Below are 115343 nucleotides of genomic sequence, written 5' to 3'. Positions count from 1 at the left end.
CGTCATCGGCACGGGTGTCTCTGCCTCGTTCACCGCAGGGGTGAGCACCGCAGCCGACCTCGACACCGCCCGGTTCCCGTGCATGCGGGAGACCGTGGGCTCGCCGCTCCTGGCCTACGGGTTCGGCGAGCCGGACGGAACCGACATCGACGACGTCACGGGCGGTGGGGCCGAGGGTTCACTGTTCAACGCGGTGCGGGTGGACGCGTCGTGCGCCGGGAATCCGTACATCCACCTCGACGGGACCACCGGGGCGGTGTACGCGACCAAGCGGTTCAGCGCTCCGCAGCAGTTCACCATCCAGGCCTGGTTCCGTGCCGAGAAGCCGCAGGGCAAGGTGATGGGCTTCAGCTCCGCGGCCTTCGGCGGGTCGGGTTCGTTCGACCGACACATGTACGTCGGTGCTGACGGACGGCTCGTGTTCGGTGTCACGAACGGCAGCGCCAGGGTCATCCAGTCGACCGCACGGGTCGACGACCGCCAGTGGCACCACGCCGTCGGCGTGATGGGCTCCGGTGGCATGCAGCTCTGGGTCGACGGCGTCCTCCAGGGACAGAACACCAACGCGCGTGCCGCCGCGTACAACGGGTACTGGCGCGTCGGGCTGGAGAGCCTCTACGGCTGGCCCAACCGGCCGGTGACGCACTACTTCGACGGCGACATCGACTCGGTGGCCGTGTGGCACACGGCACTCGACCAGAGCGCGATCCACAGCCTCTGGGAGCACGGCCGATGATCGGCCGCGCGAGGGTCAGTGGGACGCTTGGACCTCGCGGAGTCGGTCGAGGACCTGGGTACGCAGGACCTCGGGAGCGGTCTCCTTGCACGCGCGCTGCACGGCCTCGGTCAGCACGATGCCGACCCGGTGCTCCGTGCTGCAGTCGACGCAGTCCGCCATGTGCGCCCGGATGTCGGCCGCGTCCTCGCGGCAGAGCTCGTCGTGCAGGAACTCCTCGAGTTCCGCCTTTGCCTTCGAGCAGTCACAGCCGCTCATCGTCCACTCCTCCCGGTCATCCGGCCCGTCGTGGCGGGCACCTTCCGTGTGCGGCTGCTCGGACGCATCGTCTCCGTCGACGCTGCATCCGGAACCACACCTGTCTCGCGTGCGTGGTCGGCCAGCAGGCCCCTGAGGAGCCTTCGGCCGCGGTGGAGTCGGCTCATGACCGTGCCCACCGGGGTCTTCATGATGTCGGCGATCTCCTGGTAGGAGAAGCCCTCGACGTCGGCGAAGTAGACGGCCATCCGGAAGTCCTCCGGGATCGCCTGCAGCGCGTCCTTGACCGCGGACGAGGGCAGGTGGTCGATCGCGTCGGCCTCGGCGGACCGCGACGACACACTCTGCGTGACGCTCTCTGCCCCGCCCAGCTGCCAGTCCTCGAGCTCGTCGATCGTGCCCTGGTACGGGTTCCGCTGGTTCTTGCGGTACGTGTTGATGAACGTGTTCGTCAGGATCCGGTAGAGCCAGGCCTTGAGGTTCGTGCCCTGTCGGAACTGTCGGAACGCCGCGAACGCCTTGACGAAGGTCTCCTGCACGAGGTCGGACGCGTCGGCCGGGTTCCGGGTCATCCGCATCGCGGCACCGTAGAGCTGGTCCATGAAGGGCAGCGCCTGCGCCTCGAACAGCCGACGCAGCTCAGCGGCGTCGACGGTGGTCTCGTCAGCCACCTCGGCCGCGTTCTCCCCCGCGACCGGGAGCCCAGAGTCGGTCGGGTCCGAATCGGTCGGGTCCGAATCGGTCGGGTCCGAGTCGGACCCGACGACCGGCAACCCCGGATCGGCGCGGCCCGGGTCGGTGGGTTCCGCGTCTGCGTCCGTCGCGTCGTCTCGTGTCATCGCCGGCCATTCTAGGCCGGCGGACCCGAGCGTCGTCGGGACCGTCGGGAGCACGGCGACGTCCGTCCGGCGCGTGCGTCGGCGGCGGGCGTCGGTGCGCTCCGGTGCGAGTGCGATCGGCATGGTCCTCCCTGTCTGACTGCCCTGCTGGGTACTCTTGTGAACCGATGCAGACACCGAAGAATTCCCGGAGCACCACGCCCCTGCCGTCGTGGCGCGCCCCCGTCGCCGCGGGAGCGCTGTCCGCCGACGTCGCGCTGCCGGGTTCGAAGTCCCTGATGAACCGCGAGCTCGTGCTCGCGGCGCTCGCGAACGGCCCCTCGACGATCCGGCTGCCGCTGCACTCTCGCGACACCGGCCTCATGGTCGAGGCGCTCCGGTCCCTCGGCGTCGGCATCGAGTCCACCGGGGACTCCGGCCCGTACGGTCCCGACCTCCGCGTGACGCCGGCCGTCCTCACCGGCGGTGCGCCGACCGAGGGCGGGCACGGGCTGCGGATCGACTGCGGCCTCGCCGGGACCGTCATGCGCTTCATCCCGCCCCTCGCGGCGCTGGCGACCGGACGCGTCACGATCGACGGCGACGAGTCAGCCAGGCGGCGTCCGATGCGGACGACCATCGCCTCGCTCGTCGCGCTCGGAGTCGACGTCATCGACGACGGCGACGGGTCGATGCCCTTCACGTTCACCGGGGCCGGCGCCGTCCGCGGGGGCGCGATCACGATCGACGCGAGCCAGTCGAGCCAGTTCGTCTCCGGGCTCCTGCTGTCGGCACCGCGCTTCGACGAGGGTCTGGTCCTCCGCCACGCGGGCGAGCGACTCCCGAGCACGCCGCACATCGACATGACGGTGGACGCGCTCCGCGCTCGTGGTGTCGTGGTGGACCAGCCGGAGCCGGGTGTCTGGCACGTCCACCCCGGCCCGATCGCGGCCCGCGACGTGGTGATCGAACCGGACCTCTCGAACGCCGCCCCGTTCGCCGCGGCGGCACTCGTCGCCGGCGGCACCGTCCGCATCCGCACCTGGCCGGCCGAGACCACGCAGGTCGGCGCAGACCTGGAGTCCCTCCTGCCGCTCTGGGGTGCGACCGTGGCCCGCGACGGCGACGACCTCGTGGTCGACGGCGGTGTCGGTGTCCGTGGCGGTGCGACGCTCCCTGGGCTCGACCTCGACCTGTCGCGGGGTGGTGAGCTCGCCCCGGCGCTCGTCGCACTCGCCACCCTGGCGGACGGACCGTCGACGATCACCGGCATCGGACACCTGCGCGGTCACGAGACCGATCGCCTGGCGGCCCTCGCCGCGGACGTGAACGGACTCGTGGCGGACGGCTCGACCGCGGTGACCGAGCTCGAGGACGGGCTCCGCATCGACCCGAGGCCGCTGCGCGGGGCACCGTGGGCGGCGTACGAGGACCACCGGATGGCCACCGCCGGTGCGATCCTCGGGCTCGTGGTGGACGGGGTCGACGTCGACGACATCGGGACGACGGCCAAGACGCTCCCCCAGTTCCCCGAGCTCTGGGCAGCGCTCGTGCAGACCGGAGACCACTCGTGAGCTGGCTCCCACCCGACGAGGACGACGACGACCTCGACCAGCCGTGGGGACAGTACGACGAGTCCTCGGTCCGGGTCCGCCCGAACCCCAAGGGCAACCGTCCGCGCACCAAGGTCCGGCCGACCTACGACGCGGCCGCCGCCGGCTGGGTGACGAACGTCGACCGAGGGCGGTACGGCGTCCTCGTGGACGTCGACGAGCACCACGGGGGCCGTGTCATCACGGCGACGAAGGCCCGCGAGCTCGGCAAGAAGGCCGTCGTCACGGGTGACCACGTGTCGCTCGTCGGGGACATCTCCGGCGACGAGGGCTCACTCGCCCGCATCGTCCGGGTCGCCGAACGGACGACGCTCCTCCGCCGGAGTGCCGACGACTCCGACGAGGTCGAGCGCGTCATCGTCGCGAACGCCGACCAGATGCTCGTCGTCGTCGCCGCAGCGGACCCCGAGCCGAGGACGCGGCTGATCGACCGGTACCTCGTGGCCGCGTTCGACGCCGGTCTCGACCCGATCCTCTGCATCACCAAGACCGACCTCGCCGATCCGCAGCCGTTCCTCGACCACTTCGCCTGCCTCGACCTGCGGATCGTGACGAGCGCCGTGACCGACGTCCCGGTGGCGCTCTTCGACGAGGTCCTGCGCGACAAGGTCACCGTCACGGTCGGCCACTCCGGGGTCGGCAAGTCGACGCTCGTCAACGCGCTCACCGGCTCGACGCGGGCCGTCGGTGTCGTCAACACCGTGACCGGTCGCGGCCGCCACACGTCGTCGTCGTCGATCGCGATCCGGGTGACCGGTGGCGGGTGGATCATCGACACCCCCGGCGTCCGGTCCTTCGGCCTCGGCCACGTGGAGCCCGCGAACGTCTTCCGGGCGTTCGCATCGCATGCCGTGCCCGTCGCGCCACCCCGCGACGGCATCCCGCTCGACCAGGCGCACGACTGGGAGATCGTCGACCGGGTGCACGACGGCGAGCTCGGCGCGACGGGCGTCGAACGCCTCGACTCCTTCCGCGCGCTGCTGACGGGCATGGGCGAGCACGACCCCGGCGCCGCCTGACGGCGGATCCCACCGGACGGTACCGACCGCGGTCTGGAGGGACGGGGCGGGCCCGCACCGCGCCTCCCGTCCGATGTGCGATGGTCTGGAGCGACGGGGCGGGCCCGCACCGCGCCTCCCGTCCGGTACTGACCCCCCGAACTGGGGGGCTGCGGGCCGAGATCGGTCCACGATCACCGGGCGGGCGCCCCGAACCTGAGTTATCGTGACGAATGGACGTCGGACTCGGCGACGTCGCAGACGGCCACCCACCGTCTGCGGAGTGTCATCGCCGAACCAGCGGCCGTATCTCGTCGAACGACCCTAACCCGAGGGGTGATCAAGACGATGGACTCGTCGTACCGTCAGGACCGTGAGCGACCCGGAGCTCCGTCCGAACCACGCTGGCCGAGCCGCCGGCGATCCACGCGCCGTCACCGCGAAGACCGGTGAGACCCCGTGGAACTGGTCGGTCGACGCGCTGAGACAGCTGCTCTCGTCGCGCTCGCGGTGCTCCCCAGGGAGTCCGCACTCATCGTCGTGGGGGAACCCGGTCTCGGGCGCACCTCCCTCCTCGACGCGGCCATCGGCCGTGTCTCCCTGCCGGTCGTCCGGGTCGGGGTGAACGGCGGCGAGGCGCGGTGGCCCATGGCCGGCGTCTCGACGGTGTTCGCCGCGTTCGACGACCCGCGTGCCGACGCCGCCCTCGAGCGGATCCTGCACCAGGCCACGACCGGCGCCGATCCGATGGCCGTGGCGCAGGCACTCCTCGTCGCGGTCCGCGACCTCGCGCTCCCCCCGACCCTGCTCGTCATCGACGACCTGGACCGGATGGACGACGACAGCCAGCGCTGCATCGCGTTCCTCGCCGGACGGCTCGCCGGGACCTCGATCCGACTCGTCGCGAGCGTCCGCACCGCCTGCACCGACGGGCCGCTCGTCGCGCTCCCGACGATGCAGCTCGGACCACTCCCGCCGGACGAGGCCCTGGCGCTCGCCAGGGTGTCCGCGCCGAGCGAGGCGAACGACGGCGTGCTCGCGGTCGTCGCCGAGGGGACCGGGGGCAACCCGAAGGCCCTGCACGAGCAGCTGCGTGCCCTCACCCGCAACCAGCTCCTCGGCTGTGAGCCGCTCGACACCCCGCTCCGCCCCACCCCGACGACGGTGGCGGTCGCGGGGCTCGTGCTCTCGTGCGCCGAGCCCGCACAGGTGGAGGTGCTCGCCGGCATCGCGCTCGCCCCGGTCACGAGCACGGCGTCGCCCTCGATCGACCGCGACGCCGTCGACGACCTCGCCGACGCGCACCTGGTCCGCGTCCGCGGGCAGCACGTCGAGGTCGGGCATCCCCTCGTCCGGTCGCTGCTGTACTGGCGGATGCCCGCACGGACGCGGCGGGCGGCGCACGAGGCGCTCGCGCACCGCGCCACCGAGGCCGCCCTCGCCGTCGCCGAGGTCGGCACCGTCGGCATCGCGGGCACGGTCGGCACCGTCGGCGAGGACCCCGCCTCCGGCGAGGACCTCGCCTCCGGCGAGGACCCGCGGACGATCCTCTGGCACCGGAGCTTTGGCGCCGGCCCGATCGACACCGTGCCGCTCCTCGAGGCGGCACAGTCCTACGCCCGCGAGGGCCTGCCTGCTGCCGCGGTCGCCTTCGCCGAGCGCGCCCTCCAGCTCGCCCCCGCAGACGCCAGGACCGCGACCGCCGAACAGCACGCGCTCCTCGACCTGGCCGAGGTCATGCTCGCCCGTCGGTTCATCTCCCTCGCCGCCCGGTACCTCGCCGCGCTCCACGAGTTCCCGACGCTCCGCGACGACAGCAGACGACTGCGGCTGCGCTCCTCGGTGGACTACCTGAGCGGCGACCCGGTGCACGCGGACGAGTTGCTCGTCCCGGCGGACGGTCAGGACGCCGCAGACACCGACGCCCTCGCGGGACTCCTCGCGATGGTCGCGTGCTTCCGGGCCGAGGCGTGGGAGACCGACAGCGCAACGGAGCTCCTGCTCCGTGCGGAACCGATGCTCGCCGACGCCGGACCGCACACGCGCGAGATCCACCGGGCCGGGGTCGAACTCGTGCAGGCGGTCGACGGCTCGCTGCCGCCGGACGCGGAACTCCACGGCGGGCTGGCGACCGAGGGACTGCTCGAGCAGAGCGACGCATCGCTGCTCCTGCTCGGACACGCGCTCAGCCTCAACGAGCGCTACCGGAGTGCCAGGCGCGTGTTCGCCCTGGTCCTGGCGCGGAGCGCGAAGTCGGCTCCGGTCTGGATCGAGGCCGGGCGGTACCTCAGCGCGGAGAACGAGGTGCGGTCGGGCAACCATCGGCAGGCACTCCGCGCGATCGACGTCTGGGAGGCCGGTTCCGCGGTCGTCGAACGACTCCGTGAGCCGTCCCGCGCCATCGCGATCGCCTGGCGGCACCACGCCGAGGGTCGCTCAGACGACGCGCTCGCGGTCATCGACATCTGCCTGGCGCACCGTTCGACCGGTCGACTGTGGGGCTCCACCGCGAAGCTGCACGCCCTCCGCGGACGCGTCCTGCTCCACGAGGGGCGGATCGACGAGTCGATCAGCGCGCTCGAGGCTGCCGACGCCATCGGTCGGAACATCCGCAACCCGACGATCCTCCGGCACCTCGGCGACCTCGTCGAAGCGTACGTCCGGGCCGGTCGGCTCGACGACGCCCGGGACCTCACCGAGCGGTTCGACGCCGACGACCGGCGTCGACCGTCGCGCTGGGGCGCACTGGTGCTCCGCCGCTGCCACGCCCTCGTCGCGGAGGCCGAGGACGTCCAGCTGACCTACCGGGCCGCGCTCGACGTGTTCGACCCGCACGACTCCCAGTACGAGCGGGCTCGGACGCTCGATGCGCTCGCGTTCCAACTGGACCGTGCCGGCGCACGGGAGGACCGGGACAAGTTCGCCGCGGCAGCGAGCGCCGCGTACGAGGCAGCCGGGCACCGACGCCCGCCCCGTCCCACCGCGGTCCGCGGCGGGGCGTCCGCAGCAGGCCGCCCCGAGGCGTCGGTCGAGAGCGGCACGAACGGCTCGACGGTGATCCTCACGATGCTGACGCCGGAGGAGCGCGCGGTGGCGCAGAAGGTCACTGAGGGCTACCGCAACCGCGAGATCGCGTCGTCGTTGTACATGTCGCAGCGGACCGTCGAGCTCCGGCTCACGCAGATCTACCGGAAGGTCGGGGCGCGGTCCCGGTCGCACCTGGTGGCGCTCCTGAACTGATCCGCCCGCCGCCGATCCGTCCGCACCGATCGGCCTGACCCCCGATCCGCCTGACCCCCGATCCGCCTGACCCCCGAACTGTGGGTGTCCCCGCTCCCACCGACCCGCATGTCCGTGCCGAATCCCTGCCGACCACACCCCGTACCACGGTCGTCCGGCACCGCACCATCCGCCGTGACACCCGACGCGGCGGCGCCCTCGACCCGAACGGCACCCGAAGCCATGACCTCTGCAGCGATTTCCGACAGGACTCCGAACATCCCCGCCGTCGTGGACGCTCACGGGTCACCGGCGCGGACCACGCTCGCCGCCCACATGAACGCCATGCGGCAGCCCCGCCTCGACACGGACTGCACGGGTCGGATCACCGTCGTGGCAGACGGCTCGAGCGCCGGCACCGACGAGCGCCGCGCCGTGCTCGTCGACCTCGGCCACGCGTTCGTCACCACGGACGACGCCGAGCTCGTGGCGCACCTCGTCGAACGGGCGCTCGCGGTCGACCAGGACTTCGTGGCGGCCGTCCGCGTCGCGATGGTCCAGCTCGCCGGTGCGCGGCCCTTCGTCGTGCTCGACGCCGAGTCCGGTCGGCTCCTGCTCGCCGAACCGGCCGCGTGGTCGGGCGGGGTCGTGCGCGAGCTGACCGCCTGAGCCGTCAGGCGGTCCGGCGGAACGCGTCGCGCTCGTCGACCGTCAGCTCGACCGTCGGGGACTGCACCGGTCGCCCGAGGGCGCGGTACTCCCAGCCGGCCGCGCGGTACCGGTCCGCGTCGAGGGCGTGGCGCCCGTCGACGATCCGGCGCTCGTGGACGAGCGTTCCGATGTCGACGGGATCCGCGTCCCGGAACTCCTGCCACTCGGTGAGCAGCACGACGACGTCGGCGTCCATCACCGCCGCGGTGAGGGACGGTGCGTAGCGGAGTTCCGGGTACACCTTCGCCGCGTTCGGCATCGCCTCGGGGTCGAACACCGACACCACGGCACCCGCGCGGTGGAGCATGCGCGCGACGTCGAGCGCCGGGGCGTCCCGCACGTCGTCCGAGTTCGGCTTGAACGCGGCTCCGAGTGCCGCGATCCGCTTGCCGACGAGGTCCCCGTCCGCGAGCTCGGTGACCAGGTCGACGGTCCGCTGCCGCCGACGGAGGTTGATGCCGTCCACCTCGCCGAGGAAGCGGACGGCCTGTCCGACGCCGAGCTCCTCGGCCCGTGCGGCGAAGGCGCGGATGTCCTTGGGCAGGCACCCGCCACCGAACCCGAGGCCCGGCTTCAGGAACCGCCCGCCGATCCTGGTGTCGTGGGAGAGCGCCGTCGCGAGCACGCTGACGTCTGCGCCCGTCGCCTCGCACACCTCGGCCATCGCGTTGATGAACGAGATCTTCGTCGCGAGGAACGAGTTCGCGGCGACCTTCACGAGCTCGGCGGTCGGCAGGTCGGCCACCACGAGCGGCGTGCCCTCGTCGAGCACCGGCCGGAACGCCGCGCGGAGCTGCTGCTCGGCCCAGGGGGTCGTGACACCGAAGACGAGTCGGTCGGGGTGCATGGTGTCCTGCACCGCGTACCCCTCGCGGAGGAACTCGGGGTTCCAGGCGACCTCGACCTCGGTGCCGGCGGGGGCCACGGACTGCACCAGTTCGGTGAGCCGCGCCGCAGTCCCGATCGGCACGGTCGACTTGCCGACGATGAGGGCCCGTCGGTCGAGACGCCGGGCGAGTTCGGTGAAGGCAGCGTCGACGTAGGTCATGTCGGCCGCGTTCGAGCCGCGCTGCTGCGGGGTGCCGACGCAGACGAAGTGCACGTCCCCGAAGGCCGCTGCCTCGTCGAACGAGGTCGTGAAACGGAGTCGGCCGGACGCCAGGGCCGCCGCGAGCTGCTCCGGGAGGCCCGGCTCGTGGAACGGCACCCGACCCGCGACGAGCGCGTCGATCTTGGCCTGGTCGACGTCGACGCCGAGGACCTCGTAGCCGAGGACCGCCATCGACACGGCGTGGGTCGCCCCGAGGTAGCCGGTGCCGATCACGGTGAGCCGAGGGTGCTCGACGACGTCGGGACCGGGGCTCGCGGCGATGCTGGTGACTGCTGCAGACATGATCTGGTGCTCACTTTCGAGATCGAGGACGGAACGGGGGCGGTACGGGGCGGAGCAGGAGCCGAACGTGGGCGACGGTTCGACGCGGGTGGGGTGCGGTCGGCTCCGGACCCCGAGGCAGGTCATCGGGTGCACTTCGTGGTGCTGAACTCGTTCGACCCGATGACCGTGTTGTCGCAGGACACCGTGTTGCCCTCGACCGGTCGGAACGCGAAGGCGACACCGTCGGAGTTCCCGAGGTCGACGGTGTTCCCGGTGAAGGTGTTGTCGGTCCCCCACCCGGAGAGCAGCTCGTGGGTCTGGAATCCGTCGAGCAGCGAGTGCACGCCCCGGTTGCCCGAGATCGTCCAGTCGTTGCCCTTGACGTCGACCCAGGAGTCCGCGTGGTTCTCGCCCTGCATCCCGGTGCCGTCGAAGGAGTTGTCCGACAGTGTGCCGCCCGTCGTCCCCTCCTTGATGTCGACGCTCTCCGCCGCGGTCCCGGAGATCGTGTTCCCGGTGACGACGTTCCGGTCGCTGCTGTCCTGCTTGCAGTCCGACACCGTGCACCAGTTGCTCTTCGACGACCCGATGTAGATGCCCTCGCCGAACTGCGGCTTGCGGAGGCCGGTGTCCGTGACGGTGCTCGCCGCGACGGTGTTGTCGCTGCTCCCGGCGCGGAGGTGCACCGCCTCGTCACCGATCCTCGTCACCGTCAGTCCGTCGATCAGCGAGTGCTGGACGTCGTCGAACATGACGCCCTTCTGGCCGTTCTGCACCGTGAACCCGGCGAGTCTCCACCAGGACGCACCCTGCAGGTGGAGGACGTACCCCTTGTCGGTGTCGCCGCCGTCGAGGACGGCCGACGATCCGCCGCACAGGGTGATCGGGTCGGACTGCGTGCCGGACGCCGTGCCCTCGAAGTTGCCCGTGTAGGTCCCCGCGGCGAGGGCGATGACATCACCGGGGGCCGCGGCCTGCAGCGCCGCCGTGAGCTGCCCGGCGGATCGGACGGTCGTCGTCGCACCGGTGCAGCGCACCGTGGTGGCGACCGCACCTCCGGCGACCGGTGCGGAGCTGGCGGAGCGCGAGGCAGCAGCCCCGGGACGCGCGGAGGAGGACGACGAGGGCGACCCGGACGAGGACGGCGCCGCCGAGGACGCCGTCACGGGGCCGTCGTGGTGACCGGCGGCGGTCGCGATCCAGATGCCGCCGACGACCACCGCCCCGACGACGAGGCCGACGACGCCGGTGACGAGCTGCGGACGGTGTTCACGGAAGGACTTCGGCATGGTCACCCGACGGTCGGAGCGGGCTCGCCGCTGTGGTCTGCGGCGTGCGCCGCCCTGGACGGCACCGGCGGGAGTCCGAGCGTCACCGGGTCGACGACGCCCCTCGTGAAGCTCGAGAGCGGTGCCTGCTTGAGGTACGGGTGCTCGCCGGACTCGCCGCGTCGACGGCGGCGGACCCCGCCGATCGCGGCGATGAGGACGATGAGGAGGAGCACGAGCCAGAGCACGGTCAGCGGCTGGAAGATGCTCCGGAGGGTGACGAGGAGCGGCTTCGTCGAGTGCCACTCCACCGTGTCGTTCTGGGCCTGCCGCACCCCGTCGGACCGTGCGAGGTCGACCGCGGAGGTCCCGCGTCCGGAGAGCGTGTTGTCCGTCACCGAGCTGCCGGTCGCGGTTCCGACGGCGGTGATGCCGTGCGAACGGGCGCTCGTCACCCGGTTGTCGTCGACGGCCGTCCGCGCGCTGTCCCGGAGGTACACGCCGATGGCCGCACCGGAGACGGTGTTGTCCGTGATCTCGGTGTCGGACGCGCCGTCGAGCACCCCGATGCCGTTCTGCGTGGAGTCCCGGACGACGTTGTTCCGGACGACGACCGCCGCGGCACCCTGGCCCACCACGATGCCCATCTGGTTCCGGTCGGCGGTGGAGCCGTTGACACGGACGTTCCGGCCCCCGAGGACCTCGATGCCGTACCGGCCGTTGTCGCTCGCGGTGCTGTCCGTCAACGAGTTGTTCCCGTAGGTCGTGGTGGGCATCCCGACCGCGTTCGGGCCGCCGGCGAGGGCTCCCCCGTTGATGGTGACGCCGTTCCGACCGTTGTCGTTCGCCGTGACCTGGCTGAACACGACGCCGGTGGAGGCCCGCGTCATCTTGATGCCGTCGACGGCGTTGTCCGTCGACCGGACCGAGGTGAAGGTGCTGTTCGTGACGTAGCGGTGCAGGACCAGTCCGTCGATCCGCGAGTGCTCGATCCGCGAGTTCGACATCGTGACGCCGTCGGCGCTCGTCAGGAACAGCCCGAACGCGTTGCCGTCGAAGGTGACGTGCTGGACGAGCGCGGACACGTAGCTGTACGCACCGGCACTCGCGCTGCTGCCCTGCACGGACGGCAGCGCGCCGGTCGGCAGGATCGCGTTCCCGAACACGTCCTTGCTGGTCCGTGCCGCGGCGCCGGCCTGGTCGCCGGACGTCTGGTCGATCGTCGAGAGGTCGGTCCCGGTGAGTGCGACGCCGCCGGTGGAGCCGCTCCAGAACCCGAGGTCCTGGAACGTCGCGTACTTGAGCGTGGCGCTCCCGCCCTGGACCCGGACGTAGGCGCGGCCGTCGGAGGTCGTGGTGTCCGCCTCGCCGGACTGCGGGTCCCAGGCGTCGATCGTGACCGGTGACTTCGCGGAGCCGACGACCTGCAGGTTGCCCGCCTGCGTGACGATCGAGACGAACCCGTCGTGGTTGCTCTCGAGGTGGATGTGGAGACCGTCGGGGCTCGCCAGACGGAGCGTCGCACCGTTCTCGACGACGATGTTCTCGCTGAGCAGCCAGGACCCGTCCGGCTGTCGGACGAACGTCGACGGCGCGAGGGCCCGGAGGTCGTCGATCGTGTACGCCGACCCGCGTGCGACGAGCACGAGCGTGTAGCTCGACCCGGTCGCGAGCCGGTAGGGCTGCGACACCGCCAGACCGCTCCATCGTGCCGCGGACGCGAGCGCCCGGACGTTGTAGATCCGCTGGTCCTCGGCCGCCACGAGCCGCGCCTCCTTGTTCGGACTCCCGCCGTACGGACGACCGGTCACCGGCGCCGGCGTCGTGCCGGTCGTCGTCGCGGAGGCCGCACCGGGGACGGCGATCGCCGCGCCGAGGGCGAGCGCACCCGCGAGCAGGACGACCCCGGCCGCGCGCCCTGCACGCCGGAGGGCGGTCGCGGAGGTGATCCGGGCCTCCAGTCCGGTGCGGAGCACGCTCCGGCGGCTCATGCCGCCACCGCCTGGTCGTCGGCAGCGGACGCGACGGCGGTCGCCGGGATCCCACCGGCGGCCGGGAGGCCCGTCCCGGCCACCTGGGGACGGTGCGGTTCGCGGATCCCCGCGTCCCGGCTGGTCTCCGCGGCGGTCTCGGGCACCAGCGTCGAGGCCTGCTGGCCGTCCCCGCCCATCTGGTCGGCGTGCCGGGTCAGCCAGCCCTGCCTGTTCATCGTGGCGAACGAGTAGACCTTGATCGGCAGGGCGACCACGATCACGACGAGCGCGAGCACGGGCAGGACGAGCAGGTCGAGCGGGTTGCGGCGGAGGTTCGAGAAGCCCCGGAGCGCACGGCCGGCGAGGAGCCAGGCGATGGTGAACCCGGCGCCCAGGACGCTGATCTCGAGCCGGCTGAAGAGCAGGTACCACATGGTGATCCCCATGGTGAGCGGGGTGAGGATGATCTGGAGCACCGTGATCTTCGTGACGAACGGCACCCGCCACACCCATCCCTTGGCGATCGCCGTCAGGTAGGTCCGGTAGGAGTTGCGGCTCCATCGAATGCGCTGCTTGAAGAACGCCACACCGCTCGCCGGGAACATCGACAGCGCCTTCGCGGTCGACTGGTGGACCGTCCGGTAGCCGGACGCGAGCACGAGCCACGTCAGTCGTCCGTCGTCGCCGGCCACACACCGTCGACCGAGGAAGAACTCGTTCTCGAGGTTCCAGAGCACCGGCATCACGGCTGCTCGACGGTAGGCGGCGGTGCGGCCGGAGAGGATCGGGACGGCGCCCGCCGCGCCCATCGCCGGCACGTAGTTGTAGTAGCGGAGGTTGACGAGCCAGTCCGCGATGATCCGCCAGATGCTCGAGTTCCGCTGGTAGACGTTCTGCTGGGTGCCGACGCCGCCGACCTTCGGGTCCACGAACGGCATCTGCACCGCCTCGAGGAGGCCCGGCTCCCACGACGTGTCGGAGTCGACGAGCACCACGACGTCGTACCGGGCCATCCGGATGCCCTGGCCGAGGGCACTCCGCTTGCCGACGTGGTGGAACAGGACGGGCGTGACCGTGGGGTCGCCGAGGGCGACGATCCGCTGGTACGCGTCGACGTCGGCGACGTCGAGCACGATGATGATCTCGTCCGGGGCCTGCTCCCGCCAGGAGTCGAGGCAGCGGAGCAGGATGTCGGGGTCCTCGTGGTACGACGGCACGACGACGGACGTGCTCGTGCGGAAGCCGTTCGTGATCGGCTTCGCACGGGCCGACAGGACGACCCGGTAGAACCAGAGCGACCAGACGATCACACCGGCGATGCCGACGGGGAAGTACTTGAGCGCCTCGTGGCCGAACGCGATGAGGTTGTCGACGATCACCTGCGACGAGGTCTCGGAGGCGAGGATCACCAGTGGGTACATGGGGTTCGGGTTCCTTGGGGCTGGTGGGCTGATCGGGGTGGGGTGGCCGCGGTCGTGGGACGACGCGGTGCGCTGGTGCCGGTGGTGCGGCTGGTGCCGACGGCGCGGACGCGACGGGTGGAGTTCACGTCGTCGTCGGCGTCCCAGGACCACGATCGACCGAGCCCGTCCAGCCGGGGTGCGCTGTGCGGGGGTCCTGGTCCTGCTCGTGATGGGGACGGTACCGACGTCGGAGGACGACCCACAAGTGGGGGGTACCGATGGTGCGGTGTTGCGCGATCCCGCAGCACCGCGTGCGGGATCCGTACCGCGTGCGGCTCAGTGCTCGGCGCGCGCCGTCGCGGGTGGTCCTGCCCCGAGGGACCGTCGCGTCGGACTGTGCCACACCCCGTTCGACCCGCCGCGGAACGCCATGACGAGCGCGGCGATGCAGAGGAACGCGTCGAGGATCCGGAGGAGCGGGAAGACGACGCCGAACAGGACGTAGACCGGCCGCCGGGCGACCACCGCGACGAGGAGGGTCAGCACGTAGTCCGGCAGCAGCACCCCGACGACGATCCCGAGCACCGGGTCCGCCTCGAGCATCGTCCGCGGCACGCTCCCGCCGATGCCGGACGCGTCGAGCACGGCGGCGACCAACGCCAGGGCGACCGCCGGGAGGATCGCGAGCATCATCAGGCTCGACGTGAGCAGCTCCGCGACGAACATCGCGACCGCGAGCCCGAACCTGCCGAACCCGAGCCGATGGCGCCGCAGGGTCTGCCAGAACCCGAGGTTCCACCGCCGGATCTGCTTCGCGTAGTCACCGAGGGTGTCCGGGTCCTGCGTGTAGGCGATGGCGGCGCTCGGCCGGAACGCGATCCTCCCGAGCCGTTTCGCGTGCACCTCGAACGTCATGTTGAAGTCCTCGATCGCCAGTCCGGCCGCGGTGATGTCGATGTCCCCGAGCACCCGCGTGCGGTACATGCTCGCGAACCCCGGCACGATCGCCACGACGTTCGCGTGCTCGGCCGCCTGCCCGAACTTCTGCAGGTACTGCACCGCGACGTAGACGCGCTCGCGGTAGGCGACGAGGACCCGGCCGAGCAGCGTCGGGGCCGCCGGGTCGAGGATCGTGGTGGCGCGGCCGGCGACGGCGACGATGTCGGGCGCACTGAACTCCGCCAGTCCGGTGCTGAAGTAGTCGGGCGCCAGGTGCGTGTCCGCGTCGAGCAGCATGAGCACCTCGAACCGCTCGGGGATCCGGAAGTGGTCGATGGCCGCGGCGAGCGCTCCGGCCTTCCCGCGGTTCGGGTGCAGGTCGTACACCTGGGCACCGGCTCCGGTCGCGATCCGGACGGTGTCGTCCGTCGAACCGTCGGAGACCACGAACACCTGCGCGAGCGGCAGGTGCTCGGCCGCTGACCGGATGGTGTTCTCGATGACGAGCTCCTCGTCGTGCGCCGCCACGAGGATCGCGACGTCCGCCACCGTCGGCGGCGCGTACTCGGCGCCGGTCGCGTCGTCCGGTCCCGGGCCGACGGCACGCCAGCCGGAACGTCGGCGAGCGATGGTGGCGACGCCGGCTCGGAGCCGTGCGTACCGGACGAGCCCCACGACGGTCCAGAGGATGGTGTTGACCCCGAGGACCAGGACCAGCGCGATGACGAAGGCGAGCATGTCCGCACGCTAGGGCCGAGGGCGGGGTGCCGGACCGCAATGCCGCAGACGGACCCGCACGGACGGTGCGGGTCACCGCAGTCCCGCGCGGAACCCCCACGAACCGGCGCGACGAACCGCACCCGGGCCCGCACGCCGTTGCCGCGGGGTGCGGGGAGCCAGCAGGGTTCGAGGCACCGACCCGAGGGGAACCACCCAATGACCACGATCCCGACCGAACGGCGGCGCGACCAGGCAACTGGCATCGCGTCGGCGGTCATCGACACCGCACGCGTCCTCGAGGACGCCGTGACCACGATCCCCGGCCTCGTCCCGTTCCGGGGCCCGGCCGAGGTCCCCGCCCCGACCGTCGGCGGCACCCGCGGGTTCGAGTTCGACGTGGCGATCGTCGGACTCGGGTACGTGGGCCTGCCGACCGCCCTGGCCTACCACCACGCGGGGAGCTCGGTGCTCGCGCTCGACATCTCCGCCACCCGGATCGCCACCATCCGCGCCAGGGGTGCTGACCTGCTCGAGGACGACCGGGCCCGGCTCGAGGAGGCGTTCCGCAGCGACGGCTTCGCGATCACCGCCGACGCGTCGATGCTCGCCCGTGCCGCGGCGGTCATCGTGTGCGTGCCGACCCCGGTCGACGCGCACCTCGTGCCGGACCTGACCATCCTCGCCTCGGCGAGCGCCATGGTCGTCGAGAACGCCGCGCCGGGGCAGCTGCTGATGCTGACGAGCACCACGTACGTCGGGTGCACCGAGGACATGCTCGTCCATCCGCTCGCCGACCGCGGGATGATCGCCGGGCTCGACGTGTTCGTCGCGTTCAGTCCGGAGCGCATCGACCCGGGGAACGCGTCGGTCGCGCACGAGGACGTGCCGCGCGTGCTCGGGGCCGCGACGGAGGCCTGCGCCGAGGTGGCCGACGAGCTGCTCGGTCGCTACGCCAGGGTGCACCGCGTGCCGTCCCTCGCCGCGGCGGAGATGACCAAGCTGCTGGAGAACACCTTCCGCGCGGTGAACATCGCGCTCGCGAACGAGTTCTCCGACATCTGCCGGACGATGGACATCGACGTGGCGGACGTCATCGACGCGGCGGCGACGAAGCCGTACGGGTTCATGGCGTTCCTCCCCGGTCCCGGCGTCGGTGGGCACTGCATCCCCTGCGATCCGCACTACCTGCTGTGGCAGCTCCGGGCGAAGCGACAGCAGGCGCCGCTGATCACGCGGGCGATGGCGGAGATCGCGAGTCGACCGCAGCGGGTCGTGGACCGGACCCGTGACGTGCTGTCCGACCTCGGCCGCGGGCTGCGCGGGACGCGGGTGCTCGTCGTCGGCGTGGCGTACAAGCGCGACGTCGCGGACCTGCGCGAGTCGCCCGCACTCGAGATCCTCGCGGGCCTCCGGGACGCCGGCGCCGTGATCGGGTACGCCGACCACCACTTCCCGTCGCTGCGGCTGCCGGACGGCGAGGTGCTCGCGGACGTCGTGGACGAGCGGGCCTTCGGTGCCGACGTGGTCCTCCTGCACACCAGGCACTCGGACGCCGACCTCGGGTGGATCGGAGCCGACCAGACCGTCATCGACACCACCTACCGCGGGGTCGACCTCGTCGACCGCGTCCTCCTCTGACCCCCACCCCACCCACACACCACTTCGGAGACACCATCATGCAGAGCATCGTGACGGGCGGGGCCGGGTTCATCGGCAGCCACCTGGTCGAACACCTCCTGGCCAGCGGGGACGAGGTGGTGGTCCTCGACGACTTCACCACCGGCCGTGCCGACAACCTGGGCCGCGTGGCCGACGATCCGCGGCTGCGGGTCGTCGACGGCTCGATCCTCGACCGCGACCTCGTCCACCAGGTCGTCGCCGGAGCGGACCGGGTGTTCCACCTCGCGGCCGCGGTCGGCGTGCGGCTCATCGTCGACCACCCGCTGCAGGGTCTCCGGACGAACATCCACGGCACCGAGAACGTCCTCGACGCGTGCGTCGCCGCCGACGCCCGGCTGCTCCTGGTGTCGACGAGCGAGATCTACGGCAAGAACACCGCGGACGCGCTCGACGAGGGCGCCGACCGGATCCTCGGTTCGCCCCTGACCTCGCGGTGGACCTACGCCGCGGCGAAGGGCATCGACGAGGCGTTCGCGCACGCCTACTGGCAGGAGCACGGTCTGCGCGTCGCGATCGTCCGCCCGTTCAACACCGTCGGCCCGCGCCAGACCGGCCGGTACGGCATGGTGGTCCCGAACCTCGTCGGGCAGGCGCTCCGCGGCGAACCCCTGACGGTGTTCGGCGACGGTGCGCAGTCCCGGTGCTTCTCGTACGTCGGTGACGTCGTGCCCGCGATGATCGCGCTCGTGGAGCACGAGGACGCGGTCGGGCAGGCGTTCAACCTCGGCGGTGAGCGCGAGATCAGCATCGCCGACCTCGCGGCGCTCGTCATCCGGGTCACCGGGTCGTCGAGCGCGATCGAGTACGTCCCGTACGAGCAGGCGTACGGTGCGGGCTTCGAGGACATGCGGCGGCGCGTGCCGGACAACACCCGCGCGAGGGCCGCGGTCGGCTTCGACCCGGCGACCGGGCTCGAGGAGATCGTGGAGTCGGTCGCCGCCGACCTGGCGGCGCGGGACGACACCGGACTGGAGGCACGGCTCACCTCCGCCTCGGACCCCGCGGACGAGCAGGGCGCTGCGGACGAGCAGCACGGTGCCGTCCGGCGTGATGCTGCGGCGCCGGTGGGTGCCTGATGTGCGGCATCATCGCGGCACGGGTGTCCGACCCGGTCGCGCCGTACCTGCTCGCAGGCCTCGAGCGACTCGAGTACCGCGGGTACGACTCCGCCGGGGTCGCGATCCGCACCGTGGGACACCGCGTGGGGACGATCCGGTCGACGGAGCGGGTCGCCGACCTCAGGCCGCGGGTGGACGCGTGGGACATCGAACCCCTGACGGGCGTCGGCATCGGCCACACCCGGTGGGCGACGCACGGATCGGTCTGCGAGACGAACGCGCACCCGCACACGGACTGCGCCGGACGGATCGCGGTCGTGCACAACGGCATCGTCGAGAACGCGAGCACCCTCCGCGGGACGCTCGAGGACCAGGGGCACGTGTTCCGCTCCGACGTCGACTCCGAGGTCATCGTGCACCTCGTCGAACGGGCACTCGGCGCGGACCAGGACCTGCTCCTGGCCGTCCGCATCGCGACCGCGCAGCTCGAGGGGTCGTGGGCGATCGTCGTCCTCGACGCCGAGACGGGCCGCATGGTGGTCGCGGCCGAGCGGTCGCCGCTCGTCGTCGCGCGGACCGGTCGCGGCGACTTCGTGGCGAGCGACGTCGGGGCGATCGCCGAGTGGGCGGACACGTTCGTCCCCCTCCGCGACGGCGATGTGGTCGAGCTCGGCGACAGCTGGGCGTGGACGAGCGGTGGCGTCGCCGTCACGACCCCCCTCGCACAGCCGAGCCCCTTCGCGGCCGCTGCGCTCGAGCTCGGCGACCACCCGGACCACATGGCGAAGGAGATCGGCGAACAGCCGGAGGTCGTCGCGCGGATCCTCGACCGCACCGCCTCGGGTGCCGTCGACGGGTCGATGTGGACCGGGCTCGGGCTCCCCGGGTTCCACCGCGTCGCGGTCGTCGCGTGCGGGACGTCGCTGAACGCCGGCTCTGTGATCGCGTCCGCCCTGCGGGGTCTCGGCGGGGTGCCGACCGACATGGTCGTCGCGAGCGAGGTGGACCAGGCCGTGCTCGTGCCCGGCACCCTCGTCGTCGCGATCAGCCAGTCCGGTGAGACCGCCGACGTGCTCCGTGCGCTCGACCGGCTCGACGGCGGGTTCCCGGTGCTCGCGCTCACGAACAACCTGCACTCCTCGCTCGCCCGGCGCGCCGATGCGGTGCTCGACTGTCACGCGGGCCCGGAGATCGGGGTCGCCGCGACGAAGACGTTCGTGGCCCAGGTCGTCGTCGGGGTCTCGGTCGTCATCGCAGCGCTCGTGGCGTCCGGCCGGGTCGACCGGTCGCGGGCACGGGCGCTCGTCGGCGACATGCAGCGGCTCCCCGGCCTGATCGAGCAGTCGCTGATCGCCTCGCGCGACCGGATCCCCCTGCTCGTGTCGAGCCTCGTCGAGGCCGAGGGGTTCCTGTTCCTCGGTCGTGGTCCGGGGCTGCCGTTCGCGGCGGAGGGTGCGCTGAAGCTCAAGGAGCTCAGCTACCGGTGGGCTGAGGCCTACCCGGCCGGCGAGCTGAAGCACGGTCCCCTCGCGCTGGTCACCGACGGGACGCCCGTCGTGGTCGTCGACAACGGCGAACCACGACTCGCGGCGAACATCGCCGAGGTCCGCGCACGCGGCGGGTTCGTGATCACGATCGGTGGCACGGACGCCGACGTCCCCGCGATCGGCCGCGATGCCGGTCGACTCAGGGCCCGCGGCGCCGATCGGCTCGCCGCGGAGACGCTCGTCGACGGGCACGGCATGGCGGCGTGGGGTCCGCTCGAGGCCGTCGTCCCGCTGCAGATGCTCGCCCGGGAACTCGCCGTCGGACTCGGCTGCGACGTCGACAAGCCGCGGAACCTCGCCAAGTCCGTCACGGTCGAGTGACCCCCGCTCCCCCGGCCCCGCCCAGAACCCAGCACCCCGCCCCCAGAACGGAAGCACCATGTCCCAGAACCCCGCCCGGCCGAGGCGCCATCCGCAACGGGTGACGATCCTCCTCGCCGTGCTCGCCGTCGTGGGGCTCGTCCTCACCGGCCTTGTCGCGGCCACCGCCCCGGCGAGCGCCGCCACCAGGTCCGCGAGCACCACCGCGCCCGCGACCGTCACCGCGCCGACACTCGCGGAGCTGCAGGCCCAGGCTGCCGCCGCGAAGACCCAGGCCGCCGCCGCGAAGAGCCGTTCCGCCGCTGACACCGCCGCGCTGGCCGCCGCCGTCCGGGCACAGACCACGGCCGAAGCGGCAGCGGCACGGGCGGGGACCGCAGCGGACCGGGCCGCCGCCACGGCGCAGACACGGCCGACCGCCGCGGCGACCGCGGCCGCCGCCACCGCCGCACGGGTACGGGTACTGGCGGATGCCGCAGCCGCGACCGCGAAGACCGCCACCGCGGGAGCGAGCGCGACGGCACAGGCCTCGGCCCAGGCGGCGACCGACGCTGCCGCGGCATCGGCCGCCGCAGCGACCGCGGTGACCGACGCGAAGGCCGCCGCAGCGGCGGCCAGGACACCGAGGACCGTCGTCAGCCTCACCTTCGACGACGGCGACGCCGACCAGATGGCCGCGGCGACGACGCTGCAGCAGAACGGCCTGACCGGGACCTTCTACATCATCTCCGGGTACGTCGGCGCAGACGGGTACATGTCCCGATCGGACCTGCAGACCCTCGCCGCGGCGGGCAACGAGATCGGCGGGCACACGGTCACCCACCCCGACCTCGTCGACCTGTCGACGGCCGAGGTCCAGCGGCAGGCGTGCCTGTCCAGGACGACGCTGTCCTCGTGGGGCTACACCGTGCGGAGCTTCGCGTACCCGTTCGCCGACGTGAACGCGTCCGTGGAGCAGGCCGTGGCGGGGTGCGGGTACTCCAGCGCCCGGGGACTCGGCGACACGAGGACCCGCTTCGGCTGCGCCGGCTGTGTCGCCGCGGAGACGATCCCGCCGGCCGACCCGTCCCGCACGCGGGCACCCGACGAGGTCGAGAGCACCTGGACGCTCAAGGACATGCAGGACGTCGTCACGAACGCCAGGGCCAAGGGCGGATGGGTGCAGCTGACCTTCCACCACGTCGGCGACACGGCGGCCGACCCGACGACGACACCCGCGCTGTTCTCGCAGTTCGCGTCCTGGCTGAAGACCTACACCGCGACGCCCGCGAACAACACCACCGTGCAGACCGTCGGGGACGTCGTCGGCGGTGCGGCGAAGCCCCTCGTGCAGGCGTCGTTCCCGGCTCCGGCAGCCGCCGGGGTGAACGCGATCCAGAACCCCTCGCTCGAGACCGCGGGGGCGACCACCCCGTCGTGCTGGATGCAGGGCGGCTACGGCGCGAACACCCCGGCGTTCTCGACCACCACCCCCGGGCACACCGGCTCGGTCGCAGCGTCCCTGTCGATGGCGAACCACCAGGACGGCGACGCCAAGTGGTTGACGACCTTCGACCTCGGCGAATGCGCGCCGACGGTCGTCACCGGGCACACGTACGACCTGCGCACCTGGTACACCTCGACGACGGCCACGCAGTACGCCGTGTACCTCCGCGACGGGGACGGCAGTTGGCACTACTGGACGTCGAGTCCGTGGTTCGGCGCCGCGTCGACGTACACGCAGGCCGCATGGACCTCGGACGCCATCCCCGCCGGGTACACCGGGATCAGCTTCGGGCTGAACCTGTTCTCGAACGGCACGCTGACGACCGACGACGCGGCGATGTACGACTCGGTCGGCGCCCCGGCGATCGCACCGGTCGCGGTCACCGCGCCCGAGACGGACGCACCGGCAGCTGCCGAGCAGGTCCCCGCCGTGAGTGCGGACGACCCCGCCGGCACCGGCAGCGACCTGGCACAGTGAGTCGCATGCCCACCAGCTCGGACCGAACCCGTCGCCCCTCGGGGCGGCGCGTCCGCGCGCGTGTCCCGATCACCGCAGCGCTCGCCGTGGTCGTCGCCACGGGCCTCCTGGCCGGCTGCAGCGTCGACGCCGGTGCACCGGATCGCACCGCGCAGCCGAGCGCCTCGCACACGCCACTGCTCCGGACCGGCGTCCCGCCGGTCGCCCTCCCGTCGGCGTCCTCGACACCGCCCGCGCCGTCGGCCTCCGGCGCTGCGGGTGCGGCCGGCACCCCCGACGCGACGGTCCCGACGAGCGCCTCCCCGTGGCACACCCGCATCGTGTCCACGACGTTCTGGGTCGGCGAGGTGTTCGACCCGGATGCCTCGGACGGGTCGCAGGTGCTCTCGACCTACGACGGGAAGTGGCAGGCGCACTACGGCGGCTGCGACGGCGTCGTGTCCGGCACGGGGTGCGAGACGGAGCGTCGGACCGCGGCGAACGGGTGGTTCCCGACCGCGATGACCCCGCGGGAGAACCCGTTCTACCTCGATCTGCCGTACGACGACGTCAACGACCGGACTGGGTTCGCCGACCGCGATGCCGTGGTCCCGTGGTCGTCGTCGGCGCCCTACTCCGCGCACGCCGGGGACCAGGGGTTCAGCTTCATGAAGAACCGGTGGGTGATGATCCGGAAGGACGGGCACGTCTGCTACGGCCAGATCGAGGACGCCGGGCCCGGGCAGTACCACGACGCCGCGTACGTGTTCGGGACCGACGACGCCCGGCCCGCGAACAAGCGCTACAACGGGGCGGGGATGGACGTGTCCCCGGCGCTCAACGGGTGCCTCGGGTTCGCCGAGGTGAACGGGGAGGACGACCGTGTCGACTGGCGCTTCGTGGAGGCCGGGGAGGTCCCGGCGGGCCCCTGGCGGACGATCGTCACGACGAGCGGCCTGACGGAGTAGCTGTCCGAGCGCCTGTCCAGTGAGCCTACTTGCCAAGTTGGAAACCACTTGCCATACTGGATGCAACGAAAGGGGACACCATGTCCGACATCCACGAGGTCACCCCCACCGAGGCACAGCGTCTCCTCGACCACGCCGACCACCTCAGCCGCACCGCACACGAGGCCGTGCGGTGGCCGTACGTCACCTTCATCCTCGCGCTCGGCATGGCGACGTCGTTCGGCACGCTCGCCATGGGGCTCACCTCCGGGAACGCGTTCGGGCTCGCGTACTTCGGCACGCTCGGCGCGGGGTTCGCGCTCATCATGTTCTTCTGCATCTCGATCCAGGGACGATCGGCGTTCTCGCGGTCACGGCGGTGGGCGCTGTACATGGGCGCCTGGACCGTGACCTACGTCGCCGCGATCGCCGTCGTCGTCTGGGTCCACGGCTCGGTCCTGTGGTCGGGGATCACCTCGGGTCTCGTCCTCGCGGTGACCCTGGTCTCCGCCGCCGTGGAGGCCCGCCGGTGACCGCCGAGCAGACGCACCCCAGACACCGGCTCGACGACCTGCTGCAGAACCCGGTGCGCTTCTCGGTCATGGCCGCGCTCGACCGCGCGAGCACCCTGGGCTTCCGCGAGGTCCGTGACGCCGTCGAGGTCACCGACTCCGCCCTCAGCAAGCAGGTGTCGCTGCTCGAGGCCGCCGGGTACGTCACGGTCGGCAAGGGGTTCGTCGGCAAGACACCCCGGACCTCGTTGACGCTCAGTCGGGCAGGGCGGCGCGCGTGGCAGGCGCACCTCGCGGCGCTCCGCGAGATCGCCGGCGATCGGCCCTGACCGTCGCGGACACAACCGTTCCCCACGAGGCCCGTGCGACGATGACACCCCACCCGAGCACCCTGGAGTCGTCCTGCCCGCACATGTCTTCGTCGCCCTGCTCGTCGGCGCCGTCATCACGTTCGTCCCGGTCATCGGTCGCGTCGCCCGGATCGCGACGACGATCACCCACGAGGTCGGCCACTGCATCGTCGTCGTCCCGTTCGGCGGCCGCATCCACCGCATCACGCTGCAGTCAGACGGCTCCGGCGAGGCACAGGTCGACCTCGGCCGGGTCCCGCACGGCATCCGCTGGCTCGTCCGCATCCTGAACCTCTACGCGGGCTACAGCGCGCCGCTCTGGGCCGGGGTCCTGCTCGTCACGGGGACCCTCGCGGGCAACCGTGTGCTCACGACGACGGTCCTGGCCGTCATCGCCGTCATCGCGCTGGTGTTCGTCCGGAACTGGTTCGGGCTGCTCGTCGTGGTCGGGTTCGTCGCTCTGGCCGCCTGGGTCGCGCTCCGCCCCTCGGACGACACCGTGCTCGTCGTCGCGGCGGTCGGCGCCCTGTTCGTCGTCGACGGGGTCCGCTCGATCGTCCAGGTCGCCGGGTGGATCGCGACCGGCCGGAGGGTCCGCACCGACTTCCACATCACGGCCGGCGAGTTCCACGGGCCCGCCGCGCTCTGGTACGCGCTGTTCGTCGTCGTGAACGCGGGCGTCGTGTGGCTCGCGCGCGAGCCGCTCACCGCCGTCGGCGCGACCGTGGCCGCCGGGATCCGCGCGCTCCTGCCGTGACCGCGCTCGTGCCGTAACCGCGCTCGTGCCGTAACGGGGGGCCGCACAGCCCGACCCCGCAGTCCGGGCATGGCAGAGTACCGAGGACGGCCGATGACGGACAGGAGCAGGCGATGAACACGGAGGAACCGTTCGGGTTCACCACCGAGCAGGTGCACGGTGGGACCATCCCCGATGCTGGTCACGGCGCACGGATCACGCCGATCCACATGTCCTCCGGGTTCGTGTTCGACGACTTCGACACCGCCCGCGACCGCTTCGCCGGCATCGACGAGGGGTACACGTACACACGCCTCGGCAACCCGACGAACGCGGCCGTCGAACGCCGCATCGCACTCCTCGAAGGCGGTACCGAGGCGATCCTCGTCGCGAGTGGCCAGGCCGCGGCGACCGTGGCGTTCCTCGGGCTGCTCGCGGCCGGCGACCACGTCGTGTCGGCGTCGAGCATCTACGAGGGCACGCGGGGCCTCCTGCTGCAGAACCTCGGGCGGCTCGGCATCGAGGTGGACTTCGTCGACGACGCCCGCGACCTCGATGCCTGGGCCGCCGCGGTCCGTCCGAACACGAAGCTGTTCTTCGGCGAGTCGATCCCGAACCCGAAGAACGACGTGCTCGACATCAGCGGGGTCGCGGACGTGGCGCACCGCGCAGGCATCCCCCTCGTGGTCGACAACACCCTCGCCACCCCGTACCTCGTCCGTCCGATCGAGCACGGCGCCGACATCGTCATCCACTCCGCCTCGAAGTTCCTCACCGGGCACGGATCCGCACTCGGCGGCGTCGTGGTGGACAGCGGCCGGTTCGACTGGACGACAGGCGGCGGCCGCTTCGCGCACCTTACTGGGCCGGACCGCGGTCTCGGCGGCGCGAGCTACGTCGCGCGGTTCGGACCCCAGGCGTTCGCGGTGTTCGCCCGCGACGTCATCAGCTCCCGCATCGGCCCGACCCCGTCCCCGGTGAACGCCTTCCTCATCCAGCAGGGCATCGAGACCCTGTCGCTCCGTGTGGAACGGCACAGCGCGAACGCCCTCGCCATCGCGTCGTGGCTGGAGCAGCAGCCGGAGGTGACGAGCGTCGACCACGCGGGTCTGGCCTCCAGTCCGTTCCACGACCTGGCGGAACGGTACCTGCCCCGGGGAGCCGGGTCGGTGTTCGCCTTCACGCTCGCCGGCGGCGAGCCCGCCGCCAGGTGCTTCATCGACGCGGTGCAGCTGTTCAGCCGGATGACCCACCTCGGCGACGTGCGGTCGCTCATCCTGCACCCCGCGTCGACGACGCACGCACAGCGGACGCCCGAGCAGCGCGCCGCGGCCGGCATCCACGACGGCCTGATCCGTCTGTCGGTCGGCATCGAGGACGCTCCCGACCTGCTCCGCGACCTCGAGCGCGCGCTCGCTGCGGTCCGGAACGCGTTCGGTGACACCGGACGGGAGGCACGGCGCGGCCCCGCCACGGACCACACCGCCGGCGGACCCGCAGCCGTACCGCCCGTCACAGCGTCGTCCGGCACCGCGTCGCTGCGACACGCGCTGCCGGAGCAGCACGTCATCAGCGAGGAGATCTGACCATGGCGAGGCAGCAGCACGTCGGCTACTTCTTCTCGCGCGGGTTCGGGCCGCAGGCCTGGGGGCGGAACGACTGGTCGTGGGGGTACGACTGGACGAAGCCGGACCTCTACCAGCAGTCCGTTCGGCTGCTCGAGCAGGGCGGCTTCGACCTCGTCATCGCCGAGGACGCGATCTCGCTCGGCAACCCGTCGACCCTCGACCTCCGGATCCGGCAGGCGTACGGCGGGCCGAAGCACGACCCGCTCCTGCTCGCGCCGTACCTGTTCGCGGCGACGACCCACATCGGCATCGCGCCGACCGTGAACGCCGGCATCACGCCGCCGTACCTCGGCGCCCGGCAGTTCGCGACACTCGCACACCTGTCGAGCGACCGGTTCGGCATCAACGTCGTGACCGACGTCGGGAGCGCCAGGCATGCGGGGCTCGAGCCGCTCGCGCACGACGCCGCCTACGACCGCGCCGAGGAGTGGCTCGGGGTCGTCCGGCGTCTCTGGCACAGCTGGGGCGAGGGCGCACTCGTCGAGGACATCGACAGCGGCCGGTTCGCGGACGCGTCACGACTCGACGCGTTCCAGCACGACGGCGAGTACTTCCGGGCCGCCGGTCCGTTGAACGCCGTCCCGTTCGCCGAGGGTGATCCGGTGATCGTGTCCCCCGGCGGGTCTGGGCGCGGACTCGGGTTCGCCGGAGCGCACTCCGACGTGCAGCTCGCGCTCGCGCCACTCGAGGCGGCGGCCGTCCGGGCGTACCGGGCGAAGGTGCACGAGGCCGCCGACACCGCGGGCCGGACACCGGCGGACTGCAAGGTCCTCTTCGTGTTCAAGCCCGAGATCGTGGCGTCCTCCGAGGAGGCCGACCGGCTCGTCGCGGCCTCGCGGAACCCTTCCGACGCCGACCTGCTCGTGATCGCGCAGGGGCAGTCGAGCGACCTCGAGACCGATCTCACCGCGCTCGACCTCGACGCACCCCTCCCGTCCGGTCTGTTCGCCGACCACGTGTCGGCGGGATCGATCCGCGGGCTCGTCGGCAGCACGCCGGACGCCCCGCTCCGCGAGCTCCTCACCCGCAAGGCACGGAAGGGCCGGATGACCGCGCCCGGCGGCCACGAGGGCTTCGTGGGCACCGCGGACGAGGTGGCGGACTTCATCGAGGAGCTCGGGGACGACGCCGACAACGACGGGGTGATCTTCTCCGGGGACCTGCACCCGGCTTCGGTGTCGCGGATGCTCGGCGACGTCGTGCCGATCCTCCGACGCCGGGGGATCCTCCGGACGTCGTTCGGCGGCGGCGGGCTGCGGGCGAACCTGACCGACTTCTGACGGGTCCGGCGGCCCGGGTCAGTGCGCGACCGGCTCCACGATGCCCGCCTCCTCGGTCTCGACGACCTCGTTCGCCGTGCGGAGGATCTCCTCGCGGCTCGAGGCCACGTTGACCGCCCAGTAGTAGATGATCAGCGAGAACACCGCGACCGCGACGATGTCCCACCACAGCGGGAACAGCGTGATCGACGGACTCGTGGTGTTGAAGTCCGAGAAGTACACGATCAGCCCGATGCCGATCAGGTACGGGAACAACCACTGCGCCGCCTTCCAGTCCCACCGCGGCTGCACCTCCTTGCTGCCGCCGAGGACGCGGTTCAGCACGATGAGGACGAACCCGATCGCGACGGCGATGCCGAGCTTCCAGTCGGTCTCCCACCCGGACCACAGGATGATCAGGTTGCTGATGATGAACGCGACCGGTGACAGGATGTGCGCGGCGGGGAGCCGGTAGGGCCGCTCGACCTCGGGGATCCGCTTCCGGAACGCACCGACGGCGAGCGGAGCCCCCGCGTACATGAGCACCGACGCACTCGTGATGAGCCCGACGAGCGACTGCCAGCTCGGGAACGGCAGGAAGCAGACGATGCCGATCACGAACGCGGCGACGAGACCGACCCACGGCACGCCGGCACGCGTCACCCACTCGAACGCCTTCGGGAAGTATCCGTTCTTGCTGAGTCCGTACGACACCCGCGACGACGCGGTCACGTAGATGAGCCCGGTGCCGGCCGGCGAGACGATCGCGTCGATGTAGATCACCACGGCGAGCCAGACGATCCCGGCACCCATCGCGATGTCGGCGAACGGCCCGGTGAACGTCGTGTACGCCGCGCCCGCCCAGGTGCCCCGGATGTCCTCGGGGCGGAGTGCACCGAGGAAGAAGATCTGCAGCAGCAGGTAGATCACGAGCCCGATGACGACCGACCCGATCACGGCACGCGGGATGTCGCGCTTCGGGTTCGTCGACTCCCCTGCCAGCTGGTCGGCCTGCTCGAACCCGAGGAGCGAGAAGATGATGCCCGACGTCGACACCGCCGCGAGGATCCCCTTGGCGCCCTCCGGAGCGAAGCCGTTGGCAGCGGCGAAGTTGCTCCCGTGGAACCCGGAGAAGGCCAGCACGATGATCGTCAGCACCGGGATGCCGACCTTCCACCAGGTGGCAGCGGAGTTCGTGTTCGCGAGGATCTTCACGCTGAACAGGTTGACGAGCGTCAGGATCGCCATGAGCACGATCGCCACTGCGATGCCGCTCCCGGTGAGCACCGCCTGGTGGTTCACCTGGTGCAGCCACGCGTGCGCGAACGTCCAGTGCTGCGCGTAGGTGATCATCGCCTCGACCTCGATCGGGGCGACCGTCGCGGCCTGGAGCCAGGAGAACCACCCGAACGAGGCCCCGGCGACACCGCCGAACGCGATGTGCGGGAACCGTGCGGTGCCACCCGCGATCGGGAACATGCCGCCCAGTTCGGCGTGGACGAGAGCGAGCACGAGGATCGCCACCCCACCGATCGCCCACGAGATGATCGCCGACGGGCCGGCCGCCTCGAGCGCGTGCTGCGAGCCGAACAACCAGCCCGACCCGATGATCGAGCCCGTCGATGCCCAGATGAGCCCGATGAACCCGATCTGACGCTTCAGGCCGGGGCGGCCGGCCGGTGCCGGGGGTGCGGTCGTGGTGGCCATCTGCGCTCCAGTTCGTCGAGATCAGGACGAACCGACTCTGGCACCGCAACGGAGAGGCGTCACCCCGTGCAACGAGCATGCAACGTGGGTTTTACATGGTCGAAACATGGGCCCTGTATAAGCATTCAGGGTTCCTCGGCGCAATGCGTCGTTCGGGACAACGGGAGCATCTCCGGCAAGGGATCGATTCAGGAGCCGACGTACATACCGACCAGCAGGTGCATCACCCGCTCGTTCGACACCGGTCGGAGTTCGGACATGCCGTTCGCGGTGTCGAGGGTCCGTTCGAAGGCTCCGCCGGGACTCGTCACGATCCGGAAACCCCGCTCGCTCGCCTCGCCGTAGCCCCAGACCTCGGCCCAGTGACCACTCGACCACGACCGGGCGAACTCGTCGTCCGTGATCGGGGACGTCTGCCGAACGGAGTCCGGGTCGTCGATGCGCCCATCGAGCACCGCAGAGGCCAGCGTCACCGTCCGAGTGCCGAACCGCCAGGTCGGTGGAAGTCCGAGCCAACCGACGAGGCGACCGATGGCGAGTCCGGTGGGCAGGACATCGAGTCGAACGAGGTCGTCGACGCCGTTCGACAGGAGTGCCGGGAGTGCGACCCCGCCGCGCACCAGCGACACGCCGTCCCGACTCCACGTGCCCCACATCGAGACCCCACCTCGGTGTCGTGCCTCGACGCGGACGACTGCACTCGGGGTCTCAGGGAGCGACGTGATCGTCGATCCGTCGTCAGTCGGGGCACCGAATGCGTTGACGAGCCCGGCCGAACGCAGACTCTTGCTCGCCGCCGACCCACGAGCCGCTCCGCCGAGCATCCCCCGCTTCCGCACGGACCACAGGTGATCGAGCGCCGCGGTTGGAAGAGTCCACCGGGCCTCGCGTGGGGCCTGAGCTCCCGGTATCTGAGCCAACGTCTCGAGGTCCGCGCCCGCTGCATGCGAGGCGACGGGATCCAGTGCGGGGATCATCGTGTCCCGTCCCCGTGGTCGGTGACCGCGCCTCCGGTCTCGCCGGCGGTCTCGCCATCACCGAAGACGACTCCCGCGACGACTCCGTCGGAGTGCGGTGCCACGAACGGCGTGTCCTCGACCGCGCAGCTCGCAGTCAGGTTCACGTGTACCGAGCCTGTGGCGAACACCCACTGGTGCACCACGACCCACGTCGCCTTCGTCTCGTAGCCGTAGACGATGCGCCGCCCCTCCAGGACGCCACCCGCCCCTACCGCATGCGCGAGCGCAACATCCAGCACGTGCGCGCCCGGATGGATCACGAGCGACGCTGCGATGGCCGCTGACGAGGCGGCCGTCACAGGCTCGGTCGACGGCTCGCGCATCACGACCAGATTCGGCCGGAAAGACCCGTCCGGGCGTTCTGGGAAAGCGATCACGAGATCTGCGCCGCCGACGGCCACTTGCTCCCAACCGTCGGGCAGCGTCAGTGCGAGGTCCGTTGCCGTGAGGCGTGTCCGGTCGGTCATCGGCCTCCCTCACTCCGGTACCAGCGTGGAATGAACCAGCGAGGTGTGCCGAACAGGAACAGGGCGACGAAGACCAGGGTGGCGACGAACGCCAGCAGCGCGACCACGACACCGACGAGCCCAGCGGACGTGTCCACCACCGCCCCGAAGAACGCGAACCCGAAGATCGCGAATCCGCCGAACAGCCATGCGAACACGAGGGTCGGGTGCACATGGGTCGACCACGACCGCCAGAGCCCGGCGTAGGCGAGCGCGGCACCGACGACGAGCGCCACACCGATCGCCATGAACAACCACGTCATCCGAACAGGCCCTTCCACACGTGCTCGACCCCGTCCTTCGCCTGATCGACGAGGTGCTCGCCACCCTGCACGGCGCTGTGCACCGTGTCGGCAGCACCGCTGTCGTTGTACTTGTCGAGCAGCCAATGCCCGGCCATCTCACCGCCTTTGCCACCGACCCAGCCGCCGATCGCCCCGCCGACGAAGGCTCCGACGACCGAGCCGACACCTGGGAAGAGTGCCGTTCCGATGGCGCCACCGATGGCGGCACCGACAGCACCACCAGCGACGGAAGTACCGCCGACGATTACCGTACTCGTCACGGCGCTCTCGACCCTGCGGTCCTCCGACCATTCGGGATGCGCTTGCTCGTCCTTGCTCCACTGCCCAGCCCAGGTGCCGCCGAGGGTGAGCACGACACCCGCGGCGCCGAGGACTTTGCCGCCGGTCTTCGCGATCTCTGGGATAGCGCCCGGCGAGATCTTCGGATCTCCGACGAACGAACTGTGTCCCGGAAGTCGTTTCGGGATGTCGAGTTCGGGACGCGGCGGCGACAGCAGATCGAGGCCACCGGAGCTTTTCCAGAACGGCTTGCCGTCGTGGAACCCATCTGGCCTCGGAATGGTGATCGCGGCCTCGGGAATGACGTCCTCGCCGACGATGACGATGCGCCGCCACCGCGCGAGCACATCCGTGGCCACGGACATGCCGCCTCCAGTCGCGGCACCGCTCGCGTTGTCACCCGCCACTGCGTCCAGGAACTTCGAGACGTCACCGGGCTCGTACTTCGAGAGCCTGGACGATGCGGATGCGCATTCCGCATCGGCCTGATCGGCGTCCGAGTTGAAGTGTCCGACCCGGGCAGCGAGGTCCTGCTGCGCCGATGCCGCCCCCCTTGGCGCCGACGGACGATCCCACGGGCGAGATCGTGTCGACCGTCGCGACGACCTTCTTGCCCGCGGCTCCGATCGCACTCGCCGCGGCGTCGATCGTGCCCGCGTCCGGCAGCGCTCTCAGCGCATCGAACGTCACTTCGGGTCCACCAGGCCGTCGTAGTGTCGAGCCATCTCCGAGTCGCCGTGCTCGTACGCGGTGATCGCGCTCCGCGTCGATTCGATTGCTGTCGTGATGTGCGCGTTCGTGCTCGCGAGGTCGATCTCGAACGGGTCGGTCCCCAACATCGACAGCGCGCTCGCCGTCGCCATCGCCTTGCTCGCCGTTGAGTGCAACGCGTCGGAGATCGCAGTGCTGATAACGACGTCCATGTCGTCGAGCCCATTGAGATCGCTCTCCGCGGCGGCCAAAACCTGCCGAGCAGCTGCGATGTCTATCCGCCATCCATCGATCGCCATTGCTCCCCCTGCTCTTGTGTGCTCGCGCGCAGCGATACCCCTCGCGCCCGCTTCCTTCGCGCCGTGCGCACACGGCGTGTTGAAGAGCGATTCAATCCGTAGCGGGTAGCTGGATCTGCGACACGTCCCGTCCGTCGTCGTGGTCGCGACTAGTCCTTCTTGGACTTGCCCTTCCCATTCTTCTTGTCGGACTTCTTGTCCTTCGACTTCTTGTCCTTCTTGTCCTTCTTGTCCTTCTTGTCCTTCTTGTCGGACTTCTTGTCCTCCCTGTCGGACTTCTTGTCCTTCTTCTCGGACTTCTCGTCCTTGCTCTTCTTGCTGCCCGTGCCGTCGTCGGGTGAGCTCACCGACGGCGCAGACGGGAGTGGGAGCTTCGGCGGCGTCGACAACGACGGCGCGATCGAGGTCACGACGGGAGCATCGGCCATGATCGATGCCTCGTCGGCGGTCTCCGCGACCACGACGGCATCCCCGGGCTCCGGGACCGCATCCGCCACGACGGTCGCGGTGACGACCTCTGCCTGCGCATCGTCGATCCGCTCGACGGTGAGCTCGGCGCCGTCCTCCGCCAGACGCACGAGCGCGGAGGCTGCCCGGACCCTCGTGGTCGCACGACGAGCGACGACATCGGCCCGCGCGGTCTCGAGGAAGGTCCGGAGACCCCGCTCGGCAACGGTCCGCCCCCGGGGCGCGAGCCGGTCCAGGCGGTCGATCTCACCGGCGACACCGGTCTCGGAGCCGACCGCCTCGGCGCCGGGCTCTGCGCGGGCGGCATCCACGAGCGCGGCCACGACGCCGGCGGCACGTGCGGTCGCGAGGGCACGCTGGTCGAGGACGACGAGCATCTCGAAGTCGGCACCGTGGGTGACGGTCTCCACGCGCGCGGGCTCGGAACCGCGGCCCCGGAGGACCAGGCGCTCGTCGGGCGACGGCAGCCACGCGATGAGCGCGGCGACGGTCGCGACGGAACTCACGATCCGCTCGTACTCGGCGAGGGTCAGCTCCTCCTGCTCTCGGATGCGGACACGGATCGCGATCTCCTGCACGGGCTTTCCTCTCGGTCGTCCGGCGAGACGGGGACTCGCCGTCCGGACACCGTATTCCTCGCAGGTGAACAGCCCACCGGTGAGGCCCCGAGAACCCGGTCCTCGATGCAGGAACGCACCCACTGCCGCAACGTCCGCACTACCGCAACGCTTGCACTGCCGTCACGCTTGCACTGACGTCACGCTTGCACTGACGTCACGCTTGCACTGCCGTGACGCTTGCACTGCCGTGACGCACGAACGGCCGCATCGGGGACTCCACGCGGGAGGACTCGATGCGGCCGTTCGGGCCACACGTGGGACAGCGGTTCCGTCGGCGTCGGAACGAAGTGGTGGAGATGGGGGGAATTGAACCCCCGTCCAACGCTGAGATTCGACGTCTTCTACGGGCGTAGCCAGATAGTTCGTTCTGCTCGGCCCCGACCATTGCTACTGGCTTCTTGGTCGACAGGCCCAGCCCGAGTGCAAGTCCCGCACGGCCCTCAGACACAACCGTGCAGCAAGCCCTCTGGATGACGTCAGGGTCCGGTTAGAAGGCGGTCACCGGTCTGACGGACTTCATGTGGCTCTACTGCTTACGCAGCGAGAGCGAAGTCAGTGCGCTTGTTATTGGCACTTGTTGTTTTCCACGGATCGTTAACGAGATAACCGTGGATCCTCGGCCCGCTTCTCGTCGGCAAACAGGCGATGTCGAAACCGATCATCCCCATGAGTCCGCCGCCGAACGGCCGCTGTCCCACTGTGGAGTTGTGACGCTGCCCGATTGCCTGGGCAGCTCGTGAGTCTACATGAGCGAGGTCTGCGTCGCCAGGCCCAGCCGCTCCTCCAGACCGTCGATGCGTCCGCTGCTGGCGGAACGACCGCCACCGCCGCTGGCGGGCCGACCGCCACCGCCGCCGCTGTCGGGCCGATCGCTACCGCGACTCGCGGAACGACATCGCCCGCTCGGCCTCGCGCCGGTCGGTGCGCTCGCGCAGGGTCTGGCGCTTGTCGTACTCGCGCTTGCCCTTGGCGACCGCGATCTCGACCTTGGCCCGTCCGTCGGAGAAGTAGATCTGCAGGGGGACGAGCGTGTACCCGCCCTCCTTCGTCTTGTGCGAGATCTTGACGATCTCCTGCTTGTGGAGAAGCAGCTTGCGCTTGCGCCGCGGGGCGTGGTTGTTCCACGTGCCCTCGGTGTACTCGGGGATGTGCACGGCGTCGAGCCAGGCCTCGCCGCCGTCGATGAAGGCGTAGCCGTCGATGAGCGACGCACGACCCTGGCGGAGGGACTTGACCTCGGTGCCGGAGAGGACGATCCCGGCCTCGTACGTGTTCTCGATCGTGTAGTCGTGGCGCGCACGGCGGTTCGTGGCGACGACCTTCTCACCGCGTTCCTTGACCATGACGCCTCCTCGACGCTCGTTGCCTCTGCCCACCCGGACCGGGGAGCCCCGACCGGAAGTGGACGGCCGACCAGTCTATCGAACGTCGAGCCCGAACGCGATGTTCCTAGACCTTGAGGTACCGCCGGATCGCCACGCTCGCCGACAGCGCCGCGAGGATCGCCCCGACCACCACCACGATGGGCACCACGACAGCGGTCTCCCCCATGCCGATGAAGGGCGTCCCGGTGAACCGCGACGACAGGTACCCGCGGACGAAGAACCACACCACCGCCACGATCGCGCCTCCCGCCATGAGCGCTCCGATGAGCGAGGCGATCACCCCCTCGAGGATGAACGGCGTCTGGATGAACCGGTTCGACGCCCCCACGAGTCGCATGATCCCGAGTTCTCGTCGACGGGAGAACGCCGACAGCCGGATGGTCGTGGCGATCAGCAGCACCGCCGCGACGAGCATCAGCGCCGCGATCCCGACCGCCGTGTACGACGACGCGTTCAGCACGGAGAAGATCGGTTGCAGGTATCCGCGTTGATCGACCACGCTCTGCACACCCGCGAGTTTGGACATGGACTCGATGAGGACGTCCGACTGCGACGGGTTCTTGAGGTTCACCCAGTAGGTCTCGTTGAGGTACTCGGGCTTCACGAACTCCGTGGCGGGCGAGTCCTTGAACTGCGACTTGAACCGCGTGTACGCCTGGTCCTGCGTCTCGAAGTAGGTCTTCTGGATGAACGGCTTCAGCGTCGACGAGTCGAGCTGGTCCTTCACCTGCGCACGCTGGTCGGCGGTCGCCTTCGCGCCCGTGCAGTTCCCCGTGGTGTCGGTGTCGGTGCACAGGTAGACCGCGACCTGCGCCCGGTCGTACCAGTACCCCTTCATCTGGTTGATCTGCATCTGGAGCAGGATCGCCGTCCCGACGAAGGTCAGCGAGATGAACGTCACGAGGACGACGGACACGACCATCGAGGCGTTCCGACGGAGGCCGGAACCGACCTCGGAGAACACCAGACCGAGCCTCATCGGACGATCCCCGGGAGCGTCTGGATACCGGTGGTGTTCGACACCGGGTTCCGGATGATCGGGACCGCCTGGGTCTCGTAGCCGCCGGCCTGCTCGTCACGCTGGACGACACCGTCGGAGAGTTCGATGACCCGACGCTGCATCTGGTTGACGATGCCGGCGTCGTGGGTTGCCATGAGCACAGTCGTCCCGCCCTGGTTGATGCGTTCGAGGAGCGCCATGATCCCCGCCGAGGTGGTCGGGTCGAGGTTCCCGGTCGGCTCGTCGGCCAGCAGGATCGCGGGCTTGTTCACGACGGCGCGGGCGATCGCCACACGCTGCTGCTCACCGCCGGAGAGCTCGTGGGGCATGCGGTTCGCCTTGCCGGAGAGCCCGACCATCTTGAGGACGTCCGGCACCGCCTCGCCGATGAACCCCTTGCTCTTGCCGATCACCTGGAGGGTGAACGCCACGTTGTCGAACACGTTCTTGTTCGGCAGCAGTCGGAAGTCCTGGAACACGACGCCGAGGTTCCGCCGGAAGTACGGCACCTTCCGCGAGGACAGCGAGCCGAGCCGCTGCCCGAGCACGTGGATCTGCCCGCGTGTCGGCCGTTCCTCCTTGAGGACGAGCCGCAGGAAGCTGGACTTGCCGGAGCCGGACGCGCCGACGAGGAAGACGAACTCGCCCTTGAGGACCTCGAGGGTGAGGTCGTTGAGCGCCGGATTCGGGTTGCCCGAATACACCTTGGTGACCTGGTCGAATTTGATCATGACCGGATCAGGGTAGGTCGGGTTCCCGAGAACGACGGTCAGGCGCGCGGCTCGCGTTCGTGAGACCTCGGCGAGCGTCGGCCGGGAGGCGCGGCTGACGTCCGCCGGATCGGCGCGCGCCCGGCGATCCCGGGCCAGGCAGGCGTCTCGCACACGCTCGTCCACGCAGAACACCCGGATCGGCGTGTTCAGCTCGGACGAACGTGTTCAGAACACCCGGACCCCGAGGGGCGCTGCGTCAGTCGTTGGCCTGCTTGCGCCACCGGATGCCGGCGTTGATGAACCCGTCGAGGTCGCCGTCGAACACGTGGGACGGGTTGCCGACCTCGTACTCGCTCCGAAGGTCCTTGACCATCTGGTACGGCGCGAGGACGTAGGAGCGGATCTGGTCGCCCCAGCTCGCCGTGATGTTGCCGGCGAGCTCCTTCTTCTTGGCGTTCTCCTCCTCTTTCTTGAGGAGCAGGAGACGCGACTGCAGCACGCGCATGGCGGCCGCACGGTTCTGGATCTGCGACTTCTCGTTCTGCATGGACACGACGGTCCCGGTCGGGATGTGCGTCAGGCGGACGGCGGAGTCGGTCGTGTTGACGGACTGCCCGCCGGGGCCGGACGACCGGAAGACGTCGACGCGGATGTCGTTCTCCGGGATGTCGATGACGGCGGTCTCCGGCATGAGCGGGATGACCTCGACCGCGGCGAAGGACGTCTGGCGCTTGCCCGCGGCACCGAACGGCGACATCCGGACGAGCCGGTGCGTGCCCGCCTCGATGGACAGGGTGCCGAACGCGTGCGGCGCGTCGACCTCGAACGTGGCGGACTTGATGCCGGCCTCCTCCGCGTAGGAGGTCTCCATCACGGTCGTCCCGAAGCCGTGCTGCTCGGCGTACCGGAGGTACATGCGGAGCAGCATCTCGGCGAAGTCCGCGGCGTCGACACCACCGGCACCGGCGCGGATCGTGATGACGGCGGGGCGGTCGTCGTACTCGCCGTCGAGGAGCGTCTGGACCTCGAGTTCGCCCATGACCTTCGTGATGGCCTTGAGCTCGGCGCTCGCCTCGTCCGCCGAGTCCTGGTCGTCGCCCTCGTTCGCCATCTCGACGAGCACCTCGAGGTCGTCGAGGCGCGCCTGCGTGTCGGTGACCTTCTTGAGCTCGGACTGCTTGTGGGACAGCGCACTCGTCACCTGCTGGGCGTGCGTCGTGTCGTCCCAGAGGTCGGGTGCGCCCGCCTGCTCACCCAGCTCGACGATCTCCCGCTCGAGGCGATCAACGTCGATCACCGAGCGGATGTTCCCGAACGTCTCGCGGAGGGCTGCGATCTGCTCGCTGATGTCCAGTTCGACCATGATGCCCAAGCCTACCGGCAGGCCACCCTGGGGCGGACCGGCGGACGCGGGGCGTGCCTCCAGACCGGTTCGGGTGATACGCTCAGCGTGCGCCGAGCGCGGGCGCGTGGCCGGCCATGCCGGCGACCGACGCACGGGCCACCGCGTCCGGCAGGGCGTCGAGGAGCGCGGTGACGTCCTCCGGCGTCGTCGTGTGCCCGACCGTGATGCGGAGCGCCCCACGCGCGTCGGTCTCGGACACGCCCATCGCCATAAGCACGTGCGACGGCTCCGGGATACCCGCCTGGCACGCCGAGCCGGTCGACACGCTGATGCCGGCCGCGTCGAGGAGGAACAGGAGCGAGTCGCCCTCGCACCCGGGGAACGTGAAGTGCGCGTTGCCCGGCAGCCGGTCGACCGGGTCACCGCGCAGCACCGCCGACGGGACCCTGGACGCGACCCCGGCGATGACGGCGTCCCGGAGCACCGTGGCACGTGCGGAGTCGTGGAGCGCGGACGCCGCGACCCCGAACGCCGCCGCGGCGGGCGCGTCCTGCGTTCCCGAGCGGACCTGGCGCTGCTGCCCGCCGCCGTGGATGAGCGGCTCGACGACGGCGCTCCGCGCGAGCACCAGGGCCCCGATGCCGACCGGGCCGCCGATCTTGTGCGCGGAGATGCTCGTCGCGTCGAGGGGCTCGGAGCCCCCGCCGGCGTGGTGGACGTCGATCGGCACCTGCCCGTACGCCGACACCGCGTCGCAGTGCACCGGGACACCGGCGGCATGGGCGATGCGCACGACGTCGGCGACGGGCTGGATCGTCCCGACCTCGTTGTTCGCCCAGAGGAAGGTGACGAGCGCGACGTCGGACGGGTCGGCGAGGGCCGCGGCGAGCGCCGTGAGGTCGAGGCGTCCGAGCGCATCGAGGGGGATCTCGTGGATCACGGCGCCGTCGTGCTGTTCGAGCCACGTGACGGTGTCGACGCTGGCGTGGTGCTCCCCCGCCGGCACGACGATGCGGGGTCGTGCCCGGTCCCGCTGGCGCGCCCAGTACAGGCCCTTGACGCCGAGGTTGACGCTCTCGGTACCGCCGGAGGTGAACACGATCTCGACGCTGTCGGCTCCGACCGAGGCGGCGACCTGCTCCCGACCGGTCTCGAGCACCATCTTCGTGGCCTGCCCCGCGCTGTGGATCGAGGAGGGGTTCCCGACGGTCGTCAGGGCGTGCACGTATGCGGCGAGCGCCTCCGGGAGGATGGGTGTCGTCGCGGCGTGGTCGAGGTAGACGGGCATGACGTTTTCAGGATACGCGCGCCGCCTCATTACCCTGGGGCCTGTGCAGATCGTCGACACCACCAGCCGCCTCGGCCTCCGTCTCGACGGTGCGGGGGCGTCGTTCGCGATGCACTCGGCGTCCGCGAGCTCGGTGACGCTCGTCGTCCCCGCCACGGACCACCGCCCGGAGACCACGGTGCCGCTCGTCCGGGGTGACGACGATCCCGCGGTGTGGTCCGGCCGCGTCGAGGGCATCCGGCCCGGCGACGCGTACCACCTGCTCGTCGACGGCCCGTCGGGTCCTCGACACGACTTCGACCCGGCGCGCCCGCTGCTCGACCCGTACGCCCGCGGCATCGAGCGCTCCGACGAAACGCCGGGGCGATGGACCTCGATCGCGGTGTCGGACGACTTCGACTGGGGCGGCGTCCCGAAGCCGACCACGCCGCTCGACCGCGCCGTGGTCTACGAGGCGAACGTCAGGACGCTGACCGCGGGGAACCCCGACGTGCCGGAGCACCTGCGCGGCACCTACGCGGGACTCGCGCACGAGAGCACCATCCGGCACCTGGTCCGTCTCGGCGTGACCGCGGTCGAGCTCCTCCCGGTGCACGCGTTCGCGTCCGAGGACTGGCTCGGCCGACAGGGGCGAGAGAACGCCTGGGGCTACAACACCCTCGGGTTCTTCGCCCCGCACGCGGCGTACGCGTCCGAGCCCGCACGTCGGGCGGGAGCCGACGCCGTGCTCCGCGAGTTCAAGGGCATGGTCCGGATCCTCCACGAGGCCGGCATCCAGGTGATCCTCGACGTGGTCTACAACCACACCGCGGAAGAGGGGCGTGGCGGTCCGACGACGAGCCTCCGCGGGATCGACGGCGCGAACGCGTACCGCTGGGACCCGGAGCCCCGACCGGACGTCGAGGGCGGCGAACCGGTCGAGCACTACTTCGACGTCACCGGCTGCGGCAACTCCCTGAACACGGCGCACGGACCCGTCGCGGACCTCGTGCTCGACAGCCTCCGGTACTGGGCCCGCGAGGTCCAGGTCGACGGCTTCCGCTTCGACCTGATGGCGGCGCTCGCACGGAACGCCGACCATGCGTTCGACCCGGGGCACCCGATCCTCGACCGGATGCGGAACGACCCGGACCTGCGGGACGTGCTGCTCATCGCCGAGCCGTGGGACGTCGGTCCGGACGGGTGGAAGACCGGCGCGTTCGGGTCCGGGTCCGGCGGCACGGACATCGCCGAGTGGGACGACGGATTCCGCGACACGGTGCGGGAGTTCTGGCTGACCGACCTCGCCAGGGAGCGGCGCGACGGCAGCCCCGGCGCGGGGATCGGAGCCCTCGCGGGGGCGCTCACCGGGTCGAGGCACCTGTTCGGCCCGTCGCGCGGTCCGCTCGCCAGCGTGAACTTCGTGACGGCGCACGACGGCTTCACCATGCGCGACCTGGTGTCCTACGACGCCAAGCACAACGAGGCGAACGGCGAGGACAACCGGGACGGCACGAACGACAACCGGTCCTTCAACCACGGCGTCGAGGGCCCGACCGAGGACCGCGGTGTCCGGGCACACCGGCAGCGGACGATCCGGAACCTGATGGGGACGCTGCTGCTCTCGGCGGGCATCCCGATGATCACGGCCGGTGACGAACGGCTCCGCACGCAGGGCGGCAACAACAACGCCTACGCGATCACCGACGACTCGGTGTGGGTCGACTGGACCACGCACCCGGACGTCGAGTCGATGATCGACCAGACCGCCGCGCTCATCCGCCTCCGCACGGCGCACCCGGCACTCCGCCCGTCCCGCTTCGGCGTCGAGGGCGCCGTCACCCCGTCCGCCTCCCGGATGACCTGGTACGCCACCGACGGCCAGCCGATGACCCGGGAGCGGTGGGACGAACCGACGCACCGCGCGCTGCAGTACTACGTCGAGTCGACGCCGGAGCACGAGCCCTACGACCGCGTCCTCGTGGTGGTCCACGGCAGCGGGCGGACCAGGGACATCACGCTCCCCCGCCACGACGGCGTCGACTCCTACCGGCTGGCGTGGTCGAGCGAGAAACACCGCGACCACGACCGACAGCGCCCCGCCGGCACGGTGTTCACGGCGTACGGGGCCGGGATCCACGTGTTCGAGATCGCCTGACACGGCGTCCGACATCGCCTGACACGGCGTCCGACATCGCCTGACACGGCGTCCGACATCGCCTGAGACGGCGTGCCACATCGCCTGAGACACACCCGGGGAACCGACCCCGACGGGAACGAACCTCCCCCCGCGCCGAGTACGGTCGGAGCGTGGCCATCGCAGACCGACCCGTCATCGGGCGCATCCCCATCACCGACCTCGAACCCGCACCGCCGATCGGGTTCCCGAGCAAGGCCTTCGACGGCGAGGTGATCCCGTTCGCAGCGACCGTGTTCCGCGAGGGTCACGGCGTCATCGGCGCCGAGCTCGTGCTCGAACGTCCGGACGGCGGCACGAGGACCGTCCCGATGACCCCGGGAGCACCGGGGACCGACCGCTACGAGGCGACCGTGCAGGTCGACCACGTCGGGCTCTGGTCCTGGCACGTCGAGTCCTACGCCGACGACTGGGCGAGCTGGGTCGGCGGCGCGCGGCTGAAGATCGCGGCCGGTGTCGACACCGAGGCGACGCTGCTCGACGGCGCCGTCCTGCTCGACCGGCTCGCCGACGAGTCCCACTCCCCCGCGGCGACGGACGCGGCCGCCCGTCTCCGCGACACGTCTCGGACACCGGAGCAGCGCCTCCAGGCCGTCGACGACCCGCGCGTCACCGGCGCCCTCGTCGACAGCCCGCTCACCAGCCTCCGGACGGAGTCCGAGCCGCAGGAGCTCGACGTCGAGCGCACCCGCGCCGGCGTCGGCGCGTGGTACGAGTTCTTCCCACGCAGCGAGGGGGCGAAGCACCTGCCGGACGGCTCGTGGCGGAGCGGCACGTTCCGCACAGCAGCCCGTCGCCTCCCCGGTGTCGCGCGCATGGGCTTCGACGTCGTCTACCTGCCACCGATCCACCCGATCGGCACCACGGCACGCAAGGGTCCGAACAACACCCTGACGCCGGGTCCGAACGACCCGGGCAGCCCGTGGGCCATCGGGTCCGCCGCCGGGGGTCACGACGCGATCCACCCGGACCTCGGCACGGTGGACGACTTCCGCGAGTTCGTCGAGACCGCGAAGAACACCGGCATGGAGGTCGCCATCGACTTCGCGCTGCAGTGCTCCCCCGACCACCCGTGGGTGACCGAGCACCCGGAGTGGTTCACGGTCCGGGCCGACGGGTCCATCGCCACCGCGGAGAACCCGCCGAAGCGCTACCAGGACATCTTCCCGATCCAGTTCGACGACGACCCCGAGGGCATCGTCACCGAGGTCCTCCGTGTCCTGCGGCACTGGATCGGTCTCGGCGTCTCGATCTTCCGCGTCGACAACCCGCACACCAAGCCGCTCTGGTTCTGGGAGCGGGTGATCCGGGAGATCCGTGTCGACGACCCCGAGATCGTGTTCCTCGCCGAGGCCTTCACGCGCCCGGCGATGATGCGCGCCCTCGCCGAGGCCGGGTTCACGCAGTCGTACTCGTACTTCACCTGGCGGAACACGAAGGAGGAGATCGAGTCGTACTTCACCGAGCTGAGCTCCGAGACCGCGGCGTACCTCCGACCGAACCTCTTCGTGAACACCCCCGACATCCTCACCGAGTACCTGCAGTTCGGTGGCCGTGCCGGATACAAGGTCCGAGCCGCACTCGCCGCGACCGGTGCGCCGACGTGGGGCATGTACTCCGGGTACGAGCTGTTCGAGGACGTCGCGCGTCCGGGCAGCGAGGAGAACATCGACAACGAGAAGTACGAGTACAAGCCCCGCGACTTCGACGGTGCCGAGGCGGCCGGCGCGTCGCTCGCGCCATACGTCACGATGCTCAACCGGCTCCGTTCGGCGCACCCCGCGCTGCGTCAGCTGCGGAACCTGCACGTGCACCCGACCGACAACGACGCCGTCGTGGCGTACTCGAAGCACCTCGACGGCGCCTTCACCCGCTCGGGTCACTCCGACACCGTCATCGTCGTCGCGAACGTCGACCCGCACTCCGCCCGTGAGGCCACCGTGCACCTCGACATGGCGGCGCTCGGCGTCGCTCCCGACGTGCAGATCGACGTCCGGGACGTCGTGACCGGTGCCCGCTGGACATGGGGCGCCGACAACTACGTCCGCCTGGACGCATTCTCCGAACCCGTGCACCTGCTCGTCGTGGAGGGAACCCACCGATGAACGTCCCGAACCCGAACCAGCCGAACCAGCCGTCCGACCGGCTCCCGACCCGCAGGCCGGAGGCGACCGAGCAGCCGGGAGGCACGCAGCAGTCCGCCCCGCCGCCCGCGGTCCCGGGGCGCCCACCGGTCGCACCACCGCCGCCGCCGCCCGTGCCGGCGGCGGTCACGAAGCCGTCCGAGCCCGAGGAGCCCCGCGTGGAGCCGAACGTCTCGGCCCCGGGCGAGGACATGCCCGGCGCCGCACCCGTGCCCGCGCAGTCGCCCGACCGCGACGTCGCCGAGTCGGACACGCTGGCCGGTGGCGCGACGCCCCTGCCGGACCGTGCCGCGGTGACCCCGCCGACGTCCGGCGCGACCAGCGGGGCGGACGCCAGCCGTGCCTCCAGTCCGATGCCGGCGGCGACAGCCGCTTCCGCATCCGACACGCCCTCGCTGGTCCCGCCGTCCGTCGAGGACTGGCAGCTCGCCGAGGTCGCCGACGGACGGTCCTCGCAGCCGCACAGCATCCTCGGCCCGCACGCCGTCGACGGCGGCACGAGTGTCCGCGTCGTGCGAAACCTCGCGAACGCCGTGACGATCGTCACGCGCGACGGCGACGACTTCGCGCTGACGCACGAGGGCCACGGTGTGTGGGTCGGGGTCACACCGGGCCCGCTCGGCGCCTACCGCGTCGAGGCCGAGTACGACGAGGAGATCTGGACGTCCGACGACGCCTACCGGTTCACGCCGACGCTCGGAGAGCTCGACCTGCACCTGTTCGGCGAGGGCCGCGACGAGCAGCTCTGGCACCACCTCGGCGCGCACGTGCAGACCGTGGACGGGGTCCCCGGTGTCGCCTTCGCGGTCTGGGCTCCCCGCGCGACGGCCGTCCGGGTGATCGGCGACTTCGAGGGCTGGGACGGTCGGACCACCGCGATGCGTCGCCTCACCGACCTCGGCGTCTGGGAGCTGTTCGTCCCCGGTGCCGTCGACGGCCAGCGCTACAAGTTCAAGATCCTCACCGACGGCGGGTGGGTCGATCGTGCGGACCCGTTCGCGCGCCGCGCCGAGGAGCCGCCGGCGACGGCGTCGGTCATCACGACGTCCGCGTACGAGTGGTCCACCGGCGACGACGAGTGGATGACCAGACGGGCCGAGGCCACCACGCACGACCGACCGATGAGCGTCTACGAGGTGCACCTCGGCTCGTGGCGGCCCGGACTGTCCTACCGCCAGGCCGCCGACGACCTCATCGGCCACGTCACCCACCTCGGGTTCACGCACGTGGAGTTCATGCCCCTCGCCGAGCACCCGTTCGGCGGCTCGTGGGGCTACCAGGTCACCGGGTACTACGCCCCAACCTCGCGGTACGGCTCCCCCGACGACCTCCGGTACCTCATCGACCGGCTGCACGCCGCCGGCATCGGCGTCATCATGGACTGGGTCCCCGGACATTTCCCGAAGGACGAGTGGGCGCTCGGCAAGTTCGACGGCTACGCGCTGTTCGAGCACCCGGATCCGCGCCGGGGCGAGCAGCTCGACTGGGGCACCTACGTCTTCGACTTCGGGCAGCCACAGGTGCGGAACTTCCTCGTGGCGAACGCGCTCTACTGGCTCGAGGAGTTCCACATCGACGGCCTCCGGGTCGACGCCGTCGCATCGATCCTGTACCTCGACTACTCCCGGACCGACTGGCTCCCCAACCAGTACGGCGGTCGGGAGAACCTCGACGCAGTGGCGTTCCTGCAGGAGACGAACGCGACCGCGTACAAGCGGTACCCGGGCATCGTCATGATCGCCGAGGAGAGCACCTCGTGGCCGGGCGTCACCCAGCCGACGAGCGCCGGCGGCCTCGGGTTCGGGCAGAAGTGGAACATGGGCTGGATGCACGACACGCTCGAGTACGTGCAGCGCGACCCCGCGTACCGCTCGTACCACCACGACGAGATCACGTTCTCGTTCGTGTACGCGTTCTCCGAGCAGTTCACGCTGCCGATCAGCCACGACGAGGTCGTGCACGGCAAGGGCTCCCTCTACGGCAAGATGCCGGGCGACGAGTGGCAGAAGCTCGCGAACGTCCGGGCCTACCTGTCGTTCATGTGGTCGCACCCCGGCAAGCAGCTGCTGTTCATGGGCCAGGAGTTCGCGCAGCCCTCGGAGTGGAGTGAGGCGCGAGGGCTCGACTGGTGGCTCCTCGACGACCCGGGCCACCGTGGCATCCAGGACCTCGTCGCAGAGCTGAACTCCGTCTACCGGGAGAACCCGGCGCTGTGGCAGCACGACACCACGGCAGAGGGCTTCGAGTGGCTCGAGGGCGGTGACGCAGAGCACTCCACGCTCGGGTTCATCCGGAAGGCCGGCGAGGACCGCATCGCGGTGTTCACGAACTTCTCCGGCGTGCCGGTGTCCCGTCGGTTCGGGCTCCCCTCGGCCGGCCGCTGGACGGAGATCCTCAACTCGGACGCCGAGGTCTACGGCGGCTCTGGCGTCGGGAACCTGGGTGGCATCGTCGCCGAGGAGAAGCCCTGGGCCGGACGTCCGGCGTCGGCCGACATCGTCGTGCCACCGCTCGGGGCCGTCTGGTTCAAGCTGGAGCGATAGCGGTTCTTCCGCGAAACACCGAGTTGGCCGCTTCTCGCAGGGATATTCCCCTGCGAGACGCGGCCAACCTCGTGTTCCGCGGAGGTGCAGCGGGCAATGGCCTACGCGTCGAACGCCCGCGCGCGTTCCAGCAGCCGCTCGAACGCGGCGTCCTCGTCCGGGTCGACGACCGCGCGCCCGGGCTCCGCGTCGAACCACTCCACGATCTCGCGCGCGCCCGTCGACCACGGGGTCGTCGCCGTCCATCCCGGCACGAGCGTCTTCACGTGGGTGTTGTCGAACACCACGGAGTGCGCCTTGTCGCCGAGGATCCCGGGGCCCCACTCCGGCACGACCGTCGCGACGCTCTCGCTCGCGACGTGCACGAGACGCGGTTCGTCGACACCGGCGGCGGCCGCGAGGGTCCGGGTGATCTGGTCCCAGGGCAGTGCCTCGTCCGAGGTGATGTGCACGGTGTCGCCCACGGCCGCCGGGAGCCCGAGCAGCCCGACGAACGCCCGCGCGAAGTCCGCGTGGTGCGTCAGCGTCCAGAGCGAGGTGCCGTCCCCGGGCACGACGACCTCGAGTCCGCGACGCATCCGGTCGACGGCCGTCCAGCCACCCGTGAGCGGGATCGAGGTGCGGTCGTACGTGTGCGACGGTCGGACGATCGTCACGGGGAACCCGGCGTCACGGTGGGCGCCGACGAGCACGTCCTCGCAGGCGATCTTGTCGCGTGAGTACTGCCACCACGGGTTCCGGAGGGGGGTCGACTCGCGGATCGGCAGCGACGCGACGGGCTTCTGGTACGCCGATGCCGAGCTGATGAACACGTACTGCGCAGTGCGGCCGGTGAACAGGTCGATGTCCGCCCGCACCTGGTCCGGGGTGAAGGCGACGAAGTCGACCACGACGTCGAAGGACCGGTCGCCTATCGCGGCGCGGACACTGGCCGGGTCGGACACGTCGCCCGTGAGCACCTCGACGCCGTCCGGCACGGGGCGGGTCGACGACGAACCGCGGTTCAGCACGGTGAGCCGGTGCCCGAGCTCGACGGCTCGGACGGCGGCGGCCGAGCTGATGATGCCGGTCCCGCCGATGAAGAGGACTGTCAACGCTGACATGGTGGTGACTGCTTTCTGCGAGGGGCGAGTCTCCAGTCTGCTCCGCAACGCCGGTGGCGGTGGGGATGGCGGCACGGAACGCACTGGAGGCGCGGTGCCAGCTGGCACCGCGCCTCCAGGACGAAGACCGGTCGCGTCCGCGACGTGCGCCGACGCGTCCGTCGTCAGTACAGCAGCATCGTCAGCCGGCGTCGCGCCGCGACGACCCGAGCGTCGTCGCCGCCGACGAGCTCGAAGTACTCCACGAGCCGCGCGCGGAGCGCATCGCGGTCCTCGCCGAACACCGTCGGGAACACCTCGAGCAGGCGGGAGAAGGCGTCCTCGACGTGGCCCCCGCTGATGTCGAGGTCGGCGACCCCCATCTGCGCCTGCACGTCCTCCGGTGCGTCGGCAGCAGCCGCGCGGAGCTCGTCCGCGGTCCGCCCGTCGAGCCGATCGAGGAGCGAGACCTGCGCGAGCCCCGCGACGGCCATCTGGTCGTGCGGGTCCTGCAGGATCGCGGTCTTGTACTCGGCGATCGCGGCGGCGAAGTCGCCGCGCTCGATGGCGTCGTACGCCTCCTGGTGGTGCGGCGGCAGCGGCTCGGGCTCGGGTTCGACGGCCTCGGCGTCAGCCGTGTCGTCGGCACCGGCGGCGTTCGTGACGTCGATCCGGCCGGAGACGCCCTGCTGCTCGGCGACCTGCAGGACCTGCTCGAAGACGTCGCGCACCTCGGCCTCCGGGAGCGCCCCGACGAAGAGGCCGAGGGGGCGTCCGCCGACCACGGCGGCGACGGTCGGGATCGACTGCGCCTGGAACGCCTGCGCGAGCTGGGGGTTCGTGTCGACGTCGACCTTGGCCAGGACGATCCGACCGGCGTACTCACGGGTGATCTTCTCGAGCACCGGGGAGAGCTGCTTGCACGGGCCGCACCACTCGGCCCACAGGTCGACGATGACCGGCACGGTCATCGACAGCTGCAGGACGTCCTGGAAGGACGCATCGGTGACGTCGACGATCACCGAGTCGAGAGTCATCGTCGCGGCGTCGGGCTGGTCGTCCGCGCCCGGGTGTGCGTGCACCGGAGCATCGGTCGGCGGACGGTTCACGAGGGACGACAGGTCGACCGCTCCGCGGAGACCCATCGGGATCGGGGCTGGGGTCGGGGGGACGTTGCTCATTGCACCTCACTTGCAGCGATCAGGCCCTGAGTGAACCCGAGCAGTTCTATCTTGGACTTCGCACCGACCGGCGGCACGTAGAAGAGCAGCTGGACGCCGTACTTCGCCGAGATGCCCTTCTTGCTCGTGCCGACCCCGGACAGCGCCTTGACGGCACCCTCGGTGTTGACCTCGGCGCCGTCCTCCTTCGGCGTGACCTTCTCGATCTCGTTCAGGGTCGTCGACACCAGGGCACCAGCCGTGTTCGTGGCGAGGGCGATGCTGCCGTCCTCCGGGATCTCCGACGAGAACGCGATGTTCGCGTCCTGCAGGCTCGAGGCCTTGGAGTCCTTGTACGACTTGCCGATCTTCGACCGGAGGTCGTCCCCGTCGGTCGAGAACACGTCGGCGTACTGGCTCTCGGAGTCCTTCGCGAGGATGTCCGCGTACGCAGCTGCGAGCTGGCCTGGCTGGAGCTTCAGGAGCTTCACGTCCGGCGACAGCTGGGCGGCACCGATCGTCACCGGGGGCACGTCGGTGAACTGCGCACCGGCCTCGAGGGCGACGTCGTAGGCGACCTTGTACTGGTCGCGCGCGGACTCCTGCACGAGCGTCAGCGCCTGCGGGGCCGCGTCCGCGTCGGAGCTGTCGGATACCACCACGAACACCGTCCGCGGCCACGTGTCGGTCTGCTGCGGGACGGCGACGGTCACGGACCCCGACGGGATCGCCGGGGGCGCCTGCACGTCGGCGTCCGAGCCGCGGATCGTGTAGTTGGCCTTCCGCAGGTCGAGTGCCGCCCCGGAGAACCGCGTCGCGGCGAGGTCGGCGTCCTTGTCGGCGTCGGCCTTCGTGGCGACCTCGGAGATCCGCTGCACGATCCGCTTGATCTGCGGCGCGGTGGCGGCCGTCGGCTCGGCCGTGTCGGCTGCCGCGCCGCCCGTGGACGACGCCGTCGGGGTCGGACTGACGCTCGGATCGGTGCCCTGCGGCCAGTACTCGGCGGAGCACCCGGCGAGGGCCAGGCTCGCGACCACGAGGACGGGCACGACGGCGACCATCCGCCGCCCGCGCCGCCCGGCGCGTCCGCGGACCGGCACCTGTGCACCGGCTGCGGCGGCACGGCGCGACCCGCGCACACGGGGCGGACGTCCGCCACCGCTCCGACGACGCGGACCGCGGAGCCGGCGCTGGTGCAGGAGCGCCCACACGTAGAACGCGATCCCCAGCGCCACGAAGAACCCACCGGCGGTCAGCAGCGGGCCCACGAGCGGCGTCGCGCTGTCCCGCGGCCAGGTGATGGAGACGCTGGAGACGGCGCTGGAGCCGTCGCCGGACACGATGAGGAGGGACGTGCCGGCCGGGAGCCGGACGGTGAAGTCGCGCGCCTGGTCGCCCTGGTACTCGGCCGCCCAGAGGTCGCTGCCGGAGGGGTCAGGGACCGTTCCGGCGCTGCCGGTGGTCCGGGCCCGGAGCGACGTGGCCTCGGCGTCGTACCGCAGGGTCTGGTGCTTCGCCGACCCGACCCACGCCGAGACGTCCGAGGAGTTCCCGTAGGCCACGAAGAGGTCCGACCCGCCGGTGACGCGGATGCGCTGGTTCCCGGCGTTCGCGTCGAGCGTGGCACTCGGGATGATCGTCACCCCGGCCGTCGACGAACCCGCGGTCGCGGCGACGGTGGTCGTCGGGGGCGCGAAGATCGTTCGCTGACCGACTCCGAGGCCGACGAGCACGACGCCGATGACGAAGCTGACGATCGCCAGGACGAAACGCACGGATACTCTCCTTCCGCGCCAGCGTGGGGTGCGGCGCGATGCCCTCTCGAGCGGTTGCAGGCCCGGCACACCGTCGGCTGACGGGCGCTCGAAACGACTGTTCAGCCTAACCACACACGCTGGGAGGCGCATCCCCGGTGGCACAGCGGCTGCGGCCCGCGCTCAGGAAGCCCGGAACCACCCTCCCAGTACACTCGACGCGGGCGACGACCGCCCCGACGACCAGGTGCAGGAGCGAGATCGTGGCGAACGACGAGGCAGAGTTCGGGACCGAACTGCGGGGCTACCGCAAGGACGACGTCGACCGGGCGCTCAGCCAGCTGCGGCGCGAACTCATCAAGTCGAACAACGACCGCGCGGAGGCTGCCCGCGAGCTCCGGCAGCTGCAGTCACACGTCGACGACCTGCAGGGCGAGCTCGACGAGGCGGGTGCTCCCACGTACAGCGGACTCGGCACGCGCCTCGAGACCACCCTGCGCGTCGCCGAGGAACAGTCCACCCGACTGATCAGCCAGGCGGACATCGACGCCGAGCGGGTCCGCGCCACGAGCCAGGCCGAAGCTGCTCGACTCGCCCGCACCTCGCAGGCGGAGGCGAGTGCGACCCTCGACGACTCCAGGCTCCGGGCCACCAACGAGCTCGCCCGTGCCCGTGCCGAGTCGGCCGACACCATCGAGCGTGCGCGGAGCGAGGTCGGTCTCGCGCTGCAGGACGCGAGGAACGAGGCCGCGGCGATCCGCGGGGCAGCCGTCACCGAGGCTGCCGAGACCCGGTCGGTGAGCATCCGCGAGGCCGCCGCACTCCGCGCGGCCGTGGAGCGGGAGGTCGCCGAGCTGCGCGAGGTCGCCGAGCAGGAGTCCGCCGACGCACGCCAGGCCGCCGCAGCCCTCGACCGCGACACCGAGCACCGCCGGAGCGTGTTCGACGTCGAGCACGAGCGCCGCACCGCCGAACTCGACCGCGCCACCACCGAGGGGCACGACACACTCGATCGTGAGCTCGCCGCCGCCCGTGACGACTGGGACCGGACCCTCGCGGCCGGACAGGACGGTCTCGCGCGCGAGCTCACGGTCGGACGCGCCGCACTCGAGGCCGAGGTCGCGAGCCGTCGCGCCGACCTCGACGCCGAGCTCGGGGACGCGCGCGACGACCTCGACGCCGAGCTCGGTGCTGACCGCGCCGCGTGGGACCGGGAACTCGCCGAGTCGAGGTCCGCCCTCGACCAGGAGCTCGCGAGCGCCCGTGCCGCGTGGGAGCAGGAACGCAGCGCCGGCCGCAGCGCACTCGCGCGGGAGGTCGAGTCCGCCCGCGCCGAGGTCGCCGTCGACGTCGAGCAGACCCGCGCAGAGAACGAGCGCCTCGTCGCCGAGACCGCCGAACGGCTCGACCGCGAGTCCGTCGAGCAGCGAGAGCGCCTCAGCCGCGAACGCGCCGACGCAGAGGCCGACGCCCGACGCGCGCTCGAGGCCCACGAGACCGAGATCGCCGAGCGTCGGGAGGCCGAACACGCCGAGCTCGACACCGAGGTCGCCGACCGCCGGAGCGCGGAGCTCGGTGCTCTCGAGGCCGAGCGGATCGCCCTGCGTGCCGAGATCGATCGTGACCGCGCCGACCACGCGCGAGACCTCGACGAGGCACGCGCGGCGATCGTCCGCGAGCGGGACGCGGCTCGGACCGCCCTGGAGTCCGAGCTCGCCGGCCGCCGCGACGAAGCGGAGCAGGACTACCTCCAGAAGCACCACGACACGGTCACCGAGACCCAGCGGTACCTCGACGAGGCGAACCTGCAGCTCGCCGACGCCGTCCGCCGCGCGGCCGATGCCCGATCGGAGGCCGACCGTCTCGACCGCGAGTCGAGGGACGGTGCCCGGGAACGGACCCAGACCGCTGAGGAAACCGCGCAGCAGACGGTCCGTGCGGCCCAGGACCGTGCGCACGCCCTCGTCAGCGACGCCGAGGCGCGCACCGAGCGGCTCCTCGCGGACGCCGAGGACCGACTCGCAGCCATCCGGATGGAACGGGAGGCGGTCGCCGGGTACCTCGAGAACCTCCGCGGGGTGCTCTCCCACGCGGTGGACCCAACAGCCACCGACTGACCGGCTCCGACACTGAACGGCACTGACGCCGACCCGCACGGGGTGTCAGGCGGTGTGGTCCCACTCGGTCGGCAGCGGGGCTGACCCGGGGACGACGAGGTCGGCGATCGCGTCGAGCACGATCCGCACGTACTTCTCCCCCACCCAGAGGTGCTTTGCCCCCGCGACCGGGACGACCTGCACCTCGGGTACGGCGGCGAACTGCGCGACGGCAGCGTCCGGCCGCAGGAAGTCGTCGAACTCCGGCACGAGCGCCACGACCGGCACGGTCACGCCGCGCCAGCGGACGAGCTCCTCGTCTGTCGTCCGGCGGAGCGGAGGCGAGAGGAGCACCACGCCCGCCACGGCACCGCGCTCGACGTGCTCGAGCGCGTGCTTCAGGATCACCTCGGTCCCGAACGACCAGCCGACGAGCCACGGCTTCGGCAGCCCGCGTGCCTCGATGTCCTGCACGGCGGCCCGGAGGTCGAATCCCTCGCTCTCGCCGTCGCCGAACGAACCCTCGGAGGTACCTCGCGGCGAGGTGACCGACCGGAAGTTGAACCGGGAGACGGCGATGCCCGCGAGGGCCGGCAGTCGCGCGGCGGCCTTCTTGAGCACGTGCGAGTCCATGAACCCGTGCGCCGTCGGCAATGGGTGGAGGGTGACGATCGTGCCGCGTGCGGGTCCGTCGAGCGGCTCGGCGAGCTCACCGACGAGCGTGAGGTGGTCGTCCGTGACGAGCTCGAACTCGGTCCGACGTGCGGGGAGGACGGTGCTGCTCCGGATCTCGTCCACGGCGGCGTCGGTCACGCGATGCTCCAGCAGTGGTTGTGCCAGTGCCGACGGGCAGCGAGGTCGGCCGCGTCGCCGAGGACGCCGTCCGCCCGCCACACCACGACGTGGGCGACACCGGGCTGGATGACCTGGGTGCACCCGGGGCAGATGTACTCCTTGGCCGCCGCGGTCACACCCACGGGCTGCACGGTGTACTCGAGACCCCGTCGGACCTCGGTCCGCTTCCACCCGCTCATCATGCGGGTCAGGCCGGACTCGTCGTCCTCGTCCTCACGCCGATGACCGCGAGGCCGGTTGCTCCGCGGCACTGCCGATCAATACCAGTTGTAGGAGACGCTGTGACCCCACGCACCGCACGGCGTGCCGTACACACCGGTGATGTAGTTGAGTCCCCAGGTGATCTGCGTCGCCGGGTTGGTCTGCCAGTCCGCACCCGCGGACGCCATCTTCGAGCCGGGCAGCGACTGCGGGATGCCGTAGGCACCAGACGGGTTGTACGCGTACACGTTCCAGCCCGACTCCTTGTTCCACAGGGAGACGAGGCAGTTGTACTGGTCGGCTCCCCAGCCGCGCGCGGTCACCATGTCGAGGGCGATCGCCTTCGCGCTGCCGGGGTCGGGGGTGCCCGCAGACGGTGCTGCTGCGCCGCCGGTGGTCTTCGCGGTGCTCGCCGTCTTGGCGGTCGCAGCGGTCGTACCGGTGGTGGCCTCGGCGGTCGGTGCCGGGGTCGGCACGACGACCGGGGCAGGCTTCGTGACGCCGTAGCCGTCGCGGTCCACCGCGTCCGCGTACGTGCCGTGGGCGGTGTACGCCTGCGCGGGGCCGACCTTCTGGAGCGGCGGGGCCACGACTGCCGCGGATGCCATGTCGGCACCCTGGAGCGGGTTCACCAGCGAGCCGCCGACGAACCCGAAGACGGCGAAGAACGACAGCGCGGGGATCGTCGCACGGCGGCGGATGAGCGCCGTGCCGGTCAGCCGCGGTGCCGTCGCACGGTTCGCGGGGCGTGACGCGGCGGCGGCGCGACGCTGCTGACGGCTGATGCGCGCTGCGGCCGGCTTGACGACCGGGGCGGGCGCGATCGCCGCGGCGACGATCTCCGAGACGCTCGTGTCGGAGACGCGACTCGCGGCGACGGACACCGGCGCGAGACCACGGGGTCGACCGATGGCCGCCCGTCGCTCGCCGGGTCCGTGGTCGGACGGGGTCGCTGTGTGCTCCGTGAGACCGGCACCGACGATGTCGGTCGCTGCGGTCACCGGAGTGCGGACGCTACGTGGTTCTGCGCTGTGCCTACCCATGAGTCTGACCAGGGTAACGGAAGGATCACGGAAACCGAAGCATTCGGACGGTATGCGTGTCCGGTGACTGCGCGGAACGTCCTACCGGACGGCGAGCATGACGTCCACGACGGCGTCGAGCACCGCGTCGACCTGGCCTTCGCGGTAGCCGCCGTGCTTCGGGCGGAACACGATCGCCCGGACCTCGGTGAGGCTCAGCGGCTTGCCGTCGTGGAAGTAGCCGCGCAGCCGTCCGGCGAACGCGTCGACGTCCTTCGGGTGGTACCCGACCGACAGGAACCCGTTCCTCGCGAAACGCTGACCGTCCGGACGATCGAGGCGCGCGACGATGTCGGACGCCTTGGTGCGCGCCTCGGCGTACCAGGCCTTCTGCCCGCGCGACTGCAGCTCGCGGTCGCGTTCACGCGCGGCGAAGGCGTCCTCGAGCCGTTCGAGTGCCGCGTCGACGTGCTGGGTCGAGTACCCGCCCTTCCGCATGCTGAACGCGGTCGCGCGGATCTTGCCGGCACCGAGGTCGTCGGCATCGGACGCGGTGTACGCGCGTCGGGCGTCCTCGAGGAAGCGTTCGACCTCGTCGGGGTCGTAGCCGAGGGTCGAGCGGTCAACGGTCGGGAATGTCGAAGGCACGGCGCCATTGTGCCACCGCCCGGGCGTCGACACCCCTGAGGACCCGCAGACGACCTGCGAAACCGTCCGGGGACGAGCGATGCGGACGCGCAGCAGGGTGGACGGGTGTCAGTGCACGACGAGGTACAGCACGTACGCCACGGCCGCCGACGGGAGCACGCTGTCGATGCGGTCGAGCATGCCGCCGTGACCCGGCAGGAAGGTCGAGATGTCCTTGATGCCGAGGTCTCGCTTGATGAGCGACTCGGTGAGGTCGCCGAGCGTCGCGGACAGCGTGATGAGCACGCCGAGGACCAGCCCGAACCACCACGCCTGGCCGAGCATCAGCCACGAGATCAGCACGCCGGCGATGAGCGCGGCCGTCACCGAGCCCGCGAAGCCCTCCCAGGTCTTCTTGGGTGAGATCCGGGGCGCCATCGGGTGCTTGCCGAAGTTCAGCCCGGTGGCGTACGCGCCGGTGTCCACCGCCACGACGACCACCACGAACCCGATCACCCAGAGGTTGCCGTCCGGGAGCGCGGTGAGGAGCACCGTGCAGACGCCGAGCAGGGTCACGTACAGCTGCACGAAGAGCCCCGCCGCGACGTCCTGTCCGAGGCTCGCCACCGTCAGTCTCGGCGTCGTGCCGAGGAACTCCACGGCTCGCCACGCAGCGATGAGCACGACACCCCCGAGCAGGACGACGAGCGCGGCCTCCGGTCCCCCGAAGTACGCCGCGGGCACGATCGCAACACCGGCGATGACACTCGGGATCCGGGGGACGTCACGACCCCCGAACCGCATCGCACTCGCGAGCTCGTACACGCCCACACCGATGAGGAACGCCGCGACGACCATGAAGGACGGCTTGTACGCGAGCTGGCTCCCGAGCATCACCGCGGCGAACGCCAGGGCGATCCCGATGGCAGCCGGCAGGTTCCGACCGGTCCGAGCGGTCAATCGCTGGTTGCGCGCCTCCATCTCGGCACGCCGCTGTCGGAGCTGCGTCTCGAAGTCCGTCCGTGCGGCGCGCGCCCGAGCATCGAAGTCCGCTCGCCGTTCCCGCGCGGTCCGCGGCCCAGCCCCGGGGGCAGTGCGAGCGGACTGCTCCGACGTGGCACCGTCACCCTGGCCGGGCCGGTCCCCCTCGGGCTGGTCCATCAGATCTGGCTGATCCATCAGACCTCGAGGAGTTCGGCTTCCTTCTTCTTCAGGGCGTCGTCGATCTGGTCGACGAACTTCTTGGTCTGTGCCTCGAGCTCCTTGTCGGCGCGGGAGATCTCGTCATCCGAGATCTCGCCCTTCAACGCGTCGAGGTCGTCCTTCGCCTTGCGCCGGATGTTCCGGATCACCACGCGGTGGTCCTCACCCTTGCCCTTGACGATCTTGACGTACTCCTTGCGGCGGTCCTGGGTGAGCTCGGGGATCGTCACGCGGACGATCTCGCCGTCGTTCGTGGGGCTCGCGCCGAGGTTCGGGAACGTCGCGATCGCACGCTCGATCTCCTTGAGCGCCGTCTTGTCGTAGGGCGTCACGATGAGGGTGCGGGCCTCGGGCGTCTGGAGCGACGCGATCTGCGCGAGGGGGGTGGGCGACCCGTAGTACTCGACCGGGATCTTCTGGAACAGCGCCGCGTTGATGCGGCCCGTCCGGACGGTCGAGAAGTCGTCCTTGGCCACGTCGACGGCTCGTGCCATCTTCTCGGTGGCCTCGGTCAGGACATCACTGATCACGGTGGTTCTCCTTCGGTACGGATCGAGTCTAGTGGGGCGCGCCGACGCGACCTGACGGTCGGCGACCGGATGACGGACGGGAGGCACGGTGCGGGCTGGCACCGTCCCTCCAGTCCGGACGGTGCCGGCTCCGGCGGCCGGCGACCGTCAGTTGCTGACGACGGTGCCGATCCGCTCCCCGCGGATGGCGGCGGCGACGTTCCCGTCGCCCTCCATGCCGAAGACGTGCATCGGCATGCCGTTGTCCATGCAGAGGCTGAAGGCGGTCGCGTCGACGACCTTCAGCCCGCGGAGGAGCGCGTCCTGGTAGGTGACGTGGTGCAGCTTCTCGGCGGTCGGGTCCTTCTTCGGGTCGGCCGAGTAGACGCCGTCGACGCCGTTCTTGGCGACGAGGACCTCCTGCGCGCCGATCTCGAGGGCGCGCTGCGCGGCGACCGTGTCGGTCGAGAAGTACGGCAGCCCTGCGCCGGCACCGAAGATCACGATGCGGCCCTTCTCCAGGTGTCGCGCGGCACGCCGCGGGATGTACGGCTCGGCGACCTGGGTCATCGAGATTGCCGACTGCACGCGGGTCGCCGCCCCGGCCTGCTCGAGGAAGTCCTGGAGCGCGAGCGCGTTCATCACCGTTCCGAGCATGCCCATGTAGTCCGCACGGCCGCGGTCCATGCCGCGCTGGCTCAGTTCGGCACCGCGGAAGAAGTTCCCGCCGCCGACGACGATCGCGACCTCGACCTCGCGTGCCGCCTCGGCGATCTCCCGGGCGATCGCGCCGATCACGTCGGGGTTGACACCCAGCGAGCCGGCTCCGAAGGCCTCCCCCGAGAGCTTCAGCAGGACCCGTCGTCGTCCGGTCTTCTCGTCGGTCATGTGGGGCACCCTTCGTCGAACAGTCTGGAGAGGAATCTACAGCCCCGCGGGTCGCCGCCGGGCCACGTCGTCGCCGGAGCGGTGACCAGCTCCGGGCATGACGACGGGGTCCGGAACCTGATGGTTCCGGACCCCGCTCATGTGCTGCTTAGGCGCCGACCTTGATGCGGGCGAAGCCCTCGATCGTGATGCCCGCGGCCTCGGCGACCTTGGCCACCGTCAGCTTCGGGTCCTTGGCGTAGCCCTGCTCGAGCAGCGCGATCTCCTTGAAGAAGCCGGTGAGGCGCCCCTCGATGATCTTCGGGAGCGCGGCCTCCGGCTTGCCCTCGGCACGCGTGGTCTCCTCGACGATCGCACGCTCGCGCGCGACGTCGGACTCGGGGACGTCCTCGCGGGCGAGGTACTTCGGGTCCGCGAACGCGATGTGCTGCGCGATCGAGCGGGCCGTCTCGGTGTCGTCACCGGCGAAGGCGACGACGACGCCGACCTGCGGGGGCAGGTCCTGGCTCGTCTTGTGCAGGTAGATCGCGAAGTTCGAGCCCTCGACACGGGTGACCGTGCGGAGTTCGACCTTCTCGCCGAGCAGTGCGGCGTTGTCGTTGATGAAGTCCGACACGCTCTGCCCGTCGACGTCGGCGGCGTTCCCCGCGGCGACGTCGGCTGCATCGGCGGACTGCACGGCACCGAGGACCTCGGAGGCGAGCGCGACGAAGCGGTCGTTCTTCGCGACGAAGTCGGTCTCGCTCGCGAGCTCGATGAGCGTCGCGGCGGAGTCGGTCGCGGCGGCGGTCACGAGACCGGCGGTCGTCGCACGGCCCTCGCGCTTCGCGACACCCTTGAGGCCCTTGACCCGGAGGATCTCGATGGCCTTCTCGATGTCGCCGTCTGCCTCGACGAGCGCGTTCTTGCTGTCGAGCATGCCCGCACCGAGGCGGTCACGCAGGGTCTTCACGTCAGCGGCGCTGTAGTTGGCCATGACTGTGGGTCCTTTCTGGACTTCGCGTGGATTGCTGTCTGGGGGGTGCGCCGCGACGGAGGCGCCGGAGATGATCCGACGCCTCCGTCGCGGTGCTGGTGCCTATTCGGCGGGGGTGGTCTCCGCAGCGGCGGCGGCCTCGGCCGTCGGCTCTGCGTTCTTGTCCTCGACCGGCTCGCCGATCTCCTTCGCAGCGACCTGGGCGTCCGCGTCGTTCTCCTCGACCGGGACCTCGACCTCGGCAGCCGGGGCTGCGTCGGCGGGCGCTGCGTCGGCGGCCGGGGCTGCGTCGGCGGGCGCTGCGTCGGCGGCCGGCGCTGCGTCGGCAGCCGGAGCTGCGTCGGCGGCCGGGGTCTCGGAGCTGCCGAGCAGCTCCTTCTCCCAGTCGGCGAGGGGCTCTGCGGGCTCCTCGGGGCTGCCCTGGTGGCGGACCGTCAGGCCCTCCGCGGCGGCGTCGGCGACGATGCGCGTGAGCAGACCGACGGAGCGGATCGCGTCGTCGTTGCCCGGGATCGGGTAGGTGATCTCGTCCGGGTCGCAGTTCGTGTCGAGGATCGCGATGACCGGGATGCCGAGCTTCTGCGCCTCGTCGATCGCGAGGTGCTCCTTCTTGGTGTCGACGATCCAGAGCGCGCTCGGGGTCCGCGTGAGGTTGCGGATACCACCGAGGGTCTTGTGGAGCTTGTCCAGCTCGCGCTTCTTGATGAGGAGCTCCTTCTTGGTGAAGCCCTTCGTGGTGTCGTCGAAGTCGATCTCCTCGAGCTCCTTCATGCGCTGGAGGCGCTTGGAGACCGTCTGGAAGTTCGTGAGGAGCCCACCGAGCCAACGCTGGTTGACGTACGGCTGGCCGACACGGGTCGCCTGCTCGGCGATCGAGTTCTGCGCCTGCTTCTTGGTGCCGACGAAGAGGATCGTGCCACCGTGGGCGACGGTCTCCTTGACGAAGTCGTAGGCGCGGTCGATGTAGGACAGCGACTGCTGCAGGTCGATGATGTGGATGCCCGAGCGCTCGGCGAGGATGAAGCGCTTGACTTTCGGGTTCCACCGGCGGGTCTGGTGCCCGAAGTGCACGCCGCTGTCGAGCAGCTGGCGGATGGTGACGACGGCCATGGCCGTTCTCCTGTTCTCAGCACAGGCGCGCCCGGAACGGGCACGACGTGTGCGGTTTGCGGTTTGTCGATGTGGTCGGCGACCACGATCCCTGGTGCCCTGGCACGCGACCGCCCTGATGACAGGGACCGATGGTCGGGAGCGCCACACCCGCCGGCGTCCGGAGGACACCGCGGGTGGATGGGCACGCGAAGTCAGCGCTCAGCGCGCTGCTGCGCCAATGCTAGCACCCCTGCGGGGCGGACAAGCGGACGGGAGGCACGGTGCCGGTGAGCGGATCTGCTCCCCTGCACCGTGCCTCCCGTCCGGTGGTTCCGCGCGTCGCGAGGGAGCGGCTAGGCCTTGACCGTCGCGCCGTCCTCGGTGACGCCCATCTCCTCGAGGGAGCGGCCCTTGGTCTCCGGGATCTTCGCGAGGATGAAGAAGAACGAGATGAGGGCGAAGAGCGCGTAGATGCCGTAGGTGACCGTGAGGTTGAACTGCGAGAGGGCCGGGAAGGTGATCGTGACGATGAAGTTCGCCACCCAGTTCGCGGCCGAACCGATGCCGAGGGCGGTCGCACGGATCTTGTTCGGGAACATCTCGCCGAGGAGCACCCACATGAGCGGGCCCCAGGTCGCACCGAACGACACGACGAACAGGTTCGCGAAGACCAGGGCGATGGTGCCCCACGCGCCCGGCAGGGACGGGTCGCCGTTCGCGCCGGGGACCGACTGGCTGAAGGCGATCGCGACCATGAGCAGCGAGATGAACATCCCCGCGGAGCCGCTGATCAGCAGCGGGCGGCGGCCGACCTTGTCGACGAGGAAGATCGCGACGAAGGTCACGACGACGTTGATCACCGACGAGATCGTCGAGATGAGGAAGGAGTCGGAGGCCTTGAAGCCCACGGCCTGCCAGAGCGTCGTCGAGTAGTAGAAGATCACGTTGATGCCGACGAACTGCTGGAGCACGGCGAGGATGATGCCGACCCAGACGATGGGCTGGAGGCCGAAGCGGTTGCCGCGGATCGAGCCCTTCTCCTGGTGTTCCTCGCGGCGCAGGCCGTCCTCGATCTCATCCAGCGAGATGTCGACGGTGTCACTCGGGACGATCTTGGTGAGGACCTCTCGAGCGTCCTCCTTGCGACCCTTCGCCGCCAGGTACCGCGGCGACTCGGGCAGGATCAGCGCGAGCACGCCGTAGACCACCGCGGGGATGACGCCGACGAGGAACATCCAACGCCAGGCCTCGAGACCCCAGAAGTCGTTCGAGGCGTCACCGCCCGCACCCGTCGCGACCAGCTGGTCGGACAGGAGGGCGGCGAAGATGCCGAGCGTGATCGCGAGCTGCTGGAACGACGCCAGGCGACCGCGGATGCCCTTCGGCGAGACCTCGGAGATGTAGGCCGGAGCGATGACCGATGCGGTACCGATGCCGAGCCCGCCGACGAGGCGCCAGATGATGAAGTCGACGGTGCCGAACGAGAACGCCACGAGCACCGAGCTGACAAAGAAGAGGATCGCCGCGATGAACATCACGCGGGTGCGGCCCACGCGGTCCGCGATGCGCCCGGCGAAGAACGCGCCGAAGGCACACCCGATGAGTGCGCTCGCGACGGCGAAGCCGCTGCCACCTGCGGACAGGCTGAACTGGGTGGTGATCGCCTTCTCGGCACCGTTGATCACCGACGAGTCGAACCCGAAGAGGAACCCGCCGACGGCCGCCGCGATCGCGAACGCCGTGACCTTCCCCTTGAACGCCTTGTCGGGCTGCTGCCCGGCCTTCGCTGTGGTCACGATGCTCCTTCGTCCCGCCGTCGTGCGCGCGATGATGAGCGTCGTGCACGGTGCTCCGAGGTCGGCTGATCGCCGTCCGTGCGGCGATGCTGTGTCCGGAGCGACGCCCACCGTACTCCCCCGCGCGGCCGGGCGCATTCCGCGGGCGCGTTCGGCGGGCGGGTGGCGCCGGTGCGGGCGGGTGGGGCGCGTCGCACGCGTGGCGTCGGGTCGCCCGCGTGGCGTCGGGTCGCCCTGTCCTCCACCGGACGGGAGGCCCGGCACCCGTCCACAGGACAGGTCGCCTCCGCCGCCGCTCACGTCCGGACCCGCGAACCTGGACGGTGAGCGGAGGGAGGGGTGATGCGACGGAGGGTCGGCGCATGGGCGCTCAGATGGGGTTTCCGGGTGGCGCGACGCACCGCGGGTGCACTGACGGTGCTGGCTGTCATGGTCGGTGGCGGCGGCTGGGACGCGGGGCACGGTGGCGGTCGTCACGACGGTTCGATCGGCGGCGTCCGTCCGCTCGCCCGGGACGCGGCCGTCGGCAGCACCCCCGTGACGGTCGAGGGTCGGTGGGCCTGGCCGACCGGGTCACGGGTCGTGCTCCGCCCGTTCGAGCCGCCGGCGAACGACTACGGTCCGGGCCACCGCGGTCTCGACGTCGCGGCGACGATCGGCGGTCCTGCCCTCGCGCCGGCCGACGGGCACGTCGCGTTCGCCGGTCAGGTGGCCGGGCGGGGTGTCGTCACCATCGACCACGGCGGCGGACTGGTCAGCACGATCGACTCGGTCGCTCCGACCGTCGGAGCCGGAGACTCCGTCGTGCGTGGCCAGGGCGTCGGCACCGTGACGGTCGGGCACTGTCCGGCCTCGGCACCGTGCCTGCATCTCGGCGCGCGGATCGATGATCGGTACGTCGACCCGCGCCCGTACCTCGGGACGCCGGCGTGGCCGGTGCTCCTCCCCATCGGGTGACGCGGCCCTCCCGGTGGTCCGGACATGCCTCTGCGAGGGACAGACCAACGCCGAACCCGAACTCGAACCCGAACCCGACCCCGACCCCGACCCCGACGTCATGTCGGCTGCGGCGGTGGGCACCCGCCCCGAGGATCGACGGGTCGGTGGGTCAGGCGCGCGGGTGGGCCGTCCGGTAGACCTCGCGGAGTCGCGTCGAGGAGACGTGCGTGTAGATCTGCGTCGTGCCGAGGCTGGCGTGCCCCAGGAGCTCCTGCACCGCTCGGAGGTCGGCCCCGCCGTCGAGCAGGTGCGTCGCGGCGGTGTGCCGGAACGTGTGCGGTCCACGCGGCCCCTGCCCGGGGTTGCCGTCGAGGACACGCGCGATGGTCCGGTAGACGCTCCGGACCCCGAGTCGAGCACCGCGATCGCCGAGGAACATCGCCTGCCCGGGCCCGGGGGCCGACGCGCGCTCGAGGAGCACGGGGCGTCCGGCGTCGAGCCATGCCCCGAGGGCGTCGTGCGCAGGGACACCGAAGGGGACGACGCGCTCCCGGCCACCCTTCCCGAGCACCCGCACCGTGAGCCTGGTTCGGTCGACGTCGCCCACGTCGATGCCGACGAGCTCGCTCACGCGGAGCGCGGACGCGTACAGCAGTTCGACCACGGCTCGATCTCGGAGCGCGGACGGGGCACCGCCCTCCGCCCGGTCGTCGAGTCCGTCCAGGATCTCGCGCACCGCGTCGGCACCGACGACCCGCGGCAGATGCGCAGCGGCCTTCGGCGTCCTGAGGCGCGCGCCGGGGTCGGTCGGCATCGCGCCACGCTCGCTCGCCCACCGGGTGAATGCCCGGACGGACGAGGCGCGCCGCGCGATGGTGTTCCGAGCGAGGCCCCGCTCGGTCGCGTCCCAGAGCCAGTCTCGGAGCAGGTCGAGGCTCAGGCCGGCGGTCGTGCCCACACCCCGCGAACCGACGAAGACGAGCAGCCCCTCGAGGTCCGCGGAGTACGCGCGGACCGTCTGCGAGCTCAGTCCCCGCGCGTGCTGCAGGTCGTCGAGGAACACCCCGACCGCCCGGCTGAGCCGGGCGTCCTCCGGCGCGGTCTCGGTCATGCGAGCAAGCGTACGGTCGCGTCACGACGTCGCCGTCCGCCACCCCGACGACGTGTGCTCGGCGCGTCCGACGAGTTCGGCGAGCGCGAGGGTGTCGAGCGTCTCCGTGACCGCCAGTCCCGCCCGCCGGGCGACCTCGTCGACCGGCACCCCCTGCCTGAGTCCCAGGGCGTCGAGCACACGGAGCATCGTCGGGTCGTCGTGGACCGCGGCGAGCCTCGGCTGGACGTCGGCAGCGTCGTCCGGTCGGACCAACGCCACGACGTCCGAGCACCGGACGAGCAGTGACGCGCGGCCCTCCGCGACGAGACGATGGCACCCTGCCGACGAGGACGCGGTGATCGGCCCGGGGACCGCGGCGACCGGTCTGCCGAGCTGGGCCGCGTGGTGGGCGGTGTTGAGCGCACCGGACCGCGCGCCGGCCTCCACCACGACGACAGCACCGGCGAGTGCGGCGATCATGCGGTTCCGCTGCAGGAACCGCCACCGAGAGGGCCGGGTCCCCGGTGGCGACTCGGCGACGATCGCGCCGCCCGACGCGACACGGCGCAGCAGCTCGGTGTTCCCCGCGGGGTAGAGCTGGTCGATGCCGCCCGCGAGCGCAGCGACGGTCGGGGTCCTGGCCGCCAGGGCGACTCGGTGCGCGACGGCGTCGACGCCGTACGCACCCCCTGACACCACGCAGAGCCCGGCGTCAGCGGAGGCCGATGCGAGCTCGGCCGTCACTTCGGCGCCGTAGACGGTGTTCGCGCGCGACCCGACCAGTGCGATCCCGGGTCCGAACACCGCCGCGAGGTCGACCTCGGGGCCGGCGCGGACCCACAGGAGCAGCGGCGCGTGCGGGCCGAGATCGTCGAGTCCCACCGGCCATCCGGGAGTCCCCGGTACGAGCAGCCGTGCTCCGACCTGCGCTGCGGCACGGAGGTCCCGGTCGACGTCGATGGCCCGCACGCGAGGACCCCATCGGCGGAGTCCGGCCTCGAACCCGCCGCGGAGGTCGTCATCCCCCGTCGCGCGCGGATCGTCGAGCATCTCGACACGGCGGTCCAGCACGGCGACCCGATCCGCCCGGGCGTCGGCCTCGAGAGCAGCGCGCACGACCTCGAGCGCCGCCTCGGTGCCGAGTCGGGCCACGAGCATCCCGGCGACGCCGTCCCCCGGCTCGGTGATCGCCGACCAGGCGAGTCGCGCCCGCACCGCCGGATCCTCGATCGGCCCGATGCCCTGACCCACCGCGCCCCGACCACCGGGGACGACGTGCCCACTCACAACGCGCTCCGCAGCGCGAGCGCTTGTCGGACGTGCTCGAGCGTCGGACGCGGCGCTGCCTCGAGGTCGGCGATCGTCCAGGCGAGGCGAACGACACGGTCGTGCCCGCGCATGGTGAGCGTGCCGAGCTCCAGCCCTCGGTCGAGGACCGCTGCGGCGTCCGCGCTCGGGGCGAAGGCACGCCGACGCAGGTGCGTGCCCGACACGTGGGCGTTGAGACGCCACGGGGTGTCCCGCCACCGCTCCCGCATCCGTGCCCGCGCGGCGGTGACCGCGCTCCGCGCCTGTGCCGAGGTGATCGGTGTCTCCGCCGCCCGGATCCGGGCCGGCGTGACCCGCGGCACCGCGAACCGGATGTCGATGCGGTCGAGCAGCGGCCCGGAGAGCCGCGCGAGGTACCGGCGGACGACGGTCGGCGGACAGGTGCACGCCAGGTCGTCGAAACCGGCGTTCCCGCACGGACACGGGTTCGCGGCGAGGACGAGTTGGAACCGCGCCGGGAACTCCGCGCGTCCTGCCGCTCGGTGGATCGTGACGACACCGGACTCCAGCGGTTGTCGGAGCATGTCGAGGACCGTGCGCGGGAACTCGGTCGCCTCGTCGAGGAAGAGCACGCCGTGACCGGCACGGGACACCGCCCCCGGGGTGATCATCCGCGACCCGCCACCGATCAGGGCGACGGCACTCGATGAGTGGTGCGGGCTCTCCCACGGCGGCCGACTTGTCCACGACTCGGCACCGAGGCCCGCGACGGACCGGACCGCCGCGGCCTCGAGCGCCGACGCACTGTCGAGGTCGGGCAGGAGTCCCGGGAGTCGCTCCGCGAGCATGGTCTTGCCGGCTCCCGGTGGACCGAGGAGCAGCATGTGGTGCCCACCGGCGGCGGCGACGACCAGCGCTCGGACGGCGAGGTCGTTGCCGACGACGTCGGCGAGCTCGGCGTCGAGCACCGCTGCTCGCGGTGCCGCGGGTGATTCCACGACCGCGGCCTGCACGGCCGGCAGGTCGGCCCCGGCGAGGACCGCCGCGTCGGCGAGCGTGACCACCGGGTCGATGCGGATCCCCGGGACCGTCGACGCCTCGCGCAGGTTGCCGGCCGGGACCGCCGCGCGGACCGCTCCTGCGTCCCGCGCGGCGACCAGCATCGGGATGACCCCGGGCACCGGACGGACCCGGCCGTCGAGCCCGAGTTCGCCGATGTGCACGACGTCGGCGAGGTCCGGACGCACCACGCCGGCGGCCGCGAACACCGCGATCGCGATGGCGAGGTCGAATCCCGACCCGTGCTTCGGGACCGACGCGGGGGTCAGGTTCACGATGATCTTGCGGGCGGGCAGCGCGCTCCCGGCGTTCGCAGCCGCCGATCGCACCCGCTCGCGTGCCTCGGCGAGGGAGGTGTCGGGGAGCCCGATGATGCTGAAGCTCGGCAGCTGGCTCGAGAGGTGCGCCTCGACCTCGATGCGCCGACCCGCGATGCCGAGGAGCGCGATCGCGGAGGTGCGCCCGATGCCGCTCACACCAGGCCCACGATGTGCTCGACCTGCTCGGCGTCGTCGTGCAGGTGGACCGCGACGGCGTCGAGCCGGATCCGACGAGGACCCGCGCTCGGGTACTCGGCGCACCACCGGACGGCGAGCCGCCGGAGCCGGGCGACCTTCCGGGGCGTGATCGCCTCGAACGGATGGCCGCCGACCGGCCCGGTCCTGGTCTTGACCTCGACGAGCACCACGACGTCGGAGTCGAGAGCGACGATGTCGACCTCGCCGTCTCGACATCGCCAGTTGCGTTCGAGGATCCGCATGCCCCGTGCCACGAGCCAGTTCGCGGCGATCTCCTCACCCCGCCGACCGATCTCGATGTTGCGCGGCCGCACCGCTGCATTTCCTGATGGATGTTCACTCATCATTCCTCCCGATGACGAGCGTGCCGTCATCGGGAGGATCGTCCGCACACCCGGCGAAGGTCTGTGGATGAACGCTCCGATCAGAAGAATGTGCAGGACGAGGAACGACGAACGGCGACGCCCCGTCTGGAGCGCCGCCGTTCGTGGTGTGTCCGTGATCGTCGATCACGGAGAGAGCATCAGTGTGCCGCTGCGTAGGCTTCCTGCACCGCGGTCGAGATGCGGCCACGGCTCGAGACCTGGTGGCCGTTCTCCTGGGCCCACTCGCGGATCTTGCCGAGTTCCTCGGAGTTCCCACGCTTCGGAGCCGTACGGGGCGCGCCACCGGTCGAGCGACGAGCACCGACCTTGCGCGCCGCGGCGACGTAGTCGGAGAGCGTCTCGCGGAACTTGTCGACATTGTCGTTCGACAGGTCGATCTCGTAGTTCGCTCCGTCGAACGCGAATTCGACGGTCCGGCCCGAGCCCGACTCGATGGGGGAATCGTCGAGGTCGTCGACGAGCTGGACGGTCACCTTCTGTGCCATGTTCGGCTCCTTGTGTTCGTGGGGGATGCGGATTCGCCACCGAACCCGATCGATTCACACGATCGATTCGATGCCGCACACCGATGATAACAAGAAGAATGCAAAGACCGGAACGACAGCGGGAATACCGCGCGGATCGGCCGTTCAATTCACTCGTCGAGCGCCAATTCCTTGGGCAGCTCGAGTTCTCGACTCGTGAGTTCCTCGACGTTGACGTCCTTGAACGTCAGCACACGCACGGACTTCACGAAACGGTCCGAGCGGTAGACGTCCCACACCCACACATCGCTCATGGTCAGTTCGAAGTAGAAGTCGTGCTCGGTGTCCCGCCGCGTCAGATCGACCTCGTTCGCGAGGTAGAAGCGCCGCTCGGTCTCGACCACGTAGCGGAACTGCGACACGACGTCGCGGTACTCGCGGTAGAGCGCGAGCTCGACCTCTCGGTCGTAGTCGTCGAAGTCTTCGTCATCCATTGCGGCACCATCCTACGGCGCGATGCGACCGCCGCCATCCGTCGATGCCGCGCTGCTCGACTCGTCCTCGCGGGGGTGCAGCCAGGTCGTGCGGTGCAGGCCGTGCGGACCGTTCCGCCGGATCCCGTCGTAGTGCGCGGTCGAACCGTAGCCCTTGTTCGAGTTCCACGCGTAGTGCGGTGCCGCATCGTGCGCGCGGACCATCACGGCGTCACGGCGCACCTTCGCGACGACGGACGCCGCCGCCACCGAGGCGCAGTCCCGGTCGGCCTTGACCCGGACCATCACGTCGAGCGGATCGCGGAGCGCCGAGGTCAACCAGTCGTACGAACCGTCGAGCACCACGACCGCACCGTCGAGCGACACCCCGGCAGCGACGAGGGCGTCGATCGCCCGTGATCCTGCGAGCCCGAGTGCGACCATGATCCCGTCCTGGTCGACGACACCGGCCGACGCCATGCCGACCGCGGTCGTCGCCCACGCCTCGACGTGCGGGACGAGGGCCTCGCGGCGGGCGGGTGTCAGGAGCTTCGAGTCCGCCAGCCCGGCAGGGACACGACCGATGTCGATGGTCACCGCCGCGACACCGACGGCGACCGGACCGGCGATCGCACCGCGGCCGACCTCGTCGCACCCGATCACCGTGACCCGCCCCTCGGCCAGCAGCGCCTTCTCCCATCGGAGTGTCGGTCGGACCGGCCCCTTCCGGACACGCGCCGACGTCGTCGTCGCGCGCCGTGCCTCCAGTCCGACCCCGTCCGCAGCAGCGGCCGCGGGTGCGGGAGCGGGAGCAGCAGCGGCCGCGGGAGCGGGAGCGGGAGCGGGAGCGGGAGCGGGCCCGGCAGCCGCAGCGCCGACCACCGCTGCTGCCGCCATCGGGCCACCCTCCGTCGCGCTCACTGGTCGCGCTGCTCCACACCCGCGAACACGTCGGGGTAGTCGTCGAGCCATGTCCAGCGCGACGTCGGCCACGAGATGACGAACGCGCGCCCGACGACGTCCGCCATCGGCACGAACCCCTTGGACGGCGTCTCGGTGTTGTACCGCGAGTCCTTCGAGTCGTACCGGTTGTCGCCCATCACCCAGATCGAGTTCGCCGGCACGGTCACCGAGAAGTCGGTCCCGGAGGCGCGCGTCTCCCCCGGCGGCAGCTTGGTGTACGGCTCCTTCAGGGGCACCCCGTTCACCGACATCTGGCCGAAGTCGTTGCAGCACGTCACCGTGTCGCCGGGGAGACCGATGACCCGCTTGATGAGGTGGTCGTTGCTGTCCGACGTGCCGAGGCCGATCTGCGTCAGGAGCCAGTCGGCCGCCTTGCCGATCGGCGACGTGGGTGCCACGTTCGCGGGGAGCTGCTCGCCGTCGAGCCATCCGCCCGGGTCCTTGAACACGACGACGTCCCCGTGGTGCAGGTGTACGACGTTCGGCACGAGCTCGTTGACGATCACCCGGTCGTTGACGACCAGGGTGCTCTCCATCGACTCCGACGGGATGTAGAACGACCGGATCAGGAAGGTCTTCACGAGGAAGGACACGAGGAGTGCGGCGATGAAGATGATCACGAGGTCCCGCAGGAAGAGGAGAGCGCCGTTCCGCTTCTTCGTCGGCCTCGGACGACGATCCTCGTCGTGTGCGGTCGAACCGTCGTGTGCAGTCGAGTCGGTCATGCCGTGCGGATCATCCTCTGGTGTCGCGGCCGGTCGTCGGGGACGTCCTGCACACGGGGCGGCTGGACGAGCCAGGGCCCCCCATCATGTACACGGTACATGGACGGGGGGCCCTGGTTGCAGGTCGGCGCGCGGCGCCTCGCTGCGAGAGACGACAGCTTACGCGTCGCGCTTCTCCTTGATCTTCGCCTTCTTGCCACGGAGTTCGCGGAGGTAGTAGAGCTTCGCGCGACGGACGTCACCGCGGGTGACGAGCTCGATGTGGTCGATCACCGGGGAGTGCACCGGGAACTTGCGCTCGACGCCGACCTGGAAGCTGACCTTGCGGACCGTGAAGGTCTCGCCGATGCCGTGGCCCTGGCGGCCGATGACGACGCCCTGGAAGACCTGGACGCGCGAGCGCGTGCCTTCGATGATGTTGACGTGGACCCTGACGGTGTCACCGGCGCGGAACGCGGGGACGTCGGTCCGGAGGGACGATGCGTCCACCTTGTCGAGGAGCTGGCTCATGATGTGTCACTCTCTGCGCCCGCACACGGGTCGGTCGCTGATCGGTTGGAGGAAGTGGGTGTCGGTCCGATGGACCGGCCGTGCCCCGCAGATGGCGGCTCCCCCGTGGCAGAACCGCTCCAGGGCACAGCGTCCAATGTTGCCACATCTCGGCGTGCCACGCCAGCCGGACAGACTGGAGGAACGGCGCGGGCCGACCGCGCCGCCCACCGCCCCTGGTGCGGAGCACCGGATGCACCGGGCAGGATGGGTGCATGATCGAACTCCGCACCCCGAGCGAACTCGACGGCCTCCGCGTCGCCGGACGGTTCGTCGCCGATGTCCTCGATGCCCTCCTCGAGTCGGTGGACGTCGGTGTGAACCTGCTCGACCTCGATCGTCTGGCCGCGCGCCTGATCGCCGAGCGCGGCGCGGAGAGCTGCTACGTCGACTACCACCCGTCGTTCGGCGCGATGCCGTTCGGCAAGAACCTCTGCATCTCGGTGAACGACGCCGCGCTGCACGGCCTGCCGTTCGACTACGTCCTGCAGGACGGCGACCTGGTGACCCTCGACTTCGCCGCGAGTGTCGACGGCTGGGTGGCGGACTCCGCCGTCTCGGTGCAGGTCGGGACCCCGGACGACGTCTCGCAGCGGCTGATCGCCACCGTGACCGCAGCACTCGAGGCCGGCATCGGGATGGCCCGTCCCGGCAAGAAGCTCGGGGCGGTCTCGCACGCGATCGGCACCGTGGCCAAGGACGCCGGCTACTCGGTCAACCTGCAGTTCGGCGGGCACGGGGTCGGGCGGACGATGCACGGCGACCCGCACGTGCCGAACGACGGACGGGCCGGTCGTGGTCTCCCGCTGCGGCCCGGACTCGTGATGGCGATCGAGCCGTGGCTGATGGACGGCACCGACGAGCTGGTCCAGGACCCGGACGGTTGGACACTGCGGAGCGTGGACGGCTCGCGGGCTGCGCATGTGGAGCACACCATCGCTGTGACGGAGCAGGGGCCAGAGGTCCTGACGCTCCGGGCCGCCGAGCGCTGAGCCCGGCGCCACCCCCGCCCCCGGTCCCGCAAAACACCAGGAAGACCGGACGGCGCAGGGAAATACCCCTGCGCGATGGCGCCAAGGTGGTGTTTTGCGGAACGGGAACGGGAGCGGGGTCGACTACTCGCCGAGCAGGTCCGGACGGACACGGCGCGTGCGGTCGACCTGCTCCGCGTGCCGCCACTCCGCGATCCTGCCATGATGCCCGCTGAGGAGCACCTCGGGGACGTCGAGACCGCGCCACGACGCGGGCTTCGTGTAGCTCGGGTACTCGAGGAGGCCGTCCTCGTGGGACTCCTCGTCGAGCGACGCGGGGTTGCCGACGACACCGGGGACCAGGCGTCCGACGGCCTCGACGATCGCCATCGCCGCGACCTCGCCGCCGTTCAGGACGTAGTCGCCGAGCGAGACCTCGCGGACATCGGCCCGGGACGACGCCCACGTCGTCACGCGCGCATCGATCCCCTCGTAGCGCCCGCACGCGAACACCAGGTGCTCGTGTTCGGCGAGCTCGCGGGCCGTCGCCTGGCGGAAGGGCGCACCGGCGGGGGTCGGCACGACGAGCGTCGACGAGCCGTCGGGGCGCAGGAGCTCGTCGAGCGCCAGACCCCACGGCTCGGGCTTCATGACCATGCCGGCACCGCCGCCGTACGGGGTGTCGTCGACGGTGCGGTGTCGGTCGGTGGTCCAGGAACGAAGGTCATGGACCTGCACGTCGAGGATGCCGCCGGCCCTGGCCTTGCCGAGCAATGAGACGTCGAGGACGCCGAAGAACTCCGGGAAGATCGTGACGACGTCGATCCGCACGGGGTCAGTGCTCCGTGTCGGCGTGCGACCCGCCCGACGCCGCAGCATCGTCGTCGTCCACGACAGCAGCGTCGTCGTCCGCGACAGGAGCGCCGTCGTCCGGAACAGCAGCGCCGTCGACTGCAACAGGAGCGCCGTCGTCGGGCACAGCCGTCTCGACCGGGTCCTCGAAGAGCCCGGTCGGGGGCGTCACCGTCACGGTCCCCGCGGCGATGTCCACCGCGGGGACGATCGCGCTCACGAACGGCACGAGCACCTCGCCGCGGTCCGGGGTCTCGATCGCCAGGAGGTCCTGGGCCGGCAGATGGTCGACCCGCGCCACCGTCCCGACGGACACACCGTCGCGGAGCACGGTCAGCCCGACCAGCTGGTGGTCGTACCAGGCGTCGTCCTCACCGGTCGGTTCGTCGAGGTCGGCGTCGATCCAGAGGATCGCCTTGACCAGGCTCTCGGCACCGTCGCGGTCCGAGATGCCCTCGAAGAACGCGACCGGGTGGCCGTTGTACCAACGGAGTTCGTCGAGCGTGATCGACTTGTCCGCCCACGGCGAGTCGTCCGGCACCTGGAGCGCGAACGTCGCGCCGCGCGGGAACCGACGATCCGGGTCGTCCGTGTAGAGCTCGAGCTTCAGACCGCCCTTGAGCCCGTGCGCCTTGCTGAGCCGACCCACCCGCAGCTGGGTCGTGCGCTCAGGAATCGGTGTCGACCACGTCGACCCGCACCCGCTTGCCATCGGCGAGAGCCGTGACCAGGGTGCGGAGCGCCTTCGCGGTCCGTCCGGCGCGTCCGATCACGCGACCGAGGTCCTCGGGGTGCACGCGCACCTCGAGGACCTCGCCACGTGCAGAGGTGGAGCTGGCGACGCGCACGTCGTCAGGGTGATCGACGATCCCCTTGACGAGGTGCGTCAGCGCGGATTCGAGCAAGGACCTACGCCTCGGTCGTCTCGGCGTCGGTCGACTCGGCCGGAGCAGCCGCGGGGGCCTTCTTCTCCGACTTCGGCTTCAGGACCGGCTTCTTCTTCTCGTCGGCCACGAACGCGGCCTTGGTCTCCTTGGTCTGCACCGTGGAGACGGCGTTCGCATCGCCCTTGAACTTGCCCCAGTCGCCCGTGAGCTTGAGGAGCGCCGCGACCTGCTCGGTCGGCTGCGCACCGACGCCGAGCCAGTACTGGGCACGGTCCGACTTGATCTCGATGAACGAGGGCTGCTCGGTGGGGTGGTACTTGCCGATCTCCTCGATCACGCGACCATCGCGCTTGGTGCGCGAGTCGGCGACGACGACACGGTAGTAGGGCGCACGGATCTTACCGAGACGCTTGAGACGGATCTTGACAGCCACAATTGCTCCTGTTGCGATTTGTGTGGTTGAACTGGAAGCCGCGGGCGTGGGGGCACGCGCGGCGAAGCTCGAATGGAAGTCGTGAACACCTGATTAGAGGGTCGGGCGGGCACGACTCGACCGTTCATTCTTACAGATTCCGAGCCGGACCACCAACCAGGCGGCGCGGCGCGGCGAGGAACGGTCAGGGAGCGAGTGCCCGCACGGCCTCGAGCGCCTCCGACGTCGCCCGGACGGCGTCCACGTTCCGTGCGTCGCGAGCGCCACCGACGACGGCGAACGGCAGACCCGCGGACTGGAGGGACGGTGCCAGGCCGCCCCGCGCCTCCTGGCCGGCACAGATCACCACGACATCCGCCGGGATGGTCCGTTCGACCCCGTCCTCGTCGAGGATCCGGAGGACACCGGGCTCGATCGCCCGGTAGGACCGGACTCCCCCGACGAACTTGACGCCGGCGTCGCGGAGCCGGCCGAGGGCGACCCAGCGCGAGGTGATGCCCACGCCCTGACCGAACTTGCCGGCGCGACGGAGGACCGTCACGTCGCCGCCGGGGCGGATGGTCCGGAGGGCGACCGGCTGGCGCTGGGGCAGGTCGCCGACGAGTCCGTCGAAGCCGTCGAGGTCCCACCGTGCGTCGAAGTCCCGCGCGCGCGACTGCTCGGACGGCGACTCGACGAGGAACGCCGCCGTGTCGACACCGATCCCGCCACCGCCGATGATCGCAACGGTGCCGTCGGGGACGCCGTGCGTGAGCGCGTGCTCGTAGGTGACGACGTGCGGCAGGTCGGCACCCGGGATGTCGACCTCGCGTGGCACGACCCCCGTCGCCACCACCACGGCGTCGGAGTCGGCGAGGAGCGCCGCGGTCGCGGCGACCCCGAGGTGCACGGTCGCTCCCCGTGCCCGCAGCTCCGCGGCGGCGGACCGGACGGTCGCGGCGTAGTCCTCCTTGCCCGGGACGACCGCGGCGAGCTCGAACTGTCCGCCGAGCGTCGGGGCCTGCTCCCAGAGGTGCACGGTGTGTCCGCGACGGGCGGCGTCCACCGCGGCGGCGAGCCCGGCCGGGCCACCCCCGACGACGTCGATGCGCTTGGGGTCCGTGGTCGGTGCCGCGGGGAAGGCGACCTCGCGGGCGGCACGCGGGTTGACGAGGCAGGACACGGGCTGACCGACGATCGTCCGGTCGAGGCACGCCTGGTTGCAGCCGATGCAGGTGTTCACCCGGTCGAAGTCGCCGGCGAGGCTCGTGGCCACGATCGTCGCGTCGGCGAGGAACGGCCGGGCGAGTGCGACCGCGTCGACGAACCCGCGGGCCAGGACGTCCTCGACGTCGCGGAGGTCCGTCATCCGGTTCGAGGCCAGCACGCGGACATCCGGGTGCGCCGACCCCCGGACCACCCGTGCGATGCGCTCGACGTAGGACAGCCACACCCCGTGGGGCACTGCGGCCTGCACGGTCGGGGTACTGGACTCGTGCCAGCCGACGCCGACGCTGATGCCGTCGAGTCCGGTCGGCAGGAGCTCGGCGACGAGGGTGTCCACGTCGTCCAGGGTGCTCGAGCCGGGCATTAGGTCGACACCGGAGAGCCGGATCGTCACCGCGAGCTCGGGCACCGCGTCCCGGACGGCCTGTGTGACGGCGACGGCGAACCGACGTCGACGAACGGCATCCCCACCCCACTCGTCGTCCCGCAGGTTCGTCAACGGCGAGCAGAACTGGTTGATCAGGTACCCCTCGGACGCCATGATCTCCACACCGTCGAACCCGATGGCCCGCGCGGACCGGGCCGCAGCCGCGAAGTCCTCGATCGTCCGGTCGATCTCCGCCGGGGTCAGCGCCGACGGCAGGACTCCGCGCGCTGCGGCCCACGGCAGCGCCGACGGTGCCACGGCGCGCTGCGGGTCCCCGTGGCGGTCGAGCATCCCGCCCACGAGGGCGTACCGGCCCGCGTGGAACAGCTGTGCGAGCATCGTCCCGCCGGCGGCGTGGGCGGCCGCGACGGCACGCCCGAACCGCTCGTCGGTGCCGTCGACGCCGAAGACCGCGAAGTCCGGGCCACCGCGCGCCTCGTCGCTGATCGCGATGCCTCCGGTGATGAGCAGGGCGGCTCCCCCTGCGGCGCGCTCGGCGTAGAAGGCGGCGAGCCCCGCACCACCGTCGTCGCGCACCTCGAGACCGGTGTGCATGCTCCCCATCACGACGCGATGCGGGAGCGTCAGCGGTCCGAGGGTCCACGGCGACGCCGTCGTCATGAGCCGGTCCGTCACGAGCCGGTCCGTCACGAGCGGTCCTCCGACAGGACCGCGTCCCGCAGCGGCGGCGTCGTGTCCGCCCAGAACGGCGGCGCGACGACGGTGAGGCCGCCGTCCACCGCGAGGACCTGGCCCGTGATGTAGGACGCCCGGTCGGAGAGCAGGAAGTCGACCGCGTCCGCGAGGTCGTCCGCGGTGCCCGGACGCCCGAGCGGGACCTTCGAGAGCACGGTGTCGAGCGGCGCCTGGCCGGGCACCTCGGAGTAGAAGTAGTCGAGTGAATCGGTGTCGACGACCCCGCCGTTCACCGCGTTCACCGTGATCCGCCGCGGGCCGAACTCGACCGCGATGTACCGCATGTAGGACTCGCTCATCGCCTTGGCGGCACCGAGCGCGGCGTACGTCGGGAACGCCCGGAGCGATCCGTACGAGGTCACGACGACGATCCGACCGCCGTCGTCCATGAGCTCGGCGGCACGCTGCGCGCCGAGCACGAACGACCGCGCGTTCGTGGCGTAGCTCCGGTCGAGGTGGTGCAGCCTGAGGTCCACCACGGGCTTGAACGCGCTGGCAGCGGCGTTCGCGACGAAGTGGTCGAGACGGCCGTAGGTGTCGCGGACCAGGTCGAACAGGGCGTTGATCGAGCCCTGGTCCTCGAGGTCGACCTGCGCGGTGACGCCGTCGCCGCCGGCCGCCCTGACGTCCGCGAGGGACTCATCGGCGAGGTCGGCGTTGCGCTTGTACGCGACGACGACCGTGACCCCGCGCGTACCGAGCTTCCTGGCGATCGCGCGGCCGATGCCGCGTGATGCCCCGGTGACCAGGGCGATGGAGGGGGGCGACTCTGCCACGGGTGTTCCTCACGTGTCTCGATGACGATCGCGGACGCGACCAAGGATACGGACTGCGGCCCGGCCCGGCCCGGCGTTGCGCGTGTCCGGCGACGGACCGGCAGGATTGTCGCCATGGACATCGAGTTCGCACCATCACGTCCGTCCACGCTCGGCATCGAGTGGGAACTCGCGCTCGTCGACCCGACCACGGGCGACCTCGTTCCCCGAGCCCCCGAGGTCATCCCGGCGGCGCGCAGGCGGATCGATCGCCAGGAGGCCGTGACCACGGAGCTCCTCACGAACACCGTCGAGGTGGTCACCGGCGTCCACGACACCGTCGGTGGTGCGGTCACCGACCTCGCGCGCACGGTGTCCGCGGTGTCGGACGCCGCTGCCACCCTGGGCGCAGACCTCATGTGCTCCGGCACACACCCGTTCGCACTGTGGGCCGACCAGGAGGTCACGCCGGACAGTGAGCGGTACGCGACCCTCATCGACCGGACGCGCTGGTGGGGACGCCAGATGCTGATCTGGGGCGTCCACGTGCACGTCGGGATCGACCACCGGGACAAGGCGCTCCCGATCCTCGGCGCGATGCTCGCCTTCGTCCCGCACTTCCAGGCGCTCACGGCGTCGAGCCCGTTCTGGAACGGGGACGACACGGGGTACGCGTCCAACCGGGCAATGATGTTCCAGCAGCTCCCGACCGCCGGCCTGCCGTTCCAGTTCGGTGCGTGGGCGAACTACGAGGAGATGGTGCAGGACATGGTCCGCACCGGGGTCGTCGATGACCACTCCGAGCTGCGCTGGGACCTCCGGCCGTCACCGAAGTGGGGCACCCTCGAGACCCGCGTCTTCGACGGGATCAGCACCGTCGACGAGGTCGCGACCATCGCCGCGCTGACGCAGTGTCTCGTCACGGAGTGCTCGGATCGGCTCGACGCCGGCGAGACACTCCCGACGATGCAGCCGTGGTTCGTCCGCGAGAACAAGTGGCGGGCGGCGCGGTACGGCATGGACGCCGAGATCATCCTCAACGCGGCGGGTGACGAACGGCTCGTGACGGACGACCTGCACGACCTGCTCTCGCGCCTCGAACCGACCGCGGACCGGCTCGGGTGCGTCGAGGAGCTCTACGGCCTCGAGCGGATCATCGCGGACGGCGCCTCGTACCAGCGGCAGCTCGCCGTCGCCGCGCGGCACGAGGGTGACCTCCGGGCGGTCGTACACTCCCTGGTCGGCGAGCTGCGGGACAGTCTCGGCCGCCACGCCTGACGAGCTAGCGCTTCAGGAACTTCCCGAGTGCCTGCATCTCCTCGTCGGACGGCCCCTGCTGACCCGAGGCCCCGCCGAGCCCGAACCCGCCACCGGCCGGAGCGTTGGACGGGGCAGGAGCACCGGACGCGATCGCGGCGTTCTGCTGCGCGCGCTTGGCGGGGTTGCCCGCCTTCGAGCCCTTCTTCTTGGGCTGCGGACGCTTGCCCGCGTACCCGGCACCCGGGATCGGCCCCATGCCGGGGACCTGCGGCACGCCGCCCTTGGCGACGGTCTTCATCATCTTCGCCGCCTGCTCGAACCGGTTCACGAGGGAGTTGACCTCGGTCACCGTCGAGCCGGCACCGCGCGCGATGCGGAGACGCCGCGACCCGTTGAGGAGCTTCGGGAGCGCGCGTTCCTGCGGCGTCATGGACTGGATGATCGCCTCGGTCCGGACGATCTCGCGCTCGTCGAAGTTGTCGAGCGCCTCCTTCATGCCCTTGGCTCCGGGGAGCATGCCGAGCATGCTCTTGATCGAGCCGGCCTTGCGGAGCTGCTGCATCTGCTGCAGGAAGTCGTTCAGCGTGAAGGAGTCGGTCGCGATCTTCTCGGCGACGGCACGGGCCTCGTCCTCGTCGAACGCGCTCTGCGCCTGCTCGATGAGGCTGAGGATGTCACCGAGGTCCAGGATGCGGCTCGCCATGCGGTCGGGGTGGAAGGGCTCGAAGTCGTCGAGGCCCTCACCCGTCGAGGCGAACATGATCGGCCGGCCGGTGACGCTCGCCACGGACAGGGCCGCGCCACCACGGGCGTCACCGTCGAGCTTGGACAGCACGACACCCGTGAAGTCCACGCCCTCCTGGAACGCACGGGCCGTCACGACGGCGTCCTGGCCGATCATCGCGTCGATGACGAACAGCACCTCGTCCGGGTCGACGGCCTTCCGGATGTTCGCGGCCTGCTTCATCAGCTCGGCGTCCACGCCGAGGCGGCCGGCCGTGTCGACGATGACCGTGTCGAACTGGCGCTGCTCGGCGACCTTGATGGCGTTCTTGGCGACCTTGACGGGGTCGCCCGTGCCGTTGCCGGGCTCGGGCGCGTAGACCTCGACGCCGGCCTGCTCGCCGACGACCTGGAGCTGCTGCACGGCGTTCGGACGCTGGAGGTCCGCGGCCACGAGCATCGGCGTGTGCCCGTCCTTCTTGAGCCACTTGCCGAGCTTGCCCGCGAGGGTCGTCTTGCCGGCGCCCTGGAGTCCGGCGAGCATGATCACCGTCGGCGGACGCTTGGCGAACTCCAGACGGCGCTGCTGGCCGCCGAGGATGCCGATGAGCTCCTCGTTGACGATCTGCACGACCTGCTGGGCCGGGTTCAGGGCCTTGCTGACCTCGTCCCCGAGGGCGCGTTCGCGGACGGATGCCGTGAACGCCTTCACGACCTCGAGCGCGACGTCGGCGTCGAGCAGGGCGCGCCTGATCTCGCGGACGGTGCCGTCCACGTCGGACGGCGTGAGCCGTCCCTTGGACCGCAGGTTGCGGAAGGTCTCGGTGAGCCGGTCGGAGAGTGAGCCGAATTGCGCCATGGTGCCGTCGATTCTACAAGGGTGCGTCCGCCACGGATCACCGGTCGGCCGGGAGGCGCGGATCGCGCCCGCCAGGACGGCGGGCGCGCGAGATGATCACCCCGCACACGACGATCCGCCCGGAACACCGGGATGCGGGTGTTCCGGGCGGACCGGGGTGTTCAGGACGTGCGCGGGTGCTACGCCTTGCGGCCGCGGATCGAGCGGAGGAGCCAGCCGATCACGGCGAGGATCACGAGGACGATGCCGATCCAGAGCAGGAACTTGAGGGTCGCGACGACGCCACCGAGGATGAGGAACACGACGCCGACGATGATGGCGATGATGAGCAGAGCGGGCATTGGGGGCACCTCCGGGATGAGCTGAGCCCGACGAGTGCGCCGGACCGCGCCGATGCTAGTCGTCTGTCCCCCGCACGGTTACACGGGGTACAGCCGGCACATGCGGCTGGCGACGGGCGACAGGCGACAGGCGGCCGGGTCAGCCCACGAGGTTCTGCACGAACACGTGCGGTGTGAACCCGGTCAGGTCGTTGATGCCCTCGCCCTGCCCGATGAGCTTGATCGGGATGCCCGTCTTCTCCTGCACGCTGAGCACGAACCCGGCCTTCGCGGACCCGTCGAGCTTCGTGATCACGAGCCCCGTGACGCCGGCACCCTCGATGAACGCCTGCGCCTGCGCGAGACCGTTCTGCCCCGTCGTGGCATCGAGGACGAGGAGCACCTCGGCGATCTCGGTCTGCTTCTCGACGACCCGCTTGATCTTGCCGAGCTCGTCCATGAGCCCCGCCTTGGTGTGCAGCCGGCCGGCCGTGTCGATGACGACGATCTCGATGCCCTCGCGGATCGCGGTCTCGACGGTCTGGTAGGCGACCGATGCCGGATCCTGACCGGGCTGCGACGGCCGGACGACCCTGGCGCCTGCACGCTCGGCCCATGTGGCGACCTGCTCCACGGCCGCCGCGCGGAAGGTGTCGGCCGCACCGACGACGACGGTGCGGTCGTACGTCTTCAGGAACTTCGCGAACTTGCCGATGGTCGTCGTCTTGCCGACGCCGTTCACCCCGACCACGAGCACGACGGCGGGGCGTGCGGACAGCTTCAGCGTGGTGTCGAGCTTCGACAGCCGCTCCTCGAGGACCTCGCGGAGCATCCGGTTGAGGTCGGCGGGATCGGTCGTCTGGTACCGGTCGACGCGGGCACGGAGGTCCTCGATGATCTCCTCGCTGATGTCCGGACCGAAGTCGGCCCCGATCAGCGCGGTCTCCAGGTCCTCCCACGTGGTCTCGTCGATCGTCCGTCGCTGGAACAGACCACGCAACCGACCGGACAGTGACCAGGAACTCGCCATGTTCCCAGCTTAGGGCGCGGCGCACGCGCCCGAACCCCGGTACGCTCTGAGCACGAAGGGGAGTATTCCTCCCGCGGTGGTGTCGTCAGTACGGTCCGGATCGTTCCGGGTCCGGTGCCATCGGTCATGCAGTAGTCGCCCGCAGCCAGGGTGAGCGTGACGGAAGAGACCTTCAGTCCCTGTTGCGTACCCATCGACGGTCCGCGCTCTGCACTGGAGGATCCATTGGACGTCTCACTCACCGTCTGGCTCATCACGATCGGCGGCATCCTCGCGCTGCTCGTGTTCGACTTCTACTCGCACGTCCGGACCCCGCACGTCCCGCACATCCGCGAGTCCGCGATCTGGTCGAGCGTCTACATCGCCCTCGCGATCGTCTTCGGCGTCGGGCTCTGGTTCTTCGGCGGACACCAGGCGGGCGGCGAGTACTTCGCGGGCTGGCTCACCGAGAAGGCACTGAGCGTCGACAACCTCTTCGTCTTCCTCATCATCATGACGAGCTTCGCGGTGCCGAAGGAGTTCCAGCAGAAGGTGCTGCTCGTCGGCGTCGCCATCGCGTTGATCGCCCGGGGCGTGTTCATCGGCCTCGGTGTCACGATCATCGACAACTTCTCGTGGGTCTTCTACCTCTTCGGTGCGCTGCTGTTCTGGCTCGCGTGGAGTCAGGTCAAGGGCGGGCACTCCGAGACCGAGGAGGGTGACTCCCGTCTCATCCGGATCCTTCGCCGGGTCGTCCCGACCTCGGACGACTACGACGGCGACAAGCTCACGACGCGCGTGAACGGCAAGCGGCTCTTCACCCCGATCTTCCTGGTGATGCTCGCGATCGGGTTCACGGACGTGCTGTTCGCGCTCGACTCGATCCCCGCGATCTTCGGGCTGACGCAGGACCCGTACATCGTGTTCACCGCCAACGCGTTCTCGCTCCTCGGGCTCCGACAGCTCTACTTCCTCATCTCCGGGCTGCTCGAACGCCTCATCTACCTCGGGCAGGGCCTCGCGGTCATCCTCGCCTTCATCGGTGTGAAGCTCGTCCTGCATGCACTGCACGTCAACGAGGTCCCGTTCATCAACGGCGGGGAGCACGTCGAGTGGGCCCCGGAGATCCCGATCTGGTTCTCCCTGTCGTTCATCCTCCTGACGATCGCGGTCGCGGCCACGGCCAGCCTCGTCGTGTCCGGACGCCGAGCGAAGCGCGGCGAGCCGATCGACAAGCACGCCGCGAAGTCCGTCGACGCCTGACCCCGTCCCGTCCCTCCCTTCCGCGAAACACCAACTCGGCCGGTTCTCGCAGAGGTATTGCTCTGCGAGAACCGGCCAACGCTGTGTCTTGCAGGTGGGGACTACGGTCGGGACATGCCCCGTCCACTCGCACCGCGCCTCCAGACCGAACGCCTGGTCCTCGACGCGTGGGCCGACGCGGACGAGGCCTGGTACGGCGACCTGGTCGCGGAGCGGAGCGCCGCCGCGGCCGCGCGTGGTGAGGCGGCGACACCGCGCACCAGCGGACGACCCGGCCTGGAGGCGCGACTCGCGTCGATCGCGACGCTCCGGGGCACCGTGGCCGGGTCCGGCATCCCGCTGTACCCGATCCGACGCATCCACGAACGGGACACCATCGGGTACTGCGGGCTCGTCGTGGGACGGTCGACCCCGGCCGAGCCGGAGCTGGCGTACGAGCTGTTCGAGCGGGTGCACGGCCACGGGTACGCCACGGAGGCCTCCGTCGCCGTGGTCGACGCGGCCCGCGACGCCGGGTACGAGCGGCTCTGGGCGACGATCCGGGTGTGGAACGCGGACTCGTTCCGGGTCGCGGAGAAGCTCGGGTTCGTGCGGACCGACCGCCCAGAGCCCGACGACGGCCGGGGCGGGACGATCTGGATGCGCCTGGACCTCTGACGCCTCCCCGAGCCGCGGCTCCCCTCCGCACAACACCAGGTTGGCCGCACACCACCAAGAAATATCCCTCCGCGAACCGGCCTTGTCGGTGTTCAGCGGGCGGTCAGGCTGGGACCGACGCCTGGACCCGCTGCCCGACCACGGCGCTCACCCCGTCCTGCCGCATCGACACCCCGTAGAGCGCGTCGGCGATCTCCATCGTGCGCTTCTGGTGCGTGATCACGATGAGCTGACTCGACGCACGGAGCCGTCCGAACACCGTCAGCAGCCGGCCGAGGTTGGCGTCGTCGAGCGCGGCCTCGACCTCGTCCATGATGTAGAACGGGCTCGGCCTGGCGGTGAAGATCGCCACGAGCAGCGCGATGGCCGCGAGGGACCGTTCGCCTCCCGACAGCAGCGTCAGGCGGTCGATCTTCTTGCCGGCGGGCTTCACCGTGACGTCGATGCCGGTCGTGAGGAGGTCGTCGGGGTTCGTCAGGACGATCGATCCGGATCCGCCCGGGAACAGGATGGGGAACACCTCGTCGAACGCGGCCCTGGTGTCCTCGAACGCGGACTGGAAGATCGACTGCATCTTGCCGTCGAGCTCCTCGATGATCGTGAGCAGGTCCTGACGGGTCCTGGTGAGGTCCTCGAGCTGCTCGGTGAGGAACCGGTGCCGCTGCTCGAGCGCCTGGAACTCCTCGAGCGCGAGCGGGTTCACGCGGCCGAGCTGCCCGAGGTCGCGCTCCGCGTCCCGGAGCCGACGCTCCTGCTCGACGCGGACGTAGGGCACGGTCGGGGTGTCGGCCGGGGCATCGTGGTCGTCGCCCGTCTCGTCGAGTTCCGGGAGCGCCGGACCGCCGGGCAGCGTCGAGAGTTCGGCGACGTCCGCCCCGTCGGCCAGCTCGCCGTCCGTCCCGTCGGCACCGGACCCGTCGGACCCGTCCGCCCCGGCCCCGTCCGCCCCGAGCCCGTCGGCCTCGAGCCCGTCCACCGCCGCGGCCGCAGCCCGCGCCGCCTCCCGGTGCCGCCGCGCGAGCACCCGCGGATCGATCCGCACGTCGACCGGCACCGGCACGGTCGGCCCGTACTCGGCGACGAGGACCTCCTCCACCAGCCCGAGCTCGCTGCCGACCCGTTCGAGGAGCGACGACACGTGCAGCTTCTTCTCGTAGATCTCCATCTCGAGTCCGTGCACCCCGTCGGTGACGGTCTGCAACCGGTCGCGGAGGCGCTGCTCCTCGACCCGGACCGCCTGCAGCTCGGTGTTCCGCCGGGTGCGCTCGGACTCCTCCTCGGCGAGTCGGACGCGCGCCGCCGCCACCGAGCGGTCGACCGCGTCGAGGACGATCGGCAGGTCGGCGATGACCCCCTCCGCCGACACGATCTGCCGTCGACGGATGACCTGGAGGCGCGCCTGCTCCTCGGCCGCCGCACGCTCGGCCTCCACCCGGTCGGCGAGCTGGTCGGCGCGGAGTCGCTCGGCGCGGGCCCGCTCGCGGATCGTCTCGACCTGGATCCGCTGTTCGATCTCGGCCGCCCGCGCTGACTCGAGCTCGGCGAGCAGTCCGGTGCGGGCGGAGGAATCGAGCACCGGGCGCGGCACCGCGAGGAACACCTCCCGCGCGTGTTCGGCCTCGGCCAGGGCCCGCTCGGCGTCGTCCACCGCACCGGCGGTCTCGTCGAACGAGGCCCGGAGGCGCTCCACCTCGGCCGCGGCGTTCTCGGAACGGCTGCGCGCCGACGCCGACACCCGGTCGTACTCCGCCTTCGCGGCCGATGCGGCCCGGAGCTCCCGGTCGGCCTCGTCGGCTGTGGCCCGCGCGGTCTCCGCGGCGCTCCGCGCGGCCTGGAGGCCCGTGGTCGCGTCCGACACGTCCGTCGCGACCGCGTCACGACGGGCCACCGCGTCGTCGCGCTCGGCAGCGAGTTCGAGCCGTGACGTGGTCCGGGATCCGCCGCCCGTCACGAGTGCCGCACGCACGACGTCACCGGACCGGGTGACGACGGTGGCCTGCGGGGCGGACGTCAGCAGTGCCTCCAGTGCGTCCCCGGCCACCGCGTCGTCGGCCAGCGCGTCGTCGGCCAGCGCGTCGTCGGCCAGCGCGTCGTCGGCCAGCGCGTCGGCTGCGGGACGCGCGTCGGTCCTGCCGTCGCGTCCCGGGGCGCTCTCGTCGACCACCGTGTCGGCGAGGAGCGCCGCGAGGCTCGCCGGGCCCTGGACCACGTCGAGCGCGCGACGGAACCCGGGCGGCAGGGAGGCGGGCAGCGTGGAGACGACCGACGGCGCGTCCGCGATCACGACGTCGACGCGTCCGATGTCCTGGAGGCGGGCGGCGGCGACCGCGTCGAGCGCGGCGCGGCGAGTGTCCGCGAGCACGGCGTCGGCGAGTCCTTCGAGTGCGGCGGCGACGGCGGCCTCGTACCCGGGCCGGACCTGCAGGTGGTCGGCGAGGCGGCCGACGATCCCGGGACGCCCACCGTCGATGAGCGCCTGCGAACCGTCGCGGACGTCGAGCGACAGCGACAGCGCGGTCACTCGTGCGTCCAGGGCGTCGCGCTCGCGCTCGAGGCCGTGCAGCCGCTCACGGGCGGAGTCCCTGGCGGTCTGCGCGGTCTCGAGTGTTCCGTGCGCGGCAGTGAGCCGTTCGGTCAGGGCGTCCTCGTCGACGTCGAGCACGGCGGCGTCGAAGCGGGGGTCCTCGGCGATCCCGGCGAGCTGCGCGTCGGCGCGGGCGGCACGCTCGACGGCCTCGGCGAGGGCGCGCTCACGCCGTGCGCGGTCGTTCGTCGCGGCGGTCCGTCGCGAGGTCTGCACGTCCACCCGGTTCCCGAGCTGGGATGCCTCGAGGTCGTGCCGGGCGACGAGAGCTGCCTGCGCGGCGATCTCCTCGTCGAGCGCATCGAGCGTCGTCCTGGCACGCGACACGGCCGCGGCGGCCGGGGCGAGTGCTCCGTGCAGGTCGTCGGCCCGGCCACCGAGCCGGTCGGCCTCCGCCCTGGCGTCGGCGACCATGCTCGGCGTGACGGTCGGGCCCTGCGCGGGGACGTCGGCCTGCTGCACGAGGAGGAGCAGGCGCTGGTTCGCGAGGCTCGACAGGCCGCGCAGTCGCTCCTGCACGCTCTCGAGTCCGTGCACGACGGTCCTGGCGCGGTCGACGTCATCGCCGACCATGCTCTGCTCCATGTGCTGCTGGCGGATCCGCGCCTGGTCGAGCCGCTCCTGCAGGATGATCCGCTCGCTCTTCTGCCCGGTCTCGACGGCGAGGTGCTCCGCCAGTTCACGGCGGAGGCGCACCACGTCGTCGGCCATGATCCGCGCCTTGGCGTCCCTGGCGACCGCGGCGACGGACTGGGCCTTCCGCGCGACCTCGGCCTGGCGTCCGAGCGGCTTCAGCTGGCGCCGGATCTCGCCCGCGAGGTCGGAGAGGCGGGTCAGGTTCGCCTGCATGGCGTCGAGCTTCCGGAGCGTCTTCTCCTTGCGACGACGGTGCTTCAGGATGCCGGCGGCCTCCTCGATGAACCCGCGGCGGTCCTCGGGGGTCGCATGGAGGACCCGGTCGAGCTGGCCCTGCCCGACGATCACGTGCATCTCACGACCGAGACCGGTGTCGGACAGGAGTTCCTGGACGTCGAGGAGCCGGCAGTTCTCGCCGTTGATGGCGTACTCGCTCCCACCGTTCCGGAACAGTGTCCGGGAGATCGTCACCTCGGCGTAGTCGATCGGCAGGAGGCCGTCCGCGTTGTCGATGGTCAGCGTGACCTGCGCGCGCCCGAGCGGCCCGCGGGTCGAGGTGCCGGCGAAGATGACGTCCTCCATCTTGCCGCCGCGGAGGGTCTTCGCCCCCTGCTCCCCCATCACCCATGCGAGGGCGTCGACGACGTTGGACTTCCCGGAGCCGTTCGGGCCGACGATGCACGTCACGCCGGTCTCGAACGCGAACGTGGTCGGCTGTGCGAAGGACTTGAATCCCCGGAGGGTCAGGCTCTTCAGGTACACGGACGATCCTCCTGCTGCTGGGTTGCCGTCAGGGTAGCGCGCACCCCGGCCTTTCCCTGCGCACGGTCACGGTCGGTCGGTGTGCCGGCACACCGACCGGCGGGCGTCAGGCGCGCCCGTCGGGTTGCCGGCACACGCGGGCGGGCGTCAGGCGCGCCGGACGCGCGGCGCCGGCTGGCACACCGGGCAGCGGTGCGAGGAGCGGTTCATGAACGACTCGCGCACGATCGTCGCTCCGCACCGGGGACACGGCTTGCCCTGCTGCCCGTACACCGCGAGCCGCTGCGAGAAGAACCCGGACTGCCCGTTGACGTTGACGTACTGGGCGTCGAAGCTCGTCCCGCCGTCCTCGAGGGCCCGGCGGAGGACAGCGCGGACCTCATCGAGCAGCAGCAGCAGCGTCGCCCTCGAGAGTCGTGCACCGAGGCGATCGTGGTGGAGCTTCGCGGCCCAGAGCGACTCGTCGGCGTAGATGTTCCCGATCCCGCTCACGAGCCCCTGGTCGAGGAGCAGTCGCTTGATGCCGCTCGACCGCTTGCGCGCGAGCATCACGAACCGCTCGTCGTCGAACGCGGGGTCGAGCGGATCCCGGGCGATGTGTTCGACCTGGCCGGGGACGAACCAGCGCCACGGTGCGTCCGGCTGCTCGACGTCGATCAGCCCCGCGGAGCCCGCCGGAGCTCCGTCCGCTGTCGGCACCATGCGGTCGATCGCCATCGAACCGAACGTCCGCTGGTCGACGAACTCGAGTTCGACCGGCTCCTCGCGGACACCGGCCGCGTCGGTCCAGTCCGGTTGGACCACGAGCACGATCCGTCGGTGCCGGCCCGCCGCTCGGCCTCGACCGAGCAGGATCTGCCCGCTCATGCCGAGGTGCGCCACGAGGGCTTCCGGTCCGGCACTCGCAGCCGGGTCGTCGGCGTCGTCCAGGGGCATCCACAGGAACTTGCCGCGGCGGACGGCAGCACGGATGGTCCGCCCCGTGAGCCGCTCCGCGAAGTCCCGCGCATCACCGACGTGCCGTGTGAGCGCCCTGGCGTCCACGACGTCGACCCCGAGCACGCGAGCACCGCTGACGGCGGGTTCGAGGCCGGCGCGGACCACCTCGACCTCGGGGAGTTCCGGCACCCCGACCTACCTGGACTCGAGCGGAGCGGCGTCGTCCGATCGTCCGGACAGCCGGGTCCACGCGTCGAGCGCAGCGGCCATCTCGGCGTTCTTCTTGCTCGATCCGGACCCGACGGCCACGTCGTCCCCGGAGAGCACCACGGTCGCGTGGAACGTCTTGTCGTGGTCGGGTCCGTCCTCGGTCACCCGGTACGCCGGTGCTCCGCGGCCGAGCGATGCGCTCAGTTCCTGCAGACTCGTCTTCGGGTCCATCGCGGCACCGAAGCGGTCGGGATCGACGAGGAGGGGGTGCACGAGTCGCAGCACGAGCGCCGTTGCGACGTCCGGCCCGGCCGACAGGTAGGTCGCACCGATGATCGCCTCGACGGTGTCCGCCAGGATCGACGACTTGTCGCGACCGCCCGTGAGTTCTTCCCCGCGACCGAGCTTCAGGAACCTGCCGAGCCCGATGATCCTGGCGATCTCGGCCAGCGCGACGGTCGACACCAGGCTCGCTCGACGCTTGGCGAGTTCGCCCTCGTCGACCTCCGGGAAGTCGCGGTACAGCCGCACGGTGACGGCCTGTCCGAGGATCGAGTCACCGAGGAACTCGAGCCGCTCGTTGTGCGCGACACCACCGTGCTCGTAGGCGAACGACCGGTGTGTCAGCGCGAGGTCGATCAGGGTGATGTCGACGTCGACCTCGAGCACGTCGAGGAGCTCGAGCGCACGCAGACGAGCAGCGTCCGACCCCGTCGGGCGCTTGCCCGCGGTGTCGGACGCTGGAGTCACGAGAGACCGACGATCAGACGTCGGCGACCTTGCGGCCCTTGTACTCCATGTACAGGGGCGTGCCGGCGCTGTCCTCGACGACCTTGGCGCGGTGCGGGAGGCTGTAGGTGATCTGGCCGTTGCTCTCGACGGTCTTGACGAGCGTGACGGGCGCGGCCTTCCACTGCGAACGACGGGCGTGGGTGTTGGCCCGGGACTTCTTGCGCTTCGGAACAGCCATGGTTATCTCTCTTCTGTGTCGTGATCGACGGTGTCGTGGTCGGACGTGGCACCGGGGGCACCGTGGCTGATGTCACCGTCGGTGACGTCAGCCTGGTCGTTGAGGTTCGTACGGAGCTCGGTGAGCGCAGCCCAGCGAGGGTCGATGACCTCTGGGGCATCTCGCTCGCCGACATCCGCCAGGCGTTCACCCGTGACCGGGTCCAGTCCTGGACAGTCCGGTCGGCAGACCGGTTGGAACGGGAGTGCAAGCACCACCGCGTCTCGGATCACCGGTTCACAATCCACGTGGTCATCGTGAACGAGGTAATCGAATTCCTCCGAAGCATCATACGCGAACAGTTCGGCGAAATCGACTTCGACAGGCTCGCTGATGTCGATCAGGCATCGACTGCACTGCCCGGTGGCCTCCGCGATCGCGGTGCCGGACACCAGGATGCCCTCGTGCAGGCCCTCGAGCCGGACGTCGACGTGCAGCGCCTGACCCGTGACGACCGCGATCTGGCCGGCGCCGAGGTCCTCGGGAACCGTGATGTCGAGGGTGTGCTCGCGCATCTCGCCCGGACGGTGCACGATGTCGTGCACCGGCAGGGTGTAGGGGGTGTTCACGAAATGAGGCACAAGGAGCAACCTTACCGGGGATCGGTCCCGTCCGCCAGGCGCCCGCGCGCGGCACCGGACTGGAGGGACGGTGCGGGCTGGCACCGTGCCTCCCGTCCGGCGGTCCCGCGGCTGGGACGCAGGGCGGTCTCGCGACTCAGACGTCCGGCGCGCAACCGGGTCGTCAGGCGCGGAGGGCGGCCGCGACGGCCGCGGGGACGTACGGTGCGACGTCCCCGCCGAGCGTCGCCACCTGCCGGATCAGGGAGCTCGACACGTGCGAGTTCGCGGGATCGGGCACGAGGAACACCGTGTCGACGTCTGCGAGGTCGCGGTTCACGATCGCCATGGGTGTCTCGTACGCGACGTCCTCGCCGGAGCGGACACCCTTGACGAGCACGGTCGCTCCGACCTGCCGGCAGTAGTCGACGAGCAGTCCCGCGGACCAGGTCGTGACCTCGATCCGCCCCTGGACGCCGAGCTCCGCGATCGAGGCGTGGATCAGCGCGACGCGCTCGTCGGCCTCGAACCGCGCCGGTGGCTTGTCGGGGTTGTGCACGACGAGCACGTGCACCTCGTCGAAGATCTTCGCGGCACGCCGGATGACGTCCATGTGCCCGAGGGTCACGGGGTCGAACGAACCGGGGACGACCGCGATCTGAGCCATGCGCCGACGATACCTCGGCGGGGGCGGCTAGTTCTTGCCGAGGAACGCGGCGTCCGACTCGTCGAGCCGTCTGGCGAGGGCCGCAGCGAGCTCCGGGTGTCCGGTGAGCTCCGGGTCGCGCCCCAGGACCCGCTCGGCCTCGGCTCGGGCGTCGACGATCACGTCGGCATCGCGGACGACCCGCAGCAGGGTGAGCGACGACCGACCGCCGGACTGCCGCTCCCCCAGGACGTCGCCCTCTCGTCGGAGCTCGAGATCGACACGAGCGAGCTCGAAGCCGTCGTCGGAGGCAGCGACCGCCTCGACGCGCTCCCGTGCGGTCGACTCGTCCTCGGCGTGGGTGACGAGGAGACAGACGCCCGGGTACTGCCCACGGCCGATGCGCCCCCGGAGCTGGTGCAGCTGGGACACCCCGAACCGATCGGCGTCGAGGACGGCCATCATCGAGGCGTTGGGGACGTCCACCCCGACCTCGATCACCGTCGTCGCCACGAGGACGTCGATGCGGCCGGCCGCGAACTCGGTCATGGTGCGGTCCTTGTCCTCGGCGGACATCCGGCCGTGCAGCACCGCGATGCGCCGATCCGCCAGCACGGGCATGGTCGCCATGCGCTCGGCGACCGCGAGCACCGTGGCCGGCGGGCGGCGCACTGCCGGAGCTCCGCCGTCCGGGTCGGTCGTGTCGCCCTCCGGGTCGTCCTCGGCAGCGCCCTCCTCGGCGTGGACGTCGTCGATCGCCGGGCAGACGACGAACGCCTGCCGGCCGGCGTCGAGCTCCTCGGCCATCCGCGTCCAGATCCGCGGCTCCCAGCCCGGGCGCTCGGTGAGGCCCACGGCGAACGTCTCGACCCCGGCACGACCGGACGGGAGGCCCTGGATCGTCGACACGTCGAGGTCACCGAACACGGTCATCGCGACCGTCCGCGGGATCGGGGTCGCCGTGAGGACCAGGACGTGCGGCGGGGTGCTGCCCTTCGTCCGGAGCGCCTCGCGCTGCTCGACGCCGAACCGGTGCTGCTCGTCGACCACCACGAGTCCGAGCTCGGCGAAGTCGACGCGGTCGCCGAGGAGAGCGTGCGTTCCCACCACGAGCCGCGATCCCCCGCTCGCGGCGGCCAGGAGTGCACGCTGCCGCTCCTTGGCCCCCTGGGAGCCGGTCACGATGACCGGCCGGAGCTCGGCCGCCATGTCCGGGCCGAGGAACTTGACGAGGGAGCGGAGGTGCTGGGCGGCGAGGACCTCGGTCGGGGCGATGAGCGCTGACTGTCCGCCGGACTCCGCGACGGTGAGCATCGCGCGGATCGCGACGAGGGTCTTGCCGGATCCCACCTCACCCTGCACGAGACGGTGCATCGGCCAGGACGCGGCGAGGTCGTCGGCGATCTCGGCGCCGACCGTCTGCTGGTCCTCGGTCAACGTGAAGGGCAGCGTCCGGTCGAAGCGCTCGAGGATGCCGCCCGGCTCGGCGGTCCGCGGTGTCGACGCCGTGCTGCGCGCGGCGAGTCGACGCTGCACGAGTGCGGTCTGCAGCACGAAGGCCTCGCGGTACCGCAGGGCGTCCTGGGCGCCCTTGAAGTCCGCGACCTTCTCGGGGCGGTGCAGCTGCTCGAGCGCGGTGCGGTACGGCACCAGACCGAGGCGGGTCCGGACGCTCGACGGGATCGGGTCCTCGAGCCGCGGCAGGGTGTCGAGCACGATCCCGACGGCCTTGGCGATCTGCCAGGACGACAGCGTGGACGTCGCGGGGTAGATCGGGATGGGCTGCCGCGACCAGCGGAGTGCCTCGTCCGACCCGGCGTCGGCGGTGGCGCGCGGGTCCTCGGCGTCGAAGAGCTCGTAGTCGGGGTGGGCCAGCTGCCGGGCACCGCGGTAGTCGCCGACCTTGCCCGCGAAGATCCCCCGCGCCCCCGGCACGAGGTCGTTCTTCCGCCACGCCTGGTTGAAGAACGTCAGGGTGAGGATGCCGTTGCCGTCGCCGATCCGGGCCTCGAGGATGGAGCCGCGCCTGGCCCGCATGGTGCGCTCACGGACGTCGACGACCTCGGCCACGATGGTGACCGCCTCGCCGATCGCGAGCTGGTCGAGCGCTGTGAGCGCACCGCGTTCGGCGTAGCGACGCGGCGCGTGCTCGAGGAGGTCGCCGACCGTGCGGTACCCGAACGCCTTCTGGAACGCGGTGGCGGTCCGACCTCCGAGGACGTTCGCGAGCTTGGCGTCGAGGGCGGTCCTGGCGTCGAGTTCCGATGTCGGGGCGTCGTCCGGCTCGGCCGGGGGCGCAGCCGAGGGCACCGCACCGGCTCCCGGTGCCCGAGCTGCTCCCGACGTGACCACACGGCAACGGTACCGGGCGCTGCCGACAGGTGCCGGGCCTCCCGTCCGTCTGTGGAGAACGCGTGCTCCGTCGCGGACCTGCCCTGTGGAGAACGCAGCTGTCCGCCCCGCGGGCGCTACCGTTGACCCCGTGACCCGCATCATCGCCGGAGCCGCAGGCTCCCTGACGCTCCGCGTCCCGAAGTCCGGCACCCGGCCGACCAGCGATCGCGTGCGGGAGGCCCTGTTCTCGTCGCTCGAGTCCCGTGGCCTCGTCGACGACGCCGCCGTGCTCGACCTGTACGCCGGCACCGGTGCTCTCGGACTCGAGGCCGCCTCCCGCGGTGCCACCGACGTCGTCCTCGTCGACCGGGCCGCACCCGCGGCGAGTGCGTGCCGCGAGAACGCCCGCGCCGTCAAGCAGCGGGTGCGGCACAACCTCGAACTCGACGTGCACGCGCAGTCGGCGCTCGGGTACCTCCGCGGGACCGCCCGGTCGTTCGACCTCGTGTTCATCGACCCGCCGTACGAGGTCGACGAACCCGAGATCGTCGAGGTCCTCGAGGCGCTGGTGCCCCACCTCGCTCCGGAGGCGCTCGTCGTCGTGGAGCGGAGCACGCGCTCCCCGGAGCCGGAGTGGCCAGACGGGCTCGAGGCGTGGAGCAAGCGCACCTACGGCGACACCGTGGCGTGGGAGGCCGTGCTCGTCGCACGCTGACGCGCGCCCGCGTCAGCCGACGTTGCCGTCCCAGTCGGCGTACGGGTCCCAACCGGCCGTGCCGACCGGTTCGCCGGCGAGCAGGACCCCTGGTTCCCCGGCTGCGTCGACGACCGTCCCGATCCTGCGGAACGCGGCCGGGAGGATCGTGGCGGCCGGGTAGGTCGCGAACAGTCCGTGGTCCTCACCCCCGAACAGGCTCGCGGCGTCGGGGACCGCGGCGGGGTCGAGGTCGATCGACACGCCGCTGGCTCGAGCGAGGCGGCCGGCGTCGATCGCGAGACCGTCGGACAGGTCGAGCATCGCGGTCGCCCCGGCCGCGGCCGCGAGCACACCCGCGACGATCGGCGGCTCGGGGCGGCGCTGGCGGTCGACGCCGTGGTCGCTGCCGCCGGGGCTCGCGGCGAGGAACGCCGCCGTCCGACCGGCATCCGGCGCCCCGTGCTCGTCGACGCCCTCCGCGAAGAGCCGCGTGAGCCCCCGCGCAGCCGCTCCGAGCTCACCGGCGACCGCGACCTGGTCGCCGACCGTGGCTCCGGACCGGAGCACGGGCGCCCGACCCTCGAGGTCGCCGAAGGCCGTGACCGCGATCGTGAAGGTGCCCGAGGTCGACAGGTCCCCGCCGACGACCCCGCACCCGGGGGCGAGTGCACCGCACGCGTCGGCGAGACCGTCCGCGAACGCCTCGAGCACCGCGACGGGGGTGTCCTGCGGGACCGCGAGGGCGACGACGAGCGACGAGGGTCTGGCTCCCATCGCCGCGACGTCCGAGAGGTTCGTCGCGGCGGCCTTCCAGCCGAGGTCGTACGGGCTCGACCACGCCCAGCGGAAGTCCGGCCCGTGCACCATCATGTCGGTGGTCACCACGAACCGGCCGTCGGGGGCCGCGACGACGGCGCAGTCGTCCCCCGGCCCGAGCGTCGCCGCCTGCGCCGTGGGCAGTCGGCGCACGATGCGGTCGAGCACCGTCGACTCGCCGACGACGCCCACCGTGTCCCGGGCGTCCTGCGCGTGCTGCTGGTTCTCGTCGTCCACACCGGAACGGTAGCCTGGACCCGATGGAATCTCCGCGTCGCACCCGCCGGACGCCCGTGATCGTGGTCGCGTGCACGCTCGCGATCGGCCTCGTCACCGCGCTCGCGGGATGCACGAACGCGGTGTCCCTCAGTCCGGCTCCCTCGGCGGACGCCGCAGCGTGCGCCGCCGTCCAGGTAAGACTGCCGGACACCGTGGGCACGAAGTACGGCATCCGCGCCACGAACGCGCAGTCGACAGCGGCGTGGGGCTCGCCGAGCGCCGCGATCATGCACTGCGGGGTCGCGGTGCCGACGGTGTCCGACCTGCCGTGCTTCTCGCTCGGGGCCGTCGACTGGATCCGCGACGACCGGGGGAAGCAGATCGTCTACACCACGTTCGGGCGGTCCCCCGCGGTGCAGGTCGTCATCGACACGTCGAAGACCACCAGCCAGGTGCTCCAGGACCTCGGGGACGCCGTGGCGACCCTGCCGAAGGACGGGCACGAGTGCCTCGACCCCTCCGACGTGGAGACCCCGGGGAGCTGAGCCCGCGCTCCCACGTGCGGTGCCGCGGCGGCGGGACGGACCCGTGCCGGGCCTCCAGACCGACCATGCACGCTCGGGCCGCGTCAGCGGACGACCGCGTCAGGTCCGACCGCGTCAGGTCCGATCGCGTCAGGTCCGATCGCGTCAGGTCCGACCGCGTCAGGTCCGACCGCGTCATCGGACGGCGCGACGCCCCAGTTCGATGAGCTCGGCGACGAGCTCCGGGTAGGTCAGCCCCGACGCGGCCCAGCACCTGGGGTACATCGAGAACGGGGTGAAGCCGGGCATCGTGTTGACCTCGTTCACGACGAAGCCGTCGTCGGTCAGGAAGCAGTCCACGCGCGCCAGGCCGGAACCGCCGATCGCATCGAACGCCCTGGCGGCGATGGAGCGGATCGCGGCGGTGTCGTCCTCGGAGATCGGTGCCGGGTTGAGGAGCTGTTCGTCCCCGCCGAGGTACTTCGCCGCGAAGTCGTAGAAACCGTCATCGGCCACGACGATCTCGCCGGGGAGGCTCGTCCGCGGGACACCGTCGCGTCCCTCGAGGACCGCGACCTCGATCTCGCGCCCGACCACCCGCGGCTCGACGATGAGCTTGCTGTCGTGCTCGAATGCCAACGCCATCGCGGCCGCGAGGTCCTCGGGGCCGTCCACGCGTGAGACGCCCATGCTCGATCCCGCTCGCGCCGGCTTCACGAAGAGCGGCCACCCGTGCGCCGCGACGGACTCTGCGACACCGAGCTCGTCCGCCTGCCACTCGCGGCGGAGCACGGTCGTCCACGGCGCGACCCGGAGGCCGGCGTGCTCGAGGACGGCCTTCGACACGTGCTTGTCCATCGCGAGGGCGCTCGCGAGCACACCGTCGCCGACGTACGGCATGTCCACGAGTTCGAGGAGCCCCTGGATCGTGCCGTCCTCGCCGAACGGGCCGTGCAGGATCGGGAAGACGACGTCGACCTCGACGGACTCGGTTCGGCCGTCCGCGTGCACCACCGTCAACGCACGACTCCCCGCAGCATCCGGGAAGCGGACCCGGGTGCCGTTGTCGGTGACGGACGGCAGGTCCTGGCCGTGGAGCGCCCACGCCGCCGGGTCGTCCTCCTGCAGGGTGAACGCACCGTCGCGGGTGATGCCGATCGGCACGACCCGGTACGCGGTGCGGTCGACGACGTCCATGATGCCGCCGGCCGTCACACAGCTGATCTCGTGCTCGCTCGACCGGCCGCCGAAGAGGACGGCGAGGGTCGCCTGCGGCGTGGGTGTGGTTGCTGTCGTCACGTCGGTCGCCCCTGCTGTCGATCGGTCGAGCTGGTTGTTGCTGGTTGCCACTGATTGCTACTTGTCGCCACGGTGGCTCTTGGTGGCTGTTGGTGACGCTCGCCGCCGCGCCCCGTCACCCCTGGTCGTCGTTCGCCGTCACTCGCCCTGGGGCTCGTCGGTCTCGGTGAGGTGGGGCGCGATGTTCCGCGGATCGAGCGTACCGGCCAGGACCTCGGCGACCTGGCTCACGATGGGCATGTCGACGCCGTGCGACGCCGCGAGCGCGAGGATCGGTGCCACCGATGCCAGACCCTCCGCGGTCTGGTTCATCTGCCGGACGACCTCGTCGAAACGGTACCCCTGGCCGAGCAGACGACCGGCGGTGTTGTTCCTGGACAGTGGCGACTGGCACGTCGCGATGAGGTCCCCGAGCCCGGCGAGTCCGGCGAGTGTCTCGGGTTTCGCCCCGAACGCGACCGCGAACCCGGTCATCTCGGCGAGCCCGCGCGTGATGATCGACGCCTTCGTGTTCTCGCCGTAGCCGACCCCGTCGACGATGCCGATCGCGACGGCGATGAGGTTCTTCAGCACGCCGCCGAACTCCGTGCCGATGACGTCGGTGTTGATGAAGGACCGGAAGTACGGGTTCGTGGCGGTGGCGGCCACGGCGGAGGCGGTGTCGGCGCTCGTCGAGGAGACCACGGCCGCGGTCGGCTGACGCCGGGCGATCTCGAGCGCGAGGTTCGGTCCGGACGCGACGGCGATGCGGTCCTGGTCGATCCCGAGCCCCTCGTGCAGGACCTCGCTCATCCGGAGACCCGTCGACTTCTCGACGCCCTTCATCAGGCTCACCACGGGCACACCGTCCGGCAGCAGCTCGCGGATCGCAGCGAGGTTCGCGCGGAGGCTCTGGCTCGGCACCGAGACGTAGACCTGCTCGGCGCCGTCGAGCACCCGGTCGAGCCTGGTGTCCGCCGTCAGCGTCCGCGGGAGGTTGATCCCCGGCAGGTAGTCGGAGTTGCGCTTCGTCTCGGTGATCTCACGGGCGACCTCCGGGCGGCGGGCCCACAGGACGACGTCGGCACCGCCCTCGGCGAGCACTTTCGCGAAGGTGGTGCCCCAGCTCCCGGCGCCGATGACCGCGACGCGACGCGAGTCGGACCGCCGCATCACGACGTTGATCGCGGCGGTGTCCACGGCACCGCGGCCGAGCACCGTGGGGTCGGGCGTCAGCGCACCGGGCTGGCTCGGTGCTCCGGGCTGGTTCGGTGCTGCCTGCTGGTTCGGTGCTCCCGGCTGGTTTGTTGCTCCGGCGCGGTCCACGTCACTCAAATCGTCCGGTTTCCTTCTGGTTGTTCGCCGACGGGTCCCATCGGAGCGCCGGAGCGGTCTCGCCGCGGAGCTGTTCGACGAGGACCGTGATGGCGGCCATGAGCTCGTCCGTCGCCGCGAGGAGCATCCGCTGGTCGATCGGCTTGCCGCGGTACGCCGAGAGGTCGAGCGGCTCGCCGATCACCACGTCGACACGGGTCTTCGGGAACAGCCGCAGCTTCTTGCCGTAGCGCGGCATGATCCCCTGCGTTCCCCAGTGGGCCATCGGGATGAGCGGGACGTCGTTCTCGAGCGCCATCCGCACCGCACCGGTCTTGCCGCGCATCGGCCACATGTCCGGGTCGCGAGTCAGGGTGCCCTCGGGGTAGACGATGAGCCCGCCGCCGTTCCCGATCAGCGTGTTCCCCGAGCCGAGCGGGTCGCTGCCCCTCGTCCGACCACTGCGTTCGACCGGGATGTTGCCCATCCCGCGCATGAAGTACCCGATGACGGGGTTCCTGAACAGCGACGACTTCGCGAGGTACTGCGGCAGTCGGCGGTGCAGGAACACCACCGTCCCGACGACGAGCGGATCGATGTTCGTGAAGTGGTTCGGTGCCACGATGAACGGCCCGGAGGCCGGCAGCCGACGCGGCCCGTGCCACCGGAAGTCCGAGGCGAACCGGATCGTCGGGATGACGATGGACGCGACGACCTTGAACGCGAAGTTCAGGCTCCCGATCCGCAGTCTGCGCTCCGGTGTCGGGAGCCCCCGTGTGACGAGGGCTCCCGTGCGGTCCTGCTCGCCCACGTCAGCCGGCGAAGTCGAAGTCCGCGCCGAGCTTGCGGAGCTTCGGGATGAAGTGCTCGTACCCGCGGCTGATGATGCCGACGTTCGTGATGTGTGACTCTCCGTCGGCGGTCAGCGCGGCGATCAGGTGGCTGAACCCACCGCGGAGGTCCGGCACGCGGACGTTCGCACCGTGCAGCTTCGTCGGTCCGGTCACGACCGCGGCCTGCTCGAACGGGCGACGGGCGACTCGGCGGTCGTGCCCGGGGAGCCCCTCCTTGTGCACGACGATGTCGGCACCCATCTCGTTGAGGGCCTCGGTGAACCCGAAGCGGTTCTCGTAGACGGTCTCGTGCACGACGCTGCGGCCCTCGGCCTGCGTCAGCGCCACGACGAGCGGCTGCTGCCAGTCCGTCATGAACCCGGGGTGCACGTCGGTCTCGATGACGACCGGCTTCAGGACCTCGGCCTCGCGGTAGAACCGGATGCCGTCCTCCTGGATGTCGAACCCGCCGCCGACCTTGCGGAAGACGTTCAGGAAGGTCATGAGGTCTTCCTGCTTGGCGCCCTCGACGAAGATGTCGCCGTTCGTCGCGAGTGCGGCGGCAGCCCAGCTCGCGGCCTCGTTGCGGTCGTTGATCGCGCGGTGGGTGTACCCGCGGAGCGAGGCGACGCCCTCGATGAAGATGACCCGGTTCGGCTCGACGGACACGATCGCGCCCATCTTCTGCAGGATCGCGATGAGGTCGATGATCTCGGGCTCGATCGCGGCGTTCCGGAGCTCGGTGACGCCCTCGGCGAGCACCGCCGTGAGCAGGACCTGCTCGGTCGCGCCGACGCTCGGGTACGGCAGCTCGATGTTCGCGCCCTTGAGGCCGTTCGGTGCCGTGAGGTGGATGCCGTTGTAGGACTTGTCGACGACGGCACCCATCGCGCGGAGGGCGTCGAGGTGGAAGTCGATCGGACGGTCGCCGATGCGGCAGCCCCCGAGGTCCGGGATGAACGCCTCGCCGAGCTTGTGCAGCAGGGGGCCGCAGAACAGGATCGGGATGCGGCTCGAACCCGCGTGCGCGTCGATCTCCGCGAAGTGCGCGGACTCGACGTTCGAGGGGTCGAGGATCATCTCGCCGCGAGCCGGGTCCGTGATCCGCACACCGTGCACGTCGAGGAGCCCGCGGACGACGTTGACGTCGCTGATGTCCGGCACGTCCTTGAGGATCGACGGTGTGTCGCCGAGCAGTGCCGCGACCATCGCCTTCGTCGCGAGGTTCTTCGCCCCGCGGACCTCGATCCGTCCCACGAGCGGTTTCCCGCCGCGGATGACGATCTCATCCGACTTGAGTCCCACTCGGGCTCCTGCCGCCGCTGCGTCCTGTACGAGAGAGTTCACTTACCTCACCGGCAATGTCTTCGGCCGCCACGGGTCGCGGCGGGATTCGAAATCCGTGATCGCTGTTTCGTCACGGAGGGTGAGCCCGATGTCGTCGAGCCCTTCCATCAACCGCCACCGAGTGTAAGCGTCGATCTCGAACGCCACATCCACATCGCCGATCGACACGCGCTGGTTCTCCAGGTCGACGGTCGCCGAGATTCCCGGACTCGCGTCGATCTCCGCCCAGATCCGCTCCACGTCGGACTCCGCCACGACCGCGGCGACCAGTCCCTGCTTACCCGCGTTCCCCCGGAAGATGTCGCCGAACCGTGACGCGATCACCACCGAGAAGCCGAAGTCGCGGAGCGCCCACACGGCGTGCTCGCGGCTCGACCCGGTGCCGAAGTCGGGTCCGGCGACGAGCACCCGCGCGCCCGCGAACTCCGGGAGGTTGATGACGAAGGACGGGTCCTGGCGCCACCCGGCGAAGAGCGCGTCCTCGAACCCGGTCTTCGTGACGCGCTTCAGGTACACGGCGGGGATGATCTGGTCGGTGTCGACGTTGCTCCGCCTGAGTGGCGCTGCGACTCCGGTGACGGTCGAGATCCTGTCCATCAGTGCTCCTCCTCCGGCTGCGCGATGCCAGCCTGAGCGTCGTCGATCGTGGTGCGGTGGGTCGACGCAGCGGCACCCACCGACGCGTCCTCAGCGGCCGTGTCGACGGCGCGACGAGCGTCGTCCTCCTCGATGTCCCACGGACTCGAGAGCGTGCCGCGGACGGCGGTGGCGGCGGCCACGAGCGGCGACACGAGGTGCGTCCGCCCGCCCTTGCCCTGGCGACCCTCGAAGTTGCGGTTCGAGGTGGACGCGCAGCGCTCCCCCGGCGAGAGCTGGTCGGGGTTCATGCCGAGACACATCGAGCAGCCGGCGAACCGCCATTCCGCACCGAAGTCCGTCATCACCTTGTCGAGCCCCTCGGCCTCGGCCTCGAGCCGGACCCTGGCGGACCCGGGCACCACCATCACCCGGACCCCGTCGGCCTTCTTGCGACCGCGGATGATCGACGCGAAGGCCCGGAGGTCCTCGATGCGCGAGTTCGTGCACGACCCCATGAACACCGCGTCCACGGCGATGTCCTTCATGGGGGTGCCGGCAGTCAGGTCCATGTACTCGAGGGCGCGAGACGCCCCGGCGCGGGCGTTCGGGTCCTCGAACGCGTCCGGCGACGGCACGGCGTCGGAGAGCGACACGCCCTGCCCGGGGTTCGTCCCCCAGGTGACGAACGGCTCGAGCTCGTCGGCGTCGAGGAACACCTCGGCGTCGAACACCGCGTCGTCGTCGGTGGCGAGCGTGTCCCAGTACGCGACGGCCGCGTCCCAGTCGTCGCCGACCGGGGCGTGTGCGCGTCCCTCGAGGTAGTCGTAGGTGATCTGGTCCGGTGCGACCATGCCCGCGCGGGCGCCGGCCTCGATCGACATGTTGCAGATCGTCATGCGGCCCTCCATGGAGAGCGCTCGGATCGCACTGCCGCGGTACTCGAGCACGTAGCCCTGTCCTCCGCCGGTGCCGATCTTGGCGATGACCGCGAGGATGATGTCCTTCGCCGTGACGCCGGGCCGGAGCGTGCCCTCGACGGTGATCGCCATGGTCTTGAACGGCTTGAGCGGGAGCGTCTGGGTGGCGAGGACGTGCTCGACCTCGCTCGTCCCGATGCCGAACGCCATCGCACCGAACGCGCCGTGGGTGGAGGTGTGCGAGTCACCGCAGACCACCGTGATGCCGGGCATCGTGAGCCCGAGCTGGGGTCCGACCACGTGCACGATGCCCTGCTCCGCGTCACCGAGGGAGTGCAGGCGGACGCCGAACTCCTCGCAGTTCCGACGCAGCGTCTCGATCTGGATGCGGCTCGTGGGGTCGGCGATCGGGCGGTCGATCGCGAGTGTCGGGGTGTTGTGGTCCTCGGTCGCGATCGTCAGGTCGAGGCGTCGCACGGGCCGTCCGGCCTGACGCAGTCCGTCGAAGGCCTGCGGGCTCGTGACCTCGTGCACGAGGTGGAGGTCGATGTAGAGGAGGTCCGGGCTGCCGTCCTCGCCCTTGACGACGACGTGGTCGTCCCACACCTTCTCGGCGAGTGTCCTGCCCATGACCTCGTCCTCTCTGTCTCATGTCGTTCACACCGGCGAGCGCCGGCATGTCGTGCACACCGGCGAGCGCCGGCATGCCCAGAACCACTCGGCGAGCGCCGATGGTCCGAGGCAGTCTACGCCTGGGATACCAGCCGTCGGAGACCGCCCATGCCCGGAACCACGCGGATCGGCACCGCATTCCACGTCCGATCCGCATGCCCACGCTGATTGGTATACCAAAAAGACGACACCTGTCGATCTTCTCCGGTCCGGTGGTCGACGCGGGATGGGAGGATGGGGAGGACATGACCGACACCCGACACCGCTCGCACTCCGCCCGCACGATCAACCTCGAGGGCGCCGCACGGGCCTCGATCGCCGGCGGCGTCCCCCTCGCCGTGCTCATCGGGACGGGACACGCCGACTGGGCGGCGTTCGCGCTCTTCGCCGGGTTCACCGCGATCTTCGGCGCGCGGGAGGCCTACCGGCACCGCGTCGTCACCGTCAGCGTCGCGGGCGCACTGCTGACGCTCTGCATGCTCTGCGGCGTCGCGATCAGCATCACCGGCGCGCCGCTCTGGGTCGAGGCGATCGGCCTCGCGGTCGTGCTCACCGTGGCGGTCTGCACGCTGACGGTGCTCCAGACGGTGCCCGCGCAGCCGATCTTCCCGGTGTTCGCCTTCGTCGTCTGCGCCCTCGCCCCCGTCCGCACCGCCGACCTCCCGACGATCGTCGCGGTCATCGTGGCCGCCGTCGCGTTCGCGTGGCTCGTCGCCCTGTCCGGGACGATCCCGCGCCGGTTCTGGCACGCGCGCGCACCGCACGTGTTCCGTCCCTTCGCACCCGAGGCCGACCGACGGATGTCGACCCTGCGGAAGCGTGCGCTCTGGGAGACAGTGGCACTGAACGTCGTCGGGGCACTCGTCGCCGGTGCGGTCGCGGAGTCGATCCCCGGGCTCGGGCACCCGTACTGGGCGGTCGTCGCCGTGATCGCGGCCCTCCCGGCGATGCGACAGCGGCACACCCTGCAGCGGGCGATGCACCGCGTGCTCGGCACCCTCGGCGGCACGGTGATCGCCGTCGGGGTCCTGCTCCTGCACCCGACGGCATGGTGGGTGGTCCTCATCGCGGTGGTCGGCCAGTTCGGCGCCGAGATCTTCGCGGCCAGGAACTACGCGGTCTGCCTCCTGTTCCTGACGCCCCTGGCCCTCGCTGTCTCATGGCTGAGCCTGCCCGAGGCTCCGGAGGCGCTCGCGCTCGACCGGGTGGCGCAGACCGTCCTCGGCGTCGCGGTGAGCGTCGTCCTGCTGGTCGTCGGCCGCGTGGTCGAGCGCCGGCGCGGTCGCGCACTCGGCGCGACGTCCGCCATCCGCACCGTCTGACCCGCGCGCAGCTCCCATGCGCGGGTCCGACGCGCAGGTCCGATGCGCAGGTCCGACGCGCAGGTCCGATGCTCGGGTCCGACGCATAGGTCCGATGCTCGGGTCCGACGCATGTGTCCGACGCGCGGGTCACGGCGGCACCACCTGACGGACGGGAGGCACGCTCCGGCCCCGCACCGTCCCTCCAGTCCGTCGACGGTCACCGCCCGCACCCGCTCGGCGACGGCGGCTGGTCCTTCCACGTCGCGGACATGGCGACGGACCCGGCGCACCAGCGGCGTGGCCTCGGGCGCACCGTGCTCGACTCCGCGGGGTCCGACTGCGTCAGCTCGGGGAGACGTTCCAGCGGTCGATCACCGGGCGACCGTGCTCGTACCCGAGGACGCTCACCGTCGCCGTCGAGAGCGACAGCACGCCGCCGTCCTGGGGTGCGAGCCTGATCCATGCAGCGCCGAGGGCACGGAGGACGTGCCCGTGCGCGACGAAGATCGCGTCGCCGCCGTCCGCGAGCACCGGGCGAGCGCGGTCGAGGACCCGTTCGACGCGCACGCGCACCTCCGCGGCGTTCTCCCCGGGGGTGTCACCCGCCGGCACGCCGTCGGTCCACAGGTCCCACGGGCCGTGCCGCTGCACGCGGATCTGCGGGGTCGTGAGTCCCTCGTACGCGCCGTAGTCCCACTCCATGAGGTCGTCGTCGAGCTCCGCGTCGACACCGACGAGGGACGCGGTCTCGCGCGCGCGCTCGAGCGGACTCGACAGCGCGAGCGCGAACGTCCGCCCGGCGAGTGCCCGGCCGGCCCGTCGTGCCTGCTCCTTGCCGTTCTCGGTGAGCGGGATGTCCGTGCGGCCGGTGTGCTGACCGCTCTTGGACCACTCCGTCTCTCCGTGGCGGACGAGGACGAGTTCGCCGGGGCGTTCCGAGGTCATGGGTTCCTTCCGAGGTGCTGGCCGGACGTCGAGACGTCGACCGCGACGACGGGCGTCACGGATACGTCCAGACGAGCCGGGGACCCGGTCCGCGGGGAGCTGCACGATCGCGACGCTCGCCGTCGAGAACGTGGTGTACCCGTCCATCATGCCCGCCCCAGGTGCCACCGCGACGCCATCGACGGCCGGAGGGTGGCCTCGGATGTGCGTGCACGAGCGGTACGGGACCTCCGTCCGGCGTCCGCCCGGCGTCCGTGCGGTGTGCGGTGTGCGTCCGCTGGATCAGAGGGGGCGCACACCGCACCGGGAACGGCGGCTCGATCGGGCACGAGGACTGTTCCCGCGTCCGGCGCGCTCCGAGCCGGGGGTGCAAGCCCGACGGAGATCAGGGACCCCGTGACGGACGAGCGGTCGAGAGCACACCGAGACGATGTGGCGACCGGGGTCTGGGGCTGCCGCGAGCAGGATAGCGCGGTCGTGCGATGGCCTCCACCCCTTGCGCCGCGAGCACATCAGCGGTACACGAATCGCAGGGGCCCGAGCGTCGCAGGAGCCCGAGCGTCGCAGGAGCCCGCGCGTCGCGGGGCCCCTGCGCGTACCGTCCCCGGCGAACACCCCGCAACGCAAGAATCCCCCGCCGAAGCGAGGGATTCCAAGCGGTTGCCAGTCTGGTTCTGCGTCACACTGATCGGTGACCCCAGCGGGATTCGAACCCGCGTTACCGCCGTGAGAGGGCAGCGTACTAGGCCGCTATACGATGGGGCCGTTCCGGCAACAGAGAAGAGTATGCCACAGGGCGAGACGTTCCTCCAATTCGCCCCGCACGCTCGGTGTGTCGCCGGGCTATGGTGACCGGCATGGACGTCACGAAGCTCGAGCATGCCTGTCTCGTCATCCGGCAGGGCGGGCCTGGTCTGGTGATCGACCCCGGCAGCTTCACCCGCCTGGTGGAGGCCGAGGACGTCGTCGCGGTGGTGGTCACGCACGAGCATCCGGACCACGTGACCCCTCGGCAGCTCCGCCGCATCCTCGCCCGGAACCCCGGAGCGCTCGTGTTCGGTCCGGCCGGTGTCGCGGCACTCCTCGCCGAGCAGGCTCCGGAGATCGCGGTCGACGTCGTCACGCACGGCGACACGCGCACGGTCGGTCCGTTCTCGCTCGCCTTCCGGGGAGTGACGCACGCCGTCATCCACAGTTCGGTGCCGGTCATCGACAACACCGGCGTGATCGTCGACGACGTCCTTTTCTACCCGGGCGATGCCCTCACCGACCCGGGGCAGCCGGTCCCGGTCCTCGCGACGCCGGTGGGTGCCCCGTGGCTGAAGATCTCGGAGGTGATGGACTACGTCGCGGCGATCGCCCCCGCCAGGACGTTCCCCGTCCACGAGGCGACCCTGTCCGAGGCCGGCTTCGCGATGCACGCCGACCGGATCGCCGCGATGACCCGGCCGACCGGGGAGGCGACCGTGCTCCGCGCGGGCGACACGATGCACGTCTGACCGGCACCGGCCGCCTCGGCGCCGCGGTGTTCTGAACACGGGCGTCCGCCCCGAACACCCGGATCCGGGTGTTCAGGGCGGACGGGGGTGTTCAGAACACGCCTGGCAGGCGCGCCGGCGGCCCCGTCGACGACCGCACGACCAGCCGCGCGGCCGCCGGCGCGAACGCCGACATCGGCTGCGCTCCCCCGAGCTCGTCGAGCAGCGCCCTGGCCGCGGTCCGCCCCTGCTCGGACGGGTCCTGCGCGACGGTCGTCAACCCCACCACCGCGCCGTGCTCGTGCCCGTCGATCGCGATCACCGAGACGTCCTCCGGCACCCTGAGCGACGCCTCGGCGAGCGCCGTGATCGCGCCGAGCGCCATCTCGTCCGACGCCGCGAAGACCGCCGTCGGCACGGGGCGCCGCTGGAGCAGCCGACGCATGGCGCCGTACCCGCCCCGGTACGAGAACCCGCCGTCGAGCATCCGGTCCTCGGCCGGCTCGATCCCGGACGCACGCATGGTGTCGCGGAACCCGTCACGCCGGAGGTACGGCACCGCGACGTTCATCCCGGCCTCGTCCTGCCCACCGATGTACGCGACGTCGCGGTGTCCGAGGTCGAGCAGGTGCGTCGTCGCCAGCCGCGCCGCTCCCCGGTCGTCGATCCCGATGTGCCGCACGCCGGGCGCCGGTCCCCCGACGACGACCATCGGGTACTCGGTCAACTCGAGCTGCTCGCGCTCGGACTCGTCGAACACGAGCGAGAGCAGCACGAGCGCGTCGATCCGGCGTCGGAGCATGGACCGGTGGAACGCCCGCTCCCGATCGGACGAGCCACCGCCGAGGCTGTACAGCACCAGGTCGTACCCGTCGCGCCGGAGCTCGGCGTCGACGCCCTCGAGCGTCTTGACGTAGAACCAGCGGTCGATGACCGGCACCACGACACCGATGGCCCGCTGCCGTCCGGTGGCGAGCCCGGCCGCCGCGGACGACGGGACGTAGCCGACCTCCTCGGCGACGCGGCGCACCGCGGCGATGGTCGGGGCCGCCACGCCCGGCAGCCCGCGGAGCGCCCGAGAGACGGTCGACTTCGACAGCCCCGTCGCGCACGCGATCTCCTGGATGCCGGACATGCGGACTGGAGGGTCGCTACCGGTCGCGGACGTCGGCGCGCGCCGCGGGGTGGTCGCCCCCGGCTGCACGCGACCCGTCGTCATGCGGGACGGGCGCGCCGGACCGCGACCGGGCCTCCCGGCCTCCCCGCGTCACCGCCGCGTCGGACGCGGACCGGGCCTCCTGACCGGCACGCACGATCGCGCGGCGCTGCCGCAGCAGGACGCCGACGAGCACCACGAGGAACAGCAGCGTCAGCGCCCATCCGAGGGCCGGGCGCCCCGTGAGCTCGCAGGCGATGGTGACGACGAGGAACACGACCCCGAAGAAGCCGGCGAAGCCGATCAGCATGTCGACGGTGTCCGTCGGTCGCCTCGGAGCCATGCGCGCCACGGTCAGCCCTTCACGCCGCCGGCGGTGAGACCGGCGACGATCCTCCGCTGGAACACGAGGACGAGGATGACGAGGGGGATGGTCACGATCGTCCCGGCGGCCATGACCGCCGTGTAGGGCTCCTGGTGCGGCTGGCTCCCCGCGAAGGACGCGATCGCCACCGTGACGGGCTGCGTCTGGTCGCTCGAGAGCTGCGACGAGATCAGGTACTCGTTCCACGAGGAGATGAAGGCCAGGATCGCCGTCGTGAACACCGCGGGTGCGGCGAGCGGCAGGATGATCCGCCGGAACGCCTGGACGCGGGTGCAGCCGTCGATGCGAGCGGCCTCCTCGAGGTCCCACGGCATCTCGCGGAAGAACGACGCGAGCGTGTACACCGTCAGCGGGAGCACGAACGAGATGCTCGGCAGGATGAGCGCCTGGTAGGACCCCATCCACCCGATGTCCGTGAACAGCTGGAACAGCGGCGAGATGAGGGCGACGCCCGGGAACATCGACGCGGCGAGGATCGCGCCGGCGATGAGCGACTTGCCGCGGAACTCGAGGCGGGCCAGGGCGTACGCGGCGCTCGTGCCGACGAGCAGCGCGATGATCGTCACCGCGGCGCCGATGAACAGCGAGTTCAGGAGGGCCTTGCCGAGGTGGTTCCCGAGCGCCGTCGAGAACGCCGTCGCGTAGTTGTCGAGGGTGATGTGGGTCGGCCATGGTGTGGCGTCGAACGTGAACCCGACGTCGCGGAAGCTCGTGACGACCATCCAGTAGAACGGCAGGAGGCACCAGACGGCGATGACGACGGCGCTGATGCCGGTCCGCCACGCCTGACCGGGGTGTCGATCGACCCGGACCTTCGCGCCCGAGGTGTCGCGGACGGTGGGGCGCGTGTTCACCCGCTGGGCTGCGATGGTCACTTGAGGTCACCCTTCTGCTGGGCCGCCTGCGTCTGCACGACGTTCGCGCCGAGGAACCGGACGAACAGGAACGCGACGATGAAGATGATGAGGAACGTGATGGTCGACAGCGCCGACGCGGAGTTGAACCCCTGCCGGATCTGGTCGACCACGAGGATCGACAGCGTCGTGGTGGCGTTCCCCGATCCGCCACCACCCCCGGTGAGGATCGCCGGCAGGTCGTACATCCGGAGCGCGTCGAGCACCCGGAACAGGACCGCGACCATGAGCGCGGGACGCACCAGCGGCAGCGTGATGTTGACGAAGCGCTGGAACGTGGACGCACCGTCCATCTTGCCGGCCTCGTAGACGTCCTCCGGGATGAGCTGCAGGCCCGCGAGGATGAGCAGCGCCATGAACGGCGTCGTCTTCCAGGTGTCGGCGATGACGATCGCGAACCGCGACGCCCACGCGTCCGAGGTCCACAGGATGTGGGTGCCGAGCACGTGGTTGAGCACGCCGTTCACGTCGAAGATGAAGTACCAGAGCTTCGCGGTGACGGCCGTCGGGATCGCCCACGGCACGAGGATCGCGGCACGGACGAGCGCGCGGCCCCGGAAGTTGCGGTTCATGATGATCGCCATCCAGAGGCCGATGACGGTCTCGAGGGCGACCGTCACGACGGTGAAGAACGCGGTGTTGCCGAACGACACCCAGAACTGCGAGCCGAGGTTGCCGGGCGGGCAGGCGACGGTGCCGCACCGCTGGCCGAGCCAGTGCACGTAGTTCTGGACGCCGGCGAACCCGCCGCTGACGAACAGGCCGGTCGCCTTGTCGAGGCCGGCGTCGTTCTGGAACGACTGGATGAGCGCGCTGACCACCGGGTAGCCGATGACGATCGCGAGCAGGACGAGGGTCGGGCCGATCAGGTAGACGGCCCAGCGGCCGTGCGCCTCGTTGAGGCCGCTCCTGCGGCCCTTCGGCCTGCCGGGTTCCATCCCTGCTGGGTTCGGGATGGCTGCGGGGATTTCGGTTGCAGCGGACACGAGGCCTCCTTGCCGGTGCCGGTGGTGCAGATGATGCGGAAGCGCCGGACGGGAGGCGCGGTGCGGGTGTGCGCCGCGCCTGGCGTCCGTCAGGTGGTGCGGAGCGGTCGGACCGGAGGGACGGGGCGGGGCCGACCCGTCCCTCCCGTCCGACCGTCAGGGGGTGCGGAGCACCTAGCTGCTCGACGCCGCCTTGACGGCCGCCTGCATGTCGCTGAGCGCGCTCTTGACGCTCTTCGACCCCTTGAGGGCGGCGTAGGTGTTGTCCTGGATCGCCTTCGTGACCGCGGGGTAGTACGGCGAGACCGGGCGCGGCTCGGCGCTCTTGATGGACTTCAGCAGTGTCGGCAGGTACGGCAGCTTGCTCTGCAGCTCGGAGTCCGAGTAGACGCTCGCCACGACCGGGGCGAGCGAGCCCTGTGTCGCGAAGAACTTCTGCGTCTCGTTGGACTCCAGGAACTCGAGGAAGTCGTGCGCCGTCGCCTTGTGCTTGGAGTAGACGCTGATCGCCGCGTTGTGCCCGCCGAGCGTCGATGCGCCGACGCCGTCGACCCCGGGGATCGGTGCGACGCCGAACGTGTCCTTGACCGTCGAGGAGCCGTCGGTCTTGGCGAGGTTGTAGACGTACGGCCAGTTGCGGAGGAACAGCAGCTTGCCGTCCTCGAACGCCGTCCGACCCTGCTCCTCCTGGTAGGTGATCGCGGCGGCCGGGATGTTCCCGTCCTTGAACGCGCTCACGAGGTTCTGGAGACCGGTCTCGGCGTCCTTCGTGGTGAGGGTCGGGGTGGTGCCGTTCTTCGCGAGCACCGAACCGCCGGCGCCGTTGATGGCCTCGGAGGCGTTGACCGTCAGGCCCTCGTACTTGGCGAACTGTCCCGCGTAGCAGCCGATGCCGGCCTGCTTGGCGATGTCGCAGTCCGCCATCATCTCCTTCCACGTGGTCGGCGGGGTCTTCACGAGGTCCTTGCGGTAGTACAGCAGCGCGCCGTCGGACGTCTGCGGTGCGGCGTAGAGCGTGTTGTTGTACGTCGCCGTCTTGACCGTCGCGGGCAGGAGCTTCGACGTGTCGACCTTCATCTTGCCGGTGAGCGGCGTCAGCCAGCCCTTCGCGGCGAACTCCGCCGTCCAGACGACGTCGACGTCGACCACGTCGTAGTTGTCGTCCTTGGCCTGGAAGTGCTGCACGAGGTCGTCGTGCTGCTGGTCGGCCTGGTCCGACTGCTCCTTGAACGTGACCTTCTCGTCGCCGTGGGCCTTGTTCCACTTGGCGATGAGCGGACGGACCACGTTGGAGTTGTCCTTGCCCTGCACGTACGTGATCGGGCCGCGGCTGTCCTGGCCGGACGCGGCGTCCCCACCGCCGGAACCCGAACTCCCGCTCGAGCACCCCGCCAGTGCCAGTCCCATGACGGCGATCCCCGCGACGGTCGCGAACCGTGTCTTCGCTCGTAGCTTCTTCACTGCGTCTCCTCATCGAGATCACAGGCGAACGTGCCTGTGGCAGGCGCCGCTGCCTGCTGGTGCGGGACGCTACCCCCAGCACGGGGGTGCCGCAACCGGTTGCGTCGGGTGAGTGACCGAACTGTGACCTGCAGCGGCGCCGCTCGGGCTCGGCGGACGGGAGGCGCGGGTCGGCCTGGCACCGTCCCTCCAGTCCGTCGCCCACTCGCGTGCGCACCGCGCGCCGGTCCACTCCCCGGGCATGGCACCACTCCCGCCGCATGGCACCACCGTTCGCGGGTGGTGCCATGCGCAAGCAGTGGTGCCCCGCGCGGGGACACATGCCATGTGCGAGCCGTGCCGGGGCGCTCCCGCCGGTCTACGCTCGGTGCCGTGACGACGACGTTCCCCAGGAGTTCCCCGTCCGCACTCGGCATCGACGCGGGCGGTGTGCTCGCGTTCGTGCGGGCGCTCGAGACCACCCCCGACGTGGAACCGCACAGTCTCATGCTGCTGCGGCACGGCCAGGTGGTCGCGGAGGGCTGGTGGGCGCCGTACCGCGCCGACCGCGTGCACCTGCTCTACTCACTCAGCAAGAGCTTCACTGCCGCCGCGGTGGGGATCGCGGTCGGCGAGGGTCTGGTGGATCTCGACGCGACCGTGCTCAGCTACTTCCCCGAGCTCGACGCGGACATCACCGATGAGCGCAGTCGCCGGATCCTCGTGCGCCACGTCCTCGCGATGGCGAGCGGACACAGCTCGGAGACCGTCGAACGGGCCCGGGAACTCGACCCGGACAACCTGGTCCGCGGGTTCCTGCTCCTGCCGCCGGACGAGGAACCCGGCACCGTGTTCGCCTACAACCAGCCGTGCACCTACTCGCTCGGTGCGATCGTGCGTCGGGTCAGTGGTGGATCACTCCTCGACTACCTGCGTCCCCGGCTGCTCGGGCCGCTCGGCATCGACGACGTCGCGTGGGTCCGCGACGACACCGGTGCCGAGCTCGGGTTCAGCGGGCTGCACGCGACCACGTCCGCGATCGCCGCGCTCGGCCAGCTGTACCTGCAGCGCGGCGTCTGGGACGGGACGCGGATCCTGTCCGAGGAGTGGGTCGAGGCCGCCACGCAGCTGCAGGTGCGGAACGACGACGAGGAGAACCCCGACTGGAGCCAGGGCTACGGATTCCAGTTCTGGATGGCGCGACACGGGTTCCGCGGCGACGGGGCCTACGGGCAGTTCTGCGTCATGCTGCCGGGGCTCGACGTGGTCCTCGCGATGACCGGGCAGAGCATCGACATGCAGGCCGTGCTCGACGCCGCGTGGGAGCACCTGCTGCCGGCGATCGGCGACGGCCCGGTGTCGGCCGGTCCCGACTCGGCCGGTCCCGACTCGGAACCCGACTCGGAACCCGACTCGGCGTCGTCCGACGACGTGGCGTTGGCGTCCGCCCTCGCCGATCTCGCACTGCCGGCGGTGGCCGGCGGACCCCTCGACGCCCTGGTCGTCGGTGCTCGGCTCGATCCCGGTGACGACAACGCCGTGTCGAGCCTCACCGCGGTCGAGATCAGTCGCGTCGTGTCCGACGAGGCACCCGGTCCTGACGGCGTCGTCCGGATCGCCCTCGTCGAGGGGACCACACGGCTCGAGGTCGAGGTCGGCGAGGGCCGCTGGTCCGTCGACGGTCCGCTCGGCGCGAGCGGTGCGCTGGACTCCGCGTCGGGCACGGTCGTCGTCGACGTCCGGTTCCTCGACACACCGCACCTGCTGCACGTGCGGTGTGCGATCGACGCGACGTCGGGCGGTGGGACGTTCGCGGCACGCTGGGCGACGGAGCCGCTGCACTCGGACCTCGCGCACCTGCGGCGTCCGACCGACTGACCGGCCGGTCGGCACGGGCGCAGGCTCCAGCTCCGTCTCCGGCTCCGGCTCGGGCTCCGGCTGCGGCTCGGGCTGCGGACGGCACTCAGTCGGCCGCAGAGGCCTCGAACCCGAGGAGCCACGTGACGCCGTACGCGTCGCGGACCTGACCGTCCGAGTCGCCCCACGGGCGTTCCTGGAGTGGATCGAGCACGGTGCCGTCGACCGACAGGTCCGCGAACCACCGGCGGAGCACGCTCGGCGGTGCGGCACCGAGCAGTGACAGGAGCAGCCCGCTCGCGGCGAAGGGCGTCTCCCCCGTGCCCACGTCCGCAGCGAACAGGGCGACGTCGCCGACGAGCATGCCGTGCGCGACCGACGACGGGTCTCCGTCAGTTCGTCCGAGGTCCGCGAAGGTGTTCACCCGCACCTCCCCGCCGAAGACGCCCTGGTAGAACTCCAGCGCCGGGCGGGCGGTACCGGGGAGCAGGAAGTACGGGGTCGGTCCGTCGAGGCTCACGCGGGGACTGTACGCCGCTCGAGGCGTCCGCGGGAAGCCCCCGCGGCCGTCATGTGCTCGCCGCGCTCACCCGCTCGTGGAACGACGAACGCCCCCGGGATCATCCCGAGGGCGTTCGTTCTGAGTGCTGGGGTACCTGGACTCGAACCAAGAACAACGGTACCAGAAACCGACGTGTTGCCAATTACACCATACCCCAATGGACGTGACCGAAGCCCTGCCCAGCAGTTCGTCGACATCCCGAACCGAGAGACAACACTACAGCATCTCAGGCGGTGCGAAGACCACCGACGAGATCGCGGTGGACCGCGGCGGCCGTGACCGCCCCGGCACCCGCGGCGACGATGAGCTGCTCGGGCCCCGGCGGCGTCACGTCACCGACGGCGTACAGTCCGGCGGCTCCCGTGCGCCCAGCCCGGTCGACGACGACGAACCCGTCGACGTCCCGTTCCAGCGCGGCATCGACCCAGTCGAGGTCGACGTGCCATCGCGGACGCACGAACCCGCCCGTGCGCGGTACCACGTCGCCGTCTGCGAGACGAACGCCGGTCAGCCCGGATCGGTCCCCCTCGAGGTCGTCGAGCGGCCGCTCGTCGACGCGTACGCCCGACGACGCCAACCGTCCGCGGTCGCCGTCCGTGAGCACCGCGACACCGTTCGTGAACACCACGAGGTCGTCGGTCCAGGACGCGACGAGCAGCGCGCGGTCCGCCAGGTCGTCGGTCTCGCCGATCAGGGCGAGCGGCTCACCGGCCTTCTCGTACCCGTCGCACTCGACACAGCTGTGCACGCTGGTCCCGTAGAACGCACGGAGGGACGGGAGGGACGGGAATTCCTCACGGAGACCCGTCGCGATCACGACGGCACGCGTGGACACCGCGACCTCGGAGCCCCGCCAGGTCCCATGGACGCGCCACCCGTCCGCCTCGGGGCTGACCTCGTCGACGACGGACTGCACGACCGTCGCCTCGTCGTAGGCCTCGACCTCGGCCCGCCCGAGCTTCCGCAGTTCGAGCGGGGAGACGCCGTCACGCGTGAGGAACCCGTGAGACCGCAGGGTCGCGGCGTTCCTCGGCCGGTTCGCATCGATCAGCAGGACGCGCCGTCGTGCGCGAACCAGGTTGAGCGCGGCGCTGAGTCCCGCCGGGCCGGCGCCGACGACGACGACGTCGTACCGGTCGGTCATCGGGATGCGAGTGCGCGCAGCCGGTGCAGCGAGGACTCCTTGCCGAGGATCTCCATCGACTCGAAGAGCGGCGGACTGATCCGACGACCGGACACCGCGACGCGGAGCGGCCCGAACGCCAGACGGGGCTTCAGCCCGAGCCCGTCGATGAGGCTCGATCGGAGTGCCGCCTCGATCGGTGCCGCGTGCCACTCGTCGACGCCGTCGAGCGCGGCGATGGATGCCTCGAGCACCGAGTCGGCATCGTCTTTCAGCGTCGCGAGGGCATCGGGCTCGACGACCAGGTCCGCATCGGCGGTGAACAGGAACCCGAGCATCCCGGGGGCCTCGCTGAGGAGCTGCATCCGTTCCTGGACGAGCGGTGCCGCCGCCGCCAGGACCGCCTCTTCGTCGGGGGTCGCCGGCGACGAGAGGTGATCGATGAGGTACGGCTTCAGCCGCTCCCGGAAGTCGACCGGGTCGAGCAGGCGGATGTGGTCGCCGTTGATCGACTCGGCCTTCTTGTGGTCGAACCGCGCCGGGTTGGGGTTGACGTCCTCCACGTCGAACGCGGCGGTCATCTCGTCGAGGGAGAAGACGTCACGATCAGCGGACAACGACCACCCGAGCAGTGCCAGGTAGTTCACGAGCCCCTCGGGGACGAACCCGTTCGCCCGGTGGTGGAAGAGGTTGGACTCGGGATCGCGCTTCGAGAGCTTCTTGCTGCCCTCCCCCATGACGTAGGGCAGGTGTCCGAACCGCGGGACGAAGTCGGTGACCCCGAGCTCGACCAACGCCTCGTAGAGGGCGATCTGCCGCGGTGTCGACGAGAGGATGTCCTCGCCGCGCAGCACGTGGGTGATGCCCATGAGTGCATCGTCGAGCGGGTTCACGAAGGTGTAGAGCGGCTTGCCGTTCGGACGCACGACCACGAAGTCGGAGAACGACCCTGCGGGGAAGGTGATGGGTCCGCGAACGAGGTCGTCGAAGCTCAGGTCGCGGTCCGGGACACGGAGGCGGAGCGCTGGCTGTCGTCCCTCGGCCCGGTACCCCTCGCGCTCGGCATCGGTGAGGTCGCGCTCGAAGTTGTCGTAGCCCTGCTTCGGGTCGCGACCGTTCGCGAGGTTCCGCGCCTCCATCTCCTCGGGCGTGACGAAGGACTCGTAGATCAGGCCGCGCTCCTGCAGCCGGTCGATGACGTCCTGGTAGATGTCGGTGCGCTCGGACTGGCGGTACGGCCCGTGGTCACCACCGACCTCGACCCCTTCGTCCCAGTCAAGCCGGAGCCACCGGAGACCGTCGATGATCTGCTCGTAGCTCTCCTCGCTGTCACGGGCGGCGTCGGTGTCCTCGATCCGGAAGACGAGCTTGCCACCGGTGTGGCGCGCGTACGCCCAGTTGAACAAGGCCGTGCGGATCAACCCGACGTGCGGGGTCCCGGTCGGCGACGGGCAGAAGCGGACGCGGACGTCGGCCCCGGAGGCAGTGGTGAATGGCGCAGTCATGTCTCGTCGATCCTACCGCGGCGGTTGTCGCCGCCTGGTGGATGCTGCTGGTGTTCTGGACGCCGAAAAGCCCCCGAGGAAGCAATATCATCACGGGGATGATGCCGCCTTCTCGGGGGCTTCCTGGTGAACCTGACGGTTCAGACGTGAAGTCCGGCGGTGTCCTACTCTCCCACAAGGTCCCCCTTGCAGTACCATCGGCGCTGTGAGGCTTAGCTTCCGGGTTCGGAATGTGACCGGGCGTTTCCCTCACGCTATAACCACCGGAACATACTT

102 protein-coding genes, 2 tRNA genes, 1 rRNA gene, 1 other RNA gene and 2 pseudogenes (1 of these 108 running past the window's edge) are annotated in these 115343 nt (G+C 70.9%); 30 read left to right on the top strand and 78 right to left on the bottom strand.

From position 1 onward, the window contains the following. Positions 1 to 736 carry the 3' portion of a signal peptidase I gene (locus ASF23_RS16460; protein ID WP_055956192.1) on the top strand. 677 nt of this gene lie to the left of the window's left edge, so the window shows 736 of its 1413 coding nt (coding positions 678-1413); its start codon lies off the left edge, out of view; the stop codon is at positions 734 to 736. A gap of 15 nt (positions 737 to 751) precedes the next feature. Here the strand turns inward: ASF23_RS16460 and ASF23_RS16455 are convergent, their stop codons facing one another. Further along, positions 752 to 994 carry a zf-HC2 domain-containing protein gene (locus ASF23_RS16455; RefSeq protein WP_055956189.1) on the bottom strand — a complete coding sequence of 81 codons (243 nt, stop codon included), beginning with the start codon at positions 992 to 994 and terminating at the stop codon, positions 752 to 754. Then, positions 991 to 1833, bottom strand: a complete 843-nt coding sequence (locus ASF23_RS16450; protein ID WP_442855040.1) for a sigma-70 family RNA polymerase sigma factor — start codon at positions 1831 to 1833, stop codon at positions 991 to 993. The genes ASF23_RS16455 and ASF23_RS16450 overlap by 4 nt, the downstream gene beginning before the upstream one ends. A 167-nt stretch (positions 1834 to 2000) precedes the next feature. Here ASF23_RS16450 and aroA point away from each other — a divergent pair, with 167 nt between their 5' ends. The 4 genes from aroA (at position 2001) to ASF23_RS18600 (ending at position 8311) form a co-directional block, all read left to right on the top strand. Further along, positions 2001 to 3386, top strand: coding sequence for a 3-phosphoshikimate 1-carboxyvinyltransferase (gene aroA / locus ASF23_RS16445; protein WP_055956186.1), 1386 nt, complete (start codon positions 2001 to 2003; stop codon positions 3384 to 3386). Further along, a complete protein-coding gene (gene rsgA / locus ASF23_RS16440; protein ID WP_055956183.1) occupies positions 3383 to 4444 on the top strand; it encodes a ribosome small subunit-dependent GTPase A in 1062 nt (353 codons plus the stop codon). Before aroA ends, rsgA begins: the two co-directional genes overlap by 4 nt. 438 nt (positions 4445 to 4882) lie before the next feature. Continuing rightward, complete coding sequence (locus tag ASF23_RS16435; protein WP_055956180.1) at positions 4883 to 7663, top strand: helix-turn-helix domain-containing protein; 2781 nt, start codon at positions 4883 to 4885, stop codon at positions 7661 to 7663. A gap of 315 nt (positions 7664 to 7978) precedes the next feature. Continuing rightward, a complete protein-coding gene (locus ASF23_RS18600) occupies positions 7979 to 8311 on the top strand; it encodes a hypothetical protein (RefSeq protein WP_162236785.1) in 333 nt (110 codons plus the stop codon). Between the two features lie 4 nt (positions 8312 to 8315). Here the strand turns inward: ASF23_RS18600 and ASF23_RS16425 are convergent, their stop codons facing one another. From ASF23_RS16425 to ASF23_RS16405, 5 genes are all read right to left on the bottom strand, one after another. Further along, positions 8316 to 9746, bottom strand: a complete 1431-nt coding sequence (locus tag ASF23_RS16425; protein ID WP_055956257.1) for a UDP-glucose dehydrogenase family protein — start codon at positions 9744 to 9746, stop codon at positions 8316 to 8318. 122 nt (positions 9747 to 9868) lie between these two features. Beyond that, the gene (locus tag ASF23_RS16420) at positions 9869 to 11017 is read right to left on the bottom strand and encodes a NosD domain-containing protein (protein WP_055956173.1); all 1149 of its coding nucleotides are present in this window, start codon (positions 11015 to 11017) and stop codon (positions 9869 to 9871) included. A gap of 2 nt (positions 11018 to 11019) precedes the next feature. After that, positions 11020 to 12987, bottom strand: coding sequence for a right-handed parallel beta-helix repeat-containing protein (locus ASF23_RS16415; protein WP_055956169.1), 1968 nt, complete (start codon positions 12985 to 12987; stop codon positions 11020 to 11022). Beyond that, a complete protein-coding gene (locus ASF23_RS16410; protein WP_082474268.1) occupies positions 12984 to 14390 on the bottom strand; it encodes a glycosyltransferase in 1407 nt (468 codons plus the stop codon). Before ASF23_RS16410 ends, ASF23_RS16415 begins: the two co-directional genes overlap by 4 nt. A gap of 318 nt (positions 14391 to 14708) precedes the next feature. Next, positions 14709 to 16049, bottom strand: coding sequence for a glycosyltransferase family 2 protein (locus ASF23_RS16405; RefSeq protein ID WP_055956166.1), 1341 nt, complete (start codon positions 16047 to 16049; stop codon positions 14709 to 14711). Positions 16050 to 16247: 198 nt separating this feature from the next. On the opposite strand from ASF23_RS16405, the gene ASF23_RS16400 reads away from it, so the two are divergent. The 10 genes from ASF23_RS16400 (at position 16248) to ASF23_RS16355 (ending at position 28032) form a co-directional block, all read left to right on the top strand. Further along, entirely contained in the window at positions 16248 to 17669 is a 1422-nt protein-coding gene (locus tag ASF23_RS16400) for a nucleotide sugar dehydrogenase (protein WP_082474267.1), read from the top strand. 38 nt (positions 17670 to 17707) lie between these two features. After that, complete coding sequence (locus ASF23_RS16395) at positions 17708 to 18787, top strand: NAD-dependent epimerase/dehydratase family protein (RefSeq protein WP_082474266.1); 1080 nt, start codon at positions 17708 to 17710, stop codon at positions 18785 to 18787. Beyond that, entirely contained in the window at positions 18787 to 20637 is a 1851-nt protein-coding gene (gene glmS / locus ASF23_RS16390; RefSeq protein ID WP_055956164.1) for a glutamine--fructose-6-phosphate transaminase (isomerizing), read from the top strand. The genes ASF23_RS16395 and glmS overlap by 1 nt, the downstream gene beginning before the upstream one ends. 58 nt (positions 20638 to 20695) lie before the next feature. Next, a complete protein-coding gene (locus tag ASF23_RS16385; RefSeq protein WP_156364581.1) occupies positions 20696 to 22600 on the top strand; it encodes a polysaccharide deacetylase family protein in 1905 nt (634 codons plus the stop codon). A gap of 5 nt (positions 22601 to 22605) precedes the next feature. Further along, positions 22606 to 23547 (top strand): hypothetical protein, encoded by a 942-nt coding sequence (locus ASF23_RS16380; RefSeq protein WP_156364580.1) that lies wholly within the window; start codon positions 22606 to 22608, stop codon positions 23545 to 23547. An 80-nt stretch (positions 23548 to 23627) separates the two neighbouring features. Further along, positions 23628 to 24059, top strand: a complete 432-nt coding sequence (locus ASF23_RS16375) for a hypothetical protein (protein ID WP_055956156.1) — start codon at positions 23628 to 23630, stop codon at positions 24057 to 24059. Further along, positions 24056 to 24367, top strand: coding sequence for a winged helix-turn-helix domain-containing protein (locus tag ASF23_RS16370; RefSeq protein ID WP_055956153.1), 312 nt, complete (start codon positions 24056 to 24058; stop codon positions 24365 to 24367). Before ASF23_RS16375 ends, ASF23_RS16370 begins: the two co-directional genes overlap by 4 nt. Further along, complete coding sequence (locus ASF23_RS18005; protein ID WP_082474265.1) at positions 24357 to 25145, top strand: M50 family metallopeptidase; 789 nt, start codon at positions 24357 to 24359, stop codon at positions 25143 to 25145. The genes ASF23_RS16370 and ASF23_RS18005 overlap by 11 nt, the downstream gene beginning before the upstream one ends. A gap of 113 nt (positions 25146 to 25258) precedes the next feature. Then, positions 25259 to 26710, top strand: a complete 1452-nt coding sequence (locus ASF23_RS16360; RefSeq protein ID WP_082474264.1) for an O-acetylhomoserine aminocarboxypropyltransferase/cysteine synthase family protein — start codon at positions 25259 to 25261, stop codon at positions 26708 to 26710. A gap of 2 nt (positions 26711 to 26712) precedes the next feature. Beyond that, on the top strand, positions 26713 to 28032 hold the full coding sequence (locus tag ASF23_RS16355) for an LLM class flavin-dependent oxidoreductase (protein ID WP_055956148.1): 1320 nt from the start codon (positions 26713 to 26715) through the stop codon (positions 28030 to 28032). 18 nt (positions 28033 to 28050) lie between these two features. Here the strand turns inward: ASF23_RS16355 and ASF23_RS16350 are convergent, their stop codons facing one another. The 13 genes from ASF23_RS16350 to ASF23_RS16290 all read right to left on the bottom strand — a co-directional run bounded on the left by ASF23_RS16350 (position 28051) and on the right by ASF23_RS16290 (position 39656). Further along, positions 28051 to 29718 (bottom strand): APC family permease, encoded by a 1668-nt coding sequence (locus ASF23_RS16350; protein WP_055956145.1) that lies wholly within the window; start codon positions 29716 to 29718, stop codon positions 28051 to 28053. Positions 29719 to 29906: 188 nt separating this feature from the next. Beyond that, on the bottom strand, positions 29907 to 30347 hold the full coding sequence (locus ASF23_RS16345) for a hypothetical protein (protein WP_162236784.1): 441 nt from the start codon (positions 30345 to 30347) through the stop codon (positions 29907 to 29909). A 344-nt stretch (positions 30348 to 30691) separates the two neighbouring features. Then, the gene (locus tag ASF23_RS16340) at positions 30692 to 31204 is read right to left on the bottom strand and encodes a hypothetical protein (RefSeq protein WP_156364578.1); all 513 of its coding nucleotides are present in this window, start codon (positions 31202 to 31204) and stop codon (positions 30692 to 30694) included. Next, positions 31201 to 31506: a hypothetical protein gene (locus ASF23_RS16335; RefSeq protein ID WP_055956136.1), complete on the bottom strand. Its 306-nt coding sequence runs from the start codon at positions 31504 to 31506 to the stop codon at positions 31201 to 31203. Before ASF23_RS16335 ends, ASF23_RS16340 begins: the two co-directional genes overlap by 4 nt. Further along, a complete protein-coding gene (locus ASF23_RS16330; protein WP_156364577.1) occupies positions 31503 to 32192 on the bottom strand; it encodes a hypothetical protein in 690 nt (229 codons plus the stop codon). Before ASF23_RS16330 ends, ASF23_RS16335 begins: the two co-directional genes overlap by 4 nt. Positions 32193 to 32513: 321 nt before the next feature. Continuing rightward, complete coding sequence (locus ASF23_RS16320; protein ID WP_156364576.1) at positions 32514 to 32837, bottom strand: DUF6507 family protein; 324 nt, start codon at positions 32835 to 32837, stop codon at positions 32514 to 32516. Positions 32838 to 32986: 149 nt separating this feature from the next. Further along, positions 32987 to 33883 carry a hypothetical protein gene (locus tag ASF23_RS16315; protein WP_055956126.1) on the bottom strand — a complete coding sequence of 299 codons (897 nt, stop codon included), beginning with the start codon at positions 33881 to 33883 and terminating at the stop codon, positions 32987 to 32989. Between the two features lie 330 nt (positions 33884 to 34213). Next, positions 34214 to 34591, bottom strand: a transfer-messenger RNA (tmRNA) gene (gene ssrA / locus ASF23_RS18000). 206 nt (positions 34592 to 34797) lie between these two features. Next, positions 34798 to 35268, bottom strand: coding sequence for an SsrA-binding protein SmpB (smpB, locus tag ASF23_RS16310; RefSeq protein WP_055956122.1), 471 nt, complete (start codon positions 35266 to 35268; stop codon positions 34798 to 34800). A gap of 106 nt (positions 35269 to 35374) precedes the next feature. Beyond that, positions 35375 to 36289 (bottom strand): permease-like cell division protein FtsX, encoded by a 915-nt coding sequence (gene ftsX / locus ASF23_RS16305; protein WP_055956119.1) that lies wholly within the window; start codon positions 36287 to 36289, stop codon positions 35375 to 35377. Then, positions 36286 to 37041 carry a cell division ATP-binding protein FtsE gene (gene ftsE / locus ASF23_RS16300; protein ID WP_055956252.1) on the bottom strand — a complete coding sequence of 252 codons (756 nt, stop codon included), beginning with the start codon at positions 37039 to 37041 and terminating at the stop codon, positions 36286 to 36288. The genes ftsX and ftsE overlap by 4 nt, the downstream gene beginning before the upstream one ends. 238 nt (positions 37042 to 37279) lie before the next feature. Continuing rightward, complete coding sequence (prfB, locus tag ASF23_RS16295; protein ID WP_055956116.1) at positions 37280 to 38386, bottom strand: peptide chain release factor 2; 1107 nt, start codon at positions 38384 to 38386, stop codon at positions 37280 to 37282. 82 nt (positions 38387 to 38468) lie between these two features. Then, positions 38469 to 39656, bottom strand: coding sequence for a cysteine desulfurase family protein (locus tag ASF23_RS16290; protein ID WP_055956112.1), 1188 nt, complete (start codon positions 39654 to 39656; stop codon positions 38469 to 38471). Between the two features lie 43 nt (positions 39657 to 39699). On the opposite strand from ASF23_RS16290, the gene ASF23_RS16285 reads away from it, so the two are divergent. From ASF23_RS16285 to glgB, 3 genes are all read left to right on the top strand, one after another. Then, positions 39700 to 41793 (top strand): glycogen debranching protein, encoded by a 2094-nt coding sequence (locus tag ASF23_RS16285; protein WP_235510927.1) that lies wholly within the window; start codon positions 39700 to 39702, stop codon positions 41791 to 41793. A gap of 152 nt (positions 41794 to 41945) precedes the next feature. Further along, positions 41946 to 43937, top strand: a complete 1992-nt coding sequence (locus ASF23_RS16280) for an alpha-1,4-glucan--maltose-1-phosphate maltosyltransferase (protein WP_082474262.1) — start codon at positions 41946 to 41948, stop codon at positions 43935 to 43937. Then, entirely contained in the window at positions 43934 to 46519 is a 2586-nt protein-coding gene (gene glgB / locus ASF23_RS16275) for a 1,4-alpha-glucan branching protein GlgB (RefSeq protein ID WP_235510926.1), read from the top strand. Before ASF23_RS16280 ends, glgB begins: the two co-directional genes overlap by 4 nt. 101 nt (positions 46520 to 46620) lie before the next feature. Here glgB and ASF23_RS16270 read toward each other — a convergent pair whose 3' ends face one another. The 3 genes from ASF23_RS16270 to ASF23_RS16260 form a co-directional block, all read right to left on the bottom strand. After that, positions 46621 to 47622: an SDR family oxidoreductase gene (locus tag ASF23_RS16270; RefSeq protein WP_055956110.1), complete on the bottom strand. Its 1002-nt coding sequence runs from the start codon at positions 47620 to 47622 to the stop codon at positions 46621 to 46623. Positions 47623 to 47786: 164 nt separating this feature from the next. Beyond that, positions 47787 to 48782: a tetratricopeptide repeat protein gene (locus ASF23_RS16265; RefSeq protein WP_055956106.1), complete on the bottom strand. Its 996-nt coding sequence runs from the start codon at positions 48780 to 48782 to the stop codon at positions 47787 to 47789. Next, on the bottom strand, positions 48779 to 50536 hold the full coding sequence (locus ASF23_RS16260; protein ID WP_055956102.1) for a hypothetical protein: 1758 nt from the start codon (positions 50534 to 50536) through the stop codon (positions 48779 to 48781). Before ASF23_RS16260 ends, ASF23_RS16265 begins: the two co-directional genes overlap by 4 nt. A gap of 242 nt (positions 50537 to 50778) precedes the next feature. Here ASF23_RS16260 and ASF23_RS16255 point away from each other — a divergent pair, with 242 nt between their 5' ends. Then, positions 50779 to 52632 (top strand): hypothetical protein, encoded by a 1854-nt coding sequence (locus ASF23_RS16255; RefSeq protein WP_055956099.1) that lies wholly within the window; start codon positions 50779 to 50781, stop codon positions 52630 to 52632. A 45-nt stretch (positions 52633 to 52677) separates the two neighbouring features. Here ASF23_RS16255 and ASF23_RS16250 read toward each other — a convergent pair whose 3' ends face one another. The 10 genes from ASF23_RS16250 to ASF23_RS16205 form a co-directional block, all read right to left on the bottom strand. Next, on the bottom strand, positions 52678 to 53424 hold the full coding sequence (locus ASF23_RS16250) for an alpha/beta hydrolase (RefSeq protein WP_055956095.1): 747 nt from the start codon (positions 53422 to 53424) through the stop codon (positions 52678 to 52680). Then, positions 53421 to 53717, bottom strand: a complete 297-nt coding sequence (locus ASF23_RS16245; protein WP_055956093.1) for a hypothetical protein — start codon at positions 53715 to 53717, stop codon at positions 53421 to 53423. The genes ASF23_RS16250 and ASF23_RS16245 overlap by 4 nt, the downstream gene beginning before the upstream one ends. A 6-nt stretch (positions 53718 to 53723) precedes the next feature. Continuing rightward, positions 53724 to 54668, bottom strand: coding sequence for a transglycosylase SLT domain-containing protein (locus ASF23_RS16240; protein ID WP_326999020.1), 945 nt, complete (start codon positions 54666 to 54668; stop codon positions 53724 to 53726). 123 nt (positions 54669 to 54791) lie between these two features. Then, positions 54792 to 55337, bottom strand: a complete 546-nt coding sequence (locus tag ASF23_RS16235) for a DivIVA domain-containing protein (protein ID WP_055956090.1) — start codon at positions 55335 to 55337, stop codon at positions 54792 to 54794. Positions 55338 to 55445: 108 nt separating this feature from the next. Then, the gene (locus ASF23_RS16230; RefSeq protein ID WP_082474261.1) at positions 55446 to 56477 is read right to left on the bottom strand and encodes a phosphatidate cytidylyltransferase; all 1032 of its coding nucleotides are present in this window, start codon (positions 56475 to 56477) and stop codon (positions 55446 to 55448) included. Positions 56478 to 56494: 17 nt separating this feature from the next. Next, positions 56495 to 57049 (bottom strand): ribosome recycling factor, encoded by a 555-nt coding sequence (gene frr / locus ASF23_RS16225; RefSeq protein ID WP_055956087.1) that lies wholly within the window; start codon positions 57047 to 57049, stop codon positions 56495 to 56497. Between the two features lie 147 nt (positions 57050 to 57196). Next, on the bottom strand, positions 57197 to 57916 hold the full coding sequence (gene pyrH, locus ASF23_RS16220) for a UMP kinase (protein WP_055956084.1): 720 nt from the start codon (positions 57914 to 57916) through the stop codon (positions 57197 to 57199). Positions 57917 to 58064: 148 nt separating this feature from the next. Continuing rightward, positions 58065 to 58892: a translation elongation factor Ts gene (gene tsf, locus ASF23_RS16215; RefSeq protein WP_055956081.1), complete on the bottom strand. Its 828-nt coding sequence runs from the start codon at positions 58890 to 58892 to the stop codon at positions 58065 to 58067. A 102-nt stretch (positions 58893 to 58994) separates the two neighbouring features. After that, positions 58995 to 60002: a 30S ribosomal protein S2 gene (gene rpsB, locus ASF23_RS16210; protein WP_055956077.1), complete on the bottom strand. Its 1008-nt coding sequence runs from the start codon at positions 60000 to 60002 to the stop codon at positions 58995 to 58997. A 335-nt stretch (positions 60003 to 60337) separates the two neighbouring features. After that, positions 60338 to 61780 (bottom strand): sugar porter family MFS transporter, encoded by a 1443-nt coding sequence (locus ASF23_RS16205; RefSeq protein ID WP_055956237.1) that lies wholly within the window; start codon positions 61778 to 61780, stop codon positions 60338 to 60340. A 387-nt stretch (positions 61781 to 62167) separates the two neighbouring features. Here ASF23_RS16205 and ASF23_RS16200 point away from each other — a divergent pair, with 387 nt between their 5' ends. Continuing rightward, positions 62168 to 62737, top strand: coding sequence for a murein hydrolase activator EnvC family protein (locus tag ASF23_RS16200; RefSeq protein ID WP_200919387.1), 570 nt, complete (start codon positions 62168 to 62170; stop codon positions 62735 to 62737). A 151-nt stretch (positions 62738 to 62888) separates the two neighbouring features. On the opposite strand, the gene ASF23_RS16195 is transcribed toward ASF23_RS16200, so the two are convergent. The 9 genes from ASF23_RS16195 to rplS all read right to left on the bottom strand — a co-directional run bounded on the left by ASF23_RS16195 (position 62889) and on the right by rplS (position 70179). After that, positions 62889 to 63830, bottom strand: coding sequence for a tyrosine recombinase XerC (locus tag ASF23_RS16195; RefSeq protein WP_055956074.1), 942 nt, complete (start codon positions 63828 to 63830; stop codon positions 62889 to 62891). A gap of 21 nt (positions 63831 to 63851) precedes the next feature. Next, a complete protein-coding gene (gene dprA / locus ASF23_RS16190; protein ID WP_082474259.1) occupies positions 63852 to 65099 on the bottom strand; it encodes a DNA-processing protein DprA in 1248 nt (415 codons plus the stop codon). After that, positions 65096 to 66616, bottom strand: coding sequence for a YifB family Mg chelatase-like AAA ATPase (locus ASF23_RS16185; RefSeq protein ID WP_082474258.1), 1521 nt, complete (start codon positions 66614 to 66616; stop codon positions 65096 to 65098). Before ASF23_RS16185 ends, dprA begins: the two co-directional genes overlap by 4 nt. After that, a complete protein-coding gene (locus ASF23_RS16180; protein ID WP_055956068.1) occupies positions 66613 to 66972 on the bottom strand; it encodes a YraN family protein in 360 nt (119 codons plus the stop codon). The genes ASF23_RS16185 and ASF23_RS16180 overlap by 4 nt, the downstream gene beginning before the upstream one ends. Before the next feature lie 209 nt (positions 66973 to 67181). Continuing rightward, positions 67182 to 67529 carry a histone-like nucleoid-structuring protein Lsr2 gene (locus ASF23_RS16175; protein WP_055956065.1) on the bottom strand — a complete coding sequence of 116 codons (348 nt, stop codon included), beginning with the start codon at positions 67527 to 67529 and terminating at the stop codon, positions 67182 to 67184. A 149-nt stretch (positions 67530 to 67678) separates the two neighbouring features. Then, positions 67679 to 68002, bottom strand: a complete 324-nt coding sequence (locus ASF23_RS16170; RefSeq protein WP_055956062.1) for a DUF2469 family protein — start codon at positions 68000 to 68002, stop codon at positions 67679 to 67681. Between the two features lie 12 nt (positions 68003 to 68014). Then, positions 68015 to 68878, bottom strand: a complete 864-nt coding sequence (locus tag ASF23_RS16165) for a ribonuclease HII (protein ID WP_082474274.1) — start codon at positions 68876 to 68878, stop codon at positions 68015 to 68017. A gap of 20 nt (positions 68879 to 68898) precedes the next feature. Next, positions 68899 to 69669 carry a signal peptidase I gene (gene lepB / locus ASF23_RS16160; protein ID WP_055956059.1) on the bottom strand — a complete coding sequence of 257 codons (771 nt, stop codon included), beginning with the start codon at positions 69667 to 69669 and terminating at the stop codon, positions 68899 to 68901. A gap of 159 nt (positions 69670 to 69828) precedes the next feature. Continuing rightward, positions 69829 to 70179 (bottom strand): 50S ribosomal protein L19, encoded by a 351-nt coding sequence (rplS, locus tag ASF23_RS16155; protein ID WP_055956056.1) that lies wholly within the window; start codon positions 70177 to 70179, stop codon positions 69829 to 69831. A gap of 254 nt (positions 70180 to 70433) precedes the next feature. On the opposite strand from rplS, the gene map reads away from it, so the two are divergent. After that, on the top strand, positions 70434 to 71210 hold the full coding sequence (gene map / locus ASF23_RS16150; protein ID WP_055956053.1) for a type I methionyl aminopeptidase: 777 nt from the start codon (positions 70434 to 70436) through the stop codon (positions 71208 to 71210). Between the two features lie 123 nt (positions 71211 to 71333). On the opposite strand, the gene trmD is transcribed toward map, so the two are convergent. The 6 genes from trmD to ASF23_RS16120 form a co-directional block, all read right to left on the bottom strand. Further along, the gene (gene trmD / locus ASF23_RS16145) at positions 71334 to 72020 is read right to left on the bottom strand and encodes a tRNA (guanosine(37)-N1)-methyltransferase TrmD (RefSeq protein ID WP_055956229.1); all 687 of its coding nucleotides are present in this window, start codon (positions 72018 to 72020) and stop codon (positions 71334 to 71336) included. Between the two features lie 4 nt (positions 72021 to 72024). Then, a complete protein-coding gene (gene rimM / locus ASF23_RS16140; RefSeq protein WP_082474257.1) occupies positions 72025 to 72753 on the bottom strand; it encodes a ribosome maturation factor RimM in 729 nt (242 codons plus the stop codon). Then, on the bottom strand, positions 72710 to 72946 hold the full coding sequence (locus ASF23_RS16135; protein ID WP_022905822.1) for an RNA-binding protein: 237 nt from the start codon (positions 72944 to 72946) through the stop codon (positions 72710 to 72712). The genes rimM and ASF23_RS16135 overlap by 44 nt, the downstream gene beginning before the upstream one ends. A 4-nt stretch (positions 72947 to 72950) precedes the next feature. Beyond that, the gene (gene rpsP / locus ASF23_RS16130) at positions 72951 to 73361 is read right to left on the bottom strand and encodes a 30S ribosomal protein S16 (protein WP_055956050.1); all 411 of its coding nucleotides are present in this window, start codon (positions 73359 to 73361) and stop codon (positions 72951 to 72953) included. A gap of 184 nt (positions 73362 to 73545) precedes the next feature. Further along, a complete protein-coding gene (locus ASF23_RS16125) occupies positions 73546 to 75645 on the bottom strand; it encodes an oxidoreductase (RefSeq protein ID WP_055956047.1) in 2100 nt (699 codons plus the stop codon). After that, positions 75642 to 76466, bottom strand: a complete 825-nt coding sequence (locus ASF23_RS16120; protein ID WP_055956044.1) for an SDR family oxidoreductase — start codon at positions 76464 to 76466, stop codon at positions 75642 to 75644. Before ASF23_RS16120 ends, ASF23_RS16125 begins: the two co-directional genes overlap by 4 nt. Positions 76467 to 76580: 114 nt before the next feature. Here ASF23_RS16120 and ASF23_RS16115 point away from each other — a divergent pair, with 114 nt between their 5' ends. Then, complete coding sequence (locus ASF23_RS16115) at positions 76581 to 77723, top strand: glutamate--cysteine ligase (protein WP_055956042.1); 1143 nt, start codon at positions 76581 to 76583, stop codon at positions 77721 to 77723. 4 nt (positions 77724 to 77727) lie between these two features. Here the strand turns inward: ASF23_RS16115 and ffh are convergent, their stop codons facing one another. The 3 genes from ffh to ftsY form a co-directional block, all read right to left on the bottom strand. Continuing rightward, positions 77728 to 79287, bottom strand: coding sequence for a signal recognition particle protein (gene ffh / locus ASF23_RS16110; protein ID WP_055956039.1), 1560 nt, complete (start codon positions 79285 to 79287; stop codon positions 77728 to 77730). 179 nt (positions 79288 to 79466) lie between these two features. Further along, positions 79467 to 79628 carry a hypothetical protein gene (locus ASF23_RS18725; protein WP_200919386.1) on the bottom strand — a complete coding sequence of 54 codons (162 nt, stop codon included), beginning with the start codon at positions 79626 to 79628 and terminating at the stop codon, positions 79467 to 79469. A 139-nt stretch (positions 79629 to 79767) separates the two neighbouring features. Next, complete coding sequence (gene ftsY, locus ASF23_RS16105; protein ID WP_055956036.1) at positions 79768 to 80637, bottom strand: signal recognition particle-docking protein FtsY; 870 nt, start codon at positions 80635 to 80637, stop codon at positions 79768 to 79770. Positions 80638 to 80862: 225 nt separating this feature from the next. Here ftsY and ASF23_RS16100 point away from each other — a divergent pair, with 225 nt between their 5' ends. Both ASF23_RS16100 and ASF23_RS16095 read left to right on the top strand, forming a co-directional pair. Further along, entirely contained in the window at positions 80863 to 81879 is a 1017-nt protein-coding gene (locus tag ASF23_RS16100) for a TerC family protein (RefSeq protein ID WP_055956033.1), read from the top strand. A gap of 114 nt (positions 81880 to 81993) precedes the next feature. Further along, a complete protein-coding gene (locus ASF23_RS16095; RefSeq protein WP_055956030.1) occupies positions 81994 to 82536 on the top strand; it encodes a GNAT family N-acetyltransferase in 543 nt (180 codons plus the stop codon). A 103-nt stretch (positions 82537 to 82639) separates the two neighbouring features. Here the strand turns inward: ASF23_RS16095 and ASF23_RS16090 are convergent, their stop codons facing one another. The 7 genes from ASF23_RS16090 to ASF23_RS16060 all read right to left on the bottom strand — a co-directional run bounded on the left by ASF23_RS16090 (position 82640) and on the right by ASF23_RS16060 (position 92192). Further along, positions 82640 to 86518: a chromosome segregation SMC family protein gene (locus tag ASF23_RS16090; RefSeq protein WP_055956027.1), complete on the bottom strand. Its 3879-nt coding sequence runs from the start codon at positions 86516 to 86518 to the stop codon at positions 82640 to 82642. 147 nt (positions 86519 to 86665) lie between these two features. After that, entirely contained in the window at positions 86666 to 87646 is a 981-nt protein-coding gene (mutM, locus tag ASF23_RS16085) for a bifunctional DNA-formamidopyrimidine glycosylase/DNA-(apurinic or apyrimidinic site) lyase (protein ID WP_055956024.1), read from the bottom strand. Positions 87647 to 87652: 6 nt separating this feature from the next. Continuing rightward, complete coding sequence (gene rnc, locus ASF23_RS16080; RefSeq protein WP_156364584.1) at positions 87653 to 88360, bottom strand: ribonuclease III; 708 nt, start codon at positions 88358 to 88360, stop codon at positions 87653 to 87655. Between the two features lie 70 nt (positions 88361 to 88430). Beyond that, complete coding sequence (gene rpmF, locus ASF23_RS16075) at positions 88431 to 88637, bottom strand: 50S ribosomal protein L32 (protein WP_055956018.1); 207 nt, start codon at positions 88635 to 88637, stop codon at positions 88431 to 88433. A 2-nt stretch (positions 88638 to 88639) separates the two neighbouring features. Beyond that, entirely contained in the window at positions 88640 to 89341 is a 702-nt protein-coding gene (locus ASF23_RS16070; RefSeq protein WP_326999019.1) for a YceD family protein, read from the bottom strand. A 79-nt stretch (positions 89342 to 89420) separates the two neighbouring features. Beyond that, positions 89421 to 89903: a pantetheine-phosphate adenylyltransferase gene (gene coaD / locus ASF23_RS16065; protein WP_055956012.1), complete on the bottom strand. Its 483-nt coding sequence runs from the start codon at positions 89901 to 89903 to the stop codon at positions 89421 to 89423. Between the two features lie 27 nt (positions 89904 to 89930). Beyond that, positions 89931 to 92192 (bottom strand): ATP-dependent DNA helicase RecG, encoded by a 2262-nt coding sequence (locus tag ASF23_RS16060; protein ID WP_055956226.1) that lies wholly within the window; start codon positions 92190 to 92192, stop codon positions 89931 to 89933. A gap of 172 nt (positions 92193 to 92364) precedes the next feature. Between ASF23_RS16060 and rsmD the strand changes: the two genes are divergently transcribed. Further along, on the top strand, positions 92365 to 92931 hold the full coding sequence (rsmD, locus tag ASF23_RS16055) for a 16S rRNA (guanine(966)-N(2))-methyltransferase RsmD (RefSeq protein ID WP_055956009.1): 567 nt from the start codon (positions 92365 to 92367) through the stop codon (positions 92929 to 92931). A gap of 12 nt (positions 92932 to 92943) precedes the next feature. Here the strand turns inward: rsmD and thiL are convergent, their stop codons facing one another. After that, positions 92944 to 93966, bottom strand: coding sequence for a thiamine-phosphate kinase (thiL, locus tag ASF23_RS16050; protein WP_055956007.1), 1023 nt, complete (start codon positions 93964 to 93966; stop codon positions 92944 to 92946). A gap of 23 nt (positions 93967 to 93989) precedes the next feature. Between thiL and ASF23_RS16045 the strand changes: the two genes are divergently transcribed. Further along, positions 93990 to 94493 carry a DUF3515 family protein gene (locus tag ASF23_RS16045; protein ID WP_082474256.1) on the top strand — a complete coding sequence of 168 codons (504 nt, stop codon included), beginning with the start codon at positions 93990 to 93992 and terminating at the stop codon, positions 94491 to 94493. Between the two features lie 106 nt (positions 94494 to 94599). Here ASF23_RS16045 and ASF23_RS19085 read toward each other — a convergent pair. The 7 genes and pseudogenes from ASF23_RS19085 to leuC form a co-directional block, all read right to left on the bottom strand. Next, positions 94600 to 94671: pseudogene (locus ASF23_RS19085) on the bottom strand (pentapeptide repeat-containing protein); the annotation flags it as partial. After that, positions 94668 to 95771, bottom strand: a complete 1104-nt coding sequence (locus ASF23_RS16040) for a D-alanine--D-alanine ligase family protein (protein ID WP_055956224.1) — start codon at positions 95769 to 95771, stop codon at positions 94668 to 94670. The pseudogene ASF23_RS19085 and the gene ASF23_RS16040, both read right to left, overlap by 4 nt. A 138-nt stretch (positions 95772 to 95909) precedes the next feature. Beyond that, the gene (locus tag ASF23_RS16035; RefSeq protein WP_055956222.1) at positions 95910 to 96923 is read right to left on the bottom strand and encodes an NAD(P)H-dependent glycerol-3-phosphate dehydrogenase; all 1014 of its coding nucleotides are present in this window, start codon (positions 96921 to 96923) and stop codon (positions 95910 to 95912) included. A 154-nt stretch (positions 96924 to 97077) separates the two neighbouring features. After that, positions 97078 to 97875 (bottom strand): lysophospholipid acyltransferase family protein, encoded by a 798-nt coding sequence (locus tag ASF23_RS16030; RefSeq protein WP_156364574.1) that lies wholly within the window; start codon positions 97873 to 97875, stop codon positions 97078 to 97080. A gap of 1 nt (position 97876) precedes the next feature. Further along, positions 97877 to 99244, bottom strand: coding sequence for a UDP-N-acetylglucosamine 1-carboxyvinyltransferase (gene murA, locus ASF23_RS16025; RefSeq protein ID WP_055956002.1), 1368 nt, complete (start codon positions 99242 to 99244; stop codon positions 97877 to 97879). Continuing rightward, positions 99245 to 99841, bottom strand: coding sequence for a 3-isopropylmalate dehydratase small subunit (gene leuD, locus ASF23_RS16020; RefSeq protein WP_055955999.1), 597 nt, complete (start codon positions 99839 to 99841; stop codon positions 99245 to 99247). Continuing rightward, positions 99841 to 101370: a 3-isopropylmalate dehydratase large subunit gene (gene leuC / locus ASF23_RS16015; RefSeq protein ID WP_235510924.1), complete on the bottom strand. Its 1530-nt coding sequence runs from the start codon at positions 101368 to 101370 to the stop codon at positions 99841 to 99843. The genes leuD and leuC overlap by 1 nt, the downstream gene beginning before the upstream one ends. A gap of 287 nt (positions 101371 to 101657) precedes the next feature. Between leuC and ASF23_RS16010 the strand changes: the two genes are divergently transcribed. Both ASF23_RS16010 and ASF23_RS18905 read left to right on the top strand, forming a co-directional pair. Continuing rightward, complete coding sequence (locus tag ASF23_RS16010; RefSeq protein ID WP_156364573.1) at positions 101658 to 102734, top strand: FUSC family protein; 1077 nt, start codon at positions 101658 to 101660, stop codon at positions 102732 to 102734. 215 nt (positions 102735 to 102949) lie between these two features. After that, positions 102950 to 103039 (top strand): annotated as a pseudogene (locus ASF23_RS18905) (GNAT family N-acetyltransferase); the annotation flags it as partial. A gap of 19 nt (positions 103040 to 103058) precedes the next feature. Here ASF23_RS18905 and ASF23_RS16005 read toward each other — a convergent pair. Beyond that, the gene (locus ASF23_RS16005) at positions 103059 to 103811 is read right to left on the bottom strand and encodes a histidine phosphatase family protein (RefSeq protein WP_326999018.1); all 753 of its coding nucleotides are present in this window, start codon (positions 103809 to 103811) and stop codon (positions 103059 to 103061) included. A gap of 542 nt (positions 103812 to 104353) precedes the next feature. Further along, positions 104354 to 104426 (bottom strand) — tRNA-Glu (locus ASF23_RS16000). A gap of 92 nt (positions 104427 to 104518) precedes the next feature. On the opposite strand from ASF23_RS16000, the gene ASF23_RS15995 reads away from it, so the two are divergent. Further along, the gene (locus ASF23_RS15995; RefSeq protein WP_055955993.1) at positions 104519 to 105160 is read left to right on the top strand and encodes an MBL fold metallo-hydrolase; all 642 of its coding nucleotides are present in this window, start codon (positions 104519 to 104521) and stop codon (positions 105158 to 105160) included. A gap of 91 nt (positions 105161 to 105251) precedes the next feature. Here the strand turns inward: ASF23_RS15995 and ASF23_RS15990 are convergent, their stop codons facing one another. The 5 genes from ASF23_RS15990 to ASF23_RS15970 form a co-directional block, all read right to left on the bottom strand. Then, on the bottom strand, positions 105252 to 106274 hold the full coding sequence (locus ASF23_RS15990) for a LacI family DNA-binding transcriptional regulator (RefSeq protein WP_055955989.1): 1023 nt from the start codon (positions 106272 to 106274) through the stop codon (positions 105252 to 105254). Positions 106275 to 106290: 16 nt separating this feature from the next. Next, positions 106291 to 106638 (bottom strand): hypothetical protein, encoded by a 348-nt coding sequence (locus ASF23_RS18720; RefSeq protein WP_200919385.1) that lies wholly within the window; start codon positions 106636 to 106638, stop codon positions 106291 to 106293. Positions 106639 to 106649: 11 nt separating this feature from the next. Then, a complete protein-coding gene (locus ASF23_RS15980) occupies positions 106650 to 107555 on the bottom strand; it encodes a carbohydrate ABC transporter permease (protein ID WP_235510923.1) in 906 nt (301 codons plus the stop codon). Further along, on the bottom strand, positions 107552 to 108532 hold the full coding sequence (locus tag ASF23_RS15975; RefSeq protein WP_055955986.1) for a carbohydrate ABC transporter permease: 981 nt from the start codon (positions 108530 to 108532) through the stop codon (positions 107552 to 107554). The genes ASF23_RS15980 and ASF23_RS15975 overlap by 4 nt, the downstream gene beginning before the upstream one ends. Before the next feature lie 222 nt (positions 108533 to 108754). Next, a complete protein-coding gene (locus tag ASF23_RS15970) occupies positions 108755 to 109987 on the bottom strand; it encodes an ABC transporter substrate-binding protein (protein ID WP_055956211.1) in 1233 nt (410 codons plus the stop codon). A 426-nt stretch (positions 109988 to 110413) separates the two neighbouring features. On the opposite strand from ASF23_RS15970, the gene ASF23_RS15965 reads away from it, so the two are divergent. Then, a complete protein-coding gene (locus ASF23_RS15965; protein ID WP_055955984.1) occupies positions 110414 to 111898 on the top strand; it encodes a serine hydrolase domain-containing protein in 1485 nt (494 codons plus the stop codon). Positions 111899 to 111983: 85 nt separating this feature from the next. Here the strand turns inward: ASF23_RS15965 and ASF23_RS15960 are convergent, their stop codons facing one another. From ASF23_RS15960 to rrf, 5 genes are all read right to left on the bottom strand, one after another. After that, a complete protein-coding gene (locus ASF23_RS15960) occupies positions 111984 to 112397 on the bottom strand; it encodes a glyoxalase (RefSeq protein WP_055955982.1) in 414 nt (137 codons plus the stop codon). Positions 112398 to 112524: 127 nt separating this feature from the next. Beyond that, positions 112525 to 112596: transfer RNA gene (locus ASF23_RS15955), tRNA-Gln, on the bottom strand. A gap of 69 nt (positions 112597 to 112665) precedes the next feature. Next, positions 112666 to 113583 (bottom strand): NAD(P)/FAD-dependent oxidoreductase, encoded by a 918-nt coding sequence (locus tag ASF23_RS15950; RefSeq protein ID WP_055955979.1) that lies wholly within the window; start codon positions 113581 to 113583, stop codon positions 112666 to 112668. Then, on the bottom strand, positions 113580 to 115067 hold the full coding sequence (gltX, locus tag ASF23_RS15945; RefSeq protein WP_055955976.1) for a glutamate--tRNA ligase: 1488 nt from the start codon (positions 115065 to 115067) through the stop codon (positions 113580 to 113582). Before gltX ends, ASF23_RS15950 begins: the two co-directional genes overlap by 4 nt. A gap of 151 nt (positions 115068 to 115218) precedes the next feature. Further along, a 5S ribosomal RNA gene (gene rrf / locus ASF23_RS15940) occupies positions 115219 to 115335 on the bottom strand. Positions 115336 to 115343: the final 8 nt, after the last annotated feature.

The sequence above is a fragment of the Curtobacterium sp. Leaf261 genome (genome assembly GCF_001422205.1).
GTDB lineage: Bacteria > Actinomycetota > Actinomycetes > Actinomycetales > Microbacteriaceae > Curtobacterium.
Note: the sequence above shows the minus strand (reverse complement) of the source record. Positions and strands in the feature narration are given on the sequence as shown.

What these genes read in the sequence shown, in the direction of transcription:
- ASF23_RS16455 (WP_055956189.1), bottom strand. Translation starts at nt 994, where the DNA reads ATGAGCGGCTGTGACTGCTCGAAGGCAAAGGCGGAACTCGAGGAGTTC.
- ASF23_RS16450 (WP_442855040.1), bottom strand. Translation starts at nt 1,833, where the DNA reads ATGACACGAGACGACGCGACGGACGCAGACGCGGAACCCACCGACCCG.
- aroA (WP_055956186.1), top strand. Translation starts at nt 2,001, where the DNA reads ATGCAGACACCGAAGAATTCCCGGAGCACCACGCCCCTGCCGTCGTGG.
- ASF23_RS18600 (WP_162236785.1), top strand. Translation starts at nt 7,979, where the DNA reads ATGAACGCCATGCGGCAGCCCCGCCTCGACACGGACTGCACGGGTCGG.
- ASF23_RS16425 (WP_055956257.1), bottom strand. Translation starts at nt 9,746, where the DNA reads ATGTCTGCAGCAGTCACCAGCATCGCCGCGAGCCCCGGTCCCGACGTC.
- ASF23_RS16420 (WP_055956173.1), bottom strand. Translation starts at nt 11,017, where the DNA reads ATGCCGAAGTCCTTCCGTGAACACCGTCCGCAGCTCGTCACCGGCGTC.
- ASF23_RS16415 (WP_055956169.1), bottom strand. Translation starts at nt 12,987, where the DNA reads ATGAGCCGCCGGAGCGTGCTCCGCACCGGACTGGAGGCCCGGATCACC.
- ASF23_RS16410 (WP_082474268.1), bottom strand. Translation starts at nt 14,390, where the DNA reads ATGTACCCACTGGTGATCCTCGCCTCCGAGACCTCGTCGCAGGTGATC.
- ASF23_RS16405 (WP_055956166.1), bottom strand. Translation starts at nt 16,049, where the DNA reads ATGCTCGCCTTCGTCATCGCGCTGGTCCTGGTCCTCGGGGTCAACACC.
- ASF23_RS16400 (WP_082474267.1), top strand. Translation starts at nt 16,248, where the DNA reads ATGACCACGATCCCGACCGAACGGCGGCGCGACCAGGCAACTGGCATC.
- ASF23_RS16395 (WP_082474266.1), top strand. Translation starts at nt 17,708, where the DNA reads ATGCAGAGCATCGTGACGGGCGGGGCCGGGTTCATCGGCAGCCACCTG.
- glmS (WP_055956164.1), top strand. Translation starts at nt 18,787, where the DNA reads ATGTGCGGCATCATCGCGGCACGGGTGTCCGACCCGGTCGCGCCGTAC.
- ASF23_RS16385 (WP_156364581.1), top strand. Translation starts at nt 20,696, where the DNA reads ATGTCCCAGAACCCCGCCCGGCCGAGGCGCCATCCGCAACGGGTGACG.
- ASF23_RS16380 (WP_156364580.1), top strand. Translation starts at nt 22,606, where the DNA reads ATGCCCACCAGCTCGGACCGAACCCGTCGCCCCTCGGGGCGGCGCGTC.
- ASF23_RS16375 (WP_055956156.1), top strand. Translation starts at nt 23,628, where the DNA reads ATGTCCGACATCCACGAGGTCACCCCCACCGAGGCACAGCGTCTCCTC.
- ASF23_RS16360 (WP_082474264.1), top strand. Translation starts at nt 25,259, where the DNA reads ATGAACACGGAGGAACCGTTCGGGTTCACCACCGAGCAGGTGCACGGT.
- ASF23_RS16355 (WP_055956148.1), top strand. Translation starts at nt 26,713, where the DNA reads ATGGCGAGGCAGCAGCACGTCGGCTACTTCTTCTCGCGCGGGTTCGGG.
- ASF23_RS16350 (WP_055956145.1), bottom strand. Translation starts at nt 29,718, where the DNA reads ATGGCCACCACGACCGCACCCCCGGCACCGGCCGGCCGCCCCGGCCTG.
- ASF23_RS16340 (WP_156364578.1), bottom strand. Translation starts at nt 31,204, where the DNA reads ATGACCGACCGGACACGCCTCACGGCAACGGACCTCGCACTGACGCTG.
- ASF23_RS16335 (WP_055956136.1), bottom strand. Translation starts at nt 31,506, where the DNA reads ATGACGTGGTTGTTCATGGCGATCGGTGTGGCGCTCGTCGTCGGTGCC.
- ASF23_RS16330 (WP_156364577.1), bottom strand. Translation starts at nt 32,192, where the DNA reads ATGTCCGTGGCCACGGATGTGCTCGCGCGGTGGCGGCGCATCGTCATC.
- ASF23_RS16320 (WP_156364576.1), bottom strand. Translation starts at nt 32,837, where the DNA reads ATGGCGATCGATGGATGGCGGATAGACATCGCAGCTGCTCGGCAGGTT.
- smpB (WP_055956122.1), bottom strand. Translation starts at nt 35,268, where the DNA reads ATGGTCAAGGAACGCGGTGAGAAGGTCGTCGCCACGAACCGCCGTGCG.
- ftsX (WP_055956119.1), bottom strand. Translation starts at nt 36,289, where the DNA reads ATGAGGCTCGGTCTGGTGTTCTCCGAGGTCGGTTCCGGCCTCCGTCGG.
- ftsE (WP_055956252.1), bottom strand. Translation starts at nt 37,041, where the DNA reads ATGATCAAATTCGACCAGGTCACCAAGGTGTATTCGGGCAACCCGAAT.
- prfB (WP_055956116.1), bottom strand. Translation starts at nt 38,386, where the DNA reads ATGGTCGAACTGGACATCAGCGAGCAGATCGCAGCCCTCCGCGAGACG.
- ASF23_RS16290 (WP_055956112.1), bottom strand. Translation starts at nt 39,656, where the DNA reads ATGCCCGTCTACCTCGACCACGCCGCGACGACACCCATCCTCCCGGAG.
- glgB (WP_235510926.1), top strand. Translation starts at nt 43,934, where the DNA reads ATGAACGTCCCGAACCCGAACCAGCCGAACCAGCCGTCCGACCGGCTC.
- ASF23_RS16270 (WP_055956110.1), bottom strand. Translation starts at nt 47,622, where the DNA reads ATGTCAGCGTTGACAGTCCTCTTCATCGGCGGGACCGGCATCATCAGC.
- ASF23_RS16265 (WP_055956106.1), bottom strand. Translation starts at nt 48,782, where the DNA reads ATGAGCAACGTCCCCCCGACCCCAGCCCCGATCCCGATGGGTCTCCGC.
- ASF23_RS16230 (WP_082474261.1), bottom strand. Translation starts at nt 56,477, where the DNA reads ATGGACCAGCCCGAGGGGGACCGGCCCGGCCAGGGTGACGGTGCCACG.
- pyrH (WP_055956084.1), bottom strand. Translation starts at nt 57,916, where the DNA reads ATGACCGACGAGAAGACCGGACGACGACGGGTCCTGCTGAAGCTCTCG.
- tsf (WP_055956081.1), bottom strand. Translation starts at nt 58,892, where the DNA reads ATGGCCAACTACAGCGCCGCTGACGTGAAGACCCTGCGTGACCGCCTC.
- rpsB (WP_055956077.1), bottom strand. Translation starts at nt 60,002, where the DNA reads ATGGCCGTCGTCACCATCCGCCAGCTGCTCGACAGCGGCGTGCACTTC.
- ASF23_RS16195 (WP_055956074.1), bottom strand. Translation starts at nt 63,830, where the DNA reads ATGACCGAGACCGCGCCGGAGGACGCCCGGCTCAGCCGGGCGGTCGGG.
- ASF23_RS16175 (WP_055956065.1), bottom strand. Translation starts at nt 67,529, where the DNA reads ATGGCACAGAAGGTGACCGTCCAGCTCGTCGACGACCTCGACGATTCC.
- ASF23_RS16170 (WP_055956062.1), bottom strand. Translation starts at nt 68,002, where the DNA reads ATGGATGACGAAGACTTCGACGACTACGACCGAGAGGTCGAGCTCGCG.
- ASF23_RS16165 (WP_082474274.1), bottom strand. Translation starts at nt 68,878, where the DNA reads ATGGCGGCAGCAGCGGTGGTCGGCGCTGCGGCTGCCGGGCCCGCTCCC.
- lepB (WP_055956059.1), bottom strand. Translation starts at nt 69,669, where the DNA reads ATGACCGACTCGACTGCACACGACGGTTCGACCGCACACGACGAGGAT.
- rplS (WP_055956056.1), bottom strand. Translation starts at nt 70,179, where the DNA reads ATGAGCCAGCTCCTCGACAAGGTGGACGCATCGTCCCTCCGGACCGAC.
- map (WP_055956053.1), top strand. Translation starts at nt 70,434, where the DNA reads ATGATCGAACTCCGCACCCCGAGCGAACTCGACGGCCTCCGCGTCGCC.
- rimM (WP_082474257.1), bottom strand. Translation starts at nt 72,753, where the DNA reads ATGGCAAGCGGGTGCGGGTCGACGTGGTCGACACCGATTCCTGAGCGC.
- ASF23_RS16115 (WP_055956042.1), top strand. Translation starts at nt 76,581, where the DNA reads ATGGACATCGAGTTCGCACCATCACGTCCGTCCACGCTCGGCATCGAG.
- ffh (WP_055956039.1), bottom strand. Translation starts at nt 79,287, where the DNA reads ATGGCGCAATTCGGCTCACTCTCCGACCGGCTCACCGAGACCTTCCGC.
- ASF23_RS18725 (WP_200919386.1), bottom strand. Translation starts at nt 79,628, where the DNA reads ATGCCCGCTCTGCTCATCATCGCCATCATCGTCGGCGTCGTGTTCCTC.
- ftsY (WP_055956036.1), bottom strand. Translation starts at nt 80,637, where the DNA reads ATGGCGAGTTCCTGGTCACTGTCCGGTCGGTTGCGTGGTCTGTTCCAG.
- ASF23_RS16095 (WP_055956030.1), top strand. Translation starts at nt 81,994, where the DNA reads ATGCCCCGTCCACTCGCACCGCGCCTCCAGACCGAACGCCTGGTCCTC.
- rpmF (WP_055956018.1), bottom strand. Translation starts at nt 88,637, where the DNA reads ATGGCTGTTCCGAAGCGCAAGAAGTCCCGGGCCAACACCCACGCCCGT.
- coaD (WP_055956012.1), bottom strand. Translation starts at nt 89,903, where the DNA reads ATGGCTCAGATCGCGGTCGTCCCCGGTTCGTTCGACCCCGTGACCCTC.
- ASF23_RS16045 (WP_082474256.1), top strand. Translation starts at nt 93,990, where the DNA reads ATGGAATCTCCGCGTCGCACCCGCCGGACGCCCGTGATCGTGGTCGCG.
- ASF23_RS16035 (WP_055956222.1), bottom strand. Translation starts at nt 96,923, where the DNA reads ATGCGGCGGTCCGACTCGCGTCGCGTCGCGGTCATCGGCGCCGGGAGC.
- leuD (WP_055955999.1), bottom strand. Translation starts at nt 99,841, where the DNA reads ATGGACAGGATCTCGACCGTCACCGGAGTCGCAGCGCCACTCAGGCGG.
- leuC (WP_235510924.1), bottom strand. Translation starts at nt 101,370, where the DNA reads ATGGGCAGGACACTCGCCGAGAAGGTGTGGGACGACCACGTCGTCGTC.
- ASF23_RS16010 (WP_156364573.1), top strand. Translation starts at nt 101,658, where the DNA reads ATGACCGACACCCGACACCGCTCGCACTCCGCCCGCACGATCAACCTC.
- ASF23_RS16005 (WP_326999018.1), bottom strand. Translation starts at nt 103,811, where the DNA reads ATGATGGACGGGTACACCACGTTCTCGACGGCGAGCGTCGCGATCGTG.
- ASF23_RS15995 (WP_055955993.1), top strand. Translation starts at nt 104,519, where the DNA reads ATGGACGTCACGAAGCTCGAGCATGCCTGTCTCGTCATCCGGCAGGGC.
- ASF23_RS15990 (WP_055955989.1), bottom strand. Translation starts at nt 106,274, where the DNA reads ATGTCCGGCATCCAGGAGATCGCGTGCGCGACGGGGCTGTCGAAGTCG.
- ASF23_RS18720 (WP_200919385.1), bottom strand. Translation starts at nt 106,638, where the DNA reads ATGGCTCCGAGGCGACCGACGGACACCGTCGACATGCTGATCGGCTTC.
- ASF23_RS15975 (WP_055955986.1), bottom strand. Translation starts at nt 108,532, where the DNA reads ATGGAACCCGGCAGGCCGAAGGGCCGCAGGAGCGGCCTCAACGAGGCG.
- ASF23_RS15970 (WP_055956211.1), bottom strand. Translation starts at nt 109,987, where the DNA reads ATGGGACTGGCACTGGCGGGGTGCTCGAGCGGGAGTTCGGGTTCCGGC.
- ASF23_RS15950 (WP_055955979.1), bottom strand. Translation starts at nt 113,583, where the DNA reads ATGACCGACCGGTACGACGTCGTCGTCGTCGGCGCCGGCCCGGCGGGA.
- gltX (WP_055955976.1), bottom strand. Translation starts at nt 115,067, where the DNA reads ATGACTGCGCCATTCACCACTGCCTCCGGGGCCGACGTCCGCGTCCGC.